Origin of the sequence: Pectobacterium polaris (assembly GCF_002307355.1) — a bacterium.
Lineage (GTDB): Bacteria > Pseudomonadota > Gammaproteobacteria > Enterobacterales > Enterobacteriaceae > Pectobacterium > Pectobacterium polare.
The window spans coordinates 461372-576714 of sequence record NZ_CP017481.1 but is presented as its reverse complement, the minus strand read 5'-3'; the positions used below and the strand labels follow the sequence as shown (position 1 = coordinate 576714).

At 51.8% G+C, this 115343-nt stretch carries 99 protein-coding genes, 3 tRNA genes, 1 pseudogene, 1 riboswitch and 1 other annotated feature (2 of these 105 running past the window's edge); of the genes and pseudogenes, 66 read left to right on the top strand and 37 right to left on the bottom strand.

From position 1 onward, the window contains the following. Positions 1 to 468: the 5' end (the start) of a DASS family sodium-coupled anion symporter gene (locus BJJ97_RS02555; protein ID WP_095992984.1), read on the bottom strand. 987 nt of this gene lie to the left of the window's left edge; 468 of the gene's 1455 nt are visible here — the first part of the coding sequence; the start codon lies at positions 466 to 468; its stop codon lies beyond the left edge, outside the window. 306 nt (positions 469 to 774) lie between these two features. On the opposite strand from BJJ97_RS02555, the gene BJJ97_RS02550 reads away from it, so the two are divergent. Further along, positions 775 to 2421, top strand: a complete 1647-nt coding sequence (locus BJJ97_RS02550; protein WP_039285368.1) for a Na/Pi cotransporter family protein — start codon at positions 775 to 777, stop codon at positions 2419 to 2421. A gap of 43 nt (positions 2422 to 2464) precedes the next feature. On the opposite strand, the gene lysC is transcribed toward BJJ97_RS02550, so the two are convergent. Further along, entirely contained in the window at positions 2465 to 3841 is a 1377-nt protein-coding gene (lysC, locus tag BJJ97_RS02545; RefSeq protein WP_095701974.1) for a lysine-sensitive aspartokinase 3, read from the bottom strand. Positions 3842 to 3957: 116 nt separating this feature from the next. Further along, positions 3958 to 4151, bottom strand: a riboswitch (Lysine riboswitch). 198 nt (positions 4152 to 4349) lie between these two features. Here lysC and pgi point away from each other — a divergent pair. Together pgi and BJJ97_RS02535 are read left to right on the top strand one after the other, a co-directional pair. Next, complete coding sequence (gene pgi / locus BJJ97_RS02540; RefSeq protein ID WP_095992983.1) at positions 4350 to 5999, top strand: glucose-6-phosphate isomerase; 1650 nt, start codon at positions 4350 to 4352, stop codon at positions 5997 to 5999. Between the two features lie 43 nt (positions 6000 to 6042). After that, positions 6043 to 6387, top strand: coding sequence for a DUF4156 domain-containing protein (locus tag BJJ97_RS02535; RefSeq protein ID WP_039487234.1), 345 nt, complete (start codon positions 6043 to 6045; stop codon positions 6385 to 6387). Positions 6388 to 6453: 66 nt separating this feature from the next. On the opposite strand, the gene epmB is transcribed toward BJJ97_RS02535, so the two are convergent. Next, positions 6454 to 7506, bottom strand: coding sequence for an EF-P beta-lysylation protein EpmB (epmB, locus tag BJJ97_RS02530; protein ID WP_095992982.1), 1053 nt, complete (start codon positions 7504 to 7506; stop codon positions 6454 to 6456). A gap of 41 nt (positions 7507 to 7547) precedes the next feature. Here epmB and efp point away from each other — a divergent pair, with 41 nt between their 5' ends. The 3 genes from efp (at position 7548) to BJJ97_RS02515 (ending at position 8896) form a co-directional block, all read left to right on the top strand. Continuing rightward, positions 7548 to 8114 carry an elongation factor P gene (efp, locus tag BJJ97_RS02525; RefSeq protein WP_039279757.1) on the top strand — a complete coding sequence of 189 codons (567 nt, stop codon included), beginning with the start codon at positions 7548 to 7550 and terminating at the stop codon, positions 8112 to 8114. 183 nt (positions 8115 to 8297) lie between these two features. After that, positions 8298 to 8429 carry an entericidin A/B family lipoprotein gene (locus BJJ97_RS02520; protein ID WP_005972977.1) on the top strand — a complete coding sequence of 44 codons (132 nt, stop codon included), beginning with the start codon at positions 8298 to 8300 and terminating at the stop codon, positions 8427 to 8429. Positions 8430 to 8542: 113 nt separating this feature from the next. Further along, on the top strand, positions 8543 to 8896 hold the full coding sequence (locus BJJ97_RS02515) for a DMT family protein (protein ID WP_005972979.1): 354 nt from the start codon (positions 8543 to 8545) through the stop codon (positions 8894 to 8896). A 166-nt stretch (positions 8897 to 9062) separates the two neighbouring features. Here BJJ97_RS02515 and BJJ97_RS02510 read toward each other — a convergent pair whose 3' ends face one another. The 5 genes from BJJ97_RS02510 to frdA form a co-directional block, all read right to left on the bottom strand. Then, positions 9063 to 9647 carry a lipocalin family protein gene (locus tag BJJ97_RS02510; protein WP_095992981.1) on the bottom strand — a complete coding sequence of 195 codons (585 nt, stop codon included), beginning with the start codon at positions 9645 to 9647 and terminating at the stop codon, positions 9063 to 9065. 125 nt (positions 9648 to 9772) lie between these two features. Next, a complete protein-coding gene (frdD, locus tag BJJ97_RS02505; RefSeq protein ID WP_039487228.1) occupies positions 9773 to 10129 on the bottom strand; it encodes a fumarate reductase subunit FrdD in 357 nt (118 codons plus the stop codon). Positions 10130 to 10143: 14 nt separating this feature from the next. Continuing rightward, positions 10144 to 10539 carry a fumarate reductase subunit FrdC gene (gene frdC / locus BJJ97_RS02500; protein ID WP_039487256.1) on the bottom strand — a complete coding sequence of 132 codons (396 nt, stop codon included), beginning with the start codon at positions 10537 to 10539 and terminating at the stop codon, positions 10144 to 10146. A 13-nt stretch (positions 10540 to 10552) separates the two neighbouring features. Continuing rightward, complete coding sequence (locus BJJ97_RS02495; RefSeq protein WP_095700727.1) at positions 10553 to 11290, bottom strand: succinate dehydrogenase/fumarate reductase iron-sulfur subunit; 738 nt, start codon at positions 11288 to 11290, stop codon at positions 10553 to 10555. Continuing rightward, on the bottom strand, positions 11283 to 13079 hold the full coding sequence (gene frdA, locus BJJ97_RS02490) for a fumarate reductase (quinol) flavoprotein subunit (protein WP_095992980.1): 1797 nt from the start codon (positions 13077 to 13079) through the stop codon (positions 11283 to 11285). Before frdA ends, BJJ97_RS02495 begins: the two co-directional genes overlap by 8 nt. Positions 13080 to 13552: 473 nt before the next feature. Here frdA and epmA point away from each other — a divergent pair, with 473 nt between their 5' ends. After that, positions 13553 to 14530 carry an elongation factor P--(R)-beta-lysine ligase gene (epmA, locus tag BJJ97_RS02485; protein WP_095992979.1) on the top strand — a complete coding sequence of 326 codons (978 nt, stop codon included), beginning with the start codon at positions 13553 to 13555 and terminating at the stop codon, positions 14528 to 14530. A gap of 51 nt (positions 14531 to 14581) precedes the next feature. On the opposite strand, the gene mscM is transcribed toward epmA, so the two are convergent. The 3 genes from mscM to rsgA all read right to left on the bottom strand — a co-directional run bounded on the left by mscM (position 14582) and on the right by rsgA (position 20187). Further along, the gene (gene mscM / locus BJJ97_RS02480; RefSeq protein WP_095992978.1) at positions 14582 to 17905 is read right to left on the bottom strand and encodes a miniconductance mechanosensitive channel MscM; all 3324 of its coding nucleotides are present in this window, start codon (positions 17903 to 17905) and stop codon (positions 14582 to 14584) included. 55 nt (positions 17906 to 17960) lie between these two features. After that, complete coding sequence (gene asd / locus BJJ97_RS02475) at positions 17961 to 18989, bottom strand: archaetidylserine decarboxylase (RefSeq protein WP_095700723.1); 1029 nt, start codon at positions 18987 to 18989, stop codon at positions 17961 to 17963. 148 nt (positions 18990 to 19137) lie between these two features. After that, the gene (gene rsgA / locus BJJ97_RS02470; protein WP_095700722.1) at positions 19138 to 20187 is read right to left on the bottom strand and encodes a small ribosomal subunit biogenesis GTPase RsgA; all 1050 of its coding nucleotides are present in this window, start codon (positions 20185 to 20187) and stop codon (positions 19138 to 19140) included. Positions 20188 to 20370: 183 nt separating this feature from the next. Here rsgA and orn point away from each other — a divergent pair, with 183 nt between their 5' ends. The 4 genes from orn (at position 20371) to BJJ97_RS02450 (ending at position 22369) form a co-directional block, all read left to right on the top strand. Further along, the gene (gene orn / locus BJJ97_RS02465; protein WP_010283124.1) at positions 20371 to 20913 is read left to right on the top strand and encodes an oligoribonuclease; all 543 of its coding nucleotides are present in this window, start codon (positions 20371 to 20373) and stop codon (positions 20911 to 20913) included. Positions 20914 to 21129: 216 nt separating this feature from the next. After that, positions 21130 to 21205, top strand: a tRNA-Gly gene (locus tag BJJ97_RS02460). Positions 21206 to 21281: 76 nt separating this feature from the next. Then, positions 21282 to 21357, top strand: a tRNA-Gly gene (locus tag BJJ97_RS02455). 466 nt (positions 21358 to 21823) lie between these two features. Then, a complete protein-coding gene (locus tag BJJ97_RS02450; RefSeq protein ID WP_095992977.1) occupies positions 21824 to 22369 on the top strand; it encodes a hypothetical protein in 546 nt (181 codons plus the stop codon). 96 nt (positions 22370 to 22465) lie between these two features. Here BJJ97_RS02450 and BJJ97_RS02445 read toward each other — a convergent pair whose 3' ends face one another. After that, complete coding sequence (locus BJJ97_RS02445; RefSeq protein WP_095992976.1) at positions 22466 to 23071, bottom strand: hypothetical protein; 606 nt, start codon at positions 23069 to 23071, stop codon at positions 22466 to 22468. 243 nt (positions 23072 to 23314) lie between these two features. On the opposite strand from BJJ97_RS02445, the gene BJJ97_RS02440 reads away from it, so the two are divergent. Both BJJ97_RS02440 and BJJ97_RS02435 read left to right on the top strand, forming a co-directional pair. Then, positions 23315 to 24454, top strand: a complete 1140-nt coding sequence (locus BJJ97_RS02440; protein ID WP_264372056.1) for an MFS transporter — start codon at positions 23315 to 23317, stop codon at positions 24452 to 24454. Next, positions 24451 to 25146 carry a YjjG family noncanonical pyrimidine nucleotidase gene (locus BJJ97_RS02435; RefSeq protein ID WP_095992974.1) on the top strand — a complete coding sequence of 232 codons (696 nt, stop codon included), beginning with the start codon at positions 24451 to 24453 and terminating at the stop codon, positions 25144 to 25146. Before BJJ97_RS02440 ends, BJJ97_RS02435 begins: the two co-directional genes overlap by 4 nt. A 122-nt stretch (positions 25147 to 25268) precedes the next feature. Here the strand turns inward: BJJ97_RS02435 and BJJ97_RS02430 are convergent, their stop codons facing one another. Continuing rightward, positions 25269 to 26927, bottom strand: a complete 1659-nt coding sequence (locus tag BJJ97_RS02430) for a DUF1963 domain-containing protein (RefSeq protein ID WP_095992973.1) — start codon at positions 26925 to 26927, stop codon at positions 25269 to 25271. Between the two features lie 336 nt (positions 26928 to 27263). Here BJJ97_RS02430 and BJJ97_RS02425 point away from each other — a divergent pair, with 336 nt between their 5' ends. The 3 genes from BJJ97_RS02425 to BJJ97_RS02415 are packed head-to-tail and all read left to right on the top strand — an operon-like array spanning position 27264 to position 29878. After that, complete coding sequence (locus tag BJJ97_RS02425; RefSeq protein WP_095992972.1) at positions 27264 to 28283, top strand: ABC transporter substrate-binding protein; 1020 nt, start codon at positions 27264 to 27266, stop codon at positions 28281 to 28283. Between the two features lie 15 nt (positions 28284 to 28298). Further along, positions 28299 to 29063 carry an ABC transporter permease gene (locus tag BJJ97_RS02420; RefSeq protein ID WP_095992971.1) on the top strand — a complete coding sequence of 255 codons (765 nt, stop codon included), beginning with the start codon at positions 28299 to 28301 and terminating at the stop codon, positions 29061 to 29063. Beyond that, entirely contained in the window at positions 29060 to 29878 is an 819-nt protein-coding gene (locus tag BJJ97_RS02415; protein ID WP_095992970.1) for an ABC transporter ATP-binding protein, read from the top strand. Before BJJ97_RS02420 ends, BJJ97_RS02415 begins: the two co-directional genes overlap by 4 nt. 69 nt (positions 29879 to 29947) lie before the next feature. Here the strand turns inward: BJJ97_RS02415 and BJJ97_RS02410 are convergent, their stop codons facing one another. Beyond that, positions 29948 to 31114, bottom strand: coding sequence for an MFS transporter (locus BJJ97_RS02410; protein WP_095992969.1), 1167 nt, complete (start codon positions 31112 to 31114; stop codon positions 29948 to 29950). Positions 31115 to 31132: 18 nt separating this feature from the next. Beyond that, entirely contained in the window at positions 31133 to 32017 is an 885-nt protein-coding gene (locus tag BJJ97_RS02405; protein ID WP_095992968.1) for a LysR substrate-binding domain-containing protein, read from the bottom strand. Between the two features lie 250 nt (positions 32018 to 32267). Here BJJ97_RS02405 and BJJ97_RS02400 point away from each other — a divergent pair, with 250 nt between their 5' ends. The 8 genes from BJJ97_RS02400 to BJJ97_RS02365 all read left to right on the top strand — a co-directional run bounded on the left by BJJ97_RS02400 (position 32268) and on the right by BJJ97_RS02365 (position 40927). Then, entirely contained in the window at positions 32268 to 32885 is a 618-nt protein-coding gene (locus BJJ97_RS02400; RefSeq protein WP_095992967.1) for a LysE family translocator, read from the top strand. 139 nt (positions 32886 to 33024) lie between these two features. Beyond that, positions 33025 to 34074, top strand: coding sequence for an NAD(P)-dependent alcohol dehydrogenase (locus BJJ97_RS02395; protein ID WP_095992966.1), 1050 nt, complete (start codon positions 33025 to 33027; stop codon positions 34072 to 34074). A gap of 303 nt (positions 34075 to 34377) precedes the next feature. Further along, the gene (locus tag BJJ97_RS02390; protein WP_095992965.1) at positions 34378 to 36084 is read left to right on the top strand and encodes a DUF6138 family protein; all 1707 of its coding nucleotides are present in this window, start codon (positions 34378 to 34380) and stop codon (positions 36082 to 36084) included. 69 nt (positions 36085 to 36153) lie between these two features. Then, positions 36154 to 37080 carry a D-2-hydroxyacid dehydrogenase gene (locus BJJ97_RS02385; RefSeq protein WP_095992964.1) on the top strand — a complete coding sequence of 309 codons (927 nt, stop codon included), beginning with the start codon at positions 36154 to 36156 and terminating at the stop codon, positions 37078 to 37080. Between the two features lie 223 nt (positions 37081 to 37303). Next, the gene (locus BJJ97_RS22505) at positions 37304 to 38782 is read left to right on the top strand and encodes a hypothetical protein (RefSeq protein WP_095992963.1); all 1479 of its coding nucleotides are present in this window, start codon (positions 37304 to 37306) and stop codon (positions 38780 to 38782) included. A 372-nt stretch (positions 38783 to 39154) separates the two neighbouring features. Then, positions 39155 to 39364 carry a hypothetical protein gene (locus BJJ97_RS02375; protein WP_125460898.1) on the top strand — a complete coding sequence of 70 codons (210 nt, stop codon included), beginning with the start codon at positions 39155 to 39157 and terminating at the stop codon, positions 39362 to 39364. Positions 39365 to 39760: 396 nt separating this feature from the next. After that, entirely contained in the window at positions 39761 to 40537 is a 777-nt protein-coding gene (locus BJJ97_RS02370; RefSeq protein ID WP_095992962.1) for a hypothetical protein, read from the top strand. Between the two features lie 314 nt (positions 40538 to 40851). Next, positions 40852 to 40927 (top strand) — tRNA-Gly (locus BJJ97_RS02365). 246 nt (positions 40928 to 41173) lie between these two features. On the opposite strand, the gene BJJ97_RS02360 is transcribed toward BJJ97_RS02365, so the two are convergent. Together BJJ97_RS02360 and BJJ97_RS21965 are read right to left on the bottom strand one after the other, a co-directional pair. Next, positions 41174 to 42043, bottom strand: a complete 870-nt coding sequence (locus tag BJJ97_RS02360; RefSeq protein ID WP_095992961.1) for a hypothetical protein — start codon at positions 42041 to 42043, stop codon at positions 41174 to 41176. A gap of 87 nt (positions 42044 to 42130) precedes the next feature. After that, the gene (locus tag BJJ97_RS21965) at positions 42131 to 42601 is read right to left on the bottom strand and encodes a hypothetical protein (protein ID WP_125460897.1); all 471 of its coding nucleotides are present in this window, start codon (positions 42599 to 42601) and stop codon (positions 42131 to 42133) included. Positions 42602 to 43807: 1206 nt separating this feature from the next. Between BJJ97_RS21965 and BJJ97_RS02355 the strand changes: the two genes are divergently transcribed. From BJJ97_RS02355 to BJJ97_RS02335, 5 genes are all read left to right on the top strand, one after another. Continuing rightward, on the top strand, positions 43808 to 44104 hold the full coding sequence (locus BJJ97_RS02355) for a hypothetical protein (protein ID WP_095992960.1): 297 nt from the start codon (positions 43808 to 43810) through the stop codon (positions 44102 to 44104). A gap of 238 nt (positions 44105 to 44342) precedes the next feature. Further along, positions 44343 to 45044, top strand: a complete 702-nt coding sequence (locus tag BJJ97_RS02350; RefSeq protein WP_095992959.1) for an ABC transporter ATP-binding protein — start codon at positions 44343 to 44345, stop codon at positions 45042 to 45044. Next, the gene (locus tag BJJ97_RS02345) at positions 45037 to 46284 is read left to right on the top strand and encodes an ABC transporter permease (RefSeq protein WP_095992958.1); all 1248 of its coding nucleotides are present in this window, start codon (positions 45037 to 45039) and stop codon (positions 46282 to 46284) included. Before BJJ97_RS02350 ends, BJJ97_RS02345 begins: the two co-directional genes overlap by 8 nt. Beyond that, a complete protein-coding gene (locus BJJ97_RS02340) occupies positions 46277 to 47740 on the top strand; it encodes a TolC family protein (protein ID WP_095992957.1) in 1464 nt (487 codons plus the stop codon). Before BJJ97_RS02345 ends, BJJ97_RS02340 begins: the two co-directional genes overlap by 8 nt. After that, positions 47733 to 48998: an efflux RND transporter periplasmic adaptor subunit gene (locus BJJ97_RS02335; RefSeq protein ID WP_095992956.1), complete on the top strand. Its 1266-nt coding sequence runs from the start codon at positions 47733 to 47735 to the stop codon at positions 48996 to 48998. The genes BJJ97_RS02340 and BJJ97_RS02335 overlap by 8 nt, the downstream gene beginning before the upstream one ends. 172 nt (positions 48999 to 49170) lie before the next feature. On the opposite strand, the gene BJJ97_RS02330 is transcribed toward BJJ97_RS02335, so the two are convergent. Continuing rightward, positions 49171 to 49968 carry a hypothetical protein gene (locus BJJ97_RS02330; RefSeq protein ID WP_095992955.1) on the bottom strand — a complete coding sequence of 266 codons (798 nt, stop codon included), beginning with the start codon at positions 49966 to 49968 and terminating at the stop codon, positions 49171 to 49173. Positions 49969 to 50481: 513 nt separating this feature from the next. Here BJJ97_RS02330 and BJJ97_RS02325 point away from each other — a divergent pair. From BJJ97_RS02325 to ahpF, 3 genes are all read left to right on the top strand, one after another. Further along, a complete protein-coding gene (locus BJJ97_RS02325) occupies positions 50482 to 52131 on the top strand; it encodes a DUF4153 domain-containing protein (protein ID WP_095992954.1) in 1650 nt (549 codons plus the stop codon). A 110-nt stretch (positions 52132 to 52241) separates the two neighbouring features. Then, positions 52242 to 52805 carry an alkyl hydroperoxide reductase subunit C gene (ahpC, locus tag BJJ97_RS02320; RefSeq protein ID WP_095992953.1) on the top strand — a complete coding sequence of 188 codons (564 nt, stop codon included), beginning with the start codon at positions 52242 to 52244 and terminating at the stop codon, positions 52803 to 52805. Between the two features lie 128 nt (positions 52806 to 52933). After that, positions 52934 to 54496 carry an alkyl hydroperoxide reductase subunit F gene (gene ahpF, locus BJJ97_RS02315; RefSeq protein ID WP_095992952.1) on the top strand — a complete coding sequence of 521 codons (1563 nt, stop codon included), beginning with the start codon at positions 52934 to 52936 and terminating at the stop codon, positions 54494 to 54496. A gap of 528 nt (positions 54497 to 55024) precedes the next feature. Here the strand turns inward: ahpF and queG are convergent. Beyond that, the gene (gene queG, locus BJJ97_RS02310) at positions 55025 to 56164 is read right to left on the bottom strand and encodes a tRNA epoxyqueuosine(34) reductase QueG (RefSeq protein ID WP_095995310.1); all 1140 of its coding nucleotides are present in this window, start codon (positions 56162 to 56164) and stop codon (positions 55025 to 55027) included. Positions 56165 to 56321: 157 nt separating this feature from the next. On the opposite strand from queG, the gene nnr reads away from it, so the two are divergent. The 11 genes from nnr (at position 56322) to BJJ97_RS02255 (ending at position 68903) form a co-directional block, all read left to right on the top strand. After that, positions 56322 to 57890 carry a bifunctional ADP-dependent NAD(P)H-hydrate dehydratase/NAD(P)H-hydrate epimerase gene (gene nnr, locus BJJ97_RS02305; RefSeq protein WP_095700698.1) on the top strand — a complete coding sequence of 523 codons (1569 nt, stop codon included), beginning with the start codon at positions 56322 to 56324 and terminating at the stop codon, positions 57888 to 57890. Between the two features lie 5 nt (positions 57891 to 57895). Beyond that, entirely contained in the window at positions 57896 to 58378 is a 483-nt protein-coding gene (gene tsaE / locus BJJ97_RS02300; protein ID WP_095700697.1) for a tRNA (adenosine(37)-N6)-threonylcarbamoyltransferase complex ATPase subunit type 1 TsaE, read from the top strand. Further along, on the top strand, positions 58375 to 60045 hold the full coding sequence (amiB, locus tag BJJ97_RS02295) for an N-acetylmuramoyl-L-alanine amidase AmiB (protein WP_095992951.1): 1671 nt from the start codon (positions 58375 to 58377) through the stop codon (positions 60043 to 60045). Before tsaE ends, amiB begins: the two co-directional genes overlap by 4 nt. A 51-nt stretch (positions 60046 to 60096) precedes the next feature. Beyond that, positions 60097 to 62106, top strand: coding sequence for a DNA mismatch repair endonuclease MutL (gene mutL, locus BJJ97_RS02290; protein WP_095992950.1), 2010 nt, complete (start codon positions 60097 to 60099; stop codon positions 62104 to 62106). Continuing rightward, positions 62099 to 63040: a tRNA (adenosine(37)-N6)-dimethylallyltransferase MiaA gene (gene miaA / locus BJJ97_RS02285; RefSeq protein ID WP_095992949.1), complete on the top strand. Its 942-nt coding sequence runs from the start codon at positions 62099 to 62101 to the stop codon at positions 63038 to 63040. Before mutL ends, miaA begins: the two co-directional genes overlap by 8 nt. Before the next feature lie 113 nt (positions 63041 to 63153). Then, positions 63154 to 63453 (top strand): RNA chaperone Hfq, encoded by a 300-nt coding sequence (hfq, locus tag BJJ97_RS02280; protein ID WP_095992948.1) that lies wholly within the window; start codon positions 63154 to 63156, stop codon positions 63451 to 63453. A 94-nt stretch (positions 63454 to 63547) separates the two neighbouring features. Then, the gene (gene hflX / locus BJJ97_RS02275; RefSeq protein WP_095700693.1) at positions 63548 to 64828 is read left to right on the top strand and encodes a ribosome rescue GTPase HflX; all 1281 of its coding nucleotides are present in this window, start codon (positions 63548 to 63550) and stop codon (positions 64826 to 64828) included. 96 nt (positions 64829 to 64924) lie between these two features. After that, positions 64925 to 66181 carry an FtsH protease activity modulator HflK gene (hflK, locus tag BJJ97_RS02270; RefSeq protein ID WP_095700692.1) on the top strand — a complete coding sequence of 419 codons (1257 nt, stop codon included), beginning with the start codon at positions 64925 to 64927 and terminating at the stop codon, positions 66179 to 66181. Between the two features lie 3 nt (positions 66182 to 66184). Next, entirely contained in the window at positions 66185 to 67177 is a 993-nt protein-coding gene (gene hflC / locus BJJ97_RS02265; protein ID WP_039487362.1) for a protease modulator HflC, read from the top strand. A 127-nt stretch (positions 67178 to 67304) separates the two neighbouring features. After that, entirely contained in the window at positions 67305 to 67505 is a 201-nt protein-coding gene (locus BJJ97_RS02260; protein ID WP_039487365.1) for a DUF2065 domain-containing protein, read from the top strand. A gap of 99 nt (positions 67506 to 67604) precedes the next feature. After that, positions 67605 to 68903 carry an adenylosuccinate synthase gene (locus tag BJJ97_RS02255; RefSeq protein WP_095700691.1) on the top strand — a complete coding sequence of 433 codons (1299 nt, stop codon included), beginning with the start codon at positions 67605 to 67607 and terminating at the stop codon, positions 68901 to 68903. Between the two features lie 112 nt (positions 68904 to 69015). Here the strand turns inward: BJJ97_RS02255 and mpl are convergent, their stop codons facing one another. Then, positions 69016 to 70401 carry a UDP-N-acetylmuramate:L-alanyl-gamma-D-glutamyl-meso-diaminopimelate ligase gene (gene mpl / locus BJJ97_RS02250; protein WP_095992947.1) on the bottom strand — a complete coding sequence of 462 codons (1386 nt, stop codon included), beginning with the start codon at positions 70399 to 70401 and terminating at the stop codon, positions 69016 to 69018. 169 nt (positions 70402 to 70570) lie between these two features. Here mpl and fbp point away from each other — a divergent pair, with 169 nt between their 5' ends. Beyond that, on the top strand, positions 70571 to 71575 hold the full coding sequence (fbp, locus tag BJJ97_RS02245) for a class 1 fructose-bisphosphatase (RefSeq protein ID WP_039487368.1): 1005 nt from the start codon (positions 70571 to 70573) through the stop codon (positions 71573 to 71575). Between the two features lie 61 nt (positions 71576 to 71636). Here fbp and ruvX read toward each other — a convergent pair whose 3' ends face one another. The 7 genes from ruvX to metK all read right to left on the bottom strand — a co-directional run bounded on the left by ruvX (position 71637) and on the right by metK (position 77215). Then, the gene (gene ruvX, locus BJJ97_RS02240; protein WP_039487371.1) at positions 71637 to 72056 is read right to left on the bottom strand and encodes a Holliday junction resolvase RuvX; all 420 of its coding nucleotides are present in this window, start codon (positions 72054 to 72056) and stop codon (positions 71637 to 71639) included. Next, positions 72056 to 72619, bottom strand: a complete 564-nt coding sequence (locus BJJ97_RS02235) for a YqgE/AlgH family protein (RefSeq protein WP_095700688.1) — start codon at positions 72617 to 72619, stop codon at positions 72056 to 72058. Before BJJ97_RS02235 ends, ruvX begins: the two co-directional genes overlap by 1 nt. A gap of 83 nt (positions 72620 to 72702) precedes the next feature. Further along, positions 72703 to 73662, bottom strand: coding sequence for a glutathione synthase (gene gshB, locus BJJ97_RS02230; protein ID WP_010285797.1), 960 nt, complete (start codon positions 73660 to 73662; stop codon positions 72703 to 72705). Positions 73663 to 73673: 11 nt separating this feature from the next. Then, positions 73674 to 74408 carry a 16S rRNA (uracil(1498)-N(3))-methyltransferase gene (gene rsmE / locus BJJ97_RS02225; protein ID WP_095992946.1) on the bottom strand — a complete coding sequence of 245 codons (735 nt, stop codon included), beginning with the start codon at positions 74406 to 74408 and terminating at the stop codon, positions 73674 to 73676. Positions 74409 to 74506: 98 nt separating this feature from the next. Continuing rightward, positions 74507 to 75205 (bottom strand): deoxyribonuclease I, encoded by a 699-nt coding sequence (endA, locus tag BJJ97_RS02220; protein ID WP_095992945.1) that lies wholly within the window; start codon positions 75203 to 75205, stop codon positions 74507 to 74509. Positions 75206 to 75301: 96 nt separating this feature from the next. After that, on the bottom strand, positions 75302 to 75814 hold the full coding sequence (locus tag BJJ97_RS02215) for a SprT family zinc-dependent metalloprotease (protein ID WP_095992944.1): 513 nt from the start codon (positions 75812 to 75814) through the stop codon (positions 75302 to 75304). 249 nt (positions 75815 to 76063) lie between these two features. Further along, a complete protein-coding gene (gene metK, locus BJJ97_RS02210) occupies positions 76064 to 77215 on the bottom strand; it encodes a methionine adenosyltransferase (protein WP_095992943.1) in 1152 nt (383 codons plus the stop codon). 709 nt (positions 77216 to 77924) lie between these two features. Between metK and speA the strand changes: the two genes are divergently transcribed. Then, a complete protein-coding gene (gene speA, locus BJJ97_RS02205; RefSeq protein WP_095992942.1) occupies positions 77925 to 79907 on the top strand; it encodes a biosynthetic arginine decarboxylase in 1983 nt (660 codons plus the stop codon). Positions 79908 to 79966: 59 nt separating this feature from the next. On the opposite strand, the gene BJJ97_RS02200 is transcribed toward speA, so the two are convergent. Both BJJ97_RS02200 and loiP read right to left on the bottom strand, forming a co-directional pair. Continuing rightward, positions 79967 to 80512 (bottom strand): helix-turn-helix transcriptional regulator, encoded by a 546-nt coding sequence (locus tag BJJ97_RS02200; protein ID WP_095700684.1) that lies wholly within the window; start codon positions 80510 to 80512, stop codon positions 79967 to 79969. 677 nt (positions 80513 to 81189) lie between these two features. Next, positions 81190 to 81942 carry a metalloprotease LoiP gene (gene loiP, locus BJJ97_RS02195; protein ID WP_095700683.1) on the bottom strand — a complete coding sequence of 251 codons (753 nt, stop codon included), beginning with the start codon at positions 81940 to 81942 and terminating at the stop codon, positions 81190 to 81192. A 410-nt stretch (positions 81943 to 82352) separates the two neighbouring features. Between loiP and tkt the strand changes: the two genes are divergently transcribed. From tkt to BJJ97_RS02160, 7 genes are all read left to right on the top strand, one after another. Then, positions 82353 to 84347 carry a transketolase gene (gene tkt, locus BJJ97_RS02190; protein ID WP_095992941.1) on the top strand — a complete coding sequence of 665 codons (1995 nt, stop codon included), beginning with the start codon at positions 82353 to 82355 and terminating at the stop codon, positions 84345 to 84347. A gap of 313 nt (positions 84348 to 84660) precedes the next feature. Then, positions 84661 to 85677 carry an erythrose-4-phosphate dehydrogenase gene (gene epd, locus BJJ97_RS02185; protein ID WP_039487404.1) on the top strand — a complete coding sequence of 339 codons (1017 nt, stop codon included), beginning with the start codon at positions 84661 to 84663 and terminating at the stop codon, positions 85675 to 85677. A 72-nt stretch (positions 85678 to 85749) separates the two neighbouring features. Then, positions 85750 to 86913, top strand: a complete 1164-nt coding sequence (pgk, locus tag BJJ97_RS02180) for a phosphoglycerate kinase (protein ID WP_039305500.1) — start codon at positions 85750 to 85752, stop codon at positions 86911 to 86913. Positions 86914 to 87050: 137 nt separating this feature from the next. Then, positions 87051 to 88127, top strand: a complete 1077-nt coding sequence (fbaA, locus tag BJJ97_RS02175; RefSeq protein WP_039487408.1) for a class II fructose-bisphosphate aldolase — start codon at positions 87051 to 87053, stop codon at positions 88125 to 88127. 135 nt (positions 88128 to 88262) lie between these two features. Next, positions 88263 to 89111 carry a small-conductance mechanosensitive channel MscS gene (gene mscS, locus BJJ97_RS02170; RefSeq protein ID WP_095992940.1) on the top strand — a complete coding sequence of 283 codons (849 nt, stop codon included), beginning with the start codon at positions 88263 to 88265 and terminating at the stop codon, positions 89109 to 89111. 249 nt (positions 89112 to 89360) lie between these two features. Continuing rightward, positions 89361 to 89975, top strand: a complete 615-nt coding sequence (argO, locus tag BJJ97_RS02165) for an arginine exporter ArgO (RefSeq protein ID WP_014916729.1) — start codon at positions 89361 to 89363, stop codon at positions 89973 to 89975. 214 nt (positions 89976 to 90189) lie between these two features. Further along, the gene (locus BJJ97_RS02160; RefSeq protein ID WP_039542224.1) at positions 90190 to 90915 is read left to right on the top strand and encodes an oxidative stress defense protein; all 726 of its coding nucleotides are present in this window, start codon (positions 90190 to 90192) and stop codon (positions 90913 to 90915) included. A gap of 251 nt (positions 90916 to 91166) precedes the next feature. Here the strand turns inward: BJJ97_RS02160 and BJJ97_RS02155 are convergent, their stop codons facing one another. Further along, positions 91167 to 92060 (bottom strand): LysR family transcriptional regulator ArgP, encoded by an 894-nt coding sequence (locus tag BJJ97_RS02155; RefSeq protein WP_095700679.1) that lies wholly within the window; start codon positions 92058 to 92060, stop codon positions 91167 to 91169. A gap of 240 nt (positions 92061 to 92300) precedes the next feature. On the opposite strand from BJJ97_RS02155, the gene rpiA reads away from it, so the two are divergent. Continuing rightward, a complete protein-coding gene (gene rpiA, locus BJJ97_RS02150; protein WP_039317220.1) occupies positions 92301 to 92960 on the top strand; it encodes a ribose-5-phosphate isomerase RpiA in 660 nt (219 codons plus the stop codon). A 294-nt stretch (positions 92961 to 93254) separates the two neighbouring features. Further along, positions 93255 to 94487 (top strand): phosphoglycerate dehydrogenase, encoded by a 1233-nt coding sequence (gene serA, locus BJJ97_RS02145; protein WP_095700678.1) that lies wholly within the window; start codon positions 93255 to 93257, stop codon positions 94485 to 94487. Positions 94488 to 94541: 54 nt separating this feature from the next. On the opposite strand, the gene BJJ97_RS02140 is transcribed toward serA, so the two are convergent. Next, a complete protein-coding gene (locus tag BJJ97_RS02140; RefSeq protein WP_095700677.1) occupies positions 94542 to 95543 on the bottom strand; it encodes a zinc-binding alcohol dehydrogenase family protein in 1002 nt (333 codons plus the stop codon). Positions 95544 to 95679: 136 nt separating this feature from the next. Here BJJ97_RS02140 and BJJ97_RS02135 point away from each other — a divergent pair, with 136 nt between their 5' ends. Then, the gene (locus tag BJJ97_RS02135) at positions 95680 to 96588 is read left to right on the top strand and encodes a LysR family transcriptional regulator (RefSeq protein WP_095992939.1); all 909 of its coding nucleotides are present in this window, start codon (positions 95680 to 95682) and stop codon (positions 96586 to 96588) included. A gap of 254 nt (positions 96589 to 96842) precedes the next feature. After that, positions 96843 to 98546, top strand: a complete 1704-nt coding sequence (locus BJJ97_RS02130) for a methyl-accepting chemotaxis protein (protein WP_095995309.1) — start codon at positions 96843 to 96845, stop codon at positions 98544 to 98546. 76 nt (positions 98547 to 98622) lie between these two features. On the opposite strand, the gene ettA is transcribed toward BJJ97_RS02130, so the two are convergent. Then, positions 98623 to 100290: an energy-dependent translational throttle protein EttA gene (gene ettA / locus BJJ97_RS02125; RefSeq protein WP_072012442.1), complete on the bottom strand. Its 1668-nt coding sequence runs from the start codon at positions 100288 to 100290 to the stop codon at positions 98623 to 98625. 358 nt (positions 100291 to 100648) lie between these two features. Here ettA and sltY point away from each other — a divergent pair. Together sltY and trpR are read left to right on the top strand one after the other, a co-directional pair. Next, positions 100649 to 102582 (top strand): annotated as a pseudogene (sltY, locus tag BJJ97_RS02120) (murein transglycosylase). A gap of 72 nt (positions 102583 to 102654) precedes the next feature. Next, on the top strand, positions 102655 to 103002 hold the full coding sequence (gene trpR, locus BJJ97_RS02115; RefSeq protein ID WP_039487173.1) for a trp operon repressor: 348 nt from the start codon (positions 102655 to 102657) through the stop codon (positions 103000 to 103002). Positions 103003 to 103005: 3 nt separating this feature from the next. Here trpR and yjjX read toward each other — a convergent pair whose 3' ends face one another. Further along, positions 103006 to 103545, bottom strand: a complete 540-nt coding sequence (gene yjjX / locus BJJ97_RS02110) for an inosine/xanthosine triphosphatase (RefSeq protein ID WP_039487172.1) — start codon at positions 103543 to 103545, stop codon at positions 103006 to 103008. A gap of 50 nt (positions 103546 to 103595) precedes the next feature. Between yjjX and gpmB the strand changes: the two genes are divergently transcribed. Continuing rightward, entirely contained in the window at positions 103596 to 104246 is a 651-nt protein-coding gene (gpmB, locus tag BJJ97_RS02105; protein ID WP_095700672.1) for a 2,3-diphosphoglycerate-dependent phosphoglycerate mutase GpmB, read from the top strand. Here gpmB and robA read toward each other — a convergent pair. After that, complete coding sequence (gene robA / locus BJJ97_RS02100; RefSeq protein WP_095992938.1) at positions 104235 to 105122, bottom strand: MDR efflux pump AcrAB transcriptional activator RobA; 888 nt, start codon at positions 105120 to 105122, stop codon at positions 104235 to 104237. The two genes, gpmB and robA, sit on opposite strands and share 12 nt — an antisense overlap. Positions 105123 to 105327: 205 nt before the next feature. On the opposite strand from robA, the gene creA reads away from it, so the two are divergent. Further along, the gene (creA, locus tag BJJ97_RS02095) at positions 105328 to 105810 is read left to right on the top strand and encodes a protein CreA (protein ID WP_095992937.1); all 483 of its coding nucleotides are present in this window, start codon (positions 105328 to 105330) and stop codon (positions 105808 to 105810) included. 54 nt (positions 105811 to 105864) lie between these two features. Here creA and arcA read toward each other — a convergent pair whose 3' ends face one another. Beyond that, positions 105865 to 106581, bottom strand: coding sequence for a two-component system response regulator ArcA (gene arcA, locus BJJ97_RS02090; protein ID WP_010300511.1), 717 nt, complete (start codon positions 106579 to 106581; stop codon positions 105865 to 105867). A 751-nt stretch (positions 106582 to 107332) separates the two neighbouring features. On the opposite strand from arcA, the gene BJJ97_RS02085 reads away from it, so the two are divergent. The 5 genes from BJJ97_RS02085 (at position 107333) to thrC (ending at position 113128) form a co-directional block, all read left to right on the top strand. Next, entirely contained in the window at positions 107333 to 108019 is a 687-nt protein-coding gene (locus BJJ97_RS02085) for a tRNA/rRNA methyltransferase (RefSeq protein ID WP_095992936.1), read from the top strand. Between the two features lie 193 nt (positions 108020 to 108212). Further along, positions 108213 to 108299 carry a thr operon leader peptide gene (gene thrL, locus BJJ97_RS22440; protein WP_072012441.1) on the top strand — a complete coding sequence of 29 codons (87 nt, stop codon included), beginning with the start codon at positions 108213 to 108215 and terminating at the stop codon, positions 108297 to 108299. Then, positions 108238 to 108353 (top strand) — a sequence feature (Thr leader region). (Overlaps the previous gene by 62 nt.) Positions 108354 to 108443: 90 nt before the next feature. Next, on the top strand, positions 108444 to 110903 hold the full coding sequence (thrA, locus tag BJJ97_RS02075) for a bifunctional aspartate kinase/homoserine dehydrogenase I (protein ID WP_039545789.1): 2460 nt from the start codon (positions 108444 to 108446) through the stop codon (positions 110901 to 110903). A 2-nt stretch (positions 110904 to 110905) separates the two neighbouring features. Beyond that, positions 110906 to 111835, top strand: coding sequence for a homoserine kinase (gene thrB, locus BJJ97_RS02070; RefSeq protein WP_095992935.1), 930 nt, complete (start codon positions 110906 to 110908; stop codon positions 111833 to 111835). A 3-nt stretch (positions 111836 to 111838) separates the two neighbouring features. After that, positions 111839 to 113128, top strand: a complete 1290-nt coding sequence (thrC, locus tag BJJ97_RS02065; protein ID WP_095992934.1) for a threonine synthase — start codon at positions 111839 to 111841, stop codon at positions 113126 to 113128. 46 nt (positions 113129 to 113174) lie between these two features. Here the strand turns inward: thrC and yaaA are convergent, their stop codons facing one another. Next, positions 113175 to 113948 carry a peroxide stress protein YaaA gene (yaaA, locus tag BJJ97_RS02060; protein WP_095992933.1) on the bottom strand — a complete coding sequence of 258 codons (774 nt, stop codon included), beginning with the start codon at positions 113946 to 113948 and terminating at the stop codon, positions 113175 to 113177. 313 nt (positions 113949 to 114261) lie between these two features. Between yaaA and tal the strand changes: the two genes are divergently transcribed. Beyond that, positions 114262 to 115215 (top strand): transaldolase, encoded by a 954-nt coding sequence (gene tal / locus BJJ97_RS02055; RefSeq protein WP_039487153.1) that lies wholly within the window; start codon positions 114262 to 114264, stop codon positions 115213 to 115215. Positions 115216 to 115291: 76 nt separating this feature from the next. Here tal and BJJ97_RS02050 read toward each other — a convergent pair whose 3' ends face one another. After that, positions 115292 to 115343, bottom strand: the end of a protein-coding gene (locus tag BJJ97_RS02050; RefSeq protein WP_095992932.1) for a GGDEF domain-containing protein. The gene runs 1037 nt beyond the window's last position; the window shows 52 of its 1089 coding nt (coding positions 1038-1089); the start codon falls outside the window, past its right edge — the gene reads right to left on this strand; its stop codon occupies positions 115292 to 115294.

The window sequence follows — 115343 nt, the reverse complement described above, 5'->3', positions numbered from 1 at the left end:
GCCGCAGCGGGCGGTGTTGCTCGGCATCGCGGGGGAAAGCACCAGATCGGCAAAGGCCAGCCCGTAAGCCAAACCCAGCGTGCGTTTTCCCAACATACGGATCATCTGCAAGGCGATACGGCGACCCAGCCCTGTTTTGATAAAGCCACGCGCGATCATGAAGGCGACAACAATCAGCCAGATCAACGAGCTGTTCAGGTCGCTGAGTGCGGTTTGTATCGCACCGCTGGCCGTTGTATCTCCCGCGGCGTATGTCAGCGCAAAGAGCGTGATACTGATAATACCGATAGCCCCAATCGGGAGAACATTCGCGACAATGCTCACGATCGTGGCGACGAAGAGGACGGCGGAGTGCCAGGCGGCGGGGCTTAAGCCAGTTGGGGGTTCCATGTGCCAAAAAAAGGCGGCGATGGCGAGAATAATGATTAGCGGAAGCCAGTTCAGTCCATATGAGGTTTTCGTTTTCATCCATTTTCCTTACTCGAGGGCTGCAAGATTGTGCAGCGTTATAACCCATAAGAGTTATAGGGATAAAAAGAGCATAGCGCTAACCGGGAAAGGCGTGAGGCAAAATTATGGGCTTATTGATTTGGATTCTGTTTTTTAAATATTGTCAGTTAAGTAATTTTTATACGTCATTGACCGCTGCACGATTTTGCTTTGGCGCGGACTGCCTCGCAGTACGGCCTGCCAACATCTGGTAAGATGGTCGTTCATTACGTCATCAACACATTCTATTTCATCAACACACGTTTAGCTGGAGGCGAGGACTTTTTGTTAACACTGCTGAATCTCCTTTCTGCGATTGCGTTACTGGTGTGGGGCACTCACATTGTCCGTACCGGTATCATGCGGGTTTATGGCACCCAGTTACGGCGGGTTCTCAGCGATAGCGTTGAGAAAAAACCGTTGGCTTTTATGGCCGGTATTGGCGTAACCGCGCTGGTGCAGAGCAGTAATGCGACCGCGTTACTGACGACCTCTTTTGTCTCACAGGGGCTGGTGGCATTAACGCCTGCGCTGGTGATTATTCTCGGGGCGGATGTCGGGACGGCACTGATGGTGCGTATTCTGACGTTCGATCTGTCCTGGCTTTCTCCGCTGCTGATTTTTCTGGGCGTAATATTTTTCCTCAGCCGTAAGCAGACGCGGGTGGGTCAGGTTGGTCGCGTGGCGATTGGGCTCGGGCTGATTTTGCTGGCGCTGGAAATGATTGTCGTGGCCGCGGCTCCGATCACGCAAACGTCGGGCGTGAAAGTGCTGTTTTCCTCGTTGACGGGCGACGTCATGTTGGATGCACTGGCGGGCGCGCTGTTCGCGGTAATCACCTATTCCAGTCTGGCAGCGGTGCTACTGACGGCAACCTTGACGGCAAGCGGTGTAATTTCGCTGGAAGTGGCGATGTGCTTGGTTATTGGTGCCAATCTGGGCAGCGGATTACTGACGATGATGAGCACCTCGACGCAGAATGCGGCAGGCCGACGCGTGGCGCTCGGCAGCATGTTGTTCAAGCTGATAGGCTGTTTGGTCGTGCTGCCGCTGGTTGAACCGCTTTCGCGCTGGTTGACGCGTATTCCGCTGGGTGCCGAAGAGCTGGTCATCTACTTCCACTTGTTCTACAACCTGATTCGCTGTCTGCTGCTGATCCCGCTCACCGGCGTGGTGGCACGGCTGTCCTGCGCGATGATTGCTGACTCGCCGCAGGTCGATCTCCAGATGAAACCGCGCCATCTGGACACCAGTTCTCTGGATACGCCAGCGCTGGCACTGACCAACGCCGCACGAGAAACGCTGCGCATTGGCGATGTGCTGGAGCAAATGCTGCGTTTGTACCGTGAAGTCTTGCAGGGCGACCATATGCAACGGCGGGAGATTCGCCGACTCGATGATGATGTCGATATCCTTTACACCGCGATTAAGCTCTATCTGGCGCAAATTCAGAAAGACGGATTGGATGAGCGAGATTCCCGGCGCTGGGCAGAAGTGATTGAAGTGGCGCTGAATCTGGAGCAGGCGGGAGATATTATCGAACGCATGGCAGATGACATTGCCAATCATTCCTCTGGTGTACGCATGGCGTTTTCCGCGCAGGGTCTGGAAGAGTTGAACCATCTGCATGAACAGCTGCTGGCGAATTTGCGTCTGGGGCTATCGGTTTTCCTGTCGGAGGATGTCACCAGCGCGAAACGCCTGCGCCGTGCCAAACACCGTTTCCGCATTATGAACCGCCGTTATGCCCATGCGCATGTCGACCGCTTACATCAGCACAACGTACAGAGTCTGGAAACCAGTTCGCTTCATTTGAGCTTACTTGGGGACATGAACCGACTGAATTCACTGTTCTGTGCGGTAGCGTATAACGTCTTGATTGTGCAACAGGATGGGGACGAAGAGCGCGAAGAATCACCGCTGACGTTATGACAGAATCTTGTGGGGGAGGTTTCCCCCACAAGATAGACGTTGCTTACTCGAATAGGCTGCGGTGCAGCGTTTGTACCACTCGCTCGGCGTCATCACCCGGTACCAGGAAGCACAGGTTGTTGCTGCTGGCGCCGTAGCAGATCAGGCGAATACGGAAGGGTTCCAGTACGCCAAATACTTCTTTCCCGACGCCACAGGCCTGAGACAGATTGTTGCCGATCAGCGCGACCAGCGACAGATTCTCTTCAACCTCAACCCGACACAGCGATGACAGCTCAGTCAGCAAGGCGCTGGAGAGCAGGCTGTCGCCTGTTGAGGTGGAGCCGGTTGTGTCGAGCGTCAGTGCGACGTTGACTTCTGACGTGGTGATCAGGTCAACGGAGATGTTGTGACGCGCCAGAATGCTGAACACTTCAGCCAGAAAACCGCGTGCGTGCAGCATGTTCAGGCTATACAGCTTAAGCAGCGTTTGTTTACGACGCAGCGCCAGCGCGCGGAACAGCGGCGGGTTTTCGGTTTTATTGCACACCAGCGTACCGCCAGCGGCTGGATCTTTGCTTGAGCCGACGAACACAGGGATATCGCTACGCACCGCAGGCAGCAGCGTGGCCGGGTGCAGGACTTTCGCGCCAAATGTCGCCATCTCGGCGGCTTCTTCAAACATGATTTGGTCGATGCGTTTTGCCGTCGGCACCACGCGTGGATCGGTGGTGTAGATGCCGGGAACATCGGTCCAGATATCAATCCGGCTGACGTTGAGCGCTTCGCCCAGCAGCGCCGCCGTATAATCGCTACCGCCGCGACCCAACGTGGTCGTGCGACCTTTCGCTTCGCTGCCGATAAAGCCCTGAGTGATCACCAGACCTTGCTCAAGACGCGGCTGCAACTGGCTGCGAGTCAGTTCACCTAAAACCTCGAAGTCCGGCTGAGCACGGCCAAAGTGATCGTCGGTACGCATGATTTTGCGCACATCGAACCATTCTGCAACGACATCACGCTGGCGCAGAATCTCGACAAACAGCAGGGTAGACATCAGTTCGCCGTGGCTGACCAGTTCATCGGTCAGGGCGTTTGACGTCGCGAGCGCCGTCGCTTCAGACAGGGTGGTGATGCTGTCCAGCATGCGATCAATCTCATCGCGAATAACGCTTTGGTCGGTCAATTTGTCGATGATGGCGTATTGGATTTGGCGGATTTTTGCCAGATGCTCGGCGCGCGCTTCCGGCGTTTGGCCTTCCGCGAGCGCGACCAGTAAATTCGTAATACCCGCTGATGCTGACAGCACCACAACGCGCACATTCGGGTTGGATAACACCACATCAGCACTGCGATTCATGGCGTCAAAGTCAGCCACGCTGGTGCCGCCAAATTTGGCAATAACGGTAGAGTTCGCGTTTGCGGATACTTCAATTGCAGACATGTCAAAAAACCTCGTGTCAGGGGGTAGGCTGTTTTTCAGTAAACAGCATTCCATTAATCAGCCTTGGCACAGGGGGAGAGCAAAAGTAGGGGGCAGGCGTAGAAAATGACTACGATACACCCAGAAGCGCTCCACCTTGCTGGACGTCCATTAGGACAAATCCGGTGACAACCCAGAGGATTCAGCCTCTGTAGTCGATAGGATGAAAGCCGTATTTTCACCGCATCTCGGCGTCGCTCCCCCTCGGATATCATCAGCGGATTACGGTTCCTCCGATATCTTACCTGGGCGACGCGCCTCTTCTGGCTTGCACACCGAGTGTGCAAGTACGGTGTTAGAAATAACGGGTTATGCCGTTTCTGTCAATAAACAATCTGTCAGTGAACAATCTGTCAGTGAACTACAGGGCATAAATCGCTTTTAGCAAGAAAAGGGATCTCAATCCGGATTTTAAGGGATACAATCGATTCAGTCACTTTGAACTCATGCTTAGAGAGAAAGTCGCATTATGAAAAATATTAATCCAAGCCAAACTGCCGCCTGGCAGGCATTACAACACCATTTTGACGCGATGAAAGACGTGCAAATCAGCGAGCTGTTTGCACAAGATAGCGATCGTTTCGCGCATTTTTCCGCGACGTTCGACGATCAGATGCTGGTGGATTACTCCAAAAACCGCATCACGGTAGAAACGATGGAAAAACTGCACGCGCTGGCACGAGAAACCGACCTGTCTGCGGCGATTCAGTCCATGTTTGCTGGCGAGAAAATCAACCGCACGGAAGATCGCGCCGTTCTGCACGTTGCCCTGCGTAACCGCAGCAACACACCGATTTTGGTGGATGGCAAAGATGTGATGCCGGAAGTCAACGCGGTGCTGGCGAAGATGAAGGATTTCAGCGAACGCGTGATTGGCGGTGAGTGGAAAGGCTATACCGGCAAAACAATTACCGACGTGGTTAACATCGGTATCGGCGGCTCCGATCTCGGCCCGTTCATGGTAACGGAAGCGCTGAAGCCGTATAAAAATCACCTCAACATGCACTTTGTCTCTAACGTTGACGGCACGCACATCGCTGAAACGTTGAAGCCGCTGAACCCAGAAACCACGCTGTTCCTCGTTGCGTCGAAAACCTTCACCACGCAGGAAACCATGACCAACGCGCACAGCGCTCGCGACTGGTTCCTGAAAACGGCGCAGGACGATAAGCATGTTGCCAAGCACTTTGCCGCGTTGTCTACCAACGCGAAAGCCGTCGGTGAATTTGGTATCGATACCGACAACATGTTCGAATTCTGGGACTGGGTTGGCGGACGCTACTCTCTGTGGTCGGCGATTGGGCTGTCGATCATTCTCTCTTTGGGCTTTGATAACTTTGAAAAATTGCTCAGCGGCGCGCACGCGATGGACAAGCACTTTGCTTCCACGCCAGCGGAGAAAAACTTGCCTGTGCTGCTGGCGCTGATCGGCATTTGGTACAACAATTTCTTCGGTGCCGAAACTGAAGCGATTCTGCCGTATGACCAATACATGCACCGTTTTGCCGCCTATTTCCAACAGGGAAATATGGAATCCAACGGGAAATCGGCCGATCGCAACGGCAATCCTGTGGATTACCAGACTGGACCGATTATTTGGGGTGAACCGGGTACGAACGGCCAGCATGCTTTCTACCAGTTGATCCATCAGGGTACCAAGCTGGTTCCGTGTGATTTCATTGCGCCGGCGGTTAGCCATAACCCATTGAGCGATCACCACAGCAAGCTGCTGTCTAACTTCTTTGCACAGACGGAAGCGCTGGCGTTCGGTAAGAGCCGTGAGGTGGTAGAAGCCGAATTTGCGGCAGCAGGAAAAAGTCCAAAAGAGGTGGAACACGTCGCGCCGTTTAAAGTATTCGAAGGCAATCGCCCGACCAACTCTATCCTGCTGCGCGAAATCACCCCGTACAGCCTGGGAGCGCTGATTGCGCTGTATGAGCACAAGATCTTCACTCAGGGCGCGATCCTGAACATCTTCACATTCGATCAGTGGGGCGTGGAGTTAGGGAAACAACTGGCAAACCGCATTCTGCCAGAGCTGGAAAATGACAGTACGATCGACAGCCATGACAGTTCTACCAACGGACTGATCAACCGCTTCAAGGCGTGGCGTAACTAATCGGGCCTGTGCCCTTTGGTTTTTCAATCGCAAGGAGTAAGACATGCAGGTTCGTATTTTGTTGGGGCTATCAGCCGCCGTTTTGTTGGCGGGGTGCAGCAGCACCAGTCAACTCAGTGCTGCTGGGCAAGCCGTGGCGTTCACGGATACCAAACCAGGAAGCGAGTGTCAGCTATTAGGGCAAGCCAGCGGTAGCCAGTCTAACTGGCTGGCGGGAAACCATAGCGACGGCAGTTCTATGCGCAGTGCGGCAAACGATCTGCGCAATAAAGCGGCGGCGATGGGAGGCAATACCATCTATGGCACAACCAGTTCGAGCGAAACCTTCTGGTCAAGCTTTGCACCGCTAGATAGCAAGATGAACGGCAGCGTCTACAAATGTCCTTAAGCTAGAGAAAAACCCGGTGAGAGTGGAGAAATCCGCTCTCACCGCATTATTCACTCACTCGGTCGCTCAACGTAATAGATCGGCATCGTCCTGATGCTGCTTCATCCCTAAATCCAGCGGCGTTTTGCTGGCTTCCCCACCGATTTCCCGTGCCAGACGCGGCACCAGATAGCCGGATACCTTCTTCAGCAGCGCTTTAACTAAGACGCGTGCCTCGTTGTCATCTACCAGAAAATGCGCGGCACCCTGAACCTTATCCAGTACGTGCAGGTAATAAGGCAGAATTCCTGCGTCAAATAGCGCATTACTGAGCCGGGCGAGCGTCTCTGCGCTGTCATTCACCCCGCGCAGCAGCACGCTTTGGTTGAGCAGCGTCACGCCCGCACGGCGCAAGCGTGCCATACTTTGTGTTAAATCAGGATCAATTTCCTGCGGATGGTTAATATGCGTTACCAGCAACACCTGAAGCGAACTGCGCGACAGGCGATCGCACAGCGCGTCGGTAATACGTGCAGGGATAACCACCGGCAAGCGGCTGTGAATGCGTAGACGTTTCAGATGTGGGATGTGTTCCAGTTCGGTGATCAGCCAGTCCAGCTCGTGGTCTTTAGCCATCAGCGGGTCGCCACCGGAAAAAATAATTTCATCCAGTTCTGGGTGCTGGCGGATATAATCCAGCGCCTGACGCCAGTTTGCCTTGTTGCCCTGATTATCCTGATAGGGGAAATGGCGGCGGAAGCAGTAGCGGCAGTTTACCGCACAGCCGCCTTTAACCAGCAGCAGAGCACGGTTGTGATATTTGTGTAGTAGCCCCGGCACGACGCTGTGTTGCTCATCAAGCGGGTCATGAGTGAAGCCTGGGGTGGCGATAAACTCCTCACGCGCGGTCAATACCTGTAGCAGCAACGGATCGTCAGGATTGCCTTTTTGCATCCGTGCAGCGAATGCTCGCGGTACACGCAGCGCAAAAAGCCTGCGCGCATCACTGCCTTGCCGAAGTTTAGCGTGATCGTTCAGTGCCAAAAGTTGCAGTAATTCATCAGGATCGGTAATTACGTCTGCAAGTTGCTGCAACCAATCTTCTCTGGAAGGTATATTTAGGGTTACAATGTGTGCCATTTTTTGGCTTCGTACCAGTATTAAAATTATAGAGGGCCTTTATGGCGACTTATTCTAGCAACGATTTCCGTTCCGGTCTTAAAATCATATTCGAAGGCGAACCGTATGCCGTCGAATCCAGTGAGTTTGTTAAGCCGGGTAAAGGCCAGGCTTTTGCTCGCGTAAAAATGCGTCGCCTGTTGACGGGCTCTCGCGTTGAAAAAACCTTCAAGTCTACCGATTCTGCAGAAGGCGCAGACGTCGTCGATACCAACATGAACTACCTGTACAACGACGGTGAGTTCTACCACTTCATGCACCCTGAGACGTTTGAACAGCATCAGGTTGAAGAGAAGACCGTTGGTGACGCCGCAAAATGGCTGCAAGACAACGCAGAATGTATCGTTACTCTGTGGAACGGTAGCCCAATCACCGTTCAGCCACCGAATTTCATCGAAGCTGAAATCACCGATACCGATCCAGGCCTGAAAGGCGATACTGCCGGTACGGGTGGTAAGCCAGCAACGCTGAGCACTGGCGCAGTCGTTAAAGTGCCATTGTTCGTGCAGATCGGCGAAGTTGTCAAAGTTGACACCCGTTCTGGCGAATACGTATCACGCGTTAAGTAATTAATGCGAAAAAGGTCGCCTTCTGTGAGGGCGGCCTTTTTAATTCATTTTTTCCTCACTCAAGTCTTCCCCTGCTTTGCTCCTCGTCCGAAAAAACCTCCACAAGAATTAAAATTGGCTACGCTTAAAAAGCAGTCACTTTCGTACCGTTGAAATCCTACTCTCATAAAGAAGGAACCGAGTATGTTGAAGAAAGCTTTTGTTGCCATTTTCTCTCTGGTTATTCTCTCTGCGGTGGTTGGGTGCAATACCACCCGAGGCGTTGGGCAAGATGTTGAAGCGGGTGGGAAGGCCATTCAGCGCAGCGCCCAATAGATAACGTAGGAAATAAGTCGTAATAACTTTTCCGAGTGGAAGAAAATGCCGTTTATGGTGTTTTCTTCCCCACGGCGAGATAATGTGAAAGTGGATCACTCGGAGAAGTAATAATGTCGCCTCTTTTCATTACTGTCGGCATGCTGACGTTGAGTAATATATTTATGACGTTCGCCTGGTATGGGCATCTACGCTATTTCAGTGGCCGAACCTGGATAATTGCTGCGTTGATCAGTTGGGGTATCGCATTATTTGAATACCTTCTACAGGTGCCGGCCAATCGGATTGGTTATCAGGTTGCCTCTGCCGGTCAATTGAAAATATTGCAGGAAGTGATCAGCCTTTCCGTATTTATCCCTTTCTCCATGTTCATTTTAAAAGAACCGTTCCGCACCGATTATATTTGGGCGGGGCTGTGCCTGCTGGGCGCGGTTTTCTTTATGTTTCGCGATAAGATTATGGGATAACGCATACCCGTCATACTTCAAGCTGCTTGTGCGTTGGCCGCCCTTACTCACCCCAGTCACTTACCTGAGTAAGCTCCTGGGGATTCTCGCAGTTGCCGCCTTCACGCAACTCGAATTATTTAGGGTATAGACGTTTCATCTTCGTGTTGTGGTCAACATGCTTAGATTACTGATTGACCCAGATAAGCGCTTCTGTCGGGAAGCCGTAGCGTTTGGCTGTGGCGACCAGTTTGTCGCGTGTCGTAGCATCTAACGTTGGCGTGCGTGAGAGAATCCACAGGTAGTCGCGGTTCGGCCCGCAAATCAGGGCGTAACGGTAGTCGTCGTCCAGTTCAATAATGTTGTAACCGCCATAGAACGGCCCGAAGAACGACACTTTTAGTGCGCCCTGCTGGGGCGAACCCGTGAAATACGCTTTCCCGATGCTCTCTTTCCATTCCTGTTTTTCGACGTTAAAGCCACGATTGATCACCTTGATTCCGCCGTCATCCCGCGGGCTGTAGGTTGCCGTCACGCGTTCCATATTGCGTTCAAAGCGGTGGTCGAGACGGGCGATCTCATACCATGTGCCGAGGTAACGATTGACGTCAAAATTTTCCACGACGGTGACGTTATCGGGCGGCGTTACGCTACAGGCGACAGAAAAGAGTGCTATCAGCGCGGCAATGCACGCTTTCCCACGTCGTCTGATTTTGAAGAGAAGGCTTTTGAATAACGTGGTGTTAAAGCGAATAGCGTTAAAGGGCATCATATTGACATCTCATCGTTTTCATCTTTGTTCCAGTGTAGACGATGGATGTGGTCAGGCGGGGAAATAATACGGCCTGCAATATCGTGCAGGCCGTTAAGTACAGATTCACATCTACAGCGTTGTCTCTACAGTGTAACAACACCGATGACGGTAACCACACTCAGGATGGTTGCCAGACCGTAGAACACCCATTTCCCGGCAGGGACGTGGATTTTCAGGTCATGCATCGCGTGGTGGATACGGTGTAGGCCACACCAGAGCGGCAATACAATCATCAGCAGTAAAAAGACGCGGCCGATAAAGCTCTGGCTGAACGCGGCGATGCGCTCATAGGTTAACGCGTCTGGGAACAAGCCCAGAGGCAGCATCACCCCGACCAGCAGAATGATCACCGGGGCGAAGAACGCGCTCCACATCCCACCGGCGCCGAACAGGCCCCAGAAAGGCGGTTCGTCAGAACGTTTTGGCGTTGGGTTAATCACGTTATTTCTCCTGTTCAGAATAGTAAGGCGATCGCCAGAACGGCTACGGTTACCACCACGGTGACAGCCCACAGCCCTTTAATGATCGGCTCTGGCCCCATTTTTTCATCTTTAATCACGATGATGCTGGCCTTCGGTGCCAGTTCAAACCAGGTTTTGGTATGCAGCGCGGCAGCAAGCAGAGCAACGATATTGATCAGCAGCACCAGTGGGTTTTGCAGGAAGCTGACGAAGCCTGCCCAGCCTTCTGGCCCGTTTTTCAGCGCGAAAACGCCGAACATCAGTACGATGCTGAACCAGACGGCAGGGACGGCAGTCCCTTCACGCACCATATAAAAGCGGTAGAACCCCAGCTTTTTCCACCAGGTCGGCGACATACCGCGAACATACGCTTTACGTTTAGATGTCATCATTGTCCCTCCCTTATTGTGGTTTCAGCATGGCGATCATGAAGTCTTTCGCGCTTTCGACTTTGCCTTGCTGGATAGCCGCGGCAGGGTCGACGTGCTTCGGACACACTTCTGAGCAGTAGCCCACAAACGTACAGCTCCAGACGCCGTTATTCCCGTTCAACTGCGCCATACGCTCTTTCTTGCCGTGATCGCGGTTGTCCAGGTTATAACGGTGCGCCAGCGTAATCGCCGCCGGGCCGATGAACTCAGGGTTCAGGCCGAATTGCGGACATGCCGCATAGCACAGACCACAGTTAATACAGCCGGAGAACTGGTGATACTTCGCCATTTGCGCCGGAGTCTGCTTGTTCGGGCCATCAGCAGGTTTACGATCGTTGCCGATGATATACGGCTTGATGGCTTCCAGACTCTCGATGAAGTGGGTCATATCGACCACTAAATCGCGCTCGATAGGGAAGTTGCCCAGCGCTTCGACCTTCAGACCGTTCGTGTATTCACGCAGAAAGGTTTTACAGGCCAGTTTAGGGACGTTATTCACCATCATGCCGCAGGAACCACAGATTGCCATACGGCAGGACCAGCGGTAGGAGAGGTCCGGTGCCAGGTTATCTTTGATGTAACCCAGCGCATCCAGCAGGGACGTCTGCGTGTTGTACGGAACATCGAACGCTTCAAAATACGGTTCGCTGTCCTGTTCAGGGTTATAGCGCATGACTTCCATTTTCAGGGTTTTGATCATCTCAGCCATTCGCCTGCTCCTTCTTGCTGCCTTCCTGCGCATCACCTTCTGCACCGTATACGCGCTTGGCCGGTGGAAGTTTGGTAATTTTCACATCGCTATACTCCAGACGAGGTACGCCTTCCGGGTTATAGAACGCCAGCGTATGCTTCAGGAAGTTAACGTCATCACGTTCGGTGCAACCGTCATCCAGACGCTGGTGGGCGCCGCGAGATTCTTTACGGTTGATCGCCGAGTGCGCCATACATTCCGCAACATCCAGGCTATGGCCCAGCTCAACGGTGTACAGCAGGTCGGTGTTGAACACGCTGGAGCGGTCGGTGATTTTCACGCGTTTGAAGCGTTCTTTCAGCTCAGCCATCTTATCGACGGTTTTCTGCATCAGATCGGTGGTGCGGTAAATACCACAGCCTTCTTCCATCGACATGCCCATTTCGTCGCGGATTTTCGCCCAGCTTTCGGTGCCTTCCTGATTCATCAGGTCATGCAGGCGTTGTTCGATGTCGCGCGTTTGTGCATCCAGCGCCGTGCCGTTGGCCGGTGCCGCAGCCTGTGCGCGCTGTACGGCGTGTTCACCTGCAACGCGACCGAAGACCACCAGTTCGGCCAGCGAGTTGGAACCGAGACGGTTCGCGCCGTGCAGACCAACCGAGGAACATTCGCCGACGGCGAACAGACCTTTGATGCGGGTTTCGCAGTTCTGATCGGTTTCAATGCCGCCCATCGTGTAGTGCGCAGTAGGACGGATAGGAATCGGCTCTTTCACCGGATCGACGCCGACATAGGCTTTTGCCAGTTCGCAGATGAACGGCAGACGTTCCTGCAGTTTCTTCTCGCCGAGGTGGCGCAGATCGAGGTAAACCACATCGCCCAACGGGGTTGAGACAGTGCGGCCTGCGCGCCATTCGTGCCAGAATGCCTGCGAGACTTTATCGCGCGGCCCCAACTCCATGTATTTGTTTTTCGGTTCTCCGAGCGGCGTTTCCGGGCCCATGCCGTAGTCTTGCAGATAGCGGTAGCCATCTTTGTTGACCATGATGCCGCCTTCGCCACGACAGCCTTCGGTCATCAGGATTCCTGAGCCGGGCAAGCCGGTCGGGTGATATTGAACGAATTCCATATCACGCAGCGGGACGCCGTGGCGGAACGCCATGCCCATGCCGTCGCCTGTGACGATGCCGCCGTTGGTGTTGTAACGGTACACGCGACCTGCGCCACCTGTTGCCAGCACCACGGCGTTAGCGCGGATCTGAATCAGCGAACCTTCCATCATATTGATGGCAACGAGGCCGCGCGCCTGGCCGTCATCGACCAGAACGTCGAGGACAAAGTGCTCGTCGAAGCGTTGGATTTGCGGATATTTAAGGGAAGTTTGGAACAGGGTATGCAACATGTGGAAGCCGGTCTTATCGGCGGCAAACCAGGTGCGTTCGATCTTCATCCCGCCAAAGCGGCGAACGTTGACAGAACCATCCGGTTTACGGCTCCAGGGGCAGCCCCACTGTTCCAGTTGAATCATCTCTTCCGGGCAGCGCTTGACGAAGTGCTCAACAACGTCTTGTTCACACAGCCAGTCGCCACCAGACACGGTGTCATTGAAGTGATAATCGAAGCTATCGTGTTCCTGAGTCACTGCGGCTGACCCACCTTCTGCCGCCACGGTATGGCTACGCATTGGGTAGACTTTTGAGATCAGCGCAATTTTCAGTTGAGGGTTGGCTTCCGCGGCAGCAATTGCTGCTCGTAGGCCAGCGCCTCCAGCCCCGATAATGGCTAAATCGGCGTTAAAGGTTTGCAATGCATTCCTCCAGTTACTTAAGTTAATTAAGTTAAAATAAAAAAATAATATCTATTCGTTTCTGTCTTTATATCCGAGCTTAATATCAAACCCGCTGAAAATTATGTGATAGATGTATAAAGAATAGATAAACCTATAATTTTTGTGTGGGAATGATTATACCGAATTATGGGTAGATGAAATTTGATGTGATCCTGCATTTTGCGGTTTTTTCAGTGGGTCGCGTATTTATTGATAAAAACGTGATCGAAAGACTTATTTAGGGGGGAATAATGCTTTTATTTCTTTAATAACCCTTTTGAGGTGGATATAAGAAAATGATCCACTGGATATAATTTACGGCTGCTATCTTGATCGCTCCCTCCTGGAGGGTAGAGCAGCATTGCTGAAAAGCGCGTCTGGCCTTTTTTCCGCTGGAAATTTGGGCTGATGCGGGTAGACTGCACCCCCTGTTTGACTTTGGAGTAAGAACCATGAGCGAGACGACAAGTTGGCAACCTAGTGCTTCTGTCGCTAATTTGTTGAAACGAGCGTCGATCATTGCTGCTGTCCGACGTTTCTTCACCGATCGTGGTGTACTGGAGGTCGAAACGCCCGCGATGAGCCAGGCTACGGTAACGGATATTTTCTTATACCCGTTCCAGACCCGCTTCGTTGGCCCCGGTGCTGCGGATGGCATGACGCTGTATTTGATGACCAGCCCGGAATACCACATGAAGCGTCTGCTGGCTGCCGGTAGTGGACCGATTTTTCAGCTGGGCCGCAGTTTCCGTAATGAAGAATCAGGCCGACACCACAACCCTGAATTCACGATGCTGGAATGGTATCGCCCTCACTATGATATGTACCGCCTGATGAATGAGGTCGATGACCTGTTGCAGCAGGTACTGGATTGTGAAAGCGCGGAAATGCTCTCCTATCAGCAGGCGTTTTTACGCCATCTGGAGATCGACCCTCTGTCTGTTGATAAAGCGCAGCTGCGCGAAGCAGCAGAAAAACTCGGGCTGGGCGATATCGCCTGCCGTGAAGACGATCGCGATTCGCTGGTGCAGATGCTGTTCACCTTTGGCGTTGAGCCGCATATCGGGCGTGACAAACCCGCGTTTGTCTACCATTTCCCGGCAACCCAGGCCTCGCTGGCCGAGATCAGTTCGGAAGACCATCGCGTCGCCGAGCGTTTTGAAGTCTATTTCAAGGGGATCGAGCTGGCGAACGGCTTCCGTGAATTGACTGATGCCGATGAGCAACGTCAGCGCTTCGAGCAGGATAACCGCAAGCGTGCCTCGCGTGGTCTGCCACAGCAGCCGATTGATGAAAACCTGCTGGCGGCGCTGAAACACGGTCTGCCGGAGTGTGCTGGTGTGGCGTTAGGTGTGGATCGTTTGATCATGCTGGCGCTGAATGCCGAGAGGCTGAGTGATGTGATCGCGTTCTCCGTCGATCGCGCGTAATCCGTTTGAAGTAGGGCGGGGCCAGATCTGGCCGCCGCCCGTTTTCCCTTCTTATAAGCTGCCCGGCGTCCGCTGCCGTGGCGTCAGCGTTTTTCCACTGCGCGACAGATTGTCCATTTTCACCTGGAACGGAGGGAAAGGAAGCTCCAGATTGTGTTTGCGGTAGTTTTCCAGAATCAGCTGATGCAGTTCGTGGCGCAGCGGCATACGGTGACCCATTTCGGCGGCGAACACGCGCAGCTCGAAAATCTGAATCCCCTGTTGCAGGTCAACGAGGAAGGCTTCGGGCTCTGGCGTGTCCAGAATCAGTGAACAACGCTTCACTGCGTCCATCAGCAGTTCCGTAACTTCCTGACTGTTCGCGTTCGCCGGAGCTGGCACCGTCATCACCACACGCGTGACCGAATCCGACAGCGACCAGTTGATAAACTGCTCGGTGATAAATGCCTTGTTCGGCACGATGATCTCTTTGCGATCCCAGTCGGAAATGGTGGTGGCGCGGGTATTAATACGCATGACGCTACCCGTGAGATCGCGGATCGTTACCGTATCGCCGATGCGGATCGGTTTCTCAAACAGGATGATCAGGCCAGAGATAAAGTTGGCGAAGATCTCCTGCAAGCCAAACCCGAGCCCTACACCCAGTGCGGCAACCAGCCATTGCAGTTTCGACCATTCGATCCCGATCAACGAGAAGCCCATCAGACAGCCGATCAGCATCAGAATATATTTGCTGATGGTGGTAATGGCGTAGCCGCTGCCCGGCGACAGATCCAAATGCTGTAGGATCGCCAGCTCCAGCAGGGCGGGTAGGTTACGTACCAGCTGTGCGGTAATAATGAAGATCAGAATCGCGATCAGCACCGATCCCAGCGTAATCGCCTGCACGCTTTCCACGCCTTTGACTGTGCTGGAGACATCCCACAGGCTGATATTTTCCAGGAATGCGAAAGCAGAATGAATTTCCGACCACAGCGCGATAACGGAAACCAGCGCAATCAACGTCAGAATGGAGCGTACCAGCTGCAAGGATTTGGCGCTGATGGCATCCAGATCGACGACGGGTTCTTCTACCGCTTCCGAACTACTTTCATGGGACGACGCAGACGTCGTGTCTTCTTCACCTTTGGCACGCTGCGCCAGAATTTCCGAACGTCGCTGTTTGGCGCGATCGAAGGCTATGCGGCGACGCTGAATCAGCATCCAACGGCGAATAATGTGGTAAACCACCAGTAGGAAGAACCAGATAGAGACGGAGGTTTCCAGACGGGCCAGCAGCGCCTGTGCGGTCGCCAGATAGCCGATGCAGGAGGCCAGCGCGGCAACGAGCGGCATAGCGATCAGGATGTTCCACATCGCACGGTTAACGGAGTTTTCCCCTGAGCCTTCTTTATCAAGATGCAGCGGGATACCAGCGCGTTTTAGCCCAGCGGTGACCAAACTCAACGCCATACAGAGCAGGATGAAGCAGAGCCGCCCCAGCGTGCTGGAAAACTCGCGATCGTTGAGTTTATCGAACGTAATCAGCGCCATAATCAGCGGCACGATAAAGGCGATGGAGAGGCGATAGTAGCGCATCGCTCTGGCTACGTGCTCCGGCGACCAGCGGAAGTGGACAATGAACAGCCCCTGCGGATGCGAGAATGAGGCGCTGATCATCACCAGCCACATCAACGGCACGGTAGCGGTCACGCTGTCGCCGATAGCGACGGCAATCGGATAAGGCCAGGCGTTTTGTAGCCCGTATCCCAGCGCGGCCCAGAGCACTGGCAGCGGCAGGGCGGTAAGGATGGACCAGAACACGGTACGCAGCGTCAGCATAAAGTGATCGAGTGTGACCTTACCGACGCGGCTGCTGGCACGCTCCATAAACGCATGATAGTGACGACGAGAGCTGATACTAAAGCCAACCAGCAGCAGTGCGCCCAGCAGCGGCAGCACGGTTTCCTGACTGGTCACCATCATCACCAGCGCGCTACCCAGCTGCGTCAGCGTATCTAATGACAGCAGGCGCGTCAGATCCTGTACCAGTTTGAGCGGATAAGCGAACGTCACTGGCTCGACATCCGCAACCCAGAACAGGTCACGATGAGCCGCTTCCCGTGTTTCGGTTAGTGCATCCGACAGCTGGTTATTGGCGACTTTGAGTTTGGTTAACTCCAGTATTTGCGAATCACAGCCGGAGATCAGTGAGGTCAGCAGGTCGCGCTGGGTTCGCATCTGGTCGGCCAGAATACGCTGCTGTTCGTTGGTCAGCGGATCGCCGTTATCCTGTTTGGCGTTATCAGGCTCCTGCGGTTTGTTGATCAGATCTTCAAAGTGCAGGCGCTGTACGCGCAGCTGTGCCATGTCGCTATCTAGCAACTGAGGCTTGGGCATTTCCGGCAGGCGGGCGATCTGTGCCCGTAAGGTTTCACCCAATATCGGTGAAACACCGAGCCACTGTGCCTGTTCGCGAATGGTGCTCAGCGCCTGACGAACCTGAATGGTGTGCGTGGCAGCCTGACGCTGCTGAGAAGCTATGAGGTCCATCCGCTGTGCTTGCTGGTTCAGCGCGACGGAGAGCTCGCGGTTAACCTGTAGCTGCTTGCTGATGACGCTAGGTAAATCGCCACTTTGTTCGGCGAGCAGCTCTGTGCGCTCTAATGCCTGTTCGGCTTCGCGCTGGCGCAGGTTGTTGAGTCTGCTGCGTAAATCCTGTTGCAGCAGATCCATCCTGTCGTAGCGCTTTTTATACAGTTCGACACGTAACCGGGACAGCTCCTGACGATTGCTGGCTGACAGCTGTGCCAGCTCCAGTTCGTCCACCCGGCTTTTGCGCAGGGCAGATTCGGCCTGAAGCGCGACGAGTTGCGCTTGCCCCAGCGGGGTAGCAGGCGTACCGAGAGACTGAATACGGCGTTCCGCATCGTTTTGCATGCGGCTGGCTTCAGTTTGCTGCTGCGGAAGCTGGCTCAGTGAGTCGCTGATTTCACGCAGCCGATCCTGTTCCTGCTGGAGCTGGCGGGCCTGTTCCAACAGCTGGCTGCTGGTTTGCAGTAACTGCTGTTCGAGATCGTTGCTGGAGAGACTTTCTGAAATAGACGACGATTTGCCGTCTTCGGCATTAAGCTGGCGACGCAGCTCTTGAACCAGCTTAGGGAAATCATCAATGACGCGCTGATACTGTGTGGCGCGCTCCAGTGACTCTTTGCGGTCCTGCAGGGTGTTCAGTGCAGCCTGATATTCTTCAACGACTTTCGCCTGATCGGCTGCACCTTTGTTGGCTTCCGCCTGCTGTAGCTGCTGGCGTAACTGCGCCTCATTGGGCGCAGTGGCAGCCAACGCGGCAGTTGATAATAAACATCCCAAAAGAAAAGTCAGAATCAGACGCACGTTAGCTACCTTATTACAAACAACACTCTTACAAGCGACTAAAGTCGGACGTTATTTACGGCGCGTCGGGTTTGTGGCCCGTCTGGCCGGCTGCATCAGCCGCGGGATTTTGTCCCTCAACCTGAGCTGGCTCAGATGTTACAGCGGCAGGCGACAGTGCGGCGTCGTTGGCTTCCAGTTCGGTTCCTTCCGGGAAGACAACAGGCGCTTGCTCATCCTGACGGACTTCGGCAAACGGTTCGCCCATACGCGTCACGCTCATGGTATTCAGGTGTGCGGCAAACTGGAGATTATTGCCGGCAGCAAACAGGTTAATCACGGTTGAGCCGAGCTTGAAGCGACCCATTTCCTCGCCTTTCGCCAGCACGACTGCACCTTCTTCACCCGCCTGCGGGTAAGTCCAACGCTTGATGATGCCTTCACGCGGTGGCGTCACCACGCCGGACCACACGGTTTCGATGCTGCCGACAATGGTCGCACCGACCAGAATCTGTGCCAATGGGCCGAATTCAGTATCAAACAGGCAAATGACGCGTTCGTTACGCGCAAACAGATTCGGCACGTTATCGGCCGTCAGCAGATTGACAGAGAACAGGTCACCCGGCACATAAATCATCTCGCGCAGCACGCCGTCGCACGGCATGTGGAGGCGGTGATAATCACGTGGAGAAAGATAAATGGTGGCAAACAGGCCGTCGCGGAACAGATCGGCCATCACATAGTTGCCAGCCAGCAACGCTTCCAGCGTGTAGTCGTGATTCTTCGCCTGAATCAGCTTGCCGTCGGTAATGGGGCCAAACTGCGACAGCACGCCGTCAGCGGGCTGCACCAGACGGTGCGCATGAGGATCGACAGGACGAATGCCTTGGCGCAGAGGGCGAACGAAAAATTCGTTAAACGTGCGGTAGGAGGCGGTATCCGGCTGCTGCGCTTCCTGCATGTTGACGTTGTATTGGCGGACAAACAGATCGATCACCAGCTTGGTGAGTTTTCCTGCACGCTTATTTGCTCCCCAGCCCGCTAAGCGGGTCAGCCAGATCTTGGGAAGCCAATACTGTAATTTGATTTTGATATTATCCAGCACTGTGAGCCTCTTGGATTAATAGTGCGCCATAAAACAAGCTTTCTGGGGGAACGCGCTTAGCTTAGTGCTGTCAGCGGTAGCCCAGAGAGAATAAGCGGATTCACTTATCCTCAAAGGGGGCGCATTGTAGCGACGGTTATGATAAATGTCAGTTATCTGTATCCGAAAAGCCTTTACGCGTTTTTACTTGCGCCATGCTTTCCAGAATCCGGTGATAGTTATCAAAGCGCTCTGTGGCAATCTCTCCGCGCGCAAGTGCGGCATTGATCGCACAGCCTGGATCGTTTTCATGTTTACAGTCGCGGAACTTACACGAGCCGATGTGTTTACGTAACTCAATGAAACCACTCGTCACCTGTTCAGGCTCCAGATGCCACAGACCAAATTCACGCACGCCCGGTGAGTCGATCACGTCGCCGCCGTGCGGGAAGTGATAAAGCCGGGAGGCGGTGGTGGTGTGTTGCCCCAATCCTGAGTTATCAGACACCTCATTTACCAGAATGCGTTCTTCACCCAGTGCAAGCAGCGCGTTAAGCAGGCTGGATTTCCCGACACCTGACTGTCCGGCGAAAATACTGATACGGTCAGTGAGTGCCTGTTCCAGTTCAGGGATACCCTGTTGAGTATGGCTGGAAACCATCAGCACGCGATAGTCGAGGGCGCGGTAGATATCCATTTGTTTATCAACAAACTGGCGGGATTTGTCATCCAGCAGGTCAATTTTGTTCAGCACGATCAGCGGATCGATCTCCAGCGTTTCGCAGGCGACCAGATAGCGATCGATAATGTTCAGCGACAGCTCAGGTAAGATCGCCGAGACGATCACGATCTGATCGATATTGGCGGCGATCGGTTTAATGCCATCGTAATAGTCGGGGCGAGTCAGGACGGAATGGCGGGGGTGAACGGCTTCCACGATCCCGCTGATGCCAGCGAGTGATTCATGGCCGGGGCGCCAGACGACGCGGTCGCCCGTGACCAGCGATGAAATGGTCCGACGAATGTTGCAGCGGTGCACCACGCCATCGGCGGCTTCCACATCGGCGTGCATACCGAATCGGCTGATGATAATGCCTTCCTGCGCATCGCCCAGTTGGCTATCTTCCCATTCGACTTTGCTTTCCGTTTTTTTCAGGCGACGCTGGTGGTTTGCGCTAACCCGACGCTGCTGACCTTTCGACAGTTTCTTTTTGCTCACTGAGCCTCACTTAAGACGATTTATCGTTCACGACAGCGGGTTGTCGCTCGCCGCGTTTGAACGGACTATAATACACCCTATTTGATTTTAATTAACTGATACCACCTTGTCGGTATCAGCATTGAGATTGTTACTGGTATCCTTGTATCGACGACAGGGCACAATGCAACAGGAATTCCCACGATGGTAGATGAAAATAACCTGATCTGGATCGATCTCGAAATGACGGGTCTGAACCCGGATCACGATCGCATTATTGAGATCGCAACGCTGGTGACGGATGCAAACTTGAACGTGTTGGCTGAAGGGCCGGTCATGGCGGTGCACCAGTCAGACAGCCAACTGGCGCTGATGGATGACTGGAATGTGCGTACGCACGGTGCCAGCGGCCTGACGGATCGCGTCAAAGCCAGCACCACGGATGAACGCGCTGCCGAGCTGGAAACGCTGGCGTTTCTACAAAAATGGGTACCGGCGGGTAAATCGCCGATCTGTGGTAACAGCATCGGTCAGGATCGTCGCTTCCTGTTCCGCTATATGCCAGAGCTGGAAGCCTACTTCCACTACCGCTATCTGGATGTCAGCACGCTCAAAGAACTGGCGCGACGCTGGAAGCCAGAAATTCTGACGGGCTTTAAGAAGCAAGGCACGCATCAGGCGATGGATGACATTCGCGAATCACTGGCGGAATTGGCCTATTACCGTGAGAACTTTCTGCGACTGTAGTCGGTGAAGCAAAACGGGTAGGGAGTGATGTGCAGCGAACTGCTGCTATTTACGCCATAACGCCTGTTTTACCAGCGTATTGTTTTTTTTATCAGCAGTCAGACAATTTTTCATTTTGGGGGGCTTGCGGTTAAACGGATTTCTCGTATAATGCGCACCCCATACCGATGAAGAATTTCAATTAAAGAACTTCAACATCGTGTAAAGATTTCCCGGGCGGGAATAGCTCAGTTGGTAGAGCACGACCTTGCCAAGGTCGGGGTCGCGAGTTCGAGTCTCGTTTCCCGCTCCAAGTTTTATCACTGTTTGTCACCATACAAGCAGTGTGCAGTAATCAGACGTAACGCCTGTTAGTGTCTGTCCTATATGCGGGAATAGCTCAGTTGGTAGAGCACGACCTTGCCAAGGTCGGGGTCGCGAGTTCGAGTCTCGTTTCCCGCTCCAATCTTTTAGTCTCTTTCTCTGATTCAGTATCCTTTTTTCTTTTGACGTATAAAGCCCGTTAGACATTTTCTGCTTTTTTCATCGCGTAAGAAACCCATGCTGTACGCTGAGTGATGTCTCTGGGCTGTGCCTTGATCGTTGATATCGTAGATAAATAATTTTATTAAATACTTAGCTTGATTATATTTATTTGTAATTCTTGTTTTTATTTTATTTTTGTGTCGGTTTGATTTTGACGTAATATTGAAATTTGACTATGTTTATAACCAGAATGAATTTATAAAATCACGTCATTTAAAATGATGCTGGTTATTATCGTGCTTTTTCAGTGATTTGTTTTTCTATCCGAACTTATCTGGGAAATACTCTTTAAATCTCATGAAGTATTCCGGTTAGTTATTTAATAATTAACGGGTTGTTAGCATGGTTCATATGGTTTTCCTGTAGATAAAAGAGGATAGAAAAAATGAACGCAATGAATAGCACTATTTTACACGTTGTAGCAACGGCAGCCTTGGTGATGAGTGGGTTTGCTCAGGCTGATGACATGGCAAAAGCACATACCGGAAAAGACCAAGTTGAATTAAAACACATTCATGCTGTCCTGCAAAATGGAACGCCTAGTCCGCAGCACGATGCGATGTGTGAGAAACAGCTGAATATGCCTGAATCAAAATACGTCGGTATGAAAGTGACAACAGAATATAACATTAACACCCAGTCAATGATGATGTCAGCAAAATCCATGTTCCCTTCGCCGCACAGTACGCAACCCATGGAATTAACGGCTGACTTATCCCCTCTCGGTTTATCTGATAGCTACTCGTTTGGTGCATTTAAACCTAGTTCCTTACCAAATGCTTATATTATTTTCTCTGTTGATAAAAAAATGAAAAACCCGGTTAGCACTTTTATGGTTATTAATGAAAGTGAAACTTACAATTGCGTTATTAGCAGTTCAAAGGATGGCCTAAGCAAAGAGGCAATGAAAAGCATTGAAATGAAGAAATAATAATTCTTTATTTTCTACCGTAAATTGCAGGTTGTTGCCTGCAATTTACGTTTATAAAACAGAGTTGTGTGAACTTCACCATAGATTATAACCCATTCAAGCCGAAAGAAAGTTAGCTAGCCGATTAAACGCATTAGGTTCACGTCTGGAAGTCGGTTTTGAGAGCAGTAGATGATAGTCATAAGCATACAGGGTGCTTTTAACTGCATTGGTTGAAACATTGCTAAATAGTGCCGATTCACTAAAATCACTCTCAATAGTGACAATCGAATATTGTCCTTTTGTGCTCCATTGATTAAAGCGAACCACGACGGAATCCCTTAATATCACGGCCCCTTCTTTTTTATCCTCTGAAAAATAAAAGTCAAAAACAGGTTCAGTCATACCATCAGCTAAATAAACGGCCTTATAGCATTTCAAAAGAGAAATAAGGCTCGCTCCCCTTCCTATTGAGAGACCGCTTCCGGCATTCTCATCGAGATAAAAATAGCGTTTCAAAACAATATTCAGCTTTTTATTATGGTAACCAATAACATAGCCCTTCTCATAAAAATGAAAATCAGTCGGATCGCCGACTAACTCGTATCCTTGAGAAACCAGTTCTGTCGGCGAAAAATTCTTAAGCCCAAAAATGTCTGGATGCCGAATGGTCGTTTCTTTTAAGTACCTAATAAAAAGAGTAAAAAAAGAGATTTTCAACATTATTTACCCACCGCGTATTGCGCCCCTGAGCACAATGTTACCTGTTTGTATAAGAATGTGGTGGTATCATCTCTGTTCAGATGGCCAAATTTAGTGTGTTACTCCATTCCGTGTGTTACGACAGGCCAGTGTTACAGGTAAATAATTATTTTGAGTGCAAATCGAATCCAAACCCCATCTCTCCCCGTGTTAAAGCTCCTCGCACTTGCGACAGCCGCGTTTCTGACCTTACTCACTGAGATCATGCCGGCAGGGCTCCTCAGTTCGATCGCGACGGGTCTTGATGTCTCTGAAAGTCTGGCTGGCCAGTTCATCACTGCATTTGCGTTGGGAGCGCTGTTATCTGCGATTCCTGCTACGGCGCTGACGCGAGGCATGCGGCGCAAGCCCTTGCTGCTCATCGCGATTAGTGGATTTGCCGTCGTGAATGCGGTGACCGCCTTTTCAGACAACTACGTTTTATCACTGGCTGCCCGCTTTGTTGCTGGCCTGTTCGGTGGCGTGGTGTGGTCGATGCTTGCCGGGTACGCCTCCCGTATGGTTCCCAGATGGTTACTCGGGCGTGCAATCGCTATTGTCGGTGCGGGCTCGACGGCAGCGCTGGTTCTCGGCGTACCGATTGGCGGCCTTCTCGGTTCAGTCATCGGCTGGCAGGGCGCATTTGGACTTGTGTCGGTTATTGCGGTGCTTCTTGTGGTCTGGATCGCGCTTTTTGCTCCCGATTTCCCGGGTGAATCGGCTGATAATCGGCTATCACTGCCTCAGGTCGCCGCCAAGCGCGGTGTCGGGGCGACGCTTGCGCTGATCCTCACCTACATCGTCACGCACAATATTCTGTATATTTACATCGAGCCTTTCCTCGTGGCTTCTGCCATGGGTGACTGGCTCAACGGTGTGCTGTTTATTTTCGGGGCGGGTGCGGTCTTTGGCCTCGTACTGTCAGGCATTATCGTCGATGGGAATCTCAAGCGTCTCGGTCCTGCTGAGGTGTTCTTATTCGCCGCGGCGACGCTTCTTCTGGGCCTTTGGTCCGATGTACAGGCCATTCTGATTCTGGCAGTCTTTATGTGGGGCATCTCTTTCGGGGGATTCTCCGTCGTCACGCAAACGGCAATGACCCACCTTTCTTCTGACGCCGTGGACGTCGCACAGTCGATGTCTACCACATCGTGGAATACTGCGGTGGCCTCAGGGGGCGTCATTGGAGGATTACTTCTCAGCAGCGCAGGCCCGGGTGCGTTTCCGTGGGTGATGATCGGGCTATTGACGCTATCATTCTTCGTTGTGCTTCTGGGGGTTAACCGTGCGCTGACCGCCGCTAAGCCAGCGCAGTCCGTCTCCGTCAGAAGTGATTCCTTGATGCAGAGTAACCAACATTTATGAAATACCGCCATTTCCTGTTTGACCTTGACGACACGCTGTTGGATTTCAAAGCCTCTGAGCGTCTTTCGTTTGCGCGTACGCTGACGAACCTTGGCGTCGATATTGAAAATACGACCCTGTTCGCAGACTATCAGCGTGAGAATTCTCAGCTATGGAGCGAGTTTGAGAAGGGGAAAATCTCCAAGGATCTCCTGAAAGTAGAACGATTTCGGCGCACGTTTTCCCTTCATGGCATCGATATCGATCCCCACAAAGCGAGCAATCTCTATCTGGAATGCCTACCTGAGACCGTGGTGCTGGTGGATGGCGCGGTTCAGATCTGTGAAGCGCTTGCCGAGATTGGTGAAGTTGGCATTATTACCAACGGTATTGAGCATGTGCAGGCGAAGCGGGTGGCGAACTCGGGTCTGGCGGATTGGCTCTCGTTTGTCGCTACCTCTGAGGCTTGCGGCTTCGCCAAGCCGGATGCACGTTTCTTCGAGTTCTCCGCCAGCAAGTTCAGTTCGTTCAAAAAAGCCGAGGCGATCATCGTGGGCGACAGGCTCGATGCCGATATCCTTGGGGCGAACCTGTACGGCATAGACAGTTGCTGGTTCAATGCAGGTGGCGCCGCCAACGATTCGGACATCGCGCCAACCTACGAAGCCGCTACCCTACAAGCCGTCTTCACGCAGCTCAGCGCCAAGTCTTAAGCCTGTACCACGCAACATCGACGACAATCACCACAATTAATTCGCGGTGGATTGTCGTCGCGCTTATTCGCTAGTCAGCGCGTTTATCCACATTGCTCACTGCGCTTTGGCAACACACATCCTCAGTAGTCACAGACCAGAAATACGCGGTCGAAGCGTAGTGCTGCAAGGTCGGTGCGATGGATGATGAAATTCAGCGTACCGTCATCCCACTGAAATTGTCCGTCCAGACAGACCTGAAACAGCACCAGCCAGTCCTGCGCTTCTCCACCCAATTTCTGTGCTGCCTGCAACTCGGGTAATTCATGCTGGCTGAAGCCACAGCCGTTGATTCGGGCAATGCCCTGATATTCAGGCAACGGGGCATCAGGCGAAAAGTCTGGCGGCAGCATCTCCCTTTCGACCATCCAGGCGAGTTGCTCTTCCGTCGCTTTACTATTAGGTAATAGATTGAATGTCCCCAGTTGCCGTAACTGCCAGGCGTAATATTGCGCAAAGCCAAGACGGGACAGCGCATCGTCGTATACATCATTGTCCAGCTCGGCCTGCTGTTCCAGACTCATGCGCGAGCACAATAGGGCTTCAAGATGAGGATTTTGGCGCAATGCGTAAAAGCTGGGTATGGCGACGCTGGTTCTCGGATGCAGTTGAAAGGCGGGCTTCTGCCCGAGCGTCCTCTCGTCATTGAAGGCCAAGTCGGCAAAGCGTGTGCCGCTGCACAGACGTGCAGCATCCTGCACATAGATGACTTTCCCTCGGGTTGTTACAGGGCTGCTTCCACATTCCAGAAAGAAGAATAGGGTTCCTTCGCGCGGCAGATAGTCCTGTAGCGGTGCCAAAGTGCGGCAGTCTATCTGCGCAATAAATTCCAGCGGTACACGATAGGTCTTTGTGACGTCGTCCCAGGGGAAAATGCACTCGTCTTTTTCGTCTTCACCTTCTTGCCAGCATTCCTCGTATTCGAGCAAGGTGTCTTCTGTGACGCTGACGCAAGGGTAGGGAATATCGACAGGTAAATCTGGCAGACCGCCTAGCCGATGATTGCCCAGCGCTGTCTGGTCGTCCTCTTCGCCATGATAGAAATCGACGCTGCTACGCAAGGTGCCAGCCACGGCATGGACTATAGGGGCGATGGTATCCGCCGAGAGCAGCGCATCCACAAGGTGCCGCCGTAACGGAGAGTACTCCGCCAGCAGCGGGTGCAAGGCTGGATCGATGGGCATAGGGGTAAAGGTTGGCGTCTCGGTTGTCTTTTCCTGCTTTATTTCTACCTTGTTTTCCTGAATGGCGTTGGCCCCCGCTTCTTCTTCCCCTAATGCTTTTCTATGGAGGATCAATGCCATCTCTGGGGTTGTGGTGATAATCCGCAGGCTGCGTAGCGCGGTTTCTAGGGTTTTGAAATGTTCTTGTTGCCGATCCTGCGGGCAGTATCCCCCAGCGAAAAGGCAAACCGTATCCGTTAAGCGGATAAACGCGAATAGGTAGGCGAAGCCGTAAATCCCTTCCGCCGTCATTAACAATGCGCTGTCGTTTTCGAGGATTAACGTTTTTTCCTCAAGCCAGGTGAGTGTGCCATAGCTTTTACCGCAGAAAGCACGATATCGCTCTACCTGCCCCGTTTCTACTTTATGCAGCAGTTCTCCACTCACCGGGTAAATGTTTAGCGCAACGGCGCCATCGTCAGTGGCGTATTGGCCGAGTCCCCCTTGTCCTATCTGCTCAATGGACGTGAAAGTTGAGGGGAAATCTATAGATAAAACATCCGTGTGCATGATTGGCATGACAATCCCTAACGTAGAAAAGCATATCGCCTCTGATGGATTTTTTATGATGCCACATTTGTCTGCCTCAGCAAGAAGGCGATGTGCTGATGGCGAGTCACTCTGCATCACTCGCAATGCATTTTTGTAACGTTTTGCTTTTTTTTGGTGCGCTAACGCAGCCGGATCGGCGTGTTTGCTGGGGTTTTATGGCGCTAATAAACATGGCACGGCCTGTGCTTAGTCTTACATACCATCTTGTGTACAAGATGGGGCGACTCAGGCAATCGACCTGATCGGTTTTTTCAGGCTGGTGGTTATCGGCTGTTGTTAGCTCACCGTTGAAGGGGGAATACAATGAAAAATAACAATGACAAGATCGATCGTAAACGCAGGCAGTTGATGAAGTGGTCAGCGGTTAGCGCAGGCGCGCTGACGCTAAGCAGCTTGCTGCCGGGAATGGCTTTTGCCGCCGAAGGGGAAGAAATCCGCATTGGTTACTGGCCGATTGTGGGCGGCTTGCCTTTATATGTGGGCGTTGAGCGGGGCTTTTTCAAAGAGGCAGGGTTGAATGTGCGAGCGGTGAAGTTCGCCAGCCCGCAACAGATTGTCGAGGGGATGATTACGGGCCGTATACACGGATGCGCCAACGGTACGGCCACTGGCGCATTGGGATTAGGGGCGATTACCTCACCCGGCCTGTTCAAGATCATTTGCTCGAATCCTTCTAATCATCGGATGGTATTGGATGAATTTCTGGTGCCGTTAAACAGCGATGTAAAAAGTATCGCGGAGCTGAAAGGCAAGCGTATCGCCTGTGGGCCGGGTATTCAGAATGTGGTGATGACAAAAATCATTCTGGAGAAAAATGGTTTTACGGCGGACGAGCTGCGCGTGACGGAATTACCCGTCGGGCAACATGTGGCTGCGCTGGCCGCGGGTCAGATTGACGGTGTTTATACTCTGGAACCGACGGGAACCGTCGGCCGGCTGAAAGGGCTATCGCGTACCCTGGAAACCGGTGTGATCTCGCGTTATGTGCTCGATAATCCCGATGCGCCGTGGTTTGGCGGTGCGGCAGCGTTAAATAGCGGTTTTATCGAAAGTCGGGTGGCGGATGCAAAACGCTTCACGCAGGCCTATGCCAAATCGGTGCAGTTTATTCAGCAGAATCCAGAAGCCGCTCGCGATCACATCACGGGTTACACCAGCATTGAGGCCGAACTGAGTAAAGAAGTGCCGCTGCCGGGGTTTGTCATGTACGACGAGCTAAAAGGCGACAATCTGGCGTGGTTCCAGAAGTTTTATGACGTGTTCACTGAAAGAAAAATCTTCCGGCAGCCAGTGGATGTCAGCAGCCTGATTTATCAGCCTTAAGGGAGGTGCTCGATTATGCGCCAGCATTGGACGTCTAAATTATTACCCGCTGTCGGCCCGATTCTGCTGTTTCTCTTTTGGCAATTGGCCGTCAGCGCGAAATGGCTGAACCCTATTTTATTACCCTCGCCCGTTGAGACGCTGGGTTATATGTTCCAGTCTTTCGCGGATGCCAGCATGCGTACCGATATCGGTGCGACGCTATACCGTACGCTGGTGGCGTTTGGTTTTGCTGCACTGATTGGCGTGCCGCTCGGCGTCATTTTAGGTAGCAACGAAAAGATCTACCGCAGTCTGGAGTTCTTGATCGACTTCTTCCGCTCTACGCCGTCATCGGCGCTGATTCCACTATTTTTGCTGATTTTCGGAATAACCGATGCGAATAAGATTGCCATTTCGGCGTTTGCCGCTGTGCTGGTGATTCTGTTCAACAGCGCCTATGGCGTGATGAATGCAAAGAAAACCCGTCTGATGGCGGCGCAGGTCATGGGGATTTCTCGCTGGCATATTTTTAAAGACATCATGCTGCTGGAAAGTCTGGCACAAACCTTTGTCGGCCTGCGCACTGGTGTGTCGATGGCGCTAGTGATCGTGATTGTCGCAGAGATGTTTATTGGTTCGGAAACGGGGTTGGGGCACCGCATCATTGATGCTCAACAGGTGTTCAATATTCGGGATATGTACGCCTCGATTCTGATTACGGGCGCACTGGGATATCTGCTTAACGTCCTGTTTTTAGTGGTAGAGAAACGAATTGTTCACTGGAGTGGCAAAGCATGATGACATCTCATACAGCGCAATTGGAAAAACTGGATACCGCTTTTCCGCCTTATCCGGCACCGAACACCCACGTCACCATTCGCGGCTTGAACAAGTCGTTTGCGGGTCAGCCGCTCTATACCGACCTGAATCTGGATTTACCACGTGGCAAAATCGTGTCTATTTTCGGGCCGAATGGCTGTGGTAAATCGACGTTGATGAACATGATTGCCGGGCTGATTCCCGTCGATAGCGGCGATATCCTGTTTGATGGCAAAACGCTGTCAGAAACCAGAATCGGGTATGTGTTTCAAAACTATCGTGATGCGCTTTTCCCCTGGATGAGCGCCTGGAAGAATATTGCTTATCCGCTGGTGCGCAGCGGCATGCGCAAGCAAGACGTTCAGGCGCGGATGGATGAACTGATCGCGATGTTTGATATTCGCTTCGATCTTCAGCGTTATCCGTATGAGCTTTCAGGTGGACAGCAGCAGACGGTATGTATCATGCGCGCGCTGGCGACGGGGCCGGAGGTGATGTTTTTGGATGAGCCATTCTCCGCGCTGGATTTTGAAATGACGCTGTTCATCCGTGACAAGCTGCAAGAAGTTCAGGTGGCGACTGGCGTGACGATGGTTATCGTGTCACACGATTTAGAAGATGCGGTATTTCTGGCGGACGAAATCCTGCTGCTGACGCGCCGGCCAACGACGGTGTCGGAGATTATTCCGTTCAATTTGGCGCGCCCGCGCGGTGCGGAGGCGATGAGCGATCCTGAATTTATCTGTGTCAAGGCACACACGCTGGAGGTGTTCAAACGCGAAATGGCTGCATAAGGTGCCCATCTGGCGTCTCTATTTCTGGCTCCCAAGCCGTAGCAGGTTTGGTGAGCCAGATTTCTATATTTACTCTTCACCCAACGAGCGCGATACGCGTTCTTTTCTTAATACGCCCTGTATGCCGACAAACAGCACGCCGGTTAGCAGCAAGATGGCGATGAGGCCGTCGTAGCCGTAAAACGTGATGGCGGCACCAGAGAATAGCGGCCCGCTGATACTGCCTGCGGACCACACCAGCCCCAGAAGTGAATTCATCACAATTAGCCGCTGACCGGCAAATTTCTGACCCGCCCGAACCAGAGACAGCGTGTAAAGCCCGCCTGCCGCTGCGCCCAGTACGATACAGACGGGGACCAGAAGTGAAGGGGAGGCGAACGAGAAGGTGATCAAGACCAGCATCACACAGAAAAGGATGCCGCAGCTGATGTGGATTTTGATGATGCCGCATTTATCTGCCAGCCAGCCAATCGGCGTCTGAAATATGGCATCGCCCAGAAATATGAGTGTGACCAGTAAGATCGCGGATTTTTCGTCCAAGCCCTGTTCCATGCCGTAAAGCGGAAAGAGCGAAAGGATACTGGCATCGAAGAAGGAGAAGCAGAGCACGCCAGAGGCGATTGCCGGGAGAAAAGGGACAAGATCTCGATAAGACGATGAAGACGATTCATCTGCCTGAATCATCGTGGCGCAGTTCCTCAGCATGAATCCACACACGACGGATATCGCGCAAATCAGCCATAGCGCATAGGTTTGCATCGGCTCACCAGCGGCAATGAGCAGCGGCCCTATCAGCTGACATCCTGTGAAAACAGCGGCATACAGCCCCGTCAGCGTCGCTTTGTGTTTGTCTGACGCCCGACTGGTGACCCAGGTTTCTCCCAGCACCACCAAAACCCCCGAGGCGAGCCCGGTTAACAGACGAGGGAAAATGAGCGCAACAGGGTGTGACAGCAGGCACGAGGCAACGGTTGATGCCGCCAGAATGATCAGGCTGCCGGATAACAGATAGCTCGCGTGCAGGCGGCGGCTGAGCCACGGCGTAACGAAAGAGGATAGCATCATCCCCGCCGCTGGAAGGGCTGCCAGAATACCGAGCGTTGCCGTGCTGTGCCCGAGCTCGGCCAGCTTCAGGCTGATTAGCGGCAGCGTGTACCCTGTGACCAACCCCACGAGTGAGGCGGCGATAATCATGTTGATTGTCGTGAAATTAGCTTCACGGGAATGTGCTGTCATTGTCTTTCCAGTGCGGGTTTAACAAGCATTTTCAACCCCGGAAAGGCAGGTGGACACTTCCTGCATTAGCCAGGTATGAAATCGTACATACTTTTCATTTTGCTCAAGGGGGATAGGCGATAACAGATAATAAGCAGAACCCTCCCGCGCAAATCCATACGGGGCATGCAGTTGCCCGTTTGCAATCTCGTCCTGCACCATCAGGAAAGACGCCATTGCCATGCCTAATCCCGATACAGCCGCCTGAATACACAGATAAAAGTGTTCATAGTCCGCTCTGGTACTGCCTTTGAGTGACACATGCGTCTGTCGTTGCCAGGTTGCCCACGCTTTTGGTCGCGTACCGGTATAGAGCAAACGCATCCCTTCCAGACTGTTTTTTCGCTCGTTTTTGTCACGGCTTACCGGCCCCATCCATTCATCACACACCTTTACCCCATGCGTTTGTGGGTCCCAGTGAAAATCGTCACGCCGCAGCGCGAGGTCAACGCCGCTACGCACAAAATCAATCGGCCCGCCCGCAGCCACCAGATGCAGTTTGATATCGGGATTCGCCAGATTAAAAGCCGGTAGCCGCGGAATCAGCCATTTCATGGCAATCGTGGGTTCGCATGACAGCGTCAGCACGTCATCCTGCGCACCTTGCTGTAGCCGATAGACCGCACCTTCGAGCTGTTCAAAAACGGACTGCGTGACCGTATGCAAAGAACGGCCCGCTGCGTTTAAAAAGATCGCGCGGTTGCGTCGTTCAAATAGCTCAACCCCCAGCGCATCTTCCAGCAATCTGATCTGCCTGCTGACGGCACCATGTGTGACATGCAGGGACTCGGCGGCTTTAACAAAGCTACCGGTTTGTGCGGCCGCTTCAAAGAAGCGAAAAGAGGCTAACGAGGGAATTTTCATATACACGATGAAATTTGACAGATTTATACCAAGATAAATCGCTTTTTTGCCATATGCAAACGCTGAATAATCACACTGCCTTCAAGTTTAAAAAGCCTAATGGCCTAAATAATGAGGAAATATCGTGGGATTCGCACCTTTTCTAGCCGTATTGCGTCAGTGATTTTTGCATTCCTCCTTTAGCCCGTCTGTTACCCATCTGTGCAAAATCATCGTGAAAGTGATGGCTTGCCGAACAAGGAAAACGTTAATGAATGAGTTAATTGCCGTTGCGACGATCACCATTTTGGCGGTGATCAGCCCGGGGCCTGATTTTGCTATGGTGACTCGCAACAGCTATGCCTTTGGCTCGCGCGCCGGTTTACTCAGCGCGTTTGGCATTGCCTGCGGCGTCCAGATCCACGTGATGTATACCGTTTTTGGCATTGCGGTATTCATTGTGAACTCTCCGATGCTATTTATGGCGATGAAGATTTTGGGCGCGTCCTATCTGATTTATCTGGGATATAAATCATTAACCAATACGACAAAAATAAAATTAGAAGAGGCGTCCGGTCATGCGCCGTCATCGCTTGCTGCGTTTCGCATGGGCTTTCTCACCAATGCGCTTAACCCAAAAACCATGCTGTTTGTCGTCGCCACCTATACCCAGGTCGTACAGCCCGGTAGCCCAATGAGCCATAACTTTGGCTACGGGTTATTCATGTCGGTGGCACACTGGGTCTGGTTCAGTATTGTTGCGCTGTTTTTTGCTGCACCGGCTATGCGCCGCCGACTGATCGATCGTCAACATTGGGTCGACAAAGGTATCGGTGTTGCACTGATTGCGTTAGGCGCGTCTCTGGCGTTCACCAAAATTACTCTCTGATAAGGAGAAATTTACCGGATCAGGCAAGAAAACCATCGGAATGCTATACCTACCTGCTGAGGGATTTAGGAAAATAGTCGGTTTCTTAACATGATCGATTCTCAACATGATCGGTTTCTCAACAGAAAAGGAAATAGCCATGCTTGTACATGCGTATGGGGCCCATGCGGGCGATAAACCTCTTGAACCGTTGCAGATCGTCCGTCGTGCGCCGGGAGCCCACGATGTCCAGATTGAGATTGCGTACTGTGGTATCTGCCACTCTGACTTGCATCAGGTGCGTGCTGAATGGGCAGGAACACAGTTTCCCTGCGTGCCTGGCCATGAAATCGTCGGGCGAGTGTCGGCGGTAGGGGCACATGTCTCCACCTTCAAGGCGGGCGATCTGGTCGGTATTGGCTGCATCGTGGACAGCTGTCGGCACTGTGAAGAGTGCGACGATGGCTTAGAAAACTACTGTGATGGGATGGTCGGCACGTATAACGGCCCGACTGCGGATGAGCCCGGCTGGACGCTTGGTGGCTATTCTCAGCAGATCGTTGTGCATGAACGCTATGTGCTGCGCGTCCGTCATTCCGAGGCGGAGCTGGCTGCGGTCGCTCCTCTGCTGTGCGCGGGAATTACTACCTATTCACCGCTGCGCCACTGGAATGCCGGGCCAGGTAAGAAAGTTGGCGTCGTGGGTATCGGCGGGCTTGGTCACATGGGGATCAAACTGGCGCATGCTATGGGTGCTTATGTTGTGGCGTTCACCACGTCTGAATCTAAGCGTGAAGATGCCAAGGCGCTGGGTGCAAACGAAGTCGTGGTGTCTCGTAACGCGGAAGAAATGGCGGCGCACGCGGGCAGCTTCGATTTAATCCTGAATACCGTGGCTGCGCCGCACGATCTGGATGCGTTTCTGGTTCTGCTGAAGCGCGATGGCGCGCTAACGCTGGTCGGTGCGCCTGCGTCACCGCATCCTTCTCCTAACGTGTTCAACCTGATCATGAAACGCCGCACGGTGGCGGGGTCAATGATCGGTGGTATTCCTGAAACGCAGGAAATGCTGGATTTCTGTGCCGAGCACGGGATTGTTTCCGATATTGAGCTTATCCGCGCCGACGAAATCAATGAAGCCTACGAGCGGATGCTCAAAGGCGATGTGAAATACCGCTTCGTCATTGATAACGCCACGCTGAACGCCTGATTGGCCTATGTCCCACAGCACAATTTCTCCGTGCTGTGGGGCTGTCATGACATGATTTATCACCCCTTCTCTGCATCATGAGAAAAACCAAACCATCGTAATTTCCTGTCACCAACGACGCGTGAATGCAGTACTATTCTTCGGTACTATTCATTGTCACACCTTTACACCAACGCGTTGATTTTCCTTCTCTATTACAGCGATAGTGCTTTCGTGCTACCTTTTTGGCGGTTGGTCAATCTCATCAATACCGTGCTTTGGGGCAACATTTCATCTGCGATAAATAATAAGGAAAAATAGAAAGTGACGGATAGGCATTCAAACGAAACTGGGGTATCACCACAAGACGATTTCCCTATGCGGGACGAGTCGCTTACGGCAATCAACAAATGGTTTGATACGCAGGAGCAAAGGGCTGGGCTTGATGAGATTATATCGCGAACAACATTGCAGGCTGGCATCCATGACGATTTGATACTGGATTATGCTCCGGGGCGTACGTCGATAGCCCCTGAATCAAAAAGTGATGCCGACGGGCTGTCGCCCGGCAGCCGCAAAGGGGCGCTGAGCGTCGCGCAGATACAGGAAAGTATCGTTCCTGTGCTGGCTCAGGCTATCGCGCAGCGTGTTGAGAAACTGGCAGATACGGCGCTGATTGACTACCGGTTTTGCTTCCGAGCCATCTTCCCAGCAACGGAAGGTCGCCTACTGATTACGCTGTTTACATTCACCAATGAGGTGAAAAAACAGCGGCTACTTGAGTCTATTCACGCCTATACCGATCGGCACCTGACGCATGGCAATGCGCCGACGGAGTCGCTGCAAACGTTCTTTCTGGCTCGTCACCTGCTTGATGTACAGCTATTTCCCTCGCAGGATATCCACTGGATCATGGCGCAATTTGAGCAAATTCAGCAGCGAAACGCCGGGCATGCGGAGTTGTCGGAGCATCGGCGCAATATTATCGGTGCATTAAAAACGTGGGTAGAACAGCAATTTCTGTTGCGGTATTGCGATGTGTCCCAGCCTGAGCATTCTTTTGAGCCGGAAATCTATACCCTCAAGCCCGGGATCACACTGGCGTTGCAGGATCCACAAACGCTTCACCCCATAGAGCTCGTCCTCTATGCCGCCATCATGATTCTGCGTGATGAGCCTTCCTACAGTAAGTCTCAGGCGCTGGAATATCTGGATATCGCGAAGCAGTTAGGCTACCCGCGTGCGTTAAGCATCATGGAAGAGGGAAGTGGTGCGTTTGAGAAAGCGCAGATTAACCTGAAGAACGAATCGGTGGAATGCATGGCGAATGATGTGTTCTCGACCATCAACGTTCGTATTCGTCAGGAAAGCGCCGAAGCGTATGAGCAGGCGCTACTTTTTATTACGCGCTTACTGACGCTCGGTTTTCCAAAGAGCTACAAGATCGTCCTGAAATCGTCGGTGCGACAGTATCTTCCCATCAAGGGGCTGGCAAAATCAGATACCCATCGTTTTTTTGCTAACGCGTTGCAGTATGAATCGAACTATCCGCTTCTTGAGGATTATGCGCGTACTGCGATTGAGCAATTTGAGTGGTACGCCGATTCTGAAGGTGAGAAGTGCATCATGCCGGGAAGCTATGCGGTATTTGGGCTGGGTCTGACCGATGCGGGGTATTTCCCTCTCGTAAAAGCGTATATGGAAAGCGTGGATGATGAGCATCAATCGGTACAGGATGCCTTCATTCGGGCGTTTTTCGATAAGCATAGCGTGACGGCGCAGAACGTGGCGACGCTGGTTGCCTGCCTGAGCCATGCAACAGAAAGCCTAAAGCTGAATATGTTGCCTGCGTTAGAGGATGACGCGCTGTTCGAACAACTGGTCGGAGACGTGCAGATGCGGGAACCCGCCGTGATAGAACATATTTTGTATCTCATCTGGGGCAACACCAAAAAGCTCGCTGCACTGGTGAAAAAATCGGAAGCGAAGCGCGGCGCGCTACTGACGTCGCTCATTCAGGCTTCTGCCTAATCCTAAACGTAATGACGACAACGATCGGGGTGAGGCTGAAGGTGCCTCACTCTGCTAAGGAACGTGCTTATGACCGCTATTCTGCTGTTGGACTCGCGGGCCGATGAGATTGGCTCTGTCTTAAATCATGCTGCACCGGAGCTTGAGCTGGTGCTCTCAAACGGTACGGCAGAGCAGGCCGCAAGCTGCCCGATTTGGCTGGGTGAACCTGATACCGCTGCCGCATTGCTGGCTCAGGGAGCCAAACCAAAGTGGCTACAGTCGACCTGGGCAGGGTTTAAACCGTTGCTGGCCAATGAGTTGCCGCGTGATTACCGTTTAAGCCGTGCCGTTGGCGTGTTTGGGCAGCCGATAGCCGAATATGTGATTGCCTACATGCTCAGGCATGAACTGCGTTTGGGGGAACGGCAAACCAGTCAGGAAGAGCGGCGCTGGGATCACCGTTTGCCAGGATCGCTGGCGGATAAGAACGTGCTGATTGTTGGTGCGGGAGAGATCGGCTGCGAGGTTGCAGGCTTTCTACGGCCTTTTGGCGTTGAGCTATACGGTATCGTCAGTACGCCAAGGCAGCGTCCTGATTTTAAACGGATCATGAGCTTAGCGGAGTTACCCGCTGCGGTACCGAAGGCCGATTATGTCATCAACCTTCTACCAGACACTTCAGCAACCACCGATATCTACGATGCTAATTTGTTTGCTGCTATGAAGCCTTCGGCGCTGTTTATCAATGTCGGGCGGGGTAGCGCCGTGGTGGATGATGATTTGCGGGCGGCGCTATGTGATGCGCAGATTGCGGGCGCGGTGCTGGATGTATTCAGGCAAGAGCCGCTACCGTACAGTCATCCATTCTGGAACACACCGAATCTGACGTTGACGGCACACATTGCCGGACCGATGGTGCCGGGGCTGATGGGGCGATTATTTCTGGATAATCTTGCTCGCTTCCATGCCGATGACGCGCTGCGTGGCGAGGTGGATTTTAGTCGCGAGTATTAAATAATTATCGAGTAAATTATCAATGAGCGAATTAATTGTATTTAATAATAATTTTAATTCTCGCATTTAAAATATTTCATTTTAAATATTTTTGTAAGATTTCATTGAGATTATACGGCGTGTCGGTGTAATACTACTTCCGCTTAACGTTCAGTATTTGTTAATTATTAAATAATAAGTCTGCGTTCTATTTGAGAATACTCAAGAATAAGGAAATATTGGGATGAAATACCATCGTTTAAATGTATATCTTGCGGCTGCCGGATTGGCATTCTGCATGGGTTCAGCGATTGCTGAAACCAGCGTTTCTGTCGAGGTGAAGGATATTGGGAAACTGCAAAAGAAAGGCACGGTTTCTGTATTTGATGCCCCTAATAGTATAAAGGCGCATGCTGCAAGTAATTATAAATTTCACAAAGCTGAAAATGAGGGGGTTGTCGTTATTGCTCCCAATGCACCCACTGCGCAGGCTGATGCAAAAAATGCACAAAAAAAGCCGTTATCAAGCAGCCAAGCTCTGGCCAATGACAGTTCATTCACCCCGCTGTGTCCGACTCTTGCCGTAAACACCATTTATACGCTGGACGGACTGCAAAGTGGAGGCAGCGCCTGTTATCACTTTGAAATCACTCAGCGTTCTAAAACAACCGCGTTCGTCGTAGGCATGAGCCCTGAAACCGATATTGCTCTTAGTTTGATGCGGGATGATGGTCAGAATAATGTGACAGCAATTAATTATTCAAATCAGGCGGGAAATGCTGATGAGGCTACGTTGGATTTAACTCCACCGGGGCACTATTACTGGTTTATGGAGGCCAATACGGCAGATGGTTCTGCTTTTAATTTTGGTGCTATCGTAAATACTAATGCTGATGCCTATGAGTTAAATGATATTCCTTCATTGGCTTATCCTTTATCTGATAATTTGAAAGAGGTTGAAGCTAACTCTGATAGTGATTCTGATGTAGATTACTACGAATTTATCGCACTACGCGGCCAGCATGTTTTGTTTCGTCTTGATGGCATTACTAGTGGGACGAATAATAATTGGTTACTTGCGTACTCGACTAACGGTGGGAATTCCTGGGTAACCAGTTCTACGGGACAGGAAAATACGATCGTTCCCTCCCAGCCAAATGAAAAAATTCTGGTAAGAGTTTTACCAAATCCATCAGCGTTGCCGACAGTATCTCAGAAATATAAGTTGTCTGTAGGCTCCAAAATTGCTGGATTCACTTCTTCTGTTAAAGGAGAGGATACGGTTCTACGTATTCCAAATGCGGCTCCGACAGTTTATGGTTTCATGACTACGCAAGCCTATCGCGATGTTACCTGGAACGTTCGTATTACCGATTCAACTGGAACTGGTATTCCAAATATTATTGCGCTTTTTTACCTCGACCAACGAGAAAATAACGGTAATTTGGAGTTTAATCCGAGTAACGGTCATGGGGCAATAACTGATGCCAACGGAGTTGCATCGGGAACCGTGAAACTGGATGCCTGTCAGGCTGATTACACCACGGAGTTCCAAGACTATAGTCAGGGTTATATCAATACGTGGAGAACAACCTATGATGTTGGTGCATGGAAGATCACAGTCCCTTATCAGTATGATGTTGGTGTAGGTGGTAACAACTCTAAGTACGTCACATTTGGGCACATCTGCAAGCAAACCTTGTTGAAAAGCGTAAGATCCTGATACGCATAAGCCAATGAAATACTAGGCCGCCTTATCCTCGGGCGGCCTTTTTGTAGGCGCTCTCATGGTTTTGCCTCCACAGCGTTGGAGCTGATTGAAACTGGGCGGTAAGGTTTTCGGTGAAAGGGCCCCCACTCGAAGTTGATTGTACATAATGCTAAGTGTCGAGTTACTTACTGACTAAATAGTTATTAAATTCAATTTATTACATTTTATCTGGCAGGGTGTAATTCGCTGTGAATTCAGCACAATTTTCTTGCTGAAGTAAAAGATAATAAATACGATTCTCTGCGGGAATAGCTCAGTTGGTAGAGCACGACCTTGCTAGGGGCGCGAGTCCGAGTCTCGTTTTTCTCTCCAATTGCGGGAGCGATGCTGTGTGTATTCAGGCAAGAGCCGTTACCGTACAGCCATCAGTTCTGGAAAACACCTAACCTGACGTTGACAGTACATATCGCCGGACCGATGGGGCAATTATTTCTGAATAATCTCGTTCGTTTCCATACTGATAATACCCTGCGTGGTGAGATGGATTTTAGTCATGGATACTATATTGCTATTAGCATTCAATTAATTATTTAAAAAATAATCTCATGCTATTTCTATTCTAAAGAATTCTGAAAAATAGCCGTTAAGACTATATTAGGGGGTAATACTGCCTAATTTAGAAAGTTCCAAATCTTGCATTCAGGAAAAATCACCTTATTCGGATTACTCAACGATAAGATAATCTTGAGACGACCTATCACGTTACATCGGCGGTTGGTGGATAGTTTTAATCGAATTCTTGGCAGTTCTGATGCTCACTACGCATACATTCTACTACGTGGTCAGCATATTTTACGGTGTACTGGTGTCCCAGCTCAGGAAGATGTTGGTGTAGAAGGAAAAAGCGCTACTCATGTCACATTTGAGCACATTTGCAGGGAAACCTTGTTGCACAGCGTTAAATCATGGCACACAGGAGCGAATGGTATTATGAATAGCATTTCTACGTTTGGATCGTATGCAGTTGCAGATTCAGGGCAAAGTCCTCGAACGATGAATAGCCAGACTGAACAACATGCCGCGAAGAGTAAAGCTGTGTTAACTGGGGAAACCATTGAGCGTCAGGTTGTAGAGATAAGCCAAGAAGCCCTTGCTAAATTTCAGGAATACACTGCAAAGCAGAAGGTCGGCGATACGGCATCTGAGCAGCTAAGAACTGTTGAAGGAGCGAGAGTTGGGCAGCCAGGTTATATAAGTGAGGAAGATCAAACTAGGCTAATGGAGGCAATGCTTGCGTCCAGTCTGGACGAATACTTAGGAGTATTGGATGAGGTCTCGAGTAATCTTTCCTCAGTAACGAAGCAAATTGATCAGGCTTATTCGTCTTTTCTGGATCAACTTGCTGAAGACCACCCTGACTTGAAGGACGCATTTTTTGGATTTAGTGTGAATAAAGATGGGACGCTTTCTGTGACGCAGTCAGGAGATCTGAATAGAGAACAAGTTAATCGTTTGGAGAAGGTATTGAATGACTCTGATGAATTAGTCGCCTTGGCCAACGATTTGGCGGATGCTCAGATTGCGGTATTTAATACAATTCGTGGGGCCAATCCCGAAAAGACACTTAATCGAGATAATTATGCCCAAACCATTGATATGGGGATTGACCTCCTAACAAGGCATCTCGCACGTTCCGCCCCTCGTGATGGTTCTGCTTCGGAGATTCACCAACGTAACTGGGATAGCAACTGGTATAACCAATTATAAGTAAGAACATAAGATTCCCCAGGCAGTAAACGACGTAACGCGAAACCTCTTAATGCCTAAGTGGTTTAGTCGTGGAGGCGGGCTTATAGCTTTGCCTCCACAGCGTTGGGGCTGGTTAAAACTGGACGGTAGGGTTTTCAGTGAAAAGGGCTTGCCACGTTAAGTTGATTGGTACATAATGCTGACCGTCGGATCGCTTTTTTAGTAAATAGTGATTAAATTCATTGTGTTACATATGATTTGACAGGATTTAATCAGTTTTGGTTTCGGCACAGTTTCTTGCTGAAAGTAAAAGATAATAAATCCGATTCTCTGCGGGAATAGCTCAGTTGGTAGAGCACGACCTTGCCAAGGTCGGGGTCGCGAGTTCGAGTCTCGTTTCCCGCTCCAAAATTCTTCATCGTTTTTTCCAATACCTTCCAATACCTTCCAATACACTGATATCAGGTTCTTATCTCTGTACTGCTATGAATTCATCCTTGTTAAATATTTATACCCTAAGACGCCTTTAGACGCCGATTTTCCAGCTGCTTGTTCAATCCTTTACTGCGATTAAGAACATCGAGCGTAGCAGCAGATTAACGCTATCTTAGTTGAGTTCTTGACATGTTGTTCAGAAATTAGCATCGAACGCGGCTATTTCATACTATTCCAGATAGTGTTACCTGTTTTAAGAAGATCCAGCATCATCATTGGAAGTCCCTGTACAGGATTTCCGTCGATCAGGTTAAATCCATTCTTTAACCCTGTTTCGGTGACGAAGAATACCCCATCGACATTTCGAAAGTCCGGTTCCTCAGAATGCAGCGTAATCTCGCTGGAGGTTTCAACGATAAAGTTTTGATTTCCAGTCTGTGCATAGACGGAGAATTTACCAGCGAAAGGCTGGCTTTCATTTACAGTGCCCTGACCGAAAGTGTTCACAACTTCTTCCAGGAATTCAAAATCTGTTCGATGATCGAATGAAAAGCCAGGATCGAGTACATAGCGTAAAAATCCCGAATCCAGCGATGTTTTAGCGATTCCATCACCGTTTAGTATGCGTGTGGCTGTTGCAGTATCCGTTTCGGTAAATTTAAACGTCTGCATGTGCCCACTGGTATCATATATTCCTCCGCTATTGACGTTGGCACTTACGCCCCCAAACATACGATAGTCACCCAGATCTCTCGCCAGAGCGTCCACATATCCCAAGTCTGTTCCTTGCTGTTGAGTCTGAGCGTACAACTCGGACAACATACTGCGATCCTCATTGGTGAGGAAGTTAACAGAGGACATCTGCATCGTAGTTTCGGTTAATTGTGTCTGAACTGACGGGATGGTATCTGTACCACCAAACAAGCGAGACATCATCAGCCCTTTACCACTTATTTGGGTCTGTTTGGTCGATAATATCTCATCCTGCGCGCTATTTACCTGGGCAGGCAAGGGGCGAACTGTTTTTTGGTCGTCGCCTGATATATTTTTCATCTGAGCGTATGCCGCTGTGGATGTATTGATAATCATAATGGAAATTTTCCCTTGCCTGTTTTTTAAAGGAAGCTTGAAATATCTCGCTACCGTCAATTAGAACGATGTGAATAGTTCATTAGGTTAATAAGTATATTCCCAAGTAATGCTCTCTTTTTGTGATGGGTGTAGATTCTCTCCGGGTTTTCCCGTAAGTTTGTGCTGAATTTGAATCCGTGCGCCGTAATCAAAACGTAATTCATTGAATTGTGACGTTGTTCCAGATATACCTTTAGGTACAACAATACATTTTGTTGGTGATGTCTGATAAGGTAGATAATAACATATGTCGACACTTTCAGTATATGCAGTGGGATAGGACGCTACGCTATAATTTACCTGAGTCAGCTTCTTGGCTTTGCTCAATGTTCCAGAAGGAAACTTTGTTGTACTAGCATGAAACTGGTTCAATGCAGGGGTACTTGAGCCATCAGAATAAACAAATCTTATTTGCGCCGCTTCTGTACTACTGATACTGCCAGTGGCGGCCATCAAAGGAAACGCTGCTACACTGGCAGCAATCAGTAGGGACAAAGAAACAAATTCCTTCTTCATGATTTCTCCTAGATATTTTTATGTTTTTTTACTCATTACAGATCTTTTCTGCATTAGGCATCATTGTGCATTGTGGTATTTTCTGCTCTCGATATCAGGATGTCAGTCTCTTGACCGCCTTGTTATGAGGCAATAAATGTCCAGCCATTGTGTCAGCAGATCCGGTAATTTGTTAACGGTTCCTATATGACGATTTCCTTCCAGCCAGTGTATTACGACTCGGTTGGGTGTCCTATACGAATCCCGCATTCACTATCCATTATTAACGGAATAAGAAAAGTGAAATTTTATGTTTATAAAAAATAAGTCTAACAGATGAGCGTTAAAGTGTGTCGAATGTTGTTTGTCTATAACGGATCTGATTTTTAATAATATATATCATACACATCTATAGTTTGACTGTTGTTTTTTAATTGGTGTTGTCGCTTAACAATATGATTATAGTTATTATTATTGCGATCATTGTTTTTTTGTGTGTTTTTTATTTGTTGTGGTTGGTTTTTATTATTGTTAGTGCTTTATGATTTCGACGAATTCATATGGAAATAAATTAAAGTTTTTGTCACCTTTGCCGTTAAATTTCATAAAGATTAACATTGTTTTTTAGCGATCCTCTGGAATTATGGCGGAGGGAATAATATTACTTCGCCACTGGAATGGACTTGTGGCGTAGATTCAAGGTCTGTGCCGCATCTGAGCTGGGCGAATGTTCCGTCATACAGGCAAAGAATGTTGGATTCACAATGAAATAATAAGTAGACGATGTATTTTTACTGATAGACGAGAGGTCGTGTTTTGTATAAAACGCATCGCTAGCGCTATTGTTATGTATGTTATGGGGACGTTATGCATCATTGACGTCCCTTTTTTGACTCGATCAGCTTTAGTTGAATAGCACTGCGGTATGTTCAATGTCATTGCATCGCTGCTTTTAATAGGGGCAGATTATGGAAAAAATAAATTCACTTGATGTTGTATCCAGCCACTATGGTTGGAAAAAGCGCTGTTGATGCAAAGGCTATAGCATCGGTTAAAGAGAATAATGCAACAACGACGAACAATGAGAGCACTAAGGTATCCGCACTCGCTTGTCAGTTAAGCGAAACTGCTATTCGGGCTGCCGCCTGAGATGCAGGAACCGATCGTGATGGTTTAGGGGCGATCGCCAGATCGGTCACTGAGAAGCTGTTAGGCGCGGGCTATGATATGAACAAAGTCGCTCATGATGGTGAAGTGCCTAAAACAGAAGACCCCGATTTATTAGTTCGGGCCAAACAAGCGACCAGCTTCGTGAATGGTGATGGTGCAAATCCGTTCAGGGGGATGCCTCGCGAGCAATTAGCGTTGATCGCCTACGATGAAAGTGGCGATTTCACCGTCAATGAAAGACGTGCGGCCTGGTTGGAGTCTTATGATCAAGAGCAGCAGTGGAAGCGTGCAGCGATCGCCAAAATGGATGAGGAGTATAACCGTACTGGGCAAGTCTCTTCTGGTACATTCTAAGAGATTCTGAAGCATTACAAATCCTTACCAGCAATTGAAGAAGCACAATTGCCCAGAGGATACGATGCGCAGCTATTGTCTCAGATTCAAGCTTCGGAAAGCGGTGACTTACCTCAGAGCGTAAAAAACTTGCAAGCATTTCTGGATCGTATGACGGAGAGTTTGACTTTTCCTAAAGCACAAACAGTAGGATAATTCGACTACTGTGATGTTTTTGGGGATCAGCAAAGGGGCAAGGATGTCTGATGAAAGAATAACGGATCTGATCTGTTTACAAGGTATTTCACACACCTACAGTACCGGTGCTTCCTCTCAATCGGTGCTGCACGATATTTCACTGTCCATTCCTGCCGGGCAAAGTTGTGCGATCGTGGGCGCATCGGGTTCCGGCAAAAGTACCTTGCTCAATATTATCGGTTTGCTCGATCAGCCTGTATCTGGCCGTTTATTGATCGCTGGGCAAGATATGTCTCAGGCGAGTGCTGATGATCGTGCGATCGTGCGCAATCAAGTCATTGGCTTTGTCTTCCAGAGTTTTAATTTACTGCCGCGTCTGGATGCGTTGGACAACGTTGCGCTTCCCCTGACCTACCGTGGCGTCTCGCGGCAGGCTGCCCGGCAAGCCGCGCAAGTACAACTGGCGCGCGTTGGTCTTGCCGAGCGAACCCACCATCGGCCAGCCGACCTGTCTGGCGGCCAGCGTCAGAGGGTGGCCATTGCGCGAGCACTGGTTGGTGAACCCGCACTTTTGCTAGCGGATGAACCGACTGGCAACCTCGACAGCCAAACGGCTGATGACATCATCACGCTATTGCTGGCATTGAACCGCGAACAGGGGACGACGCTCGTGATGGTGACGCATGACGAAGGCATGGCCTGCCGTATGACCCGACGCATTCAGGTACAAGATGGTCGAATCTATGAGGTGAGTCATGTCTGATTCTCGTTCACGGATGGAAGATCGTCAGGTGCGCCGATGTCACTATGGCCCTTCACTGCAACAGCGCCTGCTTGAGCCGTTGAACAGCCTTATTCTTCTGGGACGGCGTGCTGTGCTGGCCCTCCTTGGGATTGCGGTTGGATGTGGAGCGGTTGTCGCTTTGCTTAACATCGGGCACAACGCAGAAACCGAAGCTATGGGTGTATTCCGAGGCATGGGCAGTGACCTGCTGGTTGCCACCGTTCAGAATCGAGTGGGGAGTCATGCAATTGGCTCGGCTCCCGCTGATTTGGATATCCCCGTTTTGCGGCAGGCTCTGCCCGATATTCAAGCCGCAACGGCCTTAATTATTACCTCGACTGAGGCTCGGCTGCGCGGCCGTTCACTCAGTACTATGGTGGTGGGGAGCAGAGCGGAATTGTCGGACGTATTAGAGCTGAGGCTTGCGCAGGGCCGCTACCTGAGTGATTTCGATGAGCAAAGTACCTACATCGTGTTGGGTGCGAATGTTGCGGAACAGTGGGCATCGGAAGGGGGCGTAGCTGCCTTAGGTGAGCGCGTGCAGGTGAGTGGATACTTGTTTGAGATTGTAGGCATTCTTCAGCCACAGGGGCGCAACCCTCTGGTTCCCGTCTCGGTTGATGACTCCATCCTGATGCCTATCTCAGGTATGCGCCGTGTCATGCCTGCTCCACAAATCGTCAGCGTGATTGCACGCAACAGCAGCAGCGATACGCTGATGCAAACGGGTTCACAGTTAAAGGATTATTTGACCCCTCTGATGCCGAAGCTTGATATCGATGTGCAAATCCCACAGCAGCTACTGGAGGGAATGGCGCAGCAGTCGCGGATGTTTTCATGGCTGCTGGCGGGGCTGGGAGGGATTTCCCTGCTGGTCGGTGGGGTGGGGGTGATGAACGTCATGGTGATGAATGTGTCCGAGCGGCGTCGTGAAATTGGTGTTCGTATGGCACTGGGCGCGCGACCGCGTGATATTGCGGGGCTGTTTTTGCTGGAGGCTGTTGTGTTGTCTGCTTGTGGAGCCCTGATCGGGGCGGTGTGTGGCGTTGCGGCGGCGTGGCTGTTTGTCTTTTTTTCAGATTGGTCCGCCTTCTCACTTTCGGCATTGTCACTTCCCCTTGGCATTGGCAGTTCATTGGCGATTGGTCTGTTTTTTGGGCTTAACCCAGCAATGACTGCGGCTCGGCTTGAACCCGTACAGGCGCTACGCGATGCGTAAATCTATCCTGTGTTTACTGATTTTTTATGCCCATCAAGGGTATGCAGAAATGGCTTTAAATCCTTCTCAGGCGACGCGACAGGGGCTGGCGACAGCCAGTACATCGCTGAATGCACAAACTATCGATCTCACGCTGAGCGATGCGATTTATCTTGGATTACGTGACAATCGCGCGATCCGTAGCGCCTATCTGGATCGTATCTCGCAGAAATTTGATCTTCGTGTTGCAGAGGATCGTTTTACTCCCAAACTGTCACTGACGGGCAGCTACCTTTCCAATCGTAATCAAAGCGATCGTTATCGGCAGGGCAATCTAACGCCGACGTCGACACTGCTCACGCCTTATGGCACCCGTTTCAGTCTGGGCTGGACCTACCGCCACACGCAGGCTGATAGTGTGGGACTGTCACGTAATGATGGCGCGAACATCACGGTGATTCAGCCTTTACTTCGCGGTGCCGGTAAAGATGTCACGACCGCACCCGTTCATATTGCGCAGCTGACTGAGCAGTTAAATCGTCTGACGCTGAAATCCACCGTTTCACAGACGATTACCCAGATTATCGCCGCCTATCGGGAACTGCTGCGCTCGCAGGAGCAACTGCAAATCGCGCGTGATGCGCTGGCACGTGCACGCGAACTGGTTGAGGTCAACCGTGCGATGATTGTCGCAGGGCGCATGGCTGAATTTGAAATTGTGCAAACCGAAGCTGAAGTTGCCACACAGGAGCTGGCGCATGAGGAAGCCAGAAACCAGCTGGATACCGCGCGCCTTGCGTTGCTGCAACTTCTGGCACTGGATTTAAATACGTTGATTGTGGCAACGGAATCAATGCAGGCACAGCACGTTGATGTCAATGCCGTGCAGGCGTTGAAACAGGCCGAAGCCTCCCGACCAGCTTATCTCGCACAGATCATCGCCAACGAGCAGGCGGCACTCGGTCTGGCGGTGGCTCGTAACGATCGCCTGTGGGATGTCTCGCTAATCGGGGGCGCGAGTCAGGTGCGTGACCGTGCAGCACAGAGTAGCACCTCACGAACCTGGGAGAATTATGTTGGTGTTCAGGTGGAGATCCCTATCGGCGATCTAAGTACCCGCCAGGCGGAGCTACAAGCGCGAGTCAATGTGCGTAACCAGCACATTCAACTGGATGAAGTCAGGCAGCAACTTGAACGCGATGTTGCCAATGCGGTGCGTGATATCGGTACGCGCTGGCGGCAGTTCGAGATCTCCCAGCGTGCACGCGATTTGTCGCGCCGCAAGCTGGAAATTGAACGAGAAAAGCTTACGGTTGGGCGTTCCAGTAACTTTCAGGTGCTGAGTTTCGAGAATGATTTACGCAACGCTGAAAACGCCCGTCTGAATGCTCTTATCAGCTACCTCAATGCGCAGGCTGAATTGGATGAGACGCTGGGCACCACATTACAAAGCTGGGATATCGCACTCAATGATTAGGCATCACTTTTGGTCTCAGGTGCGCCGGCGTCACCTTATTGTATTGTTGCTGATCGTGGCGCTTGGCATGCTCACTTGGCTGCTGGCTGGGCGTACGAATGAACAGGAAAGCGCGCCTCAGGGGCAATGGCTACCTGTCCAACCCCAATTATTGGAGAATCAATTAGGATTGGTTGGACGAATTCAGGCCGCGAGGCAGACAACGCTAGCGGCCCCTTTTGAAGGCATTATCCGCGAGGTACTGGTGCGTGAGGGCCAACGAATCGAGCAAGGGCAAACGCTACTAATACTGGACCCTGGGCAAATTGAGATTCAGTTACGTCAGGCGCAGGCCGAAGTGCTCAAGACGCAGCGCGAGGTTCAATCGCTCAGGCAGTGGGAGCAAAGCGCTGAGGTATCACGTGCGCGGCGTGCGGTAAGCTCAGCTCGGTCTACTTTTAGCAATACGCAAGCCAATCTTCGGGATACACAGGCACTGTTCGAACGTGGCATCGTCGCGCGTATGGAAGTTGATACGTTGAAGCAGCAAATTCGTTCGCAGGAGCAGGATCTGATCGCAGCACAAGAGGAGTTACGAACGGTGCTGGCGCGTGGGAACGGTGAGGATCGTACGATTGCGGAGATGGAACTGACGAATGCACAGGTGCGCTATCAGACGCTGGCTACTCAGGTTGAACGACAGACCGTCAAGGCACCGTTTAGCGGTTTTGTGGTGCGCCCGGCTACGCCTGATAATGGTAAACCTGTAGTCATCCAACCTGGTTTGCTGGTCAGCCAGGGAGCGCCGTTGTTTGGCGTCATTGCTCAGGACCGTTTTCAGGTGGCGACTCGGGTAGAAGAGACTGATCTGCATCAACTGCAAGAGGGGATGGTGGTTAACGTGACCGGGGATGGGTTTGCTGGACAAACCCTGACAGGAAAGGTTGCTTCGATTGATATGCAGGCTGATGCTGCTGAGATGTCAGGTAGCGGTGCTTACTATGATGTGGTGGTGTCACTTGATACGCCGTTGGCGGATTTAAGGCAAAATATTCGACTGGGGATGAGCGCACGGCTGGCTATTATTGTCTATCGTAACGAGCAGGGCATCGCGGTGCCTGCACAGGCAGTGCATACTGATGAGAATGGTCATGCCTATGTGATTTACCGTCCGACTGCTGACACACCATCAAAGAAAATCAAGGTGACGTTAGGGAAAACGGTGGCGCAGGGCGTAGAAGTCTCCGGGCTGGAGGCCGGTGAGGTACAGATTCCTTAATTATCGACTTAAGCATGTGCATGTGCCGGATACTAGAAACGATAATTGTGAGTATGTCGGTTTCTACTTTTTGACTCAGAAGTGGGTGTTAGGGGCGCTAGCACATGCTTGCCGTTTATTTCCCCTGAACCCCCGCCTCGAAAATTGGCGACCATAGGACTATTGATTTTGCTTATTCAGCCTTTCCCGCAGTAGTTGTATTGCTTCCCATTGGGATATTACGTGGTAAAAGCAGGTCGAATAGATTGTTCAGCGGGTTCGCATTTTTCCCTGGCTCGCCGGTCACAAAGTTGTAATCCATTTCGATTAGATGTTTGAGTCGAGATTCGTAGTTGGCGGGAGCTTGTACCTGTTCGATTAACGGCAAGCCTTCATAGTGTTCCAGAACAAGTTTGAAGAACTCTGTTTGTTTAAATTCCCCCCGATTCCATTCTTGCTTGCTTTGCGCTACGACTCGGTGGCTCCAGGCGCTTTCTATTTCATTTGACTCATGCAATGCCGCTCTGCGCTCGTTGACGGTAAAGGTATTGCTATCATCGTAAATAATGAGTGAGAGCTGATCGCGAGAGAGTCCTTTAAAAGGGTTTGAGCCATGACCGTTAGCGAAGTCATTAGCTTGCTTTGCGCGAGCAAGTAATTGCGGGTCATTAGTATCAGGTAATTCTTCAGCCAGCGCTTTTCGGCGGCTTTCATAGCTGCTACCAGCCAGTTCTTCGATGACCGAATGTGCATATGACGCCAGTTTTCCACGGCTATTGCTGTTATCCCTCGCTTCTGCGCGTGTTGCGGCATCATTCAACTGCCGTGCCAGCGACGATACGCTGCTTTTATCTTTTGTTGTTGATTCATTTGAGGAGACGGATGACGTCGTTTTGTTCGACGTGTTGCCTGTTACCGAAGATGAGTTTGTTTTTACGGTGTCTCTAACATCAATGCTTTTGGTGGCGGGAAGGTTATTTAAATTAATCATCTTCAGGTTTCCAGGTAGCAGGCTGACATCTGGGTGTTGTGTTCATACCATAGGGCGGAATACAGCGTCTGCGCGCTGTAGCCATAAGACTCAGACAAACCGCGATATGGGTATTAGTATAAAATCGGCAATTGAATTAAATAACTTTAATTCTTTGTGGTTATGTTGAAATAGATTTATAGCCCGTGTTGATATATTAGGTGAGCGTTTTACTGAGCTTATTATTATTTAATTCCAGTGATGTTTTATTTTAATATTATTTCTATTAAATTATATTCATTGCTAATGTTTTGATGTGACTATTCTGAATGCGTTAAATTTTAGCGCACTTTCTCGTGGTGTTATTACGGGAAAACAGGGTGTTGCAAACTTGTCACCGAAGCGTGATACCTGAGGCGTTTACTTGTAGACTGCTCGCACTATTCTCATCTTGTTACCCCACATCATTCGAGTGGTGAAAAAGTTTCTACACCACCGCCCAACATGTGATGTACGTCGACAAAAGGATTTGCCATGTCCGCCCATTCTCCATTGTTAAAGTTTTATCTGGCTATTGGCCTGCTTCAGGGGTTGCTCCTTGTCGCGGCGCTGGAAATGAAAGAGGGCGTTCTTCAGGGAATGCTCATAACGATGGCGGTGGTTGGCGGCATCAGTCTGCAATTGCTGGAACGCACTCTCTTTGTGAAAAAGACGTGGCTGTTGGCCGGCGTGCTGACCGTGCTGATGACCGCCATCAGCGGCTGGATCCTCTTCGAAAATGGACTATTCCGATTGCTGGATTCCTGGGTGCTGTGTGGCATCCTCCTCGGTTATATCTGCTGTACTTTCATTTGCAGTTGGCCAGACCGTGAAGGGCGGTGGCCGTCCTATGACGCACTCTGTAAACACGCCTGGAGCAATATTTTTACTGTGCTATTGGCCTGGCTACTCGTTCTGGTCGTCGTGTTGCTGCTCGTGCTGTGCGGCATGCTGTTCAACATGTTGGGATTCCGGCAGGTAAATAAAGTATTCAGTCATTACCGATTCTATATGCTGCTTTTGCCGGTGGTGTTTTCTCTCGGCATGTATATCGGAATGACCAAAGAAACCGTAATCGGGTTGCTGCGCGGAATTCTGCTATCGACTTGCCGTTTTCTGCTGCCGTTTAGTGCACTGATTACGGTAGTTTTCACCTTGACGCTGCCTTTTAGCGGGCTGGAACCGATATGGAAGACAGGCAGTTCCACCGCCATTCTATTATGCCTGATGGGCGTAAACCTCTTTCTGATTAACTGTGCGTCTCAGGATGATAACGAAGGCCGTGCTTACCCGTTGGTTTTACGCGGGCTGGTTAGCGCCAGTGTGATGTGCCTGCCGATTTTGGTGGGACTAGCGGGCTATTCCAGCTGGCTGCGCATCGAACAGTATGGCCTGACGCCTTTCCGTTTTCAGTCGATTTTCGTCGTGGCGATCGCGATGTTTTATAGCCTGGCGATGGTATGGGCCGTCATCCGCCGCTCTGGCGTCTGGTTGGGGAATTTGCGCAGCAGCAATCCGCTGCTCGCGGCTGTCACCTGCGTTCTGATGGTATTGCTGCATACGCCGTTGTTAAACCCAGAAGCGTTTAGTGCGAGAAATCAGGTTCAGCGTCTGCTTAGCGGGAAAACGCCGGTCGATGAATTTGACCTGTGGGCGCTGCGTGATGAGTTAGGGACGGCGGGCAGGCAGCAGTTTACCTGGCTGGCTGAAGAATTGAAGCAAGACCGGATACTGGATGAGGCAGGACGTCAGGCACTGCGCGATCGGTTGCAGGGGCGCCCCGCAAAAGTACTCCCCGTTCAGGTCGAATGGGTGGGGCCGTTGGAGGACGGAGTTGAAAGCATGTTGCAGGGCGATAATCTGGGCAATAGGTGCAGAGAAATTGCTTGCCTGCTCTTTGCGATTGATTTGACCGGTGATGGCCATAACGAGGTGCTCATTTTCCCCAGAGTAGGCTGGGGAGGTGGTGGCAAGATTCTCGCTCGTGATGAACAGGGGCAATGGCAGATTGCGGCCAGCCTGTTTAGCACGATGGGCACGGAACGACTGATTACACTGATTAAGAACGGCAAGGTTGAAGCGGTTACGCCACGCTTCAAGACGGTCAGGATCGGTGAGCAGAATATGGAGATCACGTATCCCTGATTTCACGCTACGTTAGGTATTACTTATTGATTCGATACAGACAACGGATTGGTGATAGCGATCACGTTTCTGTACTTTAGCCGCATGCGAAAACACATGAGGATAAAGTGATGTCAGTAATTAATACCCAAGTTAAACCATTCAAAAACATGGCTTTCAAAGACGGTCAATTCATTGAAGTGACTGAGAAGAACATCGAAGGCGAATGGAGCGTGTTCTTCTTCTATCCGGCTGACTTTACGTTTGTCTGCCCGACCGAACTGGGTGATGTCGCTGACCACTACGACGAATTCCAACAGCGTGGCGTGGAAATCTATTCTGTTTCCACCGACACCCACTTCACGCACAAAGCATGGCACAGCAGCTCTGAAACCATTGGCAAAATCAAATACACCATGATCGGTGACCCAACCGGCCAACTGACGCGTAACTTTGAAAACATGCGCGAAGCAGAAGGCCTGGCCGATCGCGGTACGTTCATCGTTGACCCACAGGGCATCATTCAGGCGGTAGAAATCACGGCTGAAGGCATTGGTCGCGATGCCTCTGACCTGCTGCGCAAAGTGAAAGCGGCGCAGTACGTGGCTTCTCACCCGGGCGAAGTGTGCCCAGCCAAGTGGAAAGAAGGTGAGGCTACGCTGGCACCGTCTCTGGATCTGGTTGGAAAAATCTAAGCTAACACCTCGGAAAATATGACTGTCTTGTCGGGTGCGTTGCACCCGATTTTTCTGGCCCGGCTTTTTGGGGCCAGCACCCCGCACGATTTTGCTTTTGTACCTACTTGCCTAATTAAGGACGACCAATGCTCGACAATACGATGAAAGTCCAGTTGAAAGCCTATCTGGAAAAATTAACCAAACCTGTTGAGTTGGTTGCGACTCTGGATGACTCTGCTAAATCTGCTGAAGTCAGAACCCTGCTGGCTGAGATTGCTGAGCTGTCCGATCGGGTAAGTTTTATTGAAAAGAATGATCTGGCAGTACGTAAGCCTTCATTCCTGATTACCAATCCAGGTTCCCAAAGCGGCCCGCGTTTTGCTGGTGCGCCAATGGGACACGAATTTACCTCCCTGATTCTGGCGTTATTGCAGGTGGGCGGTCATCCGTCGAAAGAAGCGAAAGAATTACTCGATCAAATCCGCCATCTTGACGGTTCGTTCCACTTTGAAACGTATTACTCGCTGTCCTGCCACAACTGCCCGGACGTAGTGCAGGCGCTGAATTTAATGGCGGTGTTGAATCCGAATATTACTCATACCGCGATTGATGGCGGGGTGTTTCAGGATGAGATCCAAAGCCGTAATGTCATGGGCGTTCCCACCATTTTCCTGAACGGCGAGCACTTCAGTCAAGGTCGGACGAGCCTGGCTGAGATTGTGACTAAAATCGATACTGGCGCAGGCGCTAAACAGGTTGAGAAGCTGAACCAACGCGACGTCTATGATGTGTTAATCATCGGTAGCGGCCCGGCGGGTGCAGCAGCGGCGGTCTATTCGGCGCGTAAAGGCATCCGCACCGGATTAGTCGGTGAGCGCTTTGGCGGTCAGGTACTGGATACCGTCGATATTGAAAACTACATTTCCGTGCCGAAAACGGAAGGGGCCAAACTGGCGACCGCGCTGAAGAGTCATGTTGATGACTACGATGTCGACGTGATCGACGCGCAGAGTGCAGAAGCCTTAATTCCTGGCGGTGAACCGGGTAAACCGCATCAGGTGATCACCGTATCCGGCGCGACGCTGAAAGCGCGCAGTGTGATCATTGCGACCGGCGCGCGTTGGAGAAACATGAATGTACCCGGCGAAGATCAGTACCGTACGCGTGGCGTAACATACTGCCCGCACTGTGATGGCCCGCTGTTTAAAGGTAAGCACGTCGCGGTGATTGGCGGCGGAAATTCCGGTGTCGAAGCGGCTATCGATCTGGCTGGCGTGGTGAAACATGTCACGCTGCTTGAGTTTGCCCCAGAACTGAAAGCGGATTCGGTATTACAGGAAAAAGTACGTAGCCTGCCGAACGTTGACATCATCCTGAATGCGCAAACTACCGAAGTGAAAGGCGATGGGCAGAAGGTGACGGGGCTGAGTTATAAAGATCGTATTACCGAGACGGTGCATGATGTTGCGCTGGAAGGGATCTTCGTACAGATTGGCCTGCTGCCTAACACACACTGGCTGGAAGGCACGGTAGCCAGAAACCGCATCGGTGAAATTGAGATCGATGCTAAGTGCGAAACCAGCGTGAAAGGGGTCTTTGCTGCCGGCGACTGTACGACGGTGCCGTACAAGCAGATCATTATCGCGACGGGTGAAGGTGCAAAAGCGTCCTTGAGCGCTTTTGATTATCTGATCAGAACCCGCGCATAACATCGGCCTGTTGAGGACGAAGGTAGATATATTTGCCATCCTTCTGTTTCTCTGACGACGATCTTAACGTTCCGCGCGGCGATGCCTCATAAAGAGGTGTCGCCGCGTTTTTTCTTTTGATCATAAAATTCCCCTTCGATCGTAAAAATTAGATCTCAGCCCTTGCTAAAGGACAATAAGAAATCCATAATGCTCGCCGCTTTGTGCTGTTGCCCGTTTTTTACTGTCTACGCAGCATCATATTTCGAGCACAAGCGTTACCTCAAATCCACATCATTTTTTTATCAGTTAATACAAAAAATAATATTCTTCTTAACAGACTTATCCACAGGCTATCTGTTGGTTATTTATTAATCACGCTATATTTTTGATAAAATACTGTAGAGTATCTTATTGATATCTATTCATAAATTTTACTTATAAAACGGTATAACTATCGCTTGTACTTTTTGTGACAGTTGATTGGCAACGGTTTTTTTTATTTATTCACAGCGCGTGCGACAAACTGATGACAAGAGTTTGAGCGGCTCACGCATCACGCGGTAATCCTTTCTCTACTGCACGAATAAGTCGCTTTTTCTGTGTGGATTGGACGTCAATTTCCAGTAACGCGCGACGTTCCAACTGCTGACGAATCGCCCAGTGGATATGTTCATCCAACAGTTCGCTTTCACCCAGACGAGCTTGCAGCGCCAGCACGATACTATCCTGATAGGGTGCATTCCCCAGTGCGACGGCAATATTACGTAGCCAGCGGAGATGGCCGATGCGCCGGATCGGCGATCCTTCCGTAATGCGCAGAAATTTCTCTTCATTCCAGCCGAATAGCGTCAGTAGCTCTGGCGTATGCAGCGCGGCACGCGGGCTGAAATCCGCCTCGTCGGTAAGCTGTGAAAACCGATTCCACGGGCAAATCAGCTGACAATCATCGCAGCCATAGATGCGATTACCCATTAGCGGACGAAATTCTTCAGGAATCGGACCTTCCAATTCGATCGTCAGATAGGAAATGCAGCGGCGGGCATCAACGGTATAAGGTGCGACAATTGCGCCGGTTGGGCAGGTGGTCATGCAGGCGACACATCGACCGCACTGTTCTTCCTGTGGGCGATCGACGGGCAGGGGTAAATCGATCAGCAGTTCGCCGAGAAAGAACCAGGAGCCCGCTTCTCGGTTCAGAATTAGTGAGTGTTTACCAACCCAGCCAAGCCCGGCTTTCGCAGCCAAAGGGCGTTCCATAATGGGTGCTGAATCGACAAAGGGGCGAAAATTCAATTCACCGCAGTATTCCTGAATCTGGTCACCGAGCTTTTTCAGACGCTGGCGTAGCAGCTTGTGGTAATCGCGGCCCAGCGCATAACGGCTAACGTAACCGAGCTCTGGGTTTTTTAAGGTACTGGCGAATGCGGCTTTGGCAGGCAGATAATTCATACGTACACTGATGACGCGCAGTGTGCCGGGCAGCAATTCATGCGGACGCGATCGTAACATGCCGTGGCGCGCCATCCAGTCCATTTCTCCGTGGTATTGCTTATCCAGCCAGTCCTGAAGCCGAGGTTCTTCTGCGGACAAATCGGTGTCGCAGATGCCGACCTGCTGGAACCCTAATGCCTGTCCCCATTGTTTGATGTGTTGTGCTAATTCGTTGAGATCGTAGGGGTATGACATGATGGGGCCACAGAAATAAACAAGACGCGCTGATGTTACCATATTCGCGCCGCAGAGCCGATGCCTGCTGAGACGTGCGGAATGCTGGCGGTCGTTTAGGTTGCTTGCTAATTTTAAGTCATTGTAATGAAAAAATTGTCATGAAAACGAAGAGCAAATGATGACGTGTCACGACCGGAAGCGAGAAGATGATTTGCCTGACTCGGTGTTTTACGCCGAGTGGGTGCGGCGTGAAGAAGCCAGAGCGGCCAGTGAGTCGGGGCTTTCGCTGTGGGAACTCATGCAGCGTGCGGGAGAAGCCGCATTTCAGGTGGCTCGCCAATGCTATCCCTCTGCTCGACGCTGGCGAGTGCTGGCTGGACACGGCAATAACGGCGGCGATGGATATGTGGTCGCCAGTTTGGCGCTGGCGGCGGGTATGGAGGTCGATGTTGTTGCCTGCACCAGCGATAAGCCGCTGCCCGACGAGGCTCATCTTGCCCGGCAGCGCTGGCTGGAGCAGGGCGGTCATATCCAGGAGGTTAGTGCGCAGGATGGCGATATGCCGTGGCCGGACGGGATCGATCTCATTGTGGATGGTCTACTGGGAACCGGTCTTTCTGCTGCCCCGCGTGCGCCTTATACTACGTTAATGACGCAGGCGAATGCCTATCCCGCTCCCATTGTTTCACTGGATATTCCCTCTGGCTTACATGCTGAAACCGGCGCCTGTGCAGGCGTTACGATTTGTGCGGCGCAGACGGTGACGTTTATCGCGCTGAAACCGGGACTGCTGACCGGTCGCGCCCGTGAGCACGTCGGCACATTACATTATCATTCGTTAGGGTTGCAGGCGTGGCTGGACGATCAAACCGCGCCGATACGGCGGCTGACCGCGGCGCAACTTCCTGAGTGGTTGACGCCTCGTCCAGCTGGACAACATAAAGGTGATAACGGCAGGCTGCTGGTGGTAGGCGGCAACGTCGGCTTAGGCGGTGCGGTATTGATGGCTGCGGATGCAGCGTTACACAGCGGCGCAGGATTAGTGCGAGTACTTACTCACAAACAGTATCAATCGGCGTTTCTGACGGCTCGGCCTGAGCTGATGGTGCAAGAACTGACGACAGAGACGCTGCGACAGGGGCTGGAATGGGCTGATGTCGTGGTGATTGGTCCCGGTTTAGGGCAGGATGAATGGGGCAAAAGCGCGCTGCGTCTGGCAGAAAATTGTAACAAACCCATGTTATGGGATGCGGATGCGCTTAACCTGCTGGCAATCAACCCGCATAAGCGGCAAAATCGCGTGCTGACACCTCACCCCGGTGAGGCGGCACGTTTACTGAATTGCCGCGTCTCTGATATTGAAAGTGATCGCTTACTTGCGGCCACAAAGTTGGTAAAACGCTATGGTGGCGTTGTCGTATTGAAAGGTGCGGGAACGGTGATTGCCAGCGAGCGAGACGAGGTTGCCATTGCTGATGTAGGAAACCCCGGTATGGCGACAGGTGGCATGGGTGATGTGCTGTCGGGTATCGTTGGCGGTTTGCTGGCGCAAAAGCTCTCGCTGTATGATGCTGCCTGTGCAGGGTGTGTCGTTCACGGTGCGGCGGCCGATTGGCTGGCAGCGCGACGCGGTACCCGAGGTATGCTGGCAACCGATTTACTGCCTGTGTTGTTCCGATATGTTAATCCCGAGCGGGTGTTTCTCGAGCCGATGCTTTCAGAACCTATGTTTTTAGAACAATAGATAGAATGAAAAAAATAGTCTTACTTCTGCCGGATGAGGCAGCAACGATTTCTTTAGGTACGGCGCTGGCGAAAGCCTGTGACGGTGCTTGTGTTATCCACCTTTATGGCGACCTCGGTGCGGGGAAAACGACGTTTAGTCGCGGTTTCCTACAGGCGCGCGGTCATCAGGGCAATGTTAAAAGCCCCACTTATACGCTGGTCGAGCCTTATGCGTTATCGCCGCTGGCTGTCTACCATTTTGATCTCTATCGACTGGCCGACCCGGAAGAGTTGGAGTTTATGGGGATCCGCGATTATCTGACACAGGATGCCATCTGCTTGATTGAATGGCCGCAACAGGGCGCAGGCGTGCTGCCCGATGCGGATATCGAACTGCATTTGCGCTATCAGGATCAGGGCCGACAGGCTGAACTGTCCGCTGTCTCTGCGGCGGGAGACGCGATGTTGCAACGTTTTTCTCTTCAGCCAGGAACAACAGAATCATGATGAGTCGTATGGTTAAGCTGTTCATCGGCGTATGGCTGTTGCTGGCAAGCTCGGCGTGGGCGGCCAATCTGTCGGATATCAAGGTGGATAATGCATCAGGTCAGGCTACGGTGCGCCTGAGCTTTAGCGGTCAGCCGATTTATGCTTTTTTCCCACTCAGTAACCCCGCCAGAGTGGTCATCGATATTCGTCAGACTGGCGTCATTCAGGGGCTGCCGCTGGATTTCAGCGGGCAAAATCTGATTAAGCGTGTGCGAACCAGTAACGCGCAGGACGCACAAAGCCTGCGTTTGGTGCTGGATTTAACCCAAGCGGCTAAAACGCGTGCGGTGACGCAAAAAGAAGGATCGGGTTACGCTGTTGTTTTCACCATCACGGGCGATAAAGCCAAAACGGTGCAAGCTTCTGCGCCTCCGGCTTCACGTCAGCAAAATAGCGCGCCGGCAGAACCGGCCAAAAATCCTTTTACCAACAAACCGACTGTTGCCGTCAATACCAGTTCGTCATCTACTCGTGCGCCAGCACGACAGGGGAATGAACGCGTTGTTGTGGCGATTGATGCGGGGCACGGTGGGCAGGATCCAGGGGCGATTGGCACGAACGGGCTGCGGGAGAAAAATGTCACCATTTCTATCGCGCGTAAGCTACAAATTTTACTGAATAACGATCCGGCCTTTAAAGGCGTGCTGACGCGTGACGGCGACTACTTTATCTCCGTCATGGGGCGTTCGGACGTGGCGCGTAAGCAGGGCGCGAATTTGTTAGTGTCGATTCACGCGGATGCGGCGCCGAACCGTAATGCTAAAGGCGCGTCTGTTTGGGTACTGTCCAACCGCCGTGCGAACAGTGAAATGGCAAACTGGCTGGAGCAGCATGAGAAGCAGTCTGAACTGCTGGGCGGTGCGGGCGATCTACTGGCGAACAGCAGTGCCGATCCTTACCTCAGTCAGGCGGTACTGGATCTGCAATTTGGTCACTCCCAGCGGGTGGGGTATGACGTCGCGACCAAGGTGCTGCGTGAGCTTCAGCGTGTCGGAGGGCTGCATAAACGACTGCCTGAGCACGCGAGTTTGGGCGTGTTGCGCTCGCCGGATATTCCTTCTCTGCTGGTGGAAACTGGATTTATCACCAATGTCTCGGAAGAGCGGCTGTTGGGGAGCAACGACTATCAGGAAAAACTCGCCAATGCGATTTATCAGGGTCTGAGAAGTTACTTCCAAACTCACCCGATTCAATCCCTCCCAAAGCAGGAAAGCCGCCCACTACAGTCGGCGGCAAGTGATAGAGCAACGTCGGGCGGTAACGTAACTGCGGCAAAAGCGAGTGCGGGCAGCACGCGTCATACCGTCGCGCGTGGCGAAACGCTCTCTTCCATTGCCCGGCGCTATGGCGTCAGTCTCGCGGCTATGCGTGACGTGAATAAGCTGAACAAGGACATCGTCTGGGTTGGGCAGCGCTTGAATATTCCGGCGACAGGAACGAAGCAGACGGCATCGACACCTGCGCTCAAAAAGGTCGCACCAGTGAAGCATAAGGTCGTAAAGGGTGATAGCCTGAGTGCGATTGCTGCCCGGTACGGTGTCAGTATGAAAGAGATCCAACAGGCGAATAATATGCGCTCCGGCGCGGTACAGCTGGGGCAAACGCTGGTTATTCCGTCTGCCTGATTCTTCATGCTGGCGATGTCGATAGATTGAGGATAGTAAGAGGGATACGCCATGCCGATTCAGGTGTTGCCACCGCAACTGGCTAACCAGATCGCTGCCGGAGAAGTGGTTGAGCGTCCGGCTTCGGTCGTGAAGGAGCTGGTGGAAAACAGTCTGGATGCAGGCGCGACCCGGATTGATATCGACATAGAACGCGGCGGCGCGAAGCTGATCCGTATTCGTGACAATGGCTCGGGTATCGGAAAGGATGAATTAACGCTGGCGCTGGCGCGTCATGCGACCAGCAAAATTGCGACGCTCGACGATCTGGAAGCCATCGTTAGTATGGGGTTTCGCGGCGAAGCGCTGGCGAGTATCAGTTCCGTCTCTCGTTTAACCCTGACATCGCGCACTGCCGAACAATCCGAAGCTTGGCAGGCCTATGCCGAAGGGCGCGACATGGTGGTAACGGTCAAACCTGCCGCCCATCCAGTGGGCACCACGCTGGAAGTGCTGGATCTGTTTTATAACACGCCCGCCCGCCGTAAATTTATGCGCACCGAAAAAACTGAATTCACACATATTGATGAGGTGGTGCGTCGCATCGCACTGGCGCGTTTCGATGTCGCCATCACACTGCATCATAACGGTAAGCTGATGCGGCAGTATCGTGCTGCGCCTGATAAAAACCAGTATGAACGCCGTCTGGGCAGCATCTGCGGTGCGACGTTCCTGCAACATGCGCTGGCGGTATCATGGCAACACGGCGATCTCACCATTCATGGCTGGGTGGCAGATCCGGTTGGGGCTAAACAATTACCGGATATGCAGTATTGCTACGTGAACCAGCGCATGATGCGCGATCGGCTGATTAATCATGCCATCCGGCAGGCGTATCAGGATCAGCTCAGCGACGATCAGCAACCCGCCTATGTGTTGTATCTGGAGATCGACCCGCATCAGGTGGATGTCAATGTGCATCCTGCCAAGCATGAGGTGCGGTTTCATCAGGCACGTCTGGTGCATGACTTCATCTATCAGGCGGTGATGTCCGTTCTGCAACAGGCATCCTCACCGGCGCTTGGCATGACAGAGCCAGAGACCGGGAAACCCGTGCAATGGCAGCAGGAAAACCGCACTGCCGCAGGTGAAAACCACTTTGCCCAGCCGTCACGTAGCGATAGTTCGCCGTCGTATGGTGGGAAAACGCCGCGCGCGGGTCATTCCGGTCAGGCGAGAGAGTCTGCTTATCCCGGCTATCAGTCAGAGAATCCGTACCAGAAGAAGCAGGGTGATCTGTATAAGGCGCTGCTGCAACCAGCGGATAGCGCAGCAAGTGCACCGCCGTCGTCTGGCGAGCGTATTTCTGTACCGTCGAGTCACATTATGTCGCCGGATAGGGTTGTCCCCTCCACGGTATCGCATGACGCACCGCCAACTCGAACCGCGACGGACACCGCAGCCAGCAATAATAAGCAACGTGCGCCGGTTGAACCACCGCTGGAAAGCCAATCGAACGGTTTTGGGCGGGTATTGACGGTTTATCCGCCGTGCTACGCGCTGTTGGAGTACCATAAGGGATTGGCGATGCTGTCGCTTTCCGTTGCTGAACGCTATCTGAAAGCGGTGCAGTTAACGCCGTCGGAAGAAGGGTTGCGGGCGCAGCCGTTACTGATTCCTCAGCGCCTGACGTTGAGTAAATCTGAGCTGAACGTTTTGTCTGCCCATCACGCTTTGCTGACGCGTTTTGGTATTGAAGTCGTGGTTGAGTCACAGCGTGCCACATTGCGTGCCGTACCTTTACCATTGCGCCAACAAAATTTACAAAACTTGATCTCTGAACTGATAGGCTATCTGGCCGACTATCAGACGGTTGAGACACAGCAGGTGGAACCTGGCGAATTGGCATCGTGGATGGCAACGCGATTGCAGAGTGAGCAGGAAAGCTGGAGTCATTCTCAGGCCATACAATTACTGGCGGATGTCGAGCGGCTTTGTCCGCAGTTGGCGAAAGCACCGCCGTCTGAACTTTTATTTATGATGGACATCCAGGATGCCATCAAGGCTTTAAAGCATGAGTGATGTAGAACAAGCGTCGTTGCCGCCCGCCATTTTTATCATGGGGCCGACGGCGTCAGGAAAAACGGCATTGGCAATGGCGTTACGAGAATATTTGCCGGTAGAGTTGATTAGCGTAGATTCCGCCCTCATCTATAAAGATATGGATATTGGGACGGCGAAACCGAGTGCGGAAGAGCTGGCACTGGCCCCGCATCGGTTAATCGATATTCTCGATCCGACAGAATCCTATTCTGCGGCCGATTTTCGCCGCGATGCGCTACGTGAGATGGCGGACATTACCGCTGCCGGGCGCATTCCCCTGTTAGTCGGGGGGACGATGCTGTATTTCAAGGCGCTGCTAGAGGGACTTTCTCCTCTGCCGTCAGCCGATGCCGCCGTGCGTCAACGTATTGAAGAGCAGGCAAAAGAAATCGGCTGGGAAGCGATGCATCGGCAGCTCAGTGAGATCGATCCGGTAGCTGCAATTCGGATTCATCCAAATGATCCGCAGAGACTCTCGCGAGCACTGGAAGTTTTTTTCGTTTCAGGTAACACTTTAACTGAACTGACAAAAACGTCTGGCGACGCGCTGCCCTATCAGGTTCATCAGTTTGCTATCGCCCCGGCGACGCGTGAATTGTTGCATGAACGGATTGAACAGCGTTTTCATCAGATGTTGGCGGCAGGTTTTGAGACAGAAGCCCGGACATTGTTTGCCCGGCATGACCTTCATACGGATATGCCCTCTATTCGTTGTGTTGGTTATCGCCAGATGTGGTCATATTTATCCGGTGAAATTGATTACGATGAGATGGTTTATCGGGGAATTTGTGCGACGCGTCAGTTAGCGAAGCGTCAAATGACCTGGCTGCGCGGTTGGGATGATGTCTGCTGGCTGGATAGCGAGAAACCGACTGAAGCACTGGACAAGGTCATACAGGTTGTTAGTGCATAGGTCGAGTGATTGTGTACAATCGGTGAGTCTCAGCGTGCAAGTTTTTTTACACCGTTATTTTAGAGCCATAGGGTTCTTTGTTACAAACAACATACAAATAAGGAAAATATAGAATGGCTAAGGGGCAATCTTTGCAAGATCCGTTCTTGAACGCTTTGCGTCGTGAACGTGTTCCGGTTTCGATTTATTTGGTTAACGGTATTAAGTTGCAAGGTCAGATCGAATCTTTCGATCAGTTCGTGATTTTGTTGAAAAACACGGTAAGTCAGATGGTTTATAAGCACGCCATCTCTACAGTTGTTCCTTCTCGCCCAGTCTCTCACCATAGCAACAATCCAGGCGGCAGCAACAACTATCACGGTAGTAACACGACTGCTCAGCAGCAGTCGCAGGAAACTGATGACGCCGAATAAGGCGTATTGTCAATTCACCACGGCGCGGGAGAGCTGGACGCATCGCTCGGCTCCTTCGCTGTGGTGTTTTTTGCTCGTTTGAGAGGTTATTCGCTTGTTTGACCGTTATGAATCAGGTGAACGGGCTATATTAGTTCATATTTTCTTTTCGCAAGATAGAGATACGGAAGATTTGCTGGAGTTTGAATCTCTGGTTTCTTCTGCCGGTATTGAATCCTTGCAGGTTGTTACTGGCAGCCGTAAATCGCCTCATCCCAAGTATTTTGTTGGGGAAGGTAAAGCTGAAGAAATTGCTCAGGTAGTAAAAGAAACTGGCGCGTTTGTCGTGCTGTTTGATCATGCGCTGACGCCTGCTCAGGAACGTAACCTGGAGCGTTTGTGCGAGTGCCGGGTGATCGATCGTACCGGACTGATTTTAGATATTTTTGCCCAGCGTGCGCGTACGCACGAGGGGAAATTACAGGTAGAGCTGGCACAGCTGCGCCACCTTGCGACCCGACTGGTTCGCGGTTGGACGCACCTCGAACGTCAGAAAGGCGGTATCGGTTTACGTGGCCCGGGTGAAACCCAGCTTGAAACCGACCGTCGTTTATTGCGTAACCGTATCATGCAGATACTGTCGCGTCTTGAACGGGTAGAAAAACAGCGTGAACAAGGGCGCCGGTCACGGGTTCGTGCCGATGTCCCCACCGTTTCGCTGGTGGGCTATACCAACGCGGGTAAATCCACGCTGTTTAACAAGATTACATCGGCGGGTGTCTATGTCGCCGATCAGTTATTTGCCACACTGGACCCAACATTGCGCCGCATTCAAGTGGATGATGTTGGTGATACGGTGTTGGCGGATACCGTAGGTTTTATCCGGCAGTTGCCCCATGATTTGGTAGCTGCGTTTAAGGCTACATTACAGGAAACACGTCAGGCCTCGCTGCTGCTGCACGTTGTTGATGCCGCCGATCCTCGTCTTGACGAGAACATTGAAGCGGTTGATGACGTATTGGCGGAAATTGAGGCGGACGAAATACCTGCGCTGTTGGTAATGAACAAAATTGATATGCTGGATGATTTCGTTCCGCGTATCGATCGCAACGAAGAGAACCTACCGGTGCGGGTCTGGCTTTCAGCACAGACTGGCGACGGTATTCCGTTGCTATTTCAGGCATTAACTGAGCGGCTTTCCGGGGAAATCGCACAACATACCTTGCATCTTCCCCCGCAGGCAGGACGCTTGCGTAGTCGTTTTTACCAGCTTCAGGCAATAGAAAAAGAATGGATTGAAGAGGATGGGCAAATTGGTCTGGTTATTCGTATGCCGATTGCTGACTGGCGCCGCCTCTGCAAAAAAGAGCAGGAACTGATGGACTATATTGTCTGATTTGACTGGCATAAACAGTCTGAACGGTGAAATAGTCTGACGGACTCTGGGATATTGAACCTGAAGAACACCTATCATAAAGAATGGAGCTAAAACATGGCGTGGAATCAGCCCGGTAATAACGGACAAGACCGCGACCCGTGGGGGAGCAGCAGCAATAATGGCGGCAACTCTGGCGGAAATAACAATAAAGGTGGCCGAGATCAGGGGCCGCCGGATCTGGACGACATCTTCCGTAAACTGAGCAAAAAACTCAGCGATCTGGGTGGCGGAAAAGGTTCTGGCTCAAGCAACAGTGGAAATTCTGGTGGCCCAGCGTTGGGTGGCCGGATCGTCGGTATCGCTGCCGTCGCTGCGGTTGTCATCTGGGCTGCTACTGGTTTCTATACCATTAAAGAAGCGGAACGCGGTGTCGTAACGCGCTTTGGTAAGTTCAGCCATTTGGTTGGTCCGGGTCTTAACTGGAAACCGACCTTTATCGATTCTGTTCGCGCGGTGAACGTTGAATCGGTGCGTGAACTGGCGACGTCGGGCGTGATGTTGACGTCAGATGAAAACGTCGTGCGCGTTGAAATGAACGTGCAGTATCGTGTCACGCAGCCAGAACAATATCTGTTCAGTGTAACCAATGCGGATGACAGCCTGCGTCAGGCAACTGACAGTGCGCTGCGCGGCGTTATTGGTAAATACACGATGGACAAAATTTTGACGGAAGGCCGTACCATCGTGCGTACGGATACCCAGCGTGTACTGGAAGAAACGGTTCGTCCGTACAACATGGGTATCACGCTGCTGGACGTCAACTTCCAGACCGCGCGTCCGCCGGAAGAAGTTAAGGCGGCGTTTGATGATGCGATTGCCGCACGTGAAAACGAACAGCAATATATTCGTGAAGCGGAAGCGTACGCGAACGAAGTACAGCCGCGTGCTAACGGTCAGGCTCAACGTATTCTGGAAGAGTCTCGCGCTTATAAAACGCGTACCGTTCTGGAAGCTCAGGGTGAAGTTGCCCGTTTTGCCAGAGTCTTACCGGAATATAAAGCTGCGCCAGAAATCACCCGCGAGCGTTTATATATCGAAACGATGGAACGCGTGCTGAGCCATACCCGTAAAGTTCTGGTTAATGACAAAGGAAGCAACCTGATGGTGCTGCCGTTGGATCAGATGCTGCGCGGACAAGGCGGTGAAAACACGCAAAGCAACAACAGCAGTGCTAATCCACTGCGTTTGCCTAGCAACAGCAGCGGTGCGGCGAATAGCAACCAAACGCGTAGCAGTAACAATGGAAATATCATGGATCAGCGCAGAGCAAATGCGCAGCGTGATGACCTCACTCGAGTAGGGAGAGAATAATCGATGCGTAAGCCCTTACTATTTATCTTGATCCTGGTACTGATGGTGGTCTATGCGTCACTGTTTGTGGTGCAGGAAGGCCAGCGCGGCATTGTGATGCGTTTTGGCAAAGTATTGCGTGATGACGAGAATAAGCCGCTGATCTATGTACCGGGATTGCAGTTCAAGATTCCGTTTATCGACTCAGTGAAAATGCTGGATGCACGTATCCAGACGATGGAAAACCAGGCTGACCGCTTTATCACTAAAGAGCAGAAAGACCTGATTGTCGATTCCTACCTCAAATGGCGTATCAGCGATTTCAGCCGCTACTATCTGGCAACGGGCGGTGGTGACATCTCTCAGGCTGAAGTGCTGCTGAAACGTAAATTCAGTGACCGTCTGCGTTCTGAGATTGGTCGTCTGGATGTGAAAGGCATTGTTACCGACTCACGTGGTCAACTGATGTCTGACGTGCGTGAAGCGCTGAATACCGGTACCGGTGAAACGACCGAAGCCGATAATGCGATTGCTTCTGCTGCTGCACGTGTTGAGAAAGAAACAACGAGCAACGAACCTCATATCAACCCTAACAGTATGGCTGCGCTGGGTATTGAGGTTATCGATGTGCGAATTAAGCAGATCAACCTGCCAACTGAAGTGTCTGACGCGATTTACCAACGTATGCGTGCAGAGCGTGAAGCGGTAGCACGTCGCCACCGTTCACAAGGTCAGGAAGAAGCTGAAAAGCTGAAAGCGACGGCAGACTATGAAGTTACCCGTACGCTGGCTGAAGCTGAACGTCAGGGACGTATCACTCGTGGTGAAGGGGATGCCGAAGCGGCGAAACTGTTTGCTAACGCATTCAGTGAAGATCCTGACTTCTACTCCTTCATTCGTAGCCTGCGTGCGTATGAAAGCAGCTTCAGTAGTAATCAGGACGTAATGGTTCTCAGCCCGGATAGTGACTTCTTCCGCTACATGAAGTCACCGGACAGTGTGTTGCCACGCCGCTGATAGTCATTAACTGACGTCTTTCATCAAGCCCGGGTTATATCTCCGGGCTTTTTTTTGCCATTTTCTGGCAGAGACAAATCCACGGGTTTTGGTCCTGTTCGTACTTGAAGCGGGAAAAGGGGTTGTTATGAATTCAACGATTTGGCTGGCGCTCGGGCTGGTTTTGGTACTCGAAGGTCTGGGGCCGCTGCTGTTTCCCGGTCTCTGGCGGCGTATGATTTTGGGGATAGCGCAGTTGCCGGATACTATTTTGCGTCGTTTTGGCGGTGGAATAGTTGTTGCTGGGTGCGTGATCTACTACATGTTGCGTAGCCGGATGGGTGGCTAAAATTAAGCGGAAAAATGTGCGCAATCGTGTGCTAAAAGTACTGAAAGCATCCAAATGAGATGGTAGAATCCTTTTTTAAGCAACCTGGTGATTCTTGAAATGGGTAAGAACGTCGTCGTACTGGGCACCCAATGGGGTGACGAAGGTAAAGGCAAGGTCGTTGACCTGCTGACTGAACGGGCTAAATATGTTGTGCGCTATCAGGGTGGACACAACGCTGGCCACACGCTGGTTATCAACGGTGAAAAAACCGTCCTTCATTTAATTCCTTCTGGCATTCTGCGTGAAAATGTTGTCAGCATCATCGGTAACGGTGTTGTGCTGGCGCCTGACGCATTGATGAAAGAAATGACGGAGCTTGAAGCGCGTGGCGTCCCGGTACGCGAACGTCTGCTGCTTTCTGAAGCCTGTCCGTTAATCCTGCCTTATCACGTCGCACTGGATAACGCGCGTGAAAAAGCGCGTGGTGCGAAAGCAATTGGTACGACTGGCCGTGGTATCGGTCCTGCGTATGAAGATAAAGTTGCTCGCCGTGGTCTGCGCGTTGGCGATCTGTTTGATAAAGAAACCTTTGCCGTCAAACTGAAAGAGATCGTCGAATACCATAACTTCCAGTTGGTTAACTACTATAAAGCTGATGCTGTCGACTACCAGAAAGTGTTGGACGACGTGTTAGCGATTGCCGATATTCTGACTGCGATGGTCGTTGATGTTTCCGATCTGCTGTACAAAGCGCACCTGCGTGGCGATTTCGTCATGTTTGAAGGCGCGCAGGGTACGCTGCTGGATATCGACCACGGTACTTATCCGTACGTGACTTCCTCAAACACCACTGCGGGCGGCGTTGCTACTGGCTCTGGTCTGGGTCCACGCTATGTAGACTACGTACTGGGTATCGTTAAAGCTTACTCTACCCGTGTAGGTGCAGGTCCATTCCCGACTGAACTGTTTGAAGAAGTCGGCGAACATCTGTCTCAGAAAGGTAACGAGTTTGGCGCGACAACGGGTCGTCGTCGTCGTACCGGCTGGCTGGATGCAGTTGCCGTACGTCGTGCGGTACAGATCAACTCGCTGTCTGGTTTCTGCCTGACCAAGCTGGATGTTCTGGACGGTCTGAAAGAGATTAAAATCTGCGTAGGCTATCGTTTGCCGAATGGCACCGAAGTGGATACTACTCCGCTGGCTGCTGAAGGCTGGGAAGGCCTTGAGCCGATTTACGAAACAGTGCCGGGCTGGTCTGAAAGCACGTTTGGCGTGAAAGATCACAGCAAACTGCCGCAGGCTGCGCTGAACTACATCAAACGTATCGAAGAAATCACTGGCGTGCCGATTGATATTATTTCTACCGGCCCAGATCGTAGCGAAACGATGGTGTTGCGCGATCCGTTCGACGCTTGATTTTGCCATCCATTATTAATGGGTGATGCGAAGATGAAAAAGGACGGGATTCCCGTCCTTTTGCTATCTACTGTTTCGCCGCCGTGATGTAAGCAACGACGGCTTCTATCTGTTATTCCTGAGCTTCTTTCGCCTTCTGCGCTTTGTTCTTCAGGCCATCCAGCAGCTTATTGTGGATGTTGCTAAACCCGCCGTTGCTCATCACCAGAATGTGGTCGCCAGGCTGTGCAGTCTTGACGATGTTTTCTACCAGCGTGTCAATATCAGCACTCCAGTGAGCGGGCTGTACACAGGCTTCCGCAACTTCTACCACTTGCCATGGAATATGTACTGGCTGGAATAGGAAAACTTCATCGGCGCGGCCTAATGACGGTGCCAGTTCGTTTTTGCACATCCCCAATTTCATGGTGTTCGAGCGGGGTTCAAGTACGGCCAGAATACGCGCTGTACCGCCAACTTTGCTACGTAGCGCCGACAGCGTCGCCAGAATCGCAGTCGGGTGATGCGCAAAATCGTCATAAACCGTGACGCCATGCTCTGTACCACGTAATTCAAGGCGACGGCGAGCGTTGATAAATCCACCCAGTGCGCGGCAAGCATCAGCGGGGAGTACGCCAACGTGGTGAGCGGCAGCGATGGCCATCAGCCCGTTGTGCATGTTGTGTTCACCCACCAGCTTCCAGTGGACTTCACCGACGAGTTCTTTATTCAGGTAAACCTGATATTGGCTGGCATCGGTCGACACTTTTTGTGCCCGCCATGTGCCTTCTTCGCCGACCAGTTCTTGTTCACTCCAGCATCCCATTCCCATCACCTGTTTGAGGTTAAGGTCATTGGCTGGCAGGATGATCTTCCCGCTGCCCGGCACCAGTCGCACAAGATGATGGAACTGTTTCTGAATGGCTTTCAGATCGTCAAAGATGTCGGCGTGATCGAATTCAAGATTGTTGAGCACCAGCGTTCTTGGGCAGTAATGTACGAATTTGGAGCGTTTGTCGAAGAATGCACAGTCATATTCATCGGCTTCGAGCACCATGAACGGGCTGTCGCCTAAGCGTGCGGAAACGGTGAAGTTGCCGGGAACGCCACCGATCACAAAGCCGGGCTGGTAGCCGCAATCTTCCAGAATCCAGGTGACCATCCCCGCCGTGGTGGTTTTGCCATGTGTGCCCGCAACGGCAATCACCCAGCGATCGCGCAGCACATAATCATGCAGCCACTGTGGACCGGAAACATAAGGTAAACCCTGTTCCAGCACGGCCTCAACGCACGGGTTTCCGCGCGTCATCGCATTACCGATGATGATCAAATCAGGAGCGGGGCTAAGCTGTGCCGGATCGTATCCCTGAATCAGCGTGATTCCCTGCTCTTCAAGTAAGGTACTCATGGGGGGATAAACATTTGCATCTGAGCCTGTGACATCATGCCCCAGCGAACGAGCAAGCAGGGCAAGGCCACCCATAAAGGTGCCGCAGATACCTAAAATATGAATACGCATACATTTTCCATCTTCACAGTGAGTCTGCGTCACATTCTAACGCTATGAATCCGCCATAAGAAATGGATTTGACTAGGTACTCACTTTCTCTTTGGGCTACACTGCATGCGCAAACGTTGGCGGTGCAGAAATGAAACCGCTTTTCATCCGTAGATTCTGGAATAGTGTTATGAAAACGTTAGGCGAATTTATCGTCGAAAAACAGCACGATTTCTCTCACGCCACAGGTGAGCTTACCGCGCTGCTGTCTGCTATTAAACTGGGTGCCAAGATTATTCACCGTGATATCAATAAAGCGGGTTTGGTTGATATCCTGGGAGCCAGCGGTATTTCTAATGTTCAGGGCGAAGTGCAGATGAAGCTCGATCTGTATGCCAATGAGAAACTGAAAGCTGCATTAAAAGCACGTGGTGAAGTGGCAGGTATTGCCTCCGAAGAAGAAGACGAAATTGTTATCTTTGAAGGTGATAAGGCGGAAAATGCCAAGTATGTGGTTCTGATGGATCCGCTGGACGGTTCGTCGAATATTGATGTGAACGTCTCTGTCGGTACGATTTTCTCTATTTATCGTCGTATTACGCCGCTGGGTACGTCAGTCACGGAAGCTGACTTCTTGCAGCCGGGTAGTCAGCAGGTTGCTGCGGGTTACATCGTTTACGGTTCTTCAACCATGCTGGTGTATACCACGGGTCACGGCGTTCACGCCTTTACCTACGATCCGTCGCTCGGTGTGTTCTGTCTCTCGCATGAAAAAGTTTGCTTCCCGGAAAAAGGGAATATGTATTCCATCAACGAAGGGAACTACATCAAGTTTCCTGCTGGCGTGAAGAAATACATCAAATACTGTCAGGAACAGGATGAAGAAACGCAGCGTCCTTATACGTCGCGTTACATCGGTTCACTGGTCGCAGATTTCCACCGTAATCTGCTGAAAGGCGGAATTTACCTGTACCCAAGCACCGCGAGCTATCCGAAAGGCAAACTGCGTTTGCTGTACGAATGCAACCCGATGGCGTTTCTGGCGGAGCAGGCGGGCGGTAAGGCTAGCGACGGTAAAAACCGTATTCTGGATATCACGCCAGAGAAGCTGCATCAGCGCTCACCGTTCTTCGTAGGAACAGAATCCATGGTTGATGACGTCGAACGTTTCATCCGTGAATTCCCAGACGCCTAATTAACATTAATTAGTCGTTGATATAGTCCCGTGTGGTCGACTTGGCTACACGGGATTGCCTTTAAAGCTGTGCTTCGAACCAACTCTCCAGAATAATCACCGCAGAGGCAGCGTCTACGCTACCTTTATCCAGTGCTTTAAAGCCACCGCGTTCGAAGAGATCGGCTCGCGCTTCCACCGTACTCAAACGTTCATCGTGTAGCTCAATAGCGATGCCAAAACGGCCATGCAGTCGGTTAGCGAACTTCCGTGCCCGTGCTGTCAGCGGTTGCTCAGTGCCATCCATGTTGAGCGGCAGGCCGACGACGACCAGATCGGGCTGCCATTCTGACAACAGCTTCTCCACTTTTTGCCAGTCGGGTATCCCTTCCTGCGCCTTGAACGATGTCAGTGCGCGTGCCGTACCGGTAATTTCCTGACCGATGGCGACACCGATGCTTTTTGTCCCAAAATCAAAGGCAAGAATGGTTCTGCTGCTCATCAGGCATGTCCTGCTTCAGTGGAGATATTATGAATATCGATGCCCAACTTTCTGGCCGCCGCCCGCCAGCGTTCGGCAATTGGCGTATGGAACAGAATGTCTTGATCGGCTGGCGTTGTTAGCCAGGCATTATCCAGCAGTTCCTCTTCCAACTGACCGTTCTCCCAGGCGGAATAGCCTAAGGCGACCAGCGTATTTTTCGGCTGCTGGGGTGTGCCTAACGTTTCCAGCACGTCTTTTGACGTGGTGATCATGGTGTCTTCAGAAATACTGATGCTAGAACCGAAGCCAGGGCAGGGCGTATGCAGGATAAAGCCACGGTCGTCCGCCAGTGGGCCACCCACAAAGACGGGTTTATCCAATCGGATGGCGGGATCGCGCGGTGTTGGGTCTATTTTTAGCTTTTCCAGCACCTTTTCCACGGAAAACTGATCCATCGGTTTGTTGATGATCAGCCCCATGGCTCCGTCTTCATTATGTTCGCAGATATAGACCACCGAACGTTTAAATACAGAGTCCTGTAGCGCTGGCATAGCAATGAGGAAGTGATGCTGTAAATTCATTGTGTATTTTAATCGATATCCGTCAGCGTTGGAGAAACGGCCCGTATTGCGCGGGCCGGGTAGCGTATCAGGTGTCTCTGGTCTTAGCGGGTACGTGCAGCCAGACGCTTTTCAATGGCGTCCATCAGCATACCGGTGATGGAAACATCCGGGTAAGCCGCTTCGATTTCACGCACGCAGGTCGGACTGGTGACGTTAATTTCTGTCAGGCGGTCACCGATAATATCCAGACCGACGAAAATCAGGCCTTTGGCTTTTAAGGTTGGTGCGACATCACGGGCGATTTTCCAGTCGCTTTCGGTCAGCGGACGCGCTTCGCCGCGACCACCGGCTGCCAGATTACCACGTGTCTCACCGCTTTTCGGGATACGCGCCAGGCAGTAAGGAACGGGTTCGCCATCCACCACCAGCACGCGCTTGTCGCCGTCTTTAATTGCAGGCAGATAGTTTTGCGCCATGCAGTAGCGGGTTGCGTGTTCGGTCAGCGTTTCGATGATGACTGAGACGTTGGCATCATCCTGCTTCAAACGAAAAATAGACGCGCCGCCCATGCCGTCGAGCGGTTTGAGAATGACGTCGCCGTGTTTTTCATGGAACTGACGCAGTTTGTCTGCACGACGCGTAACGAGCGTATCAGGCGTCAGATGTGGGAACCAGGCGGTGAACAGCTTCTCATTGCAATCACGCAGGCTCTGCGGTTTGTTGACGATCAGCGTGCCTTTTTCTTCCGCACGTTCAAGGATATAGGTGGCGTAGATGAATTCCGTATCGAACGGCGGATCTTTACGCATCAGCACCACATCCAACTCTTCCAGCGCAATATCCTGCTCGCCGGAGAAATCGTACCAGCCGTCGTAATCGTACTGGACGCTCAGGCGACGCGTTGTTGCACGTGCGACGCCTGCATGCATATAGAGATCGTTCATCTCCATATAATGCAGTTCCCAACCACGGCGCTGTGCTTCCAGCAGCATGGCAAAGCTGGTGTCTTTCTTGATATTGATGGTGTCAATCGGGTCCATCACGATACCGAGTTTGATCATTCTTTTCTCCTTTACCCCAAATCGCCGAAACGTACCTGTAAGGCGGTCATGGCGGTGAGTGCAGTGGTTTCTGTGCGCAAGACGCGTGGCCCCAACAGGATATCAGTGAATCCGTGTTCTGAGGTCATGGTAATTTCACCGGCGGTGAGCCCGCCTTCTGGGCCGATCAGTAGCCTGACCCGATCGACCGGCAGTGGTAACGTATTGATGCTCTGTGTGGCGCGTGGGTGCAGATTCAATTTCAACGCGTTGTCTTGTTCTGCACACCAGGCTTCCAGCGTCATCGCTGGCCGCACCAACGGCACACAATTGCGGCCGGACTGCTCACAGGCGGCGACCGCAATTTTCTGCCACTGGCTAATTTTTTTCTCCATACGCTCGGCATCCAGTTTGACGCCACAGCGTTCAGAAAGCAGTGGTGTAATCACATTGACGCCCAGCTCGATGGATTTCTGAATGGTAAATTCCATCTTCTCGCCGCGCGACATCACCTGTCCCAGATGTAAATGTAGGGGCGATTCTTTATCTTCCAACTTACCTGCTGTGAAGCGAACGCGCACACTCTTTTTGCCAGCCGCGATGATTTCTGCATCAAAGGCATGATTGCTGCCATCAAACAGCTGCAATGACTGACCCGTCGTCATGCGTAACACGCGACCCACATGATTGGCGGCATCGTCACTCAGTTCGACTTCACCGCCGTTAAGGGGGAGCGTTTCGGGATGAAAAATGCGTGGTACTCGCATACTGGATTCAGACCTTTGAATAAAATAGAACGGCGCAAAACCACCGTCATCTGACGGTGGTTACGCTGGAAATTGATTCGCTATAGTAGGTAGACGAACTAGCGCTGGCAAGCTTGTTGAACGTAGGGATTCGGGTTTCCCTGTTTTGCGGCGATGCGCTGATTGCGGGTACATTCCCACTGTGTGACGGGGTATTGCTTATCCCAGGCTTCGAACAGCTGGGTTTGCTGGCTGGAAAGGCGTAATTGATAGCGGTCGCGCATGTAGAAATAGGTACGCGCGATCTGGCCGCGAGCGCGAGTGGGCGGTTCTGCCAGATTATTTTTGAAGTCGACCTTCATCTCGCATTGACCATATTGGGCTGCACCACCGTTCCATTGCCCATACATGGCATTACCACGATCGCCGTTTACCTCGCCGATAGCGGGCTGCAGGTTATGCAAATCGGTTTCCATCTCACGGTAGACAGGATCGCTGTTACAGTTCTTTCTGCCGCCATCCTGCCAGCACTGGCGCTGGTGGCCGAACTGCCAGGCGGGTACAACGTGCTCCCATTCGATACGGCTGGCACGCTGCTCATTTTTCCTCACTTGATAGCCACAGGCTTCAAGGTCGGGCGTACCTTTTTTGCCCTGCCACGTAATCTTGCAGCCACAGTAGAACGAACCCGGCGCATCGCGATTAATGTCGACTGCGGCGGCTTTTGCTTGCGAAAAATTATTGATGTTTTGACCCAGCGCGGTGGCCGAAAACAGACCCGCGCCTACGGCGGCGATAGCGAGAATTTTGCGTAGCATATTCCAAATAATCCACTGGCTGTAAAATTGGCAGACTACCGGATGTCTCGTCGGCAGGCAAATGCAAAAGCAGTTTTTAAAACTGGAAATTCCCTTTTAAATAGAACTTTTTACATCATGACGTAAGGTTTTCCCGCAACGACGACAGCGATATTCTGTTTCGCCGCGCAGCACCCGATTGTGCCGACGGATCGTCAACTCATGCCGTTGGCAATCACACAGGTAGGTGAAGGTTTTCCCCTGTACGGATTGCACCGCAAACCGATGCGTGCGTTTTGCCGGGACGCACAGCACGTTTTCCATCATCCAGCGCCATTCCTTGCCATGCGGTGCGACACGGCCAAAACGTGCATAAACCAGCAAGTGAGCCAGTTCATGGGGAACCACTTCATCGATAAAGGCCTGCTGGTTTTCCTGCAACAAGACGGGATTCAGCCGAATTTCCCAGTGTTGCAGCCAGGCCGTTCCTGCCGTTGAACCGCGTTGCTGGTAATTTACTGTTGGCTCGGTGTAGTCCGTCTGCAAGGTGAGGTTAGCCTGCTGCAATTTATCACGCAGACAGCGCATCACAGCCTGATGGCTGGCAATGGGGATTCGGGGTGTGTTCATTGCTGTGAGCATAAATTGAGAGGCAGGGAGACGCAATAGGCGAAGCGGAGGGAAATTCAGGGGAAGCCAGAATGAAAAACGGCGAACTCTCATTCGCCGTTTTATACCCGTCATACTTCAAGTTGCATGTACGTTGGCTTCGCTTAGTCACCCGAATCACTTACTTGAGTAAGCTCATCGGGACTCCCTCGCTTGCCGCCTGCCTGAAACTCGAATTATTTAGGGTATAGTCTTTATTGCATCGCCAGATTACAGGCCCGCAGCTGCTCGCAGCTCTGCGGCTTTGTCCGTTTTTTCCCACGGGAAATGTTCGCGGCCAAAGTGACCATAGGCAGCTGTTTCCTGATAAATCGGATGCAGCAGATCCAGCATCTGGATTAAGCCGTAAGGACGCAGATCGAAGAATTCGCGCACCAGCAGCGTCAGTTGCTCAGTGGACACTTTCTCTGTGCCGAAGGTTTCGATCATGATGGACGTCGGTTCTGCCACGCCGATAGCGTAGGACACCTGAATTTCGCAGCGATCGGCCAGACCAGCCGCGACGATATTCTTGGCAACATAGCGTGCAGCATAGGCAGCAGAACGGTCTACTTTAGACGGATCCTTACCGGAGAATGCACCGCCGCCGTGACGTGCCGCGCCGCCGTAGGTATCAACGATAATTTTACGACCAGTCAGGCCGCAGTCACCCATTGGGCCACCGATAACAAAGCGCCCGGTTGGGTTGATGAAATATTTGGTATTGGCAGACAGCCATTCTGCAGGCAGAACTGGCTTGATGATCTCTTCCATCACCGCTTCATGCAGATCTTTCTGGCTGATGTCTTCTGAATGCTGAGTAGACAGCACCACGGCATCGATGCCGGCAATCTTGCCATCGTCGTACAGGAACGTAACCTGACTTTTTGCGTCTGGGCGCAGCCACGGCAGAGAACCGCTCTTGCGGACTTCTGACTGGCGCTGAACCAGACGGTGTGCATAAGTCACGGGTGCTGGCATCAGGACGTCGGTTTCGTTGGTCGCGTAACCGAACATCAGACCCTGATCGCCTGCGCCTTGTTCCAGCGGATCGCGGCGGTCAACGCCCTGATTGATGTCAGGAGACTGCTTGCCAATCGCGCTCAGTACGGCACAAGAGTTAGCGTCAAAGCCCATTTCAGAATTGACATAACCAATATCACGCACGGTACGACGGGTAATTTCTTCAATGTCGACCCAGGCGCTGGTAGTAATTTCACCACCGACTAACACCATTCCGGTCTTTACATAAGTCTCACAAGCGACACGCGCTTTTGGGTCTTGCTCCAGAATGGCGTCGAGAACCGCATCAGAAATCTGGTCAGCAATTTTATCAGGATGTCCTTCAGAGACTGACTCGGACGTAAAAAGGTGTTTAGCCATGAGTTTCTTTACCTTCAAATCAAAGCCGTTAAGCAGTGTATCAGTTAATCGGTATAGACGGATTAACATCTGGATGGCTATTTTAGGTCACCTTTTGGTCTCAGTGCCAGTAGTTTTTCGCATTAGCACGCCATCGTCCTTTTATCATCGGCCGTTTTTTCTTTTACAAGAGATGACTAGCGGTAATTTTCATTTTGCTTTTCCAGCAGCATGTAGGTATAAACGGCGAGCGGTGATGCAACCCGCGACATCTTGAATTTTTTATTGATAGCTGACCGCATAGCCTGCGGCGCACGTGGAGGTGGTAGGATTAATGATCCGTTGTTTACTGAGTGTATTGCGTTCGCAATATGTCCCTTTTGACGCTACCGCGTCCGCGACTCAACCCTTCTTTTCCGTTTCTCGACGTAGCCTGTCTTTAAATTCGACACAGGACTCCAGGGCTGGTTAACCTGCCTGTTATTCTTTCTGCCAGAAGCGTTTAGCGTCTTTCTGGTCACGTTCGCCCGGTGGTTTTCACAACGAGTTTTATCGACCCGTAACACGGAGCCTGACAACGTGTTTTACACTAATAAGAGTAATAAAGTGACGGCATACTTCACTACGCCGGTTTTTTCACTGTCGATGCCGCATGTTGCAGGTATGCTCATGTGGGCTGTTTATTCAGGTACTGATGTGATCCGCAGTCTAGAAAAAGAAGAGGTTCGTTATGTCTGACGACATGATTCATCACGGCTCGTCAGCGACGGGTAAACATGAAAATTTGCGCTCTATGCAGGAGGTTGCCATGAATGACCGTAATGCCAGCGAAATGCTTCGTACTTACAATATTGCCTGGTGGGGCAATAATTACTATGACGTCAATGAACTCGGCCACATTAGCGTGTGCCCAGATCCTGACGTACCAGAAGCTCGCGTCGATCTGGCCAGATTGGTCAAAGATATGCAGAAAGATAACCATCAGCGCCTTCCTGCGCTGTTCTGCTTTCCGCAAATCCTTCAGCATCGCCTGCGTTCTATTAACGCCGCGTTTAAACAGGCTCGCGAATCGTTTGGCTATGAAGGCGGGTATTTTCTGGTTTATCCGATCAAGGTTAACCAGCATCGTCGCGTCATTGAGTCACTGGCTAATTCCGGTGAACCGTTGGGTCTGGAAGCAGGTTCAAAAGCGGAGCTGATGGCAGTACTGGGCCACGCGGGCATGACCCGCACGGTGATTGTGTGTAACGGCTACAAAGACCGTGAATACATCCGTCTGGCACTCATCGGTGAAAAGCTGGGCCACAAGGTGTATCTGGTCATCGAGAAGATGTCCGAAATTCGGCTGGTGCTGGAAGAAGCCGAGCGCTTGAATGTGGTGCCGCGCCTTGGCGTCCGTGCGCGTCTGGCTTCTCAGGGGTCGGGCAAGTGGCAATCCAGCGGCGGTGAAAAATCCAAGTTTGGTCTGGCGGCGGTCCAGGTGCTGCAACTGGTTGAGATGCTGCGCGAAGCGGGGCGGTTGGATAGCCTGCAACTGCTGCATTTCCATCTGGGATCGCAGTTGGCGAATATCCGTGATATTGCGACGGGCGTGCGTGAGTCTGCGCGCTTCTATGTCGAACTGCATAAGCTGGGCGTAAATATCCAGTGCTTCGACGTCGGTGGCGGGTTGGGCGTGGATTATGAAGGCACACGCTCTCAGTCTGATTGTTCAGTGAACTATGGCCTGAATGAATACGCCAACAACGTGATTTGGGGCATCGGTGATGCCTGTAACGAAAACGGGTTGCCGCATCCGACGGTTATCACCGAATCTGGCCGTGCGGTAACCGCGCACCATACCGTGTTGGTTTCCAATATTATCGGGGTTGAACGCAACGAGTTCAGTGACCCGACTGAGCCGGAAGAAGGCGCTCCGCGTGCGCTTGAGAGCCTGTGGTCAACCTGGAAAGAAATCAAGCAGCCGGGGAAACGCCGTTCGCTGCGTGAATGGCTGCATGACAGCCAGATGGATTTGCACGATGTGCACACCCAGTACACGCACGGCATGTTGGATCTGACGCAGCGTGCGAAAGCAGAGCAGCTTTATCTGAGCATCTGTCAGATGATTCAGCAACAGCTGGATCCGAGCAACCGTGCGCACCGGCCGGTGATTGATGAGTTACAGGAGCGGATGGCTGACAAGCTGTATGTCAACTTCTCGCTGTTCCAATCCATGCCGGATGCATGGGGGATCGATCAGTTGTTCCCGGTCATGCCATTGGAAGGGCTAAACAAGCCGCCTGAGCGCCGTGCTGTCGTGCTCGACATCACCTGTGATTCCGATGGTACGATCGATCATTATGTCGATGGTGACGGGATCGCGACGACGATGCCAATGCCGCCTTACGATCCAGAAAATCCGCCGTTGTTGGGCTTCTTTATGGTCGGGGCCTATCAGGAAATTTTGGGGAATATGCATAACCTGTTTGGCGATACGTCGACCGTTGACGTGTTTGTCTTCCAGGATGGCACCGTTGAGATTGAAGAATCTGACGAAGGGAATACGGTTGCCGACATGCTGGAGTATGTGCAGCTTGACCCCAAAGTGCTGATGACCCGTTTCCGCGATCAGGTGAAAGAAACTGACCTGGATACCGAACTTCAGGCGCAGTTCCTGGAGGAGTTTGAAACCGGGCTGTACGGCTATACTTATTTGGAAGATGAAGAATAAGTGTGACTGACTGAGTAAAAAGGGATGCGAGTGAGCATCCCTTTTTTTTCGTCTATCGCTCAGATAAGCGAATGACTCATATTGATATCAGTTGCTGGTTTTGGAAGGGAATCAAATTCTTCAATGACGCTGTCTTTGAAGATAATTTTAGCAATAAGCAGTAAAGAGTTTTTATCCTGAACGCCATATTTATTCAGTAATCGTGATTTGCTGTTCAGTACTGACTTCTTATTTAATCCGATGATATCGGCAATCGCTTCCGCTGTGTAGCCCGCACACCAATGCTGGAATACGGCATATTCAGATTTTGACAGTCTGACGGGACTGAATAAACGGCGGTCGTGAAGGTGGACGAAATCGAGTAATTTATAAAAAGAATCGATGGCTGCTGACTTTGAAATAAGAATCGTTTTTTCGTCAATGCACACGGGAGGGTGATTGGGTGAATTATTGATGATAACGAACGACGACGCCATATTATAAAAGTGAGTTCTTATCGACTCGTAGTATTCCTCAAAGCCCTCGCTGCTACCGTCAATGATGAAAATACATTTCTTCTTTCCTTGCTGCAGCGTAAACCTGTTGACGGGTTTTATCGAGAGCATAGGGATACTAGATAGGATTTCCCGTAATCCCACCGTGGTAAAATTGCATTTACTGAAAATTCTCACATCCATGATTTTTAACACATATGAGTTTATTGTCTGAAAGTGGCCATAAACCAATAATCGTTGCTGATGTTATCCAGTTATTAAGAAATCGCGATCCTGAAATGCCTTTAAATCGCTAAAAAGGTGGAGCTTCTAGAGAAACCTGCGGGCGCGACAACAGGTTTTATCATATATCTATATGATCAAACTGGAAAAAATTTTATTGGTTTAACATAGTATGCTTGATTTACTGGTTTATTTCTATCTTTAAATACAGGGGGTTACTCCATCATTCTTGTTTATTGCGACGGATGTCTCTGTGTTAATCGCGATTGTCTGTTTTTCCGTATGCCGCCGCATTCGCGGAGTGCTGCTTCCAACATCTGGAAATCTGCCGAGATTCGTTTCTTAAAAAGAGAACGGAAAGTAAATATGATTGAAAATAGCTATCTATTTATATCTATTAATTCTTAAATCCTATCATGAAGAAGATAGAAGCGATTGCAGATAGCTGTTATGTAACAGCTTACCGTGAATATGATGGGGATGATAGTGGTCGGATGACTAGCGGGCAATTGAGATTTTTTCAATTGCCCTTGGGTAGACGTTTTGCAAGTAATCAGGGCGTGGAATTACTTCCCAGCAGCAATACGTTCACGAATGTGTTTCGCGCGGCCTTCTGATGAAGGGTGAGAATCGAACATGCTGCTCTCACGACCGGCATCCAGTTTGGCAAGTTTTTCAAAGCTGCTTGCCAGACCTTCCAGCTTGACGCCACGTTTCTTCAGTAGATCGAAGGAGTAATCGTCTGCCTGCGTTTCCTGAGTTTGAGAGAATTGGGAATTAACCAGTTCTTCTCCCAGATCGGCGAGTTGAGACTGTGACAGGGACGCCGCTACGCCACCCGCAGAGCCAATGGCAGTACGTGCAGCAGTCGCCGCATAGGCAACCTGCATGGCTTTACGCGTATGGCCCAGCGCAACGTGGCCAATTTCGTGGCCGAGAACGCCTTCCACTTCATTGTCATTCATCATATCCATCAGGCCGCTATATACGCGGATGCAACCGTTAGCCATTGCCCAAGCGTTAACGTCTTTTGTCAGATAAACCTTATAGTTGGCCGGTGTACCGTTGATGTCATGACCCAGTGCATCTGCAATTTTATTCAGGCGCTGTGTGTACTTGCTGTCGGCAGGAGCAATCTTTGCTTCTTTATCCATTTGCTCACAGGACTGATTGCTGAGCGATTTCACATCAGCATCGCTGAGTGTTGCCGCCTGGAAAGCCTGTGCGCCGGATTGCATTAAGGTACTGGTGTTTAAGTTCTGGCAGCCAGTCAGCAAGGTTGCGACACACAGCGCCAGTACAGAAGAACGAATAGCCATAAAAATCATCTCCATACGATTAATGTTTATTTTTTAATATCAAAAAAGCGGCTTTAAGGTACCCGAAAACGGCATTGATAAATAGATCGGAAAATCTGATTTGTATTTTTTCTGATAGCCCGTAGGCCATGAATTTTGTTTCCGGTGCGTTCCAAAAAGAGGCTGTGGATAAAGGTAAACCCACTGGAAAACAGTGCGTATGGCGCTGCAATCCACTGCACAATTGGCAAAAGAACCGCCATTGATTCGTTAGCCGATAAATCCCTGTTTTTTGCTCACGGTTCCATGTGCATTCCCTCTGCTTTTCATGTACATTTGTAATCATATTTATTTTGTCATTCTTGTTTAAATTGTTGTTTTTTATCGATTATTCAAGAAAGGCAGCCGTTCAATCCGATCTGGAGTCAAGCATGTCCTCTCGTAAAGAACTTGCCAATGCTATCCGTGCGCTGAGCATGGATGGGGTGCAGAAAGCCAAATCCGGTCACCCTGGTGCACCGATGGGCATGGCCGATATCGCCGAAGTGCTGTGGCGCGATTATCTTAACCATAATCCGACCAACCCTAACTGGGCCAACCGTGACCGCTTCGTGCTGTCCAACGGCCACGCTTCCATGCTGATTTACAGCCTGCTGCATCTCTCCGGCTACGACCTGCCGATTGAAGAACTGAAAAACTTCCGTCAGCTGCATTCCAAAACCCCAGGTCACCCTGAATACGGCTACACCGCCGGCGTTGAAACCACCACTGGCCCGCTGGGTCAGGGTGTTGCCAACGCGGTGGGTATGGCGATTGCCGAGCGCACGCTGGCAGCACAGTTCAACCGTCCGGGCCACGAGATTGTTAACCATCATACCTACACCTTCCTGGGTGACGGCTGCATGATGGAAGGGATTTCCCACGAAGTCTGCTCGCTGGCAGGCACCATGAAGCTCGGCAAACTGACCGCGTTTTATGATGACAACGGCATCTCCATCGACGGTCACGTTGAAGGCTGGTTTACCGACGATACCGCTGCCCGCTTTGAAGCCTACGGCTGGCACGTTGTGCGCGGCGTAGACGGTCACGATGCGGACGCTATCAAGCGCGCTATCGGCGAAGCACAGCTGGTTACCGACAAGCCGTCGCTGCTGATGTGCAAAACCGTGATTGGCTTCGGTTCACCGAACAAAGCCGGTACGCACGATTCCCACGGTGCACCGCTGGGTGATGCGGAAGTCGCGGCTTCCCGCGAACAGCTGGGTTGGGCGCACGCGCCGTTTGATATCCCAACTGACATTTATGCCGCATGGGATGCTAAACCTGCCGGTCAGCGTAAAGAAGCGGCCTGGGACGAGGCGTTTGCTGCCTACGCCAGTGCTTACCCTGAGCTGGCTGCTGAGTTCAAACGCCGCACCGGCGGTGAACTGCCGACCAACTGGCAGGCAGACGCACAGAAATTTATCGACGATTTGCAGGCGAATCCGGCGAAAATCGCCAGCCGCAAAGCGTCACAGAACGCGCTGGAAGCTTACGGCAAACTGCTGCCGGAATTCCTGGGCGGCTCTGCTGACCTGGCACCGAGCAACCTGACCATCTGGTCTGGCTCGGTTTCACTGGATAAAGACCACGCAGGTAACTACATCCACTACGGCGTGCGCGAATTCGGTATGACGGCGATTGCCAACGGGATTGCGCTGCACGGTGGTTTTGTACCGTACACCGCAACCTTCCTGATGTTTGTGGAATACGCGCGTAATGCTGTGCGTATGGCCGCGCTGATGAAAATTCGCAGCATCTACGTTTACACCCACGACTCCATCGGTCTGGGCGAAGACGGCCCGACTCACCAGCCGGTTGAACAACTGGCAAGCCTGCGCGTCACGCCGAACATGAGCAACTGGCGTCCGGCTGATCAGGTGGAAACGGCGGTGGCGTGGAAATACGCAATCGAGCGTCAGGATGGCCCAACGTCGCTGATCCTGTCTCGTCAGAACCTGGCGCAGCAGCCACGTACTGCTGAGCAGTTGGCGAACGTGGCAAAAGGCGGCTATGTGCTGAAAGACAGCGAGGGTCAACCTGAGCTGATCCTGATTGCCACCGGTTCTGAAGTTGAACTGGCTGTCGGCGCGTATGACAAACTGACTGCCGCAGGCCGCAAGGTACGCGTAGTGTCCATGCCGTCTACGGATGCGTTCGACAAGCAGGATGCTGCCTATCGTGAAGCAGTGCTGCCAAAAGCAGTATCGGCACGCGTAGCAATTGAAGCGGGTATCGCGGACTACTGGTTCAAGTACGTCGGCCTGAACGGCGCGATTGTCGGCATGACGAGCTTCGGCGAATCGGCTCCGGCTGAGCTGCTGTTCGAAGAATTCGGCTTCACTGTCGATAACGTCGTTGAAAAAGCGCAGGCGCTGCTGAAGTAATCCCGCCGCGTTAATCTCGATATGAGAAGCCGTCAGCTAACGCTGGCGGCTTTTTTTCATCTTAATTTAACCCACCTCTCGATGCGTGTTGTCTGCCCCTCGATCGCGGCTTTTTCATTTTTATGACGCAGGTCACTCTTCTGGCGTGTGCCAAACGAGAATATTTCTTTTATGCGTTAATTCGTTTATTCTAGCTGAAGCGTTTCAGTTGTTGTGCTGACGGCGTTTCTCCAGGGGTTCTCTGGTGTCTAAGAAGGGTATATCCTATGCGCTGGGTAACTCTGCCACGACACAAGGAATCACAAGGAACGCTATGACGATTCGTATTGCGATAAACGGTTTTGGCCGCATCGGCCGCAGTGTTTTACGTGCGTTGTATGAATCGGGTCGCCGAGCCGAGATTACGGTTGTGGCGATTAATGAGCTGGCGAGCGCGGAAGGCATGGCGCATTTGCTCAAGTACGACTCCAGTCACGGCCGTTTTTCGTGGGATGTGCGTCAGGAGTGCGACCAGCTTTATGTCGGTGATGACTGTATTCGTCTGTTGCATCAGACAGAGATTCAGCCATTGCCCTGGCGAGAACTCGGTATCGATATCGTGCTGGATTGCAGCGGCGTCTACGGTAGCCGGGAAGATGGGGAAGCCCATCTGGCGGCAGGTGCAAAGAAAGTGCTGTTTTCTCATCCGGGAACGACGGATCTGGATGCCACGGTGGTGTTTGGCGTCAATCACCATCAGTTGGAAAGCGGGCACCGCATTGTTTCCAATGCATCCTGCACGACCAACTGCATTATCCCGGTCATCAAACTGCTGGATGATGCCTTTGGTATCGAGAATGGTACGGTGACGACGATTCACTCGTCGATGAACGATCAACCGGTGATCGATGCTTATCATCACGATCTGCGGCGTACACGAGCCGCCAGCCAGTCGATCATTCCGGTAGATACTAAACTGTCGGCGGGGATCACCCGTATTTTTCCGCAGTTTGTCGATCGTTTTGAGGCGATCTCGGTGCGTGTACCGACGATTAACGTCACGGCAATTGACCTGAGCGTTAGCGTCAGGAAAGCCGTAAATGTGAATGAAATTAACGCACTATTGCAAAAATCAGCGCATGAGTCGTTTCGTGGTATAGTTGATTACACTGAATTGCCGCTAGTGTCGGCTGATTTTAACCACGATCCGCACAGTGCCATTGTCGACGGTACGCAGACACGGGTCAGTGGTCAGCATCTGATTAAAACATTGGTCTGGTGCGATAACGAATGGGGCTTTGCCAACCGGATGTTGGATACAACACGGGCGATGGCGGCCAGCGGTTTCTAGTACGACGGTGGCGATCTGGGATCGCTATCTCGCTCAAGCAACTTTAAAAGAGAATCAACAAGAGGATTCACCATGTCTGTAATTAAGATGACCGATCTGGATCTGGCTGGTAAACGTGTTCTTATTCGTGCGGATCTGAACGTACCAGTAAAAGAAGGGAAAGTGACGTCTGATGCGCGCATCCGTGCCTCTCTGCCGACCATCGAAATCGCCCTGAAACAAGGCGCTCGCGTTATGGTCACTTCCCACCTGGGACGCCCGACCGAAGGCGAGTACAACGAAGAGTTTTCTCTGCTGCCTGTTGTTGACTACCTGAAAGAGAAACTGTCTTCTCCTGTACGTCTGGCGAAAGATTACCTGGATGGTGTTGATGTCGCCGAAGGCGAGCTGGTTGTACTGGAAAACGTCCGCTTTAACAAAGGCGAGAAGAAAGACGACGAAGTCCTGTCCAAGAAATACGCGGCGCTGTGTGATGTGTTCGTAATGGACGCATTCGGTACAGCACACCGTGCGCAGGCTTCCACCCACGGCGTGGGTAAATTTGCCACTATCGCTTGTGCGGGCCCGCTGCTGTCTGGTGAGCTGGAAGCGCTGGGTAAAGCCTTGAGCAAACCAGCCCGTCCGATGGTCGCTATCGTTGGTGGTTCTAAAGTTTCCACCAAACTGACCGTACTGGATTCACTGTCTAAAATCGCCGATCAGCTGATCGTTGGTGGCGGTATCGCTAACACCTTCGTTGCCGCACAAGGCCACAACGTGGGCAAATCCCTGTACGAAGCTGACCTGATTCCTGAAGCGAAAAAGCTGCTGGAAACCTGTGATATTCCTGTACCGAGCGATGTGCGTGTCGCGTCAGAATTCTCTGAAACTGCAGCTGCAACGCTGAAGTCTGTTACGGCAATCAAAGACGAAGAGCAGATTCTGGATCTGGGTGATGTGTCCGCTGAGCGTCTGGCTGAAATTCTGAAGAATGCCAAGACCATCCTGTGGAATGGCCCGGTTGGCGTCTTCGAATTCCCTAATTTCCGTAAAGGAACCGAGACCATCGCCCGTGCTATCGCAGATAGCGACGCGTTCTCTATTGCAGGTGGCGGCGATACGCTGGCTGCGATCGATCTGTTTGGTATTGCAGATAAAATCTCCTACATTTCTACCGGTGGTGGCGCATTCCTCGAATTTGTCGAAGGGAAAAAACTGCCAGCAGTGGTTATGCTGGAAGAACGTGCCAAGCAATAATTTAAGGTAAGGGGTGCTTTTCCCCTTTCCTGTGGTTGTCTCGATATGTGATGTTCGCAATCTCGTGTCGAGACAGCCTGTCGATTTAACATCGACCTCTTTAACCCCTCCACGGCCAACGAAACGGGACACGTAACATGTCTAAAATTTTTGATTTCGTAAAACCCGGTGTCATCACTGGTGATGACGTTCAGAAAGTTTTCGCAGTAGCAAAAGAAAACAAATTCGCCTTGCCAGCAGTGAACTGTGTCGGTAGCGACTCAATCAATGCTGTGCTGGAAGCCGCAGCCAAAGTGCGCGCGCCAGTCATCGTTCAGTTTTCTAACGGCGGTGCAGCATTCATCGCGGGTAAAGGCCTGAAAGCAGAAGGTCAGCAGGCGGCAATTTTGGGTGCGATTTCTGGCGCTCATCATGTGCATCAAATGGCTGAGCACTATGGCGTGCCAGTGATTCTGCACACCGACCACTGCGCGAAGAAATTGCTGCCGTGGATCGATGGCCTGCTGGATGCGGGTGAAAAACACTTTGCTGCGACTGGCAAACCGCTGTTCTCTTCTCACATGATCGACCTGTCTGAAGAGTCTCTGGAAGAGAACATCGAGATCTGTTCTAAATATTTGGCGCGTATGGCCAAAATCGATATGACCCTGGAAATCGAACTGGGTTGTACCGGTGGGGAAGAAGACGGTGTGGATAACAGCCACATGGACGCTTCTGCTCTGTACACCCAGCCAGAAGACGTTGACTACGCGTACACCAAACTGAACGCGATCAGCCCACGTTTCACTATCGCTGCCTCTTTCGGTAACGTGCATGGCGTATACAAGCCAGGTAACGTGAAGCTGACCCCAACCATCCTGCGTGATTCTCAGGAATATGTTTCTAAGAAACATAACCTGCCGCACAACAGCCTGGACTTCGTGTTCCACGGTGGTTCTGGTTCCAGCGCTCAGGAAATCAAAGATTCCGTTAGCTACGGCGTAGTGAAAATGAACATCGATACCGATACCCAGTGGGCAACGTGGGAAGGTATCCTGAAATACTACAAAGAAAACGAAGCGTATCTGCAAGGCCAATTGGGCAACCCGAAAGGCGACGATCAGCCGAACAAGAAATACTATGACCCGCGTGTGTGGCTGCGTGCCTCGCAGGCAAGCATGGTGACTCGTTTGGAACAAGCCTTCAAAGAGCTTAATGCTGTTGATGTGCTGTAAGTCAGACGACGTAAACATGATTTGATGCTAAGGCTCCTACGGGAGCCTTAATTTTTGGGGCTTTTGGGACTCCATGTTGCGGTTTCAGTTATGGGCGTTATGCTTTCCCAGTGATTAAAAAACAGGAGCATTCAAATGGAAGAACTTAATACGGGGTTGGATCAGGCAGGGGACTGGTTGGTGACACACCAGAGCTTGTTTTTGCAGTATGCCGTGAATATCGTCGCAGCATTAGTGATCCTCATCGTTGGTCTGGTGATCGCTCGGATCGTCTCCGGCACCATCAACAAACTGATGATTAACCGTTCTATCGATTCAACCGTGGCCGATTTCCTGTCTGCGCTGGTGCGCTATGGCATTATCGCGTTCACGCTGATTGCGGTATTGAGTCGGGTTGGCGTACAGACTGCATCGGTGATTGCTGTGTTGGGTGCGGCGGGCTTGGCTATTGGTCTGGCATTACAGGGGTCGTTAGCCAACTTTGCAGCGGGCGTCTTGCTGGTGATTTTCCGGCCTTTCCGTACCGGCGAATGGGTGGATTTGGGCGGCGTGTCCGGCTCGGTTACGCAGGTACAGATCTTCTCGACGACGCTGCGCACGTCTGACGGCAAAATCATCGTGGTGCCGAATGGCAAGATCATTGCTGGCAACATCATCAACAGCTCGCGTGAACCAGATCGCCGTACCGAAATTATTGTCGGCGTAGCCTATGACGCCGACATCGACATGGTGAAAAAGCTGCTGGGCGATATTGTCGCGGTGGATGAACGCATCCAGCACGACAAGGGCGTCACGATCCGTCTGAATGAAATGGCGGCGTCATCGCTGAATTTTGTGGTGTGGGTGTGGACAACCAACGGCGACGCGCAGGCGGTGTATTGGGATCTGCTGGAAAGCTTTAAACGCGTGCTGGATGAGCACCGTATTGGCATTCCTTATCCGCAGATGGATGTGCACCTGCATAACGATGCACCCTCTGCATAACGCAGCCTCTACATAGCTTAGCGCCGCAGTGAAATAGCCAGCATCAACCCGCTGGCATGATCGACCAGACATGCACCCTGTCCTTATCGGCATGGTGCATCGTCAGAAATTATCTTCTCGTCCGACACGGCTTGCCTCTACCTTCAGCGCATTAGCTTAGCTAATGTAGCGTTAGAATATTCAATTTCACTTATCTCATTGGCTTCCATACACTCCCCGCGATAACAATAAACGGCGTAGGAGAGAAGTATGTGGGCGGTGTATTTACAAGGCGTTTTGTTAGGGGCGGCGATGATTCTGCCTCTGGGGCCACAGAATGCGTTTGTGATGAATCAGGGAATTCGCCGGCAGTATCACCTGATGGTGGCGCTGTTATGTGCCTTGAGCGATATGGTCTTGATTGCCGCCGGTATTTTTGGCGGTAGCGCGTTGCTGAGTCAGTCGTCACTGCTGCTGGGCGCGGTGACGTGGGGCGGCGTTGCGTTTCTGCTCTGGTTTGGCTGGGGAGCGATGAAAACGGCCTTCAGTAAGAATATTGCGCTCGCCAGCGCCGAAGTGATGAAACAAAGCCGCTGGCGCATTATTGCTACCATGCTGGCGGTGACCTGGCTTAATCCGCATGTCTATCTGGATACCTTTGTTGTGTTAGGGAGTCTGGGGAGCCAGTTTGCGGACGATGCCCGAAGCTGGTTTGCGCTGGGAACGATGACGGCTTCTTTTACCTGGTTCTTTGCGCTGGCGCTATTGGCCTCCTGGCTGGCGCCGTGGCTGAATACACCGAGGGTACAGCGGGTCATCAACTTTTTTGTCGGCGTAGTGATGTGGGGCATTGCCTTGCAGCTGGCACGTCACGGCTGGCAATAATGGTTGGAAATACTGGTTGGAAATAAATAACCTCACCTTACGCTGTGTTTCAGAAATTCACCTATATTGTGTGGAGTTGGTAATGCGTTATGTTGGTCGGTAAAGCAATCCGTCTTGTCTCTTTCATTCTGGAAGATACCGTGTTGGCACAGATAATCTGCCTGCGGCATGCGTGACGAAACATAAGTAAGGAGAGAGTGTGAAGCGAGGTATGATGAAGCTCAATGCACTGGCGCTGGCCGCTGCGATAGGATTTGGCGGTGTGTCGATAGCCGCGCAGGCTGCGGAATTGCCGGATGGCCCGCATATCGTGACGTCAGGGACATCCAGCGTAGACGCGACACCGGATATCGCGCGTCTGGCGATTGAAGTGAGCGTGTCATCGAAGGATGCGGCGGAAGCGAAAAAGCAGGTCGATGCCCGCGTTGCACAATATTTTGATTTTCTGGGTAAAAATGGCATTGAGAAAAAAGATATAAATGCCGCCAATTTACGCACGCAGCCAGAATATGACTACCTGAAAACAGGTGGCTCGGTGCTGAAAGGCTATCGTGCGGTGCGTCAGGTGGAAGTCACGCTGCGCCAGTTAGACAAACTGAACGAGCTGCTGGATGGGGCGCTGAAATCGGGGCTGAATGAGATTCGCACGGTAGAATTAGGCGTGGCTAACCCAGAAACCTATCGTGATGAAGCGCGTAAGAAAGCCATCGAGCAGGCGACGAGTCAGGCGGAAGCGCTAGCGCAGGGCTTCAACGCTAAGCTGGGGCCGATCTACAGCGTTCGCTATCACGTTGCCAACTATCAGCCGATGCCAATGGCACGGATGTTTAAAACGGCAGACGCAGCAGTGCAAAGTGAAGCGGCACAAACCTATGAACAGCAAACCATTCACTTTGACGATCAGGTGGATGTCGTGTTTGAGCTACAGCGTACGCAGTAATTACCGCGTAAACGCATTGATGATACTGCCCTGTTTGAGGTCGCTGGTAAAGGTCACCAAGCGGGAATAACGGATAGATCGTAAAGACGCTGCAAGTACGTCCATGTAAGCTCGGATTGCGCCATCCATGGCGCAAACGCTTTACTCTTCTATTCCGTTACTCCCGTTTTCGTTCGGTAAATAGGATTGTCATCACTCTGCAACTGGCCTGTTGGTTTTTATCACGATGCCAGTATCACTTTCTCAGTACGTTATGACTGCCGCAGTACCTGATGGCCGTGCGAGAGCAGGGCGTCCGTCACTTTCCTCATCATCCTGCTTTCCGGCGCGAAGCGGTGCCAGTAGAGCATCCGGCGCTGAAACAGCCCCGGCGTCAGGTCGATTAACTCGTTATTCGCCAGTTCTCTCTCGATTTGCAGATGTGGGATCATGCAGCAGGTAGTGCCTTGACGCGCCAGTTGTACAAACGCTTCCGACGAATTCACGATGTGGCAGGGAACGCTGCCCGGCGACAAATCAAAGTTCTGCTGTAAAAAAGCCTGATGCATATCATCCAGATGGTCGAAGGCGACTGCGGGGGCGCGCAGCAGCGCCGAGCGCGTCACGCCATTCGGGAAATAGCGCTCGGCAAAGGCCGGTGAGGCGACAAACAGATAGTCCAGTGCGCCCAGTTTATCTACCAGACAGCTTGGCAGCGGCTGAGACTGAATACTCACCGCACCGACCACTTCACCCCGGCGCAGCCTTTCCTGCGTGCGCGTTTCATCTTCTACCTGCAAATTAAGCCGAATCGGTGAATCGACCAGCACCGGCTGTAACGCAGGCAGCAGCCAGGTTGCGAGGCTGTCGGCGTTCACTGCCAGCGACAGCAGCAGCGGGATATCGCTGTTAGTTTCATTGCCCAGCCACTCTTCTTCCAGCAGCTCAACCTGATGAAGCAGAGCCAGCAGTTTCTGCCCTTGTTCTGTCGGACGAGGTGGAATGGTTCTGACTAATAGCGGCTGGCCGAACAGGTTTTCCAGCTGTTTAATACGCTGAGAAACGGCAGATTGGGTAATACACAGTTTTTGGGCAGCGCGTTCAAAACCACGCTCGCGGATGACGGCATCCAGAGCCTGAAGCGTTCGATAGTCCGGGCGTTTCATGAAAGTCAAAATCCTCTGAATGAGTCTGTTTTTTTTCACTATGCCACATTTTGCAGATTTGCCATGCAGAAATCTTATTTTGGCTATTGTGCGCAATCACGATTCAGCAGGGTAGGTATGGAATGATGAGCATGAAATAATGCATCGGCGGTGAAGTGAATTCGCACGCTTTCCCCAACGTGCATGTTCTATAATACGCACACGTTTTCGTATATCGATTCTACAGGCCAGAAGCAGATTATGACGCAAGATGAACTGAAAAAAGCAGTGGGATGGGCCGCGCTCGACTACGTCCGCCCCGATACCATTGTGGGAGTAGGAACCGGATCGACGGCAGCACACTTTATTGATGCGCTGGGTTCGATAAAACATCAAATCAAAGGCGCGGTTTCCAGCTCGGATGCCTCAACGGAAAAGTTGAAAAGCCTGGGTATCCCGGTTTTTGACGCTAATGATGTGGATTCGCTGGATGTTTACGTGGATGGTGCGGATGAGATCAACGGGCACATGCAGATGATCAAAGGCGGTGGTGCAGCGCTGACCCGTGAGAAAATCATTTCAGCACTGTCGCGCCAGTTCATCTGCATTGTCGATGCATCGAAACAGGTTGATGTGTTGGGTAAATTCCCGCTGCCGGTTGAAGTTATTCCGATGGCGCGGTCTTACGTGGCGCGTGAACTGGCGAAGTTGGGCGGGCAGCCGGTCTATCGTCAGGGCGTACTGACGGATAACGGCAACGTCATTCTGGATGTACACAACCTGAATATCATGGATGCGGTCGCGGTAGAAAACCACATTAATGGTATCCCAGGCGTCGTAACCGTTGGGCTGTTCGCCAACCGTGGTGCAGATGTCGCATTAGTCGGCACGGCTGAGGGTGTAAAAACCGTCGTTAAATGAGTGCGCGATCGTTCTGGCGTGGTGAAGACTCACGTCAGAAATTTTTTAGCTAAAAAAATCCATTTAGTTAACGGCTCATTTTTGGTACTTAATATCACATTTTCTTATTTTATTTATCGTCGATATGGCGATGCACATCTTTGGCAATATTTTTTGCCATAAATCAGGCGCGCTCCTCTGTGGCGCGATTTGGGCGAAGCAATCGTTTGTATTGCTGACTGCGTAATTTTTGTTATGTTGGCAGAAGCTATTGAGCACTCTGTCACATTTGAAGTCTGAAAATAAGGTCGGGAAATGGCAAAGGTATCATTGGAAAAAGACAAGATTAAGTTTCTGTTAGTGGAAGGCGTGCACCAGAGCGCGCTGGATAACCTGCGAGCAGCGGGTTACACCAACATCGAGTTCCATAAAGGTGCACTGGATCCAGAGGCGCTGAAAGCCTCCATCCGCGATGCGCATTTTGTGGGTATCCGCTCGCGTACCCATCTGACAGAAGAGATTTTTGCTGCTGCGGAAAAACTGATCGCGGTAGGGTGTTTCTGTATCGGGACTAATCAGGTTGAGCTGTCGGCCGCGACCAAGCGCGGTATCCCGGTATTTAACGCACCTTTTTCCAATACCCGATCCGTGGCAGAAATGGTGATCGGCGAAATGCTGCTGATGCTGCGCGGTATCCCGTCGGCGAATGCGAAAGCGCACCGTGGTGTTTGGGAAAAACTGGCGGTGGGATCGTTTGAAGCGCGTGGTAAAAAGCTGGGGATCATCGGCTACGGGCACATCGGTATGCAGTTAGGTATTCTGGCTGAAAGCCTGGGTATGCACGTTTACTTCTATGATATTGAAAGTAAATTGCCGCTGGGTAATGCTCAGCAGGTGCGTCACCTGTCCGACCTGCTGAATATGAGTGACGTAGTAAGCCTGCACGTGCCAGAAAATGAAAGCACGCAGAATATGATGGGCGCGGAACAGCTGGCGCTGATGAAGCCGGGTTCAATCCTGATTAACGCTGCACGCGGTACGGTGGTTGATATTCCTGCACTGTGCGACGTGTTGAGAAGCAAGCATTTGTCCGGTGCGGCGATTGACGTATTCCCACAGGAACCGGCAACCAACAGCGATCCGTTCCTGTCGCCGCTGTGCGAGTTTGACAACGTGCTGCTGACGCCGCATATCGGTGGTTCCACGCAGGAAGCGCAGGAAAATATCGGTGACGAAGTCGCTGGAAAACTGGCGAAATATTCAGACAACGGCTCTACGCTGTCTGCAGTGAATTTCCCAGAAGTGTCGCTGCCTGTTCATGGCGTACGCGCTAGCCGCCTGCTGCACATCCATGAAAACCGTCCTGGCATGATTACCAAAATTAACCAGATCTTTGCTGAGCAGGGCATTAACATTGCCGCGCAGTATCTGCAAACGACACCTGAAATTGGTTATGTGGTCATTGATGTCGAAACTGACGGTGCGCAAACGGCACTGCAACTGATGAAGGCAATTCCTGGCACCATTCGTGCTCGTCTGCTGTTCTGATGTGTAATTGATCAGTGCGTTATTAATCAGCCCCGAAAGGGGCTGATTGCGTTATTACAGCGCGATAACGATCTTGCCGCGCATATGCCCTTCCAGCACTTTACCGTGAGCCTGCTTCAGCGTGTCTACCGTTAACCCTTGCAGCGCTTCGCTGGCGGTTCCCTGAAGTTTTCCTGCATCAACCAGCTGTGCGACTTCGTGCAAAATATTCCCCTGTTCCGCGATATCCGGCGTGGTGAACATGCTGCGGGTAAACATTAATTCCCAATGCAGCGCCGCGCTTTTGAGTTTCAGCGTCGTCAGGTCGAGCGGATTTTTGTTTTCCACGATGGTGCAGATGTGCCCCATCGGCGCGATCAGTTTGCTGATGGCATCCCAGTGGCCGTCCGTGTCGTTCAGGCAGAAAATGTAATCGACCTGTTTGATCCCTTCTTTTTCCAGAGACTCGACCAGATTACGGTAATCCACGACCTTATGGGCACCGCGCTGGCGGCACCACTCTGCTGAGTCAGGCTGTGACGCAGTGGCGATGATATTTACCGAACTGCGCAATGCTGCCAGAGAAATAGCGAGAGATCCTACGCCGCCTGCACCGCCGATAATTAACAGCGTTTTGTCACTGTCGGCCTGCTGTATTTTCAGGTGTTCGAATAAGCCTTCCCAGGCGGTCAGCGCGGTGAGCGGCAGTGCGGCGGCGGCGGCCCAGTCCAGAGACACGGGCTTGCGCGCCACGATACGTGAATCAATCAACTGATGGGTGGTGTTGCTACCGGGGCGGGTGATATCGCCGGCATACCAGACTTCATCGCCTACCTGAAGGTCGCTCACAGCGCTGCCAGTTTTCAGTACGACACCGCTGGCATCCCAGCCGAGAATTCGGGGCTGCTGTAATCCATTCTGACGCAATCCAGCATGAACCTTGGTATCCACCGGATTGACGGAAATGGCTTTTACGCCGACCAACAGGTCGTATTCACCGGGCTCGGGAATGTCCTGCGTGATGGCAATGAAATTTTCTGGCTGTTGTGGATCAACGGCTATCGCATGAGCGGTCATGGTCTGTTCCTCATTATTTTCAGAATCTGGTTTTGTGAATAAAACCTATTTTTGCATAAGCCAAAGTGTAGAACACAGAGATAGGACTGATAAGATGGACAATAAATAATGCAGTGTTCGTCTAGGGTGAACAATCATGTTTAAACAATTGCAGGATATGGCGCTGTTTGCGCTGGTGGCCGAGTGTGGCAGTTTTACACAGGCGGCGCGAAAAGCGGGGCTGGCAAAATCCAGCCTGAGCCTGCGCATTAGCCAGCTTGAACAGCAGATTGGCCTGCGGTTGCTGAACCGAACGACGCGTCAGCTCAATCTGACGTTTGCCGGTGAGCGCTACCTGATTCACTGTCAGGAGATGCTGCAAGCCAGCGAGCGTGCCGATCTTGCCGTACAGCGCCTGCGTGATAACCCCAGCGGGCGACTACGCATCACCAGCCCGGCAGGGTTAGGTTCTACGCTGCTGGCGCGACTCACCGCCGAGTTTCAGCAGCGCTTTCCGGCGGTATCGCTGGATGTGCTGATTTCAGACGATGTGATCGATCTGGTGCAAGAAGGTTTTGATGTCGCTTTTCGTACCGGTAAACCGCATGACTCTTCACTGATTGGGCGCTCACTTGGGCAAACCCCGCGATACTTGCTGGCATCGCCTGACTATCTGGCGCGGCACTCGGCATTACTCCACCCACAACAGCTCCAGCAACACCGCTGTATTGCGCATCATGCCTGGACGGAGTGGCTCCTTCATCGCGGTTCAGAACTCTATCGCTGGTTACTACCCGATTCGCATATCACGGATAACCTGCTTTACGCCCGGGAGTGCGCCATTGCGGGGGCGGGGATTACGCTATTGCCTGATTTTCTCTGTCTGGATGAAGCCGTTTCTGGAAAACTGGTCAGGGTTCTGCCGGATTGGCAGGTGGAAGCCAACGAGCTTTATCTGGTGTACCCCAGCCGCAAGCTGAATTCGCCCGCATTGGCGTGTTTTATCGACTTTGTTTTACAGCATCACGCGTTGGATGATTACTCAACGTTTTTGAAAAAGCAGTAGGGATTGTCGTATCTATAATATTTTCGTTTCATTTTTACGGATATTTTTTAATTTTTATTGAAACGTGATTTCCATCAACTTATTTTAGGTACGTTTTAGACTGAAAATGCCGATAACAATCGTGGTTCCTTTTGACTTTTTTATGAAAGGTTTGTTCTGCGTGGCATTATTGTCACAGTGATATCTGGGCTCTGCCGCACCAGCAATGGCAGAGATAATGTAGACCAGTGATGGTAAAAATGAGAATGCAACCGATGTCTGTTCAAAAAGAGAAATTGAGTTACATCAACAATATACGTCTCGTTTCGTTATTTATTACTCTTTTTTCAATTATCCTGATTTTATTTGCGCTTTCTATTGGCACAGCGAGCTATTTCTTAAAGCAAAGTAATGATTCATTGGATAAGGCGAATGAATTGTCTGATATCCGGGCTGGTATCAGCAGCAGTCTCGATCAACTGCGGGTTGCCAGATTGCTGCTTATTCAGGCGGGTGCGGCAAACCGTATTAGCGATCACGACGTATTTAAATCCGCTTCAGACCAGGCTGCTGGCCGAGTCAGAGCTTCACAGAAGCGTCTGGATGAATATATCGCGCGTCCAGACAAACTGGAGAGCGAAAACGCGCTGGATGACGAGATTCTTAAGGCGTATGCCAACTACCGTGATAACGGGATTCTGGCTATGCAGAAAGCGACAAATGACGGGGAATTTGAAGATACGATCACGTTGGAAAGTACGCTGGCCCGTCAGTTAGATGAAGCGTTCAGTGTTCCAGTACGTAAGAAAGTGAATGAACTCACGCAAGCTGCGCAGGATATCAATCATCGTGCGGCAGATAATGCCAAGCTGGGTTACTGGATGATGGCGGGTTCCTTTGTCCTGTCTATCATTATGGCGATCATGGCCTACATCATGGTGCGCAATGTGATTCTCGCGCCAATCAACAGACTGGTTGATCGTATTCAGAAGATCGCAGCGGGGGATTTGACACAGCCGCCGATGGCGATGGGACGTAATGAGATCGGCACTCTGGGGACGAATATCCAGAACATGCAGGCGGAGCTGACGGATACGGTTACGATCGTGCGCGAAGGCGCGGATTCGATCTATCAAGGATCGTCAGAAATTACGGCAGGTAACGTCGATCTCTCTTCGCGCACCGAGCAGCAGGCGGCCGCGCTGGAAGAAACCGCCGCGAGCATGGAACAGCTGACCGCGACGGTGAAACAGAACTCCGACAATGCCCATCACGCCAGCCAGTTGGCGAAAAATGCCTCTGAAAAAGCGGAGAAGGGCGGACAGATCGTGAAGAACGTGGTGGATACCATGCAGGATATTTCTACCAGTTCACGCCGTATTTCCGAAATCACGTCCGTCATTAATAGTATCGCTTTCCAGACCAACATTCTGGCACTGAACGCGGCGGTAGAAGCCGCGCGGGCGGGTGAACAAGGGCGTGGTTTTGCCGTGGTGGCGGGTGAAGTCCGTAGTCTGGCGCAGCGCAGCGCACAGGCAGCGAAAGAAATTGAAGGGCTGATTGGCGAATCGAGCCGGCTGGTGGATACAGGCTCTGGGCTTGTGTCTCAGGCGGGTACAACCATGGGCGAGATTGTTCGCGCGGTTGTCAGCGTGACTGACATCATGGGCGAAATTGCCTCCGCTTCTGACGAACAGAGTCGTGGCATCGGACAGGTGAGTCAGGCCGTGTCTGAAATGGATAGTGCGACGCAGCAGAATGCGGCGCTGGTGCAGGAAGCCTCGGCGGCAGCCGTTTCACTCGAAGAACAGGCTGCACGTTTGACGCAGGCTGTCGCGGTATTCAAGCTGGCTGGCGTGGCTCAGAGACTGAAATCATCCTTGCCAAAGGCTGCGCCGCAACCGCGCTTAGCGCCAGCGATGGCCCTCGCCGGAGCCAGTAGCAAAGGCAGCGATAGTCAAAACTGGGAAACGTTCTGATTAGGTAAGTGAAGCTGTACTGGAAAGAAAAATGGCCCGCAATGCGGGCCATTTGTTTATCACGTTCGATGACGGCTTATTTAGCGATCTTCTTGTATTTGATGCGGTGTGGTTCCAGCGCATCGGCACCCAGCGTACGCTTCTTGTACTCTTCGTACTCAGTAAAGTTGCCTTCGAAGAATTCCACTTTACCTTCGTCCTGATAATCCAGAATGTGCGTTGCGATACGGTCGAGGAACCAACGGTCATGCGAGATCACCATGGCACAGCCAGGGAATTCCAGCAGGGCGTTTTCCAGCGCGCGCAGAGTTTCGATATCCAGGTCGTTGGTTGGTTCATCGAGCAGCAGCACGTTGCCGCCTACCTGCAACAGTTTCGCCAGATGCAGGCGGCCGCGTTCACCACCGGACAGCTCGCCAACGCGTTTGCCCTGATCAACCCCTTTGAAGTTGAAACGGCCAACGTAAGCGCGGCTTGGCATTTCGGTGTTGCCGATACGCATGATGTCCTGCCCGCCAGACACTTCTTCCCAGACGGTTTTGCTGTTGTCCATCGAATCACGGAACTGGTCGACTGACGCCAGTTTCACCGTTTCACCCAGCTCAATCGTGCCGCCATCCGGCTGTTCCTGACCGGACATCATGCGGAACAGGGTTGATTTACCAGCACCGTTCGGGCCGATAATGCCGACAATTGCGCCTTTCGGTACGGAGAAAGAAAGCCCGTCGATGAGCTGACGTTCGCCGTAAGACTTGCTGAGGTTGGAAACTTCCACCACTTTATCGCCGAGACGAGCACCTGGCGGAATAAACAGTTCGTTGGTTTCGTTACGTTTCTGGTATTCGGTGTTGTTCAGCTCTTCAAAGCGTGCCAGACGTGCCTTACCTTTGGACTGACGGCCTTTAGCGCCTTGACGCACCCACTCCAGCTCTTTCTCAATGGATTTACGGCGTGCCGCTTCCTGAGACGCTTCCTGTGCCAGACGCTGATCTTTCTGCTCCAGCCAGGAAGAGTAGTTGCCTTCCCACGGAATACCTTCGCCACGGTCGAGCTCCAGAATCCAGCCCGCGACGTTATCGAGGAAGTAACGGTCGTGGGTAATCGCCACCACGGTGCCCTCGAAATCGTGCAGGAAGCGTTCGAGCCAGGCGACAGATTCGGCATCCAGGTGGTTGGTTGGTTCGTCGAGCAGCAGCATGTCCGGCTTTTCCAGCAGCAGACGGCACAGCGCCACGCGGCGACGTTCACCCCCGGACAGGGTAGCGATTTTCGCATCCCACTCCGGCAAGCGCAGCGCATCGGCGGCACGTTCTAGCTGGTTGTCCAGGTTATGACCGTCGTGTGCCTGAATGGTCTCTTCCAACCGGCCTTGTTCTGCGGCCAATTTATCGAAGTCTGCATCCGGCTCAGCATAGAGCGCATAGACTTCATCAAGACGCTTCAGTGCGGTCACGACTTCAGACACCGCTTCTTCCACGGATTCACGAACGGTGTGCTCCGTGTTTAACTGCGGTTCCTGCGGCAAATAGCCGATTTTGATTCCAGGTTGTGGGCGAGCTTCGCCCTCGATGTCCGTATCAATGCCAGCCATAATACGCAACAGCGTTGATTTACCGGCTCCGTTCAGACCCAGCACGCCGATCTTGGCACCGGGGAAAAAACTGAGGGAGATGTTTTTCAGAATGTGACGCTTCGGCGGTACGACCTTACCGACGCGATGCATGGTATAAACATATTGAGCCACGTTGCGACTTCGCCTCTCTCTTATCTCTATGATTTGTCACCATAAGCGGGTGACCATATGTAGCACTGTGTTACCTAATACTAAATCGCTGCTAAGGAAATACCCTGGCAGCGGATCGATTATTCTAAGCGCATTACCCTAAGTATGAAGTGTAGCGGTTTTCAGCCTGTGATCCCAGCTATCCGGCGATTTGCCATGGCCGATCTGAGACGTAGGCCCGCGTGATGAATTTCAGAATCGGTTTGCGGATCGGCATATCGTTGTCTGGCATGATGTGCCACACTGGATCTGCCCGATAGGATAGGGGTATCGATACGATGAAGGATGCCGATAGCAAGTTCGATAACGGATGAGGTTAATGCAGGTGATAAAAGCGGGTCATTGGTGGTACGCCGTTTCGGCGATATGTCTGGCTGGGTTTTCCGGCCATGTGCTGGCGGATTCTCTGGACGAACAGCGTCAGCGCTATCAGCAGGTTAAGCAAGCATGGGACAGCAACCAGATGGACACGGTCGCGCAGCTGATGCCAACGCTGCGCAGTTACCCACTTTATCCTTATCTTGAATACCGTTCGCTCACGCAGGACCTGAGTCAGGTCAGCGCGACGCAGGTAAAACAGTTTATGGCAACGCACCCGACGCTGCCGCCCGCCCGTAACCTGACGACCAGCTTTGTGAATGAACTGGCGCGTCGTCAGGATTGGATCGGACTGCTGGCATTTAGCCCCCAGCCACCGAAGCCAGTCAGCGCCCGCTGTAACTTTTATTATGCCCAGTGGGCAACCGGTCAGCGTCAGGGCGTGTGGGAAGCCACGCGTGATATCTGGCTGACAGGGCGCTCGCTCCCTACCGTGTGCGATAAACTCTTCTCCGTCTGGCAGCAGGCCGGCGAGCAGACGCCGCTAACAACGCTGGAACGCGTGCGTCTGGCGATGGACGAAGGTAGCGGCAGTCTGGTGAGCTATCTCATCAAGCAGCTACCCGACGATTATAAAACGATGGGCGATGCGCTGCTGAAACTCCAGAACGATCCGAATTCGCTGGAGAGTTTCGCTCGGACCGTTGGACCAACAGATTTCACCCGTAAAGTCACGCTGTCGGCCTTTACGCGCACGGCGCGTCAGGATGCCGATAATGCCCGTTCGATGCTGCCGGTCATTGCCCGTTTGCAGAAAATGAGCGCGGCAGAACGTCAGGAGATGGAAGAAACGATTGCCTGGCGTTTGATGGGCAACGATGCCACGCCAGAGCAGGCGCAGTGGCGGGATGGCGTGGTGCGGCAGAGCACGTCGACCACGTTGCTGGAACGCCGCGTGCGTATGGCATTGGGGCAGGCGATCGTCAGGGGCTAACAAGCTGGATGGCGCGTTTACCGGCGGATGCGTTACAGAAAGACGAATGGCGCTACTGGCGTGCGGCAGCATTGTTGGATCAGGGCAAACGGCAGGAAGGCGAGACGCTATTACGCAGCCTGATGCAGGAACGCGGGTTCTATCCGATGGCAGCGGCGCAGAAACTGAACGAGCGCTATCCCATGACTATCATGGCGGCGGTTAAGCCGGATCCTTCTCTGTCTCAGCTACCGGAAATCACTCGCGTGCGGGAGTTGATGTTCTGGCAGATGGATAATCTGGCGCGCAGCGAATGGGTCGGGCTGGTGGCGAATCGTAGCAAGCCGCAGCAGGAAGCACTGGCTCGCTATGCGTTTGAACAGCGCTGGGCGGATTTGAGCGTGCAGGCGACGATTGTCGCGAAGCTGTGGGATCATCTGGAAGAGCGTTTCCCGCTGGCCTGGAACGATGAATTCCGCCGTGAAACGCAGGGGAAAGGCATTAGTCAGAGCTATGCGATGGCGATTGCTCGTCAGGAAAGCGCCTGGAACCCGAAAGCACGTTCCCCGGTTGGTGCATCGGGCCTGATGCAGTTGATGCCCGCGACGGCGCAGCATACGGCCAAAATGAGCAATATCACGTTCTATACGAACAGCAGCCAGTTGTTCGATCCCGAAACTAATATCTTGTTAGGGACGAGCTATCTGGAGTATGTGTACCAGACATTTGGCCGTAACCGCATTCTGTCTTCCGCGGCTTATAATGCTGGGCCATCGCGTGTGAATACCTGGCTGAGAAACAGCGCCGGGCGTATCGATCCTGTTGCGTTTATCGAAAGTATTCCGTTTTCGGAAACACGGGGTTACGTGAAAAATGTGCTGGCGTATGACGTCTTCTATCGCTATTTCCTGAACCAGCCAGCCAGTGTGCTGACGGATGCGGAATGGCAGCGGCGTTATTGAGACGTGGCGTTGCGCTCGTTGCCTGAAATTGTGTTATGCTGCCGTACTAGTTAAATAGTATGGCAGCCCGTTATGACTCCGTTATCGCTGATCGACCCGGCACTTTCTGAACAAGACAATGAGCACTGGTTACGCTTTGTCGCGCTATTGCAGCAGTCTATTGCGGAAGATCTTCAATTGCCGCTGCTCCAACTCCTGCTAACGCCGGATGAGCGTACTGCGTTAGGAACGCGGGTGCGAATTATACAGGAGCTAATGCGGGGTGAAATGAGCCAGCGTGAGCTGAAAAGCGAGTTAGGTGCGGGTATTGCGACGATTACGCGCGGTTCAAACAGTTTGAAAGCCGCGCCCCCCGCGTTAAAAAGCTGGCTGGAAGCGCAGTTGCTGTCGACAGATAAACCGTTGGGTGACAACGCGTAACGGTTACTGTGTCGTTGTCTGAACGGGAATCTGGTAGATCGGGTTATGGAACGGTACCAGTGCCAGCAGCAATGCCTGATGATACACGCTAGTGCGTGATAATTTGCCGTCGGTGAAGACGCCGATGGCACCACCTTTATGCTTGATATTCTGAACGCCTGTCAAACGTTCCATTTCATCGCCTAATTCCCGCCCTTCACGGATACCATGTAATATACTTTCTGGAAGAACCAGGCTTGCGGAACGTGATTCGCCGCGCAGGTGAGCATTTTCGATCACCATCCAGGCGAACGTCATGCTTTCTTCAATGCCTGCTTCGACACCGACCCAAAAGTCGGCTTCTGGACGCACCTGGCGCGCCATCATGACGCGGTTTCTTGCGCCTGTACGGGTTTCGAGAGAGCCGAGAGGCTGGCGCGGGACGCCACTGTCGACGTCAACGCCTTCGATGCGGCAGTTTTCTGCACCAAAGACATCGGTGAATGCCAGAGTAATAGCCTTAATCTTTGCCGGGTTGGTAGTTGCAGCAACAACGTGATACATAACAGTTTCGTACCTTTAGTTAATTTGACGCAGTATAACGGAAAATAACCATGTTACAGGTATATCTTGTTCGCCACGGCGAAACGGAATGGAATGTGGCTCGACGTATTCAAGGTCAATCGGACAGTGCGCTGACGCCAAGAGGTGAGCAACAGGCACAGCAAGTTGCTGAAAGAATCAGGACGTTAGGGATTACGCATATTTTTACCAGCGATCTCGGAAGAACGCGTCAGACGACAGAAATCATCGCTAAATCTTGTGGTGATTGCCAGATAATCCTGGAGCCTGGGTTACGTGAGTTGAATATGGGCGTCTTAGAAGCCCGCGATTTGGATTCGCTGACCGCCGAGGAAGAAAAGTGGCGTAAAGGGCTGGTGGATGGCACACCTGATGGCCGCATCCCGGAAGGCGAATCGATGGTTGATGTGGCATTGCGCATGCACGGTGTTCTGGAACGTTGTCTGGCGTTGCCTGCGGGAAGTCGTCCTTTGCTGGTTAGCCACGGTATGGCGCTGGGGTGCTTGCTGAGTACGGTTCTGGGGTTACCCGCATCGGCTGAACGGCGACTGCGCCTGCGTAACTGTTCCCTGTCGCGCATTGATTATCAGCAAAGCCCGTGGCTGGCACCGGGATGGGTAGTGGAAACGGCCGGAGATATTTCGCATTTGGATATTCCGGCACTGGATGAATTACAGCGCTGAGAGCGGCTCGGTATGCTGGATAGGGATAAAATACTCGCAGCGGATGATTGCGGGTATTTCCCCGTCTGCATCACGACTAGGGTGAAAACGCTCGGCATCGAATCCTTTGCGGCGCGTAAGTTGGAAGGTCGGCAGACAGGTGTCATACAGGCTGATAATAAAATCCTGTAACTCGTCTGTCGGTCCTTCAAAAACAAACATCGCATAGTCGCCGCCCGGTAGCGTGATGGGCTCGCCAGTGTGGATATCATCGGGCAGATACTGTGGCTCCAGCGCGGTGGTGTAGAGCACTGCGTGCTCGTCGTCTTTCTCTTTACTTGGCTGTGAATGATGTAGCCCGTAAAGTACTGGTGGGACGCAGCGGGTTTCTCCTAAAAACTGACGCCAATAGTGGACGCGAATTTCCGTACGGAAGTTACAAATCTGCTCCAAGCGACAGGTATAGGTTTGCGTTAGGCCAATAAGTTGCGTTTCTGGCAAGGTGACAAACTGTGGCTGTGGCAGGGTAAATGCACCAAGCCGGATCGGCGGACGAATGCCGAAAGTATTCCAATTATCGGAACGACGATAAGACGCTGGCGTTTGGGCAAACTGCTTTTTAAACGCGCGGGTAAACGTCTGTTGTGAATCGAAACGGTATTGCAGGGCAATATCAAGGATAGGGCGACTGGTCAGGCAGAGTGCAACCGCCGCTTTGGTCAATCTCCGCGCTCGGATATATGAACCAATGGCATGGCCCGTCACATCTTTGAACATTCTTTGCAGATGCCACTTGGAATAACCCGCTTTCGCCGCCACATTATCGAGTGATAGCGGCTGGTCGAGATGGCTTTCCAGCCAGTTAAGCAAGTCACGTATGATACCGGCTTGATCCATAATCTTCCTCATCAAACACATTGAGCGCGAGCGTATTGAGATCCCGCATCATAGCAATATTTTCACTTTGGTACTGCCGAAGATTTTTGAAAATGTTCCGCAGGTAATTTGGATAAGGAGGGAGATTATAGCGGTTTATTTTGCTCATCCCCTTTTTAATTGTGGTTATTAACCGTTTGTTATGAATTGTCACAGGACCTGAAATATGAACATAAAGCGCATCGTGGGAGCGGGTCTGCTATTGCTATCTACCGCCGGCGTTGTCAGTGCGGAAGAAGTGGGATCTGTCGATACGGTCTTTAAGCTACTGGGGCCGGATCATAAGATCGTAGTGGAAGCGTTTGACGATCCGGATGTACCAAACGTGACCTGCTACATTAGCCGAGCCAAAACAGGCGGAATCAAGGGCGGGTTAGGGCTGGCGGAGGACACGGCGGACGCCGCGATTTCCTGTCAGCAGGTTGGGACGATTACGCTGTCCGATAAAATCAAAAACGGTGGCGATCGCGGATCTGTGGTGTTCCAGAAAAGAACATCGTTGGTTTTCAAGAAGTTGCAGGTCGTGCGGTTTTACGATCAAAAGCGTAACTCGCTGATCTATCTCGCTTACTCTGATCGCTTAGTCGATGGTTCGCCGAAGAATGCGCTAAGTGCGGTGCCGGTTATGCCGTGGGGAAAGAGTGAGTAACGTGCAGTAAGAAGGGAAAACAGCCGGAACAGAAGCCTGTTCCGGCTGAGGGAATTAATTTTCCAGATCGCCGCAGAAACGGTAACCTTCGCCGTGGATCGTCGCGATGATTTCTGGCGTATCAGCCGTAGATTCAAAGTGCTTGCGGATACGACGGATGGTGACGTCAACGGTACGGTCATGCGGCTTAAGCTCGCGACCCGTCATTTTCTTCAGCAATTCCGCACGGGATTGAATCTTGCCCGGGTTTTCGCAGAAGTGCAGCATGGCGCGGAATTCACTGCGCGGCAGCTTGTATTGTTCGCCAGCCGGGCTAATCAGAGAACGGCTATTGATGTCCAGTTCCCAGCCGTTGAAGCGATAGCTTTCCACCAGACGACGCTCTTCAGTGCCACTGCCCAGATTCATGGTACGTGACAGCAGGTTACGGGCGCGGATCGTCAATTCACGTGGGTTGAACGGTTTGGTGATGTAGTCATCCGCACCGATTTCCAGACCGAGGATCTTATCGACCTCATTGTCGCGGCCGGTGAGGAACATCAAGGCAACGGTGGCTTGCTCGCGCAATTCACGTGCCAGCAACAGGCCGTTCTTTCCTGGCAGGTTGATGTCCATGATCACCAGATTGATGTCATTCTCAGACAAAATGTGGTGCATTTCTGCGCCATCAGTGGCTTCGTGAACAACGTATCCTTCCGCCTCAAAAATGCTTTTGAGGGTATTACGAGTTACTAGCTCGTCTTCAACAATAAGAATGTGCGGCGTCTGCATGTTTGCTACCTAAAATTGCCAACTTAAATTATAGAAATCGGAAGTACAGAAGTCGCTGTCATACCCTGCTGGCCCGCTGGCTACAACGCCAGTTATTCCGGGTATTTCCCTGGAGCTTACCGAGGTAAACTACGCTCTCGCTCAACGTCAGACTCAAGTACGTAAATGCGTTACTGGTGTTCATTCTCTACCCGCTTAGAGGTACTGCTAGCGGGTGAGCGTGGCGCTAATTTAACTGCGCTCAAAGTGGCGCACAGTTTAACCTTATTAACAGCAACATAACAGTAAGCACAGATTTTGCCTGCTGATAAATCTACGGTTCTGTTGACATATATCAAATTTCATTTTAGCACGTTAACTATTTTGTGATAAACACTTATAGGATTGCCAGTTTACGTCACAATTTAGCACTTTTTATGAACGATTTAGCATAGCAAATGCCAATAATCATAATTGGCGCTACACAGTCGCTGGTAGTTTTATAACTTATTGAAATAAAATAATTTACCTTATTTTTATTAGGGTTTTATCTTCCCGCCCACTTTTTGGACTCACCGATGTTTCCGACCGAAGGCTGCGTTGATGCCGGAAATGTTGTTGGTTTATTGTTAAGTTTTCACCGTGATACTCAACAAACTGTCGTTATCAATAAATCGTCGTCATCAATAAATTGTTATCGATTACAGGGCCGCGTTGTTTGGCGAGCAGATAAACTATTGCTAAAACGCATGTAACCCATACTGAGGAGTCTATGCAGTTTCATATTATTTTGGTTGAGCCCGCTCGGGCTGAAAATGTAGGAGCGGCCGCTCGTGCGATGAAAACGATGGGGTTCAGCAGCTTGCGTATTGTCGGCAGCACGGTACATCAAGAGCCCGCCGCCCGCTGGGTGGCGCACGGCTCAGGCGATATTCTGGATAACGTGCAGGAGTTTTCCACGCTGGCTGAAGCACTGGCAGATGTCGATTTTACGGTCGCGACCACCGCGCGCAGTCGGGCGAAATATCACTATTACTGTACGCCAGTGGAACTGACTGGTGTATTGCAGGAGAAAGTTCAATGGATGGCGTCTGCGGCGCTGGTGTTTGGCCGGGAAGATGTTGGCCTGACGAATGAAGAACTCGAACTGGCGGATGTGTTGACTGGTGTGCCAATGAAAGCGGATTATCCCTCGCTGAATCTTGGTCAGGCGGTGATGGTGTATTGTTACCAACTGGCTGAACTCATGCAGGTCAAACCGGAAGCAACGCAGCCAGCAGTGGCGGGGCAACTGTCGGCGCTGCGCGATCGTATGGATCGGCTACTGGTTAATCTGGCGGTTGAGGACGATGAAAAACTGCGGGACTGGTTGCATCAGCGGCTGGGACGTTTAGAGCAACGCGATACGGCGATGCTCCATCGCTTGCTACACGACATTGAAAAAAGATTGCCGAAATAAGATAGCAGAGATGGCTTTTTTGGCAGTCGAACATCTTGAGTCACGTATTTTGACAACGGTTTGTCCGGCTTATTTCTGTTTAGGCAGTGGGTTGAGCGGCAGGACTTTTTCCTTTGGCGAGAAGAAAAAAAAGAAATCCGTTGACTTCAAAGGGCGATTGGCCTAACTAATAGGGCAGATAACTCTACTTCTAATGAGATTCAATTTTAGCATGCGCACTATCAGCCTAATCACCACGATTATTACCATCACCGATACAACCAGTAACGGTGCGGGCTGACGCATATAAAGATTCCAGAAAAAGCCCGCACCGAACAGTGCGGGCTTTTTTTTTATGGCAGGTTATCCAAAACGCCGTCTGTAAGCGGCATACAAAAAACGCTTCCGGCGTTTGGTTGGCAGAAATTCAGGAGAACAGATAAAAATGCGAGTGTTGAAATTTGGCGGGACTTCAGTAGCGAATGCGGAGCGTTTTGCACGCGTTGCCGACATTATCGAGAACAACGCGCGCCAGGGACAGGTGGCTACCGTATTGTCCGCTCCGGCGAAAATTACCAACCATCTGGTTGCCATGATTGAGAAAACCGTCGCCGGACAAGATATCCTGCCTCATTTAAATGACGCCGAAACGATCTTTTCTTCGCTGCTGCAAGGTCTTGCAGCGTCTCAACCCGGCTTTGACCATGCCCGCCTGAAGGCATTTGTGGATCAGGAATTTGCACAGCTGAAACACGTTCTGCACGGCATCGCGCTGCTGGGCCAGTGCCCTGACAGCGTGAACGCTGCGATCATCTGCCGAGGGGAAAAACTGTCTATCGCCATCATGGAAGCGGTCTTTCAGGCACGCGGCTATGGGGTCTCCGTTATCAACCCGGTCGAGAAGCTGCTGGCGCAGGGACACTATCTTGAATCCACCGTAGATATCACGGAATCGACTCGCCGCATCGCTGAAAGCGCCATCCCGAAAGATCATGTGATCCTGATGGCGGGCTTTACTGCCGGTAATGATAAAGGTGAACTGGTTGTGCTGGGCCGCAACGGTTCTGACTATTCCGCTGCGGTACTGGCTGCGTGTTTGCGTGCTGACTGTTGTGAGATCTGGACCGATGTGGACGGTGTTTATACCTGCGATCCGCGTCAGGTGCCGGACGCTCGATTATTGAAATCGATGTCCTATCAGGAGGCGATGGAGCTGTCCTATTTCGGCGCCAAAGTCCTCCACCCTCGCACCATCGCACCTATCGCCCAGTTCCAAATTCCCTGCCTCATCAAAAACACCGAAAATCCTCAGGCTCCTGGCACGCTCATCGGCATGGACAGCACGGATACCCAGTATCCGGTGAAAGGCATTACCAACCTGAACAACATGGCGATGATTAACGTGTCCGGCCCTGGCATGAAAGGCATGGTCGGCATGGCAGCGCGCGTGTTTGCCGCGATGTCGCGCGCGGGTATTTCTGTTGTTCTGATTACGCAGTCATCCTCCGAATACAGCATCAGCTTCTGCGTGTCGCAAAACGAACTGGCGCGCGCCAGAAAAACGCTGGAAGACGAATTCTATCTGGAACTGAAAGAAGGCGTGTTAGAGCCGCTGGATGTGATGGAACGTCTGGCCATCATCTCTGTGGTGGGCGATGGCATGCGTACGCTGCGCGGCCTGTCTGCTCGTCTATTCTCGGCATTGGCGACGGCAAATATCAATATCGTGGCTATCGCGCAGGGCTCGTCTGAGCGCTCTATCTCTGTCGTGGTGAACAACGATGTCGCCACCACTGGCGTACGCGTTGCCCACCAGATGCTGTTTAACACCGATCAGGTGATCGACGTATTTGTTATCGGCGTCGGCGGCGTGGGTGGCGCACTGCTGGATCAGATCCACCGTCAGCAGCCGTGGCTGAAAGACAAGCATATCGACCTGCGCGTGTGTGGGATCGCCAACTCCAAAGCGATGCTGACCAACATTAACGGCATCTCGATGGAAAACTGGCATGAAGAGCTGGGTAAAGCCCGCGAGCCGTTTAATCTGGGCCGTCTGATCCGTTTGGTTAAAGAATACCATCTGCTGAACCCGGTGATCGTTGACTGTACCTCGAATCAGGCCGTGGCCGATCAGTACGTGGATTTCCTGGCCGACGGTTTCCATGTCGTGACGCCAAACAAGAAAGCCAACACGGGGTCGATGAACTATTATCACCAACTGCGCAGTGCCGCAGCGAAATCCCGTCGCCGTTTCCTGTATGACACCAACGTCGGTGCCGGCCTGCCAGTGATTGAGAACCTGCAAAACTTGCTGAATGCGGGTGATGAGCTGATTCGCTTTACCGGTATTCTCTCTGGCTCGCTGTCCTTTATTTTCGGTAAACTCGATGAAGGTATGTCGCTGTCAGAAGCGACCACGCAGGCGAAAGAAAAAGGCTATACCGAACCCGATCCGCGTGACGATCTGTCCGGTATGGACGTGGCGCGTAAGCTGCTGATTCTGGCGCGTGAAGCGGGTTATCAGCTTGAACTGGGCGATATTGAAGTGGAATCCGTTCTGCCTGCCAGCTTTGATGCTTCCGGCGATGTCGCCAGCTTTATGCAGCGCCTGCCAACGGCAGACGACGAGTTTGCCAGCCGTGTTGCACAAGCGCGTGATGAAGGTAAAGTGTTGCGCTATGTCGGCGTGATTGAAGAAGGCCGCTGTAAGGTCAAGATCAGTGCGGTTGGCGGCAACGATCCGCTGTTTAAAGTCAAAGATGGCGAGAATGCGCTGGCATTCTACAGCCGTTATTATCAGCCACTGCCGCTCGTGTTGCGCGGTTATGGCGCGGGTAACGATGTTACCGCTGCTGGTGTGTTCGCAGATCTGCTGCGCACCTTGTCATGGAAGTTGGGAGCATAATTATGGTTAAGGTGTATGCACCTGCATCAATCGGTAACGTCAGCGTCGGGTTTGATGTGCTGGGTGCGGCCGTCTCGCCAGTAGACGGCTCATTGCTGGGGGATTGCGTCTCTGTCGAAGCCGCCGATCTGTTTAGCCTGCGTAGTGAAGGGCGCTTTGTTAGCAAGCTGCCCGACAACCCGAAAGAAAACATTGTGTATCAATGTTGGGAACTGTTCTGTCAGGAAATTGGCAAAACCGTGCCAGTGGCGATGACGCTCGAAAAGAACATGCCGATTGGTTCCGGGCTCGGTTCCAGCGCCTGTTCTGTCGTCGCCGGGCTGATGGCGATGAACGAATTTTGCGGTAAGCCGCTGGATGATACCCGTCTGCTGAAACTGATGGGTGAGCTGGAAGGGCGCATTTCTGGTAGCGTTCACTACGATAACGTGGCTCCGTGTTTCCTCGGCGGTGTCCAACTGATGCTGGAAGAGAACGGCATCATCAGCCAACCTGTGCCGTCATTCGATGATTGGCTGTGGGTCATGGCGTATCCGGGGATTAAAGTCTCCACTGCTGAAGCGCGCGCGATTCTGCCTGCGCAATATCGTCGTCAGGATTGCATCAGCCACGGCCGTTATCTGGCCGGCTTTATCCACGCTTGCCATACTGGGCAGGCTGAGCTGGCGGCGAAACTGATGAAGGATGTCATCGCGGAACCTTATCGGACGAAACTGCTGCCCGGCTTTGCCGCCGCTCGCCAGGCTGCTGAAGATATCGGGGCGCTGGCTTGCGGTATTTCCGGCTCTGGTCCGACGTTATTCTCCATCTGCAACGACATGGCGAGCGCACAGCGTCTGGCCGACTGGCTGCGGGATAACTATTTGCAGAACGATGAAGGTTTTGTTCATATTTGCCGTCTTGATACGACTGGCGCACGAAAACTGGGATAATGCATGAAACTGTACAACCTTAAAGATCATAACGAGCAGGTCAGCTTTGCTCAGGCTATCAAGCAAGGGCTGGGTAGCCAACAGGGGCTGTTCTTCCCGCTGGAACTGCCGGAATTTGAGCGCACCGAAATTGACGCCCTGCTGGATCTGGATTTTGTCACCCGCAGCAGCCGTATTCTGTCTGCGTATATTGGCGACGAGATCGCGGCTGAAACCGTGTTCGAGCGTGTGAAAGCCGCCTTTGCATTCCCTGCACCTATCGCGCCAGTTGCGGAAGATGTCGCTGCGCTGGAGCTGTTTCACGGTCCGACGCTGGCCTTTAAAGACTTCGGCGGCCGCTTTATGGCGCAAATGCTGACGGAAGTGTCTGGCGATGAAAAAATCACTATTCTGACGGCGACCTCTGGCGACACCGGTGCCGCTGTGGCGCACGCCTTTTACGGTCTGGAAAATGTCCGCGTCGTGATTTTGTATCCGCAGGGCAAGATCAGCCCGTTGCAGGAAAAACTGTTCTGTACGCTGGGTGGCAACATTCACACCATCGCTATCGACAGCGATTTCGATGCCTGTCAGGCGTTGGTGAAAAAGGCGTTTGATGATGAAGAACTGAAAAAGGCGATTGGCCTGAACTCAGCGAACTCCATCAACATCAGCCGTCTGCTGGCGCAAATCTGCTACTACTTTGAAGCTGTTGCACAGCTGCCGCAGGAAGCCCGTAACCAACTGGTCGTTTCTGTACCGAGTGGTAACTTCGGCGATCTGACGGCTGGCCTGCTGGCGAAATCGTTGGGTCTGCCGATTAAGCGCTTCATCGCGGCGACTAACGCCAATGACACGGTACCGCGCTTCCTGATCAATGGAAAATGGGAACCGAATAAAACGGTGGCAACGTTATCCAACGCGATGGACGTAAGCCAGCCGAACAACTGGCCGCGTGTGGAAGAGCTGTTCCGCCGTAAGAACTGGCAGTTGAAAACGCTGGGCTTTGGTGCGGTGAGCGATGAGACTACGAAAGAAACTATGCATGAGCTGGATGCGCTAGGCTATCTCTCAGAGCCGCATGCTGCGATTGCTTACCGTTTGCTGCGCGATCAGCTGCAAGCCGGTGAGTTCGGTCTGTTCCTGGGCACGGCACACCCGGCGAAATTCAAGGAAAACGTAGAAGACATTCTGGGCAAAAAGCTGGATCTGCCGGAAGCGCTGGCTGAGCGCGCCGATCTGGATCTGCTGTCGCACTACTTCCCGGATGATTTCGCGAAGCTGCGTGAGTTCCTGATGTCACTGCCAGAATAAATCGATTGAAAGGGCGGAATACTCCGCCCTGTTTCCCTTCTTTTGTTTACTGTTCGTGGCGCTTAAACACCAGCTCGTCAGCCGAAGATTCTGCTGCTTCGAAGCCGTAACCTTCCAGATTAAACGCTTTCAACTGCTCCGGTTGAGTCAGGCGGTTTTGAATAATGAAGCGACTCATCAGACCGCGCGCTTTCTTGGCGTAGAAACTGATCACCTTGAACTTACCGTTTTTCTCATCCAAAAAGACGGGTTTGATCAGACGGGCATTAAGCTTTTTCGGTTTAACAGCTTTGAAATATTCGTCCGATGCCAGATTAACCAGCACATCGTCGCCTTGATCGCGCAACGCCTGATTCAGCTTTTCAGTAATGGTGTCGCCCCAGAAACTGTAGAGATCTTTACCGGCTTTATTTTCCAGCTTGGTGCCCATTTCCAGCCGATACGGCTGCATCAAATCCAGCGGACGCAACACGCCATACAGACCTGACAGCATACGCAGATGCTGCTGGGCGAAATCGAAATCATCCTCGCTGAAATCTTCTGCGGCCAATCCGGTATAGACGTCGCCCTTAAACGCCAGCAGCGCCTGACGCGCGTTCTCCTGCGTGAAATCCGGCTGCCAATCGCTAAAGCGGCCTGCATTCAGGTCAGCCAGTTTATCGCTGATGCTCATCAGATAAGCGATCTGTGCTGGCGTCAGTTTTTTACACACGCCAATCAACTGGCTGGAATAGTCCAAAAGTTCCGGCTGGGTATAACGCGTCGTTGCCAAAGGACTGGTGTAGTCGAGCGTTTTTGCGGGTGAAATAGTAATAAGCATGCGCCATGTCCTGTCGGTCTGATTTCTGATGAGCCTACTATAGCAAGAACGCAGTAAGAAAACGGCGATAGCTATAATACGCCTCGTCTTTCACGCCTCAGTGCGTTCGGGAAGGGGAAAATATGGCGTCTTATCGGCGTGTAACCGCTGTTGCAGGGGCGAGTGGGAAAAGGCTGGCTTGCACGGGAAAGTGCGCGTGTTATTATCAGATTTCGGCGCAAAACAGATGGCCACCAGATTAGATAACAAGTCGATTCATATACGAGCTATTTTCATTCACGAGCACCACGTATAAACAACGAGACATGCCAACATGACGGATAAACTGACTTCCCTACGCCAACTGACCACGGTTGTTGCTGATACCGGCGATATTGCGGCAATGAAACTGTACCAGCCGCAAGATGCGACCACTAACCCTTCACTGATTCTGAACGCTGCGCAAATTCCTGAATACCGCAAGCTTATCGACGAGGCAATTGCCTGGGCGCGTGAGCAGAGCAGCGATCGCAAACAGCAGGTCGTGGATGCCACGGATAAACTGGCGGTCAATATCGGTCTCGAAATTTTAAAATTGATCCCAGGCCGCATCTCCACAGAAGTGGATGCGCGTTTGTCTTATGACACCGAAGCCAGCGTGGCGAAGGCAAAACACCTGATCAAGCTGTACAACGACGCAGGCATCAGCAACGAGCGCATCCTGATTAAACTGGCTTCCACCTGGCAGGGCATCCGCGCGGCGGAGCAGCTGGAAAAAGAAGGCATCAACTGTAACCTGACGCTGCTGTTCTCCTTTGCACAGGCGCGCGCTTGTGCTGAAGCGGGCGTGTTCCTGATTTCTCCGTTCGTTGGTCGTATTCTTGACTGGTACAAAGCCAATGGCGATAAGAAAGAATTCGCGCCGCATGAAGATCCAGGCGTGGTTTCCGTTAGCGAAATCTACGACTACTACAAAGAGCACGGTTATGAAACCGTCGTGATGGGTGCGAGCTTCCGTAACGTCGGTGAGATTCTGGAACTGGCCGGTTGTGACCGCCTGACGATTGCACCTGCTCTGCTGAAAGAGCTGTCAGAAAGCGAAGGCGAGATCGTCCGCAAGCTGTCTTACGTCGGTGAAGTGAAAGTCCGTCCGGCGAAAATGACGGAAGCTGAGTTCTACTGGCAGCACAACCAGGATCCAATGGCGATTGATAAGCTGGCCGATGGGATCCGTAAGTTTGCTATCGACCAGGAAAAACTGGAAAAGATGATTGCAGATTTACTGTAAGCATTCTGCTGATAAAAATAGCCGGGAATTCCGGCTATTTTTTTGTCTGTAGTACGGCGTTGTAACGGGAATCGGGCTATTTCGCCGTCGCGTTACGGGTTTTCTTCGCGATATAAAGATTATCATCG

Bases quoted from the DNA above. Each gene is read 5' to 3' on its own strand.
- BJJ97_RS02140 (WP_095700677.1), bottom strand. From the start codon at position 95,543: ATGACCGCTCATGCGATAGCCGTTGATCCACAACAGCCAGAAAATTTC.
- creA (WP_095992937.1), top strand. From the start codon at position 105,328: ATGAACATAAAGCGCATCGTGGGAGCGGGTCTGCTATTGCTATCTACC.
- BJJ97_RS02155 (WP_095700679.1), bottom strand. From the start codon at position 92,060: ATGAAACGCCCGGACTATCGAACGCTTCAGGCTCTGGATGCCGTCATC.
- mutL (WP_095992950.1), top strand. From the start codon at position 60,097: ATGCCGATTCAGGTGTTGCCACCGCAACTGGCTAACCAGATCGCTGCC.
- BJJ97_RS02355 (WP_095992960.1), top strand. From the start codon at position 43,808: ATGAACAAAGTCGCTCATGATGGTGAAGTGCCTAAAACAGAAGACCCC.
- BJJ97_RS02405 (WP_095992968.1), bottom strand. From the start codon at position 32,017: ATGAAAATTCCCTCGTTAGCCTCTTTTCGCTTCTTTGAAGCGGCCGCA.
- efp (WP_039279757.1), top strand. From the start codon at position 7,548: ATGGCGACTTATTCTAGCAACGATTTCCGTTCCGGTCTTAAAATCATA.
- ahpC (WP_095992953.1), top strand. From the start codon at position 52,242: ATGTCAGTAATTAATACCCAAGTTAAACCATTCAAAAACATGGCTTTC.
- BJJ97_RS02335 (WP_095992956.1), top strand. From the start codon at position 47,733: ATGATTAGGCATCACTTTTGGTCTCAGGTGCGCCGGCGTCACCTTATT.
- BJJ97_RS02510 (WP_095992981.1), bottom strand. From the start codon at position 9,647: ATGATGCCCTTTAACGCTATTCGCTTTAACACCACGTTATTCAAAAGC.
- BJJ97_RS21965 (WP_125460897.1), bottom strand. From the start codon at position 42,601: ATGAAGAAGGAATTTGTTTCTTTGTCCCTACTGATTGCTGCCAGTGTA.
- thrC (WP_095992934.1), top strand. From the start codon at position 111,839: ATGAAACTGTACAACCTTAAAGATCATAACGAGCAGGTCAGCTTTGCT.
- BJJ97_RS02515 (WP_005972979.1), top strand. From the start codon at position 8,543: ATGTCGCCTCTTTTCATTACTGTCGGCATGCTGACGTTGAGTAATATA.
- BJJ97_RS02520 (WP_005972977.1), top strand. From the start codon at position 8,298: ATGTTGAAGAAAGCTTTTGTTGCCATTTTCTCTCTGGTTATTCTCTCT.
- BJJ97_RS02160 (WP_039542224.1), top strand. From the start codon at position 90,190: ATGAAGCTCAATGCACTGGCGCTGGCCGCTGCGATAGGATTTGGCGGT.
- gshB (WP_010285797.1), bottom strand. From the start codon at position 73,662: ATGATCAAACTCGGTATCGTGATGGACCCGATTGACACCATCAATATC.
- pgk (WP_039305500.1), top strand. From the start codon at position 85,750: ATGTCTGTAATTAAGATGACCGATCTGGATCTGGCTGGTAAACGTGTT.
- BJJ97_RS02330 (WP_095992955.1), bottom strand. From the start codon at position 49,968: ATGATTAATTTAAATAACCTTCCCGCCACCAAAAGCATTGATGTTAGA.
- thrA (WP_039545789.1), top strand. From the start codon at position 108,444: ATGCGAGTGTTGAAATTTGGCGGGACTTCAGTAGCGAATGCGGAGCGT.
- rpiA (WP_039317220.1), top strand. From the start codon at position 92,301: ATGACGCAAGATGAACTGAAAAAAGCAGTGGGATGGGCCGCGCTCGAC.
- lysC (WP_095701974.1), bottom strand. From the start codon at position 3,841: ATGTCTGCAATTGAAGTATCCGCAAACGCGAACTCTACCGTTATTGCC.
- BJJ97_RS02255 (WP_095700691.1), top strand. From the start codon at position 67,605: ATGGGTAAGAACGTCGTCGTACTGGGCACCCAATGGGGTGACGAAGGT.
- BJJ97_RS02495 (WP_095700727.1), bottom strand. From the start codon at position 11,290: ATGGCTGAGATGATCAAAACCCTGAAAATGGAAGTCATGCGCTATAAC.
- BJJ97_RS02375 (WP_125460898.1), top strand. From the start codon at position 39,155: ATGCTGTGTGTATTCAGGCAAGAGCCGTTACCGTACAGCCATCAGTTC.
- serA (WP_095700678.1), top strand. From the start codon at position 93,255: ATGGCAAAGGTATCATTGGAAAAAGACAAGATTAAGTTTCTGTTAGTG.
- hfq (WP_095992948.1), top strand. From the start codon at position 63,154: ATGGCTAAGGGGCAATCTTTGCAAGATCCGTTCTTGAACGCTTTGCGT.
- BJJ97_RS02410 (WP_095992969.1), bottom strand. From the start codon at position 31,114: ATGACAGCACATTCCCGTGAAGCTAATTTCACGACAATCAACATGATT.
- BJJ97_RS02430 (WP_095992973.1), bottom strand. From the start codon at position 26,927: ATGCCAATCATGCACACGGATGTTTTATCTATAGATTTCCCCTCAACT.
- BJJ97_RS02085 (WP_095992936.1), top strand. From the start codon at position 107,333: ATGCAGTTTCATATTATTTTGGTTGAGCCCGCTCGGGCTGAAAATGTA.
- BJJ97_RS02325 (WP_095992954.1), top strand. From the start codon at position 50,482: ATGTCCGCCCATTCTCCATTGTTAAAGTTTTATCTGGCTATTGGCCTG.
- tal (WP_039487153.1), top strand. From the start codon at position 114,262: ATGACGGATAAACTGACTTCCCTACGCCAACTGACCACGGTTGTTGCT.
- BJJ97_RS02395 (WP_095992966.1), top strand. From the start codon at position 33,025: ATGCTTGTACATGCGTATGGGGCCCATGCGGGCGATAAACCTCTTGAA.
- BJJ97_RS02445 (WP_095992976.1), bottom strand. From the start codon at position 23,071: ATGTTGAAAATCTCTTTTTTTACTCTTTTTATTAGGTACTTAAAAGAA.
- amiB (WP_095992951.1), top strand. From the start codon at position 58,375: ATGATGAGTCGTATGGTTAAGCTGTTCATCGGCGTATGGCTGTTGCTG.
- BJJ97_RS22505 (WP_095992963.1), top strand. From the start codon at position 37,304: ATGAAATACCATCGTTTAAATGTATATCTTGCGGCTGCCGGATTGGCA.
- BJJ97_RS02370 (WP_095992962.1), top strand. From the start codon at position 39,761: ATGAATAGCATTTCTACGTTTGGATCGTATGCAGTTGCAGATTCAGGG.
- frdC (WP_039487256.1), bottom strand. From the start codon at position 10,539: ATGACATCTAAACGTAAAGCGTATGTTCGCGGTATGTCGCCGACCTGG.
- BJJ97_RS02215 (WP_095992944.1), bottom strand. From the start codon at position 75,814: ATGAACACACCCCGAATCCCCATTGCCAGCCATCAGGCTGTGATGCGC.
- pgi (WP_095992983.1), top strand. From the start codon at position 4,350: ATGAAAAATATTAATCCAAGCCAAACTGCCGCCTGGCAGGCATTACAA.
- miaA (WP_095992949.1), top strand. From the start codon at position 62,099: ATGAGTGATGTAGAACAAGCGTCGTTGCCGCCCGCCATTTTTATCATG.
- BJJ97_RS02200 (WP_095700684.1), bottom strand. From the start codon at position 80,512: ATGCTCTCGATAAAACCCGTCAACAGGTTTACGCTGCAGCAAGGAAAG.
- tsaE (WP_095700697.1), top strand. From the start codon at position 57,896: ATGAAAAAAATAGTCTTACTTCTGCCGGATGAGGCAGCAACGATTTCT.
- nnr (WP_095700698.1), top strand. From the start codon at position 56,322: ATGATGACGTGTCACGACCGGAAGCGAGAAGATGATTTGCCTGACTCG.
- arcA (WP_010300511.1), bottom strand. From the start codon at position 106,581: ATGCAGACGCCGCACATTCTTATTGTTGAAGACGAGCTAGTAACTCGT.
- BJJ97_RS02130 (WP_095995309.1), top strand. From the start codon at position 96,843: ATGTCTGTTCAAAAAGAGAAATTGAGTTACATCAACAATATACGTCTC.
- fbp (WP_039487368.1), top strand. From the start codon at position 70,571: ATGAAAACGTTAGGCGAATTTATCGTCGAAAAACAGCACGATTTCTCT.
- mscS (WP_095992940.1), top strand. From the start codon at position 88,263: ATGGAAGAACTTAATACGGGGTTGGATCAGGCAGGGGACTGGTTGGTG.
- BJJ97_RS02385 (WP_095992964.1), top strand. From the start codon at position 36,154: ATGACCGCTATTCTGCTGTTGGACTCGCGGGCCGATGAGATTGGCTCT.
- loiP (WP_095700683.1), bottom strand. From the start codon at position 81,942: ATGGCTATTCGTTCTTCTGTACTGGCGCTGTGTGTCGCAACCTTGCTG.
- tkt (WP_095992941.1), top strand. From the start codon at position 82,353: ATGTCCTCTCGTAAAGAACTTGCCAATGCTATCCGTGCGCTGAGCATG.
- yjjX (WP_039487172.1), bottom strand. From the start codon at position 103,545: ATGTATCACGTTGTTGCTGCAACTACCAACCCGGCAAAGATTAAGGCT.
- argO (WP_014916729.1), top strand. From the start codon at position 89,361: ATGTGGGCGGTGTATTTACAAGGCGTTTTGTTAGGGGCGGCGATGATT.
- fbaA (WP_039487408.1), top strand. From the start codon at position 87,051: ATGTCTAAAATTTTTGATTTCGTAAAACCCGGTGTCATCACTGGTGAT.
- hflC (WP_039487362.1), top strand. From the start codon at position 66,185: ATGCGTAAGCCCTTACTATTTATCTTGATCCTGGTACTGATGGTGGTC.
- BJJ97_RS02345 (WP_095992958.1), top strand. From the start codon at position 45,037: ATGTCTGATTCTCGTTCACGGATGGAAGATCGTCAGGTGCGCCGATGT.
- BJJ97_RS02425 (WP_095992972.1), top strand. From the start codon at position 27,264: ATGAAAAATAACAATGACAAGATCGATCGTAAACGCAGGCAGTTGATG.
- BJJ97_RS02400 (WP_095992967.1), top strand. From the start codon at position 32,268: ATGAATGAGTTAATTGCCGTTGCGACGATCACCATTTTGGCGGTGATC.
- queG (WP_095995310.1), bottom strand. From the start codon at position 56,164: ATGTCATACCCCTACGATCTCAACGAATTAGCACAACACATCAAACAA.
- BJJ97_RS02235 (WP_095700688.1), bottom strand. From the start codon at position 72,619: ATGAATTTACAGCATCACTTCCTCATTGCTATGCCAGCGCTACAGGAC.
- epd (WP_039487404.1), top strand. From the start codon at position 84,661: ATGACGATTCGTATTGCGATAAACGGTTTTGGCCGCATCGGCCGCAGT.
- BJJ97_RS02360 (WP_095992961.1), bottom strand. From the start codon at position 42,043: ATGATTATCAATACATCCACAGCGGCATACGCTCAGATGAAAAATATA.
- metK (WP_095992943.1), bottom strand. From the start codon at position 77,215: ATGGCTAAACACCTTTTTACGTCCGAGTCAGTCTCTGAAGGACATCCT.
- BJJ97_RS02350 (WP_095992959.1), top strand. From the start codon at position 44,343: ATGTCTGATGAAAGAATAACGGATCTGATCTGTTTACAAGGTATTTCA.
- BJJ97_RS02260 (WP_039487365.1), top strand. From the start codon at position 67,305: ATGAATTCAACGATTTGGCTGGCGCTCGGGCTGGTTTTGGTACTCGAA.
- BJJ97_RS02535 (WP_039487234.1), top strand. From the start codon at position 6,043: ATGCAGGTTCGTATTTTGTTGGGGCTATCAGCCGCCGTTTTGTTGGCG.
- BJJ97_RS02450 (WP_095992977.1), top strand. From the start codon at position 21,824: ATGAACGCAATGAATAGCACTATTTTACACGTTGTAGCAACGGCAGCC.
- thrB (WP_095992935.1), top strand. From the start codon at position 110,906: ATGGTTAAGGTGTATGCACCTGCATCAATCGGTAACGTCAGCGTCGGG.
- ruvX (WP_039487371.1), bottom strand. From the start codon at position 72,056: ATGAGCAGCAGAACCATTCTTGCCTTTGATTTTGGGACAAAAAGCATC.
- BJJ97_RS02340 (WP_095992957.1), top strand. From the start codon at position 46,277: ATGCGTAAATCTATCCTGTGTTTACTGATTTTTTATGCCCATCAAGGG.
- thrL (WP_072012441.1), top strand. From the start codon at position 108,213: ATGAGATTCAATTTTAGCATGCGCACTATCAGCCTAATCACCACGATT.
- epmB (WP_095992982.1), bottom strand. From the start codon at position 7,506: ATGGCACACATTGTAACCCTAAATATACCTTCCAGAGAAGATTGGTTG.
- BJJ97_RS02415 (WP_095992970.1), top strand. From the start codon at position 29,060: ATGATGACATCTCATACAGCGCAATTGGAAAAACTGGATACCGCTTTT.
- robA (WP_095992938.1), bottom strand. From the start codon at position 105,122: ATGGATCAAGCCGGTATCATACGTGACTTGCTTAACTGGCTGGAAAGC.
- orn (WP_010283124.1), top strand. From the start codon at position 20,371: ATGGTAGATGAAAATAACCTGATCTGGATCGATCTCGAAATGACGGGT.
- speA (WP_095992942.1), top strand. From the start codon at position 77,925: ATGTCTGACGACATGATTCATCACGGCTCGTCAGCGACGGGTAAACAT.
- BJJ97_RS02420 (WP_095992971.1), top strand. From the start codon at position 28,299: ATGCGCCAGCATTGGACGTCTAAATTATTACCCGCTGTCGGCCCGATT.
- yaaA (WP_095992933.1), bottom strand. From the start codon at position 113,948: ATGCTTATTACTATTTCACCCGCAAAAACGCTCGACTACACCAGTCCT.
- rsmE (WP_095992946.1), bottom strand. From the start codon at position 74,408: ATGCGAGTACCACGCATTTTTCATCCCGAAACGCTCCCCCTTAACGGC.
- endA (WP_095992945.1), bottom strand. From the start codon at position 75,205: ATGCTACGCAAAATTCTCGCTATCGCCGCCGTAGGCGCGGGTCTGTTT.
- hflK (WP_095700692.1), top strand. From the start codon at position 64,925: ATGGCGTGGAATCAGCCCGGTAATAACGGACAAGACCGCGACCCGTGG.
- BJJ97_RS02435 (WP_095992974.1), top strand. From the start codon at position 24,451: ATGAAATACCGCCATTTCCTGTTTGACCTTGACGACACGCTGTTGGAT.
- epmA (WP_095992979.1), top strand. From the start codon at position 13,553: ATGAGCGAGACGACAAGTTGGCAACCTAGTGCTTCTGTCGCTAATTTG.
- mpl (WP_095992947.1), bottom strand. From the start codon at position 70,401: ATGCGTATTCATATTTTAGGTATCTGCGGCACCTTTATGGGTGGCCTT.
- BJJ97_RS02135 (WP_095992939.1), top strand. From the start codon at position 95,680: ATGTTTAAACAATTGCAGGATATGGCGCTGTTTGCGCTGGTGGCCGAG.
- gpmB (WP_095700672.1), top strand. From the start codon at position 103,596: ATGTTACAGGTATATCTTGTTCGCCACGGCGAAACGGAATGGAATGTG.
- trpR (WP_039487173.1), top strand. From the start codon at position 102,655: ATGACTCCGTTATCGCTGATCGACCCGGCACTTTCTGAACAAGACAAT.
- ahpF (WP_095992952.1), top strand. From the start codon at position 52,934: ATGCTCGACAATACGATGAAAGTCCAGTTGAAAGCCTATCTGGAAAAA.
- BJJ97_RS02440 (WP_264372056.1), top strand. From the start codon at position 23,315: ATGCCGGCAGGGCTCCTCAGTTCGATCGCGACGGGTCTTGATGTCTCT.